This is a genomic window from Herbihabitans rhizosphaerae, from assembly GCF_004216555.1.
In the GTDB taxonomy this organism is placed as follows: domain Bacteria; phylum Actinomycetota; class Actinomycetes; order Mycobacteriales; family Pseudonocardiaceae; genus Herbihabitans; species Herbihabitans rhizosphaerae.
In genome coordinates this window covers 162456-277798 of the sequence record NZ_SGWQ01000003.1, presented here as the reverse complement: position 1 = coordinate 277798, position 115343 = coordinate 162456, and the positions used below count along the sequence as shown (strand labels likewise).

103 protein-coding genes, 4 tRNA genes and 1 pseudogene (1 of these 108 only partly in view) are annotated in these 115343 nt (G+C 69.8%); 63 read left to right on the top strand and 45 right to left on the bottom strand.

Annotated elements, in window-relative coordinates:
* Window positions 1-140: 140 nt before the first annotated feature.
* The 5 genes from EV193_RS10915 to EV193_RS10895 are packed head-to-tail and all read left to right on the top strand — an operon-like array spanning window position 141 to window position 3373.
* Entirely contained in the window at window positions 141-611 is a 471-nt protein-coding gene (locus EV193_RS10915; RefSeq protein ID WP_130343928.1) for a hypothetical protein, read from the top strand.
* Window positions 608-1762, top strand: coding sequence for a PPE domain-containing protein (locus tag EV193_RS10910; protein WP_130343927.1), 1155 nt, complete (start codon window positions 608-610; stop codon window positions 1760-1762). Before EV193_RS10915 ends, EV193_RS10910 begins: the two co-directional genes overlap by 4 nt.
* Complete coding sequence (locus EV193_RS10905) at window positions 1762-2061, top strand: hypothetical protein (protein ID WP_130343926.1); 300 nt, start codon at window positions 1762-1764, stop codon at window positions 2059-2061. The genes EV193_RS10910 and EV193_RS10905 overlap by 1 nt, the downstream gene beginning before the upstream one ends.
* 2 nt (window positions 2062-2063) lie before the next feature.
* The gene (locus EV193_RS10900; RefSeq protein ID WP_130343925.1) at window positions 2064-2825 is read left to right on the top strand and encodes a hypothetical protein; all 762 of its coding nucleotides are present in this window, start codon (window positions 2064-2066) and stop codon (window positions 2823-2825) included.
* Window positions 2822-3373 carry a hypothetical protein gene (locus tag EV193_RS10895; RefSeq protein WP_130343924.1) on the top strand — a complete coding sequence of 184 codons (552 nt, stop codon included), beginning with the start codon at window positions 2822-2824 and terminating at the stop codon, window positions 3371-3373. The genes EV193_RS10900 and EV193_RS10895 overlap by 4 nt, the downstream gene beginning before the upstream one ends.
* Before the next feature lie 177 nt (window positions 3374-3550).
* On the opposite strand, the gene EV193_RS10890 is transcribed toward EV193_RS10895, so the two are convergent.
* Both EV193_RS10890 and EV193_RS10885 read right to left on the bottom strand, forming a co-directional pair.
* Complete coding sequence (locus EV193_RS10890) at window positions 3551-4486, bottom strand: helix-turn-helix transcriptional regulator (RefSeq protein ID WP_130343923.1); 936 nt, start codon at window positions 4484-4486, stop codon at window positions 3551-3553.
* 36 nt (window positions 4487-4522) lie between these two features.
* A complete protein-coding gene (locus EV193_RS10885; RefSeq protein ID WP_130343922.1) occupies window positions 4523-5692 on the bottom strand; it encodes a L,D-transpeptidase in 1170 nt (389 codons plus the stop codon).
* A gap of 329 nt (window positions 5693-6021) precedes the next feature.
* Between EV193_RS10885 and EV193_RS10880 the strand changes: the two genes are divergently transcribed.
* Window positions 6022-6225 (top strand): cold-shock protein, encoded by a 204-nt coding sequence (locus EV193_RS10880; protein WP_130343921.1) that lies wholly within the window; start codon window positions 6022-6024, stop codon window positions 6223-6225.
* 60 nt (window positions 6226-6285) lie between these two features.
* On the opposite strand, the gene EV193_RS10875 is transcribed toward EV193_RS10880, so the two are convergent.
* The gene (locus EV193_RS10875) at window positions 6286-6672 is read right to left on the bottom strand and encodes a hypothetical protein (protein WP_341273154.1); all 387 of its coding nucleotides are present in this window, start codon (window positions 6670-6672) and stop codon (window positions 6286-6288) included.
* Between the two features lie 914 nt (window positions 6673-7586).
* Here EV193_RS10875 and EV193_RS10870 point away from each other — a divergent pair.
* From EV193_RS10870 to EV193_RS10790, 17 genes are all read left to right on the top strand, one after another.
* Window positions 7587-7829 carry a hypothetical protein gene (locus EV193_RS10870; RefSeq protein ID WP_130343919.1) on the top strand — a complete coding sequence of 81 codons (243 nt, stop codon included), beginning with the start codon at window positions 7587-7589 and terminating at the stop codon, window positions 7827-7829.
* A 65-nt stretch (window positions 7830-7894) separates the two neighbouring features.
* Entirely contained in the window at window positions 7895-8656 is a 762-nt protein-coding gene (locus tag EV193_RS10865; protein WP_130343918.1) for an SCO6745 family protein, read from the top strand.
* 117 nt (window positions 8657-8773) lie between these two features.
* Window positions 8774-8846: transfer RNA gene (locus EV193_RS10860), tRNA-Glu, on the top strand.
* Window positions 8847-8864: 18 nt separating this feature from the next.
* Window positions 8865-8938 (top strand) — tRNA-Asp (locus EV193_RS10855).
* Between the two features lie 247 nt (window positions 8939-9185).
* Complete coding sequence (gene pabB / locus EV193_RS10850; RefSeq protein WP_130343917.1) at window positions 9186-11207, top strand: aminodeoxychorismate synthase component I; 2022 nt, start codon at window positions 9186-9188, stop codon at window positions 11205-11207.
* A 70-nt stretch (window positions 11208-11277) separates the two neighbouring features.
* Window positions 11278-11351, top strand: a tRNA-Phe gene (locus tag EV193_RS10845).
* A 295-nt stretch (window positions 11352-11646) separates the two neighbouring features.
* The gene (locus EV193_RS10840) at window positions 11647-12300 is read left to right on the top strand and encodes a PIG-L family deacetylase (protein WP_130344358.1); all 654 of its coding nucleotides are present in this window, start codon (window positions 11647-11649) and stop codon (window positions 12298-12300) included.
* A 472-nt stretch (window positions 12301-12772) separates the two neighbouring features.
* Window positions 12773-14125: a sugar transferase gene (locus EV193_RS10835; protein ID WP_242613285.1), complete on the top strand. Its 1353-nt coding sequence runs from the start codon at window positions 12773-12775 to the stop codon at window positions 14123-14125.
* Between the two features lie 64 nt (window positions 14126-14189).
* Window positions 14190-15263, top strand: a complete 1074-nt coding sequence (locus tag EV193_RS10830; RefSeq protein ID WP_130343915.1) for a Gfo/Idh/MocA family protein — start codon at window positions 14190-14192, stop codon at window positions 15261-15263.
* Window positions 15260-15892 carry a dTDP-4-dehydrorhamnose 3,5-epimerase gene (gene rfbC, locus EV193_RS10825; RefSeq protein WP_242613284.1) on the top strand — a complete coding sequence of 211 codons (633 nt, stop codon included), beginning with the start codon at window positions 15260-15262 and terminating at the stop codon, window positions 15890-15892. Before EV193_RS10830 ends, rfbC begins: the two co-directional genes overlap by 4 nt.
* Window positions 15889-16857, top strand: a complete 969-nt coding sequence (locus EV193_RS10820; RefSeq protein WP_207222588.1) for an NAD-dependent epimerase/dehydratase family protein — start codon at window positions 15889-15891, stop codon at window positions 16855-16857. Before rfbC ends, EV193_RS10820 begins: the two co-directional genes overlap by 4 nt.
* Window positions 16854-17987, top strand: a complete 1134-nt coding sequence (locus EV193_RS10815) for a DegT/DnrJ/EryC1/StrS family aminotransferase (RefSeq protein ID WP_130343914.1) — start codon at window positions 16854-16856, stop codon at window positions 17985-17987. The genes EV193_RS10820 and EV193_RS10815 overlap by 4 nt, the downstream gene beginning before the upstream one ends.
* Window positions 17984-18643 carry an acetyltransferase gene (locus EV193_RS10810; protein ID WP_130343913.1) on the top strand — a complete coding sequence of 220 codons (660 nt, stop codon included), beginning with the start codon at window positions 17984-17986 and terminating at the stop codon, window positions 18641-18643. The genes EV193_RS10815 and EV193_RS10810 overlap by 4 nt, the downstream gene beginning before the upstream one ends.
* Window positions 18640-19758: a DegT/DnrJ/EryC1/StrS family aminotransferase gene (locus tag EV193_RS10805; RefSeq protein WP_341273153.1), complete on the top strand. Its 1119-nt coding sequence runs from the start codon at window positions 18640-18642 to the stop codon at window positions 19756-19758. The genes EV193_RS10810 and EV193_RS10805 overlap by 4 nt, the downstream gene beginning before the upstream one ends.
* A complete protein-coding gene (locus EV193_RS10800) occupies window positions 19758-20357 on the top strand; it encodes an acyltransferase (protein ID WP_130343912.1) in 600 nt (199 codons plus the stop codon). The genes EV193_RS10805 and EV193_RS10800 overlap by 1 nt, the downstream gene beginning before the upstream one ends.
* Before the next feature lie 64 nt (window positions 20358-20421).
* Window positions 20422-24438, top strand: a complete 4017-nt coding sequence (locus EV193_RS10795; protein ID WP_130343911.1) for a DUF4082 domain-containing protein — start codon at window positions 20422-20424, stop codon at window positions 24436-24438.
* A gap of 14 nt (window positions 24439-24452) precedes the next feature.
* A complete protein-coding gene (locus tag EV193_RS10790) occupies window positions 24453-25499 on the top strand; it encodes a glycosyltransferase family 2 protein (RefSeq protein WP_130343910.1) in 1047 nt (348 codons plus the stop codon).
* On the opposite strand, the gene EV193_RS10785 is transcribed toward EV193_RS10790, so the two are convergent.
* On the bottom strand, window positions 25401-26945 hold the full coding sequence (locus EV193_RS10785) for an MFS transporter (protein ID WP_130343909.1): 1545 nt from the start codon (window positions 26943-26945) through the stop codon (window positions 25401-25403). The two genes, EV193_RS10790 and EV193_RS10785, sit on opposite strands and share 99 nt — an antisense overlap.
* A gap of 72 nt (window positions 26946-27017) precedes the next feature.
* Here EV193_RS10785 and EV193_RS10780 point away from each other — a divergent pair, with 72 nt between their 5' ends.
* Entirely contained in the window at window positions 27018-27986 is a 969-nt protein-coding gene (locus tag EV193_RS10780; RefSeq protein WP_130343908.1) for an RNA polymerase subunit sigma-70, read from the top strand.
* A gap of 122 nt (window positions 27987-28108) precedes the next feature.
* Here EV193_RS10780 and EV193_RS34030 read toward each other — a convergent pair whose 3' ends face one another.
* Window positions 28109-30148, bottom strand: coding sequence for an oxygenase MpaB family protein (locus EV193_RS34030; RefSeq protein WP_242613283.1), 2040 nt, complete (start codon window positions 30146-30148; stop codon window positions 28109-28111).
* A gap of 144 nt (window positions 30149-30292) precedes the next feature.
* Here EV193_RS34030 and EV193_RS10770 point away from each other — a divergent pair, with 144 nt between their 5' ends.
* Window positions 30293-30700 (top strand): RidA family protein, encoded by a 408-nt coding sequence (locus EV193_RS10770; protein WP_130343907.1) that lies wholly within the window; start codon window positions 30293-30295, stop codon window positions 30698-30700.
* A 129-nt stretch (window positions 30701-30829) separates the two neighbouring features.
* Window positions 30830-32023 (top strand): MFS transporter, encoded by a 1194-nt coding sequence (locus EV193_RS10765; RefSeq protein ID WP_130343906.1) that lies wholly within the window; start codon window positions 30830-30832, stop codon window positions 32021-32023.
* Here EV193_RS10765 and EV193_RS10760 read toward each other — a convergent pair.
* From EV193_RS10760 to EV193_RS10745, 4 genes are all read right to left on the bottom strand, one after another.
* Window positions 31929-33266 (bottom strand): lipase family protein, encoded by a 1338-nt coding sequence (locus EV193_RS10760; RefSeq protein ID WP_130343905.1) that lies wholly within the window; start codon window positions 33264-33266, stop codon window positions 31929-31931. The genes EV193_RS10765 and EV193_RS10760 overlap by 95 nt on opposite strands.
* 134 nt (window positions 33267-33400) lie before the next feature.
* Window positions 33401-34426: an isoaspartyl peptidase/L-asparaginase family protein gene (locus EV193_RS10755; protein WP_130343904.1), complete on the bottom strand. Its 1026-nt coding sequence runs from the start codon at window positions 34424-34426 to the stop codon at window positions 33401-33403.
* Between the two features lie 81 nt (window positions 34427-34507).
* Entirely contained in the window at window positions 34508-35818 is a 1311-nt protein-coding gene (locus EV193_RS10750; RefSeq protein WP_130343903.1) for a sensor histidine kinase, read from the bottom strand.
* A complete protein-coding gene (locus tag EV193_RS10745) occupies window positions 35815-36489 on the bottom strand; it encodes a response regulator transcription factor (protein WP_130343902.1) in 675 nt (224 codons plus the stop codon). The genes EV193_RS10750 and EV193_RS10745 overlap by 4 nt, the downstream gene beginning before the upstream one ends.
* A gap of 149 nt (window positions 36490-36638) precedes the next feature.
* Here EV193_RS10745 and EV193_RS10740 point away from each other — a divergent pair, with 149 nt between their 5' ends.
* The 3 genes from EV193_RS10740 (at window position 36639) to EV193_RS10730 (ending at window position 39638) form a co-directional block, all read left to right on the top strand.
* Window positions 36639-38228 carry a sulfatase family protein gene (locus EV193_RS10740; RefSeq protein ID WP_130343901.1) on the top strand — a complete coding sequence of 530 codons (1590 nt, stop codon included), beginning with the start codon at window positions 36639-36641 and terminating at the stop codon, window positions 38226-38228.
* Between the two features lie 152 nt (window positions 38229-38380).
* Entirely contained in the window at window positions 38381-39229 is an 849-nt protein-coding gene (locus tag EV193_RS10735; protein ID WP_130343900.1) for an AraC family transcriptional regulator, read from the top strand.
* Window positions 39230-39299: 70 nt separating this feature from the next.
* Window positions 39300-39638 carry a VOC family protein gene (locus tag EV193_RS10730; RefSeq protein ID WP_130343899.1) on the top strand — a complete coding sequence of 113 codons (339 nt, stop codon included), beginning with the start codon at window positions 39300-39302 and terminating at the stop codon, window positions 39636-39638.
* 4 nt (window positions 39639-39642) lie between these two features.
* Here the strand turns inward: EV193_RS10730 and EV193_RS10725 are convergent, their stop codons facing one another.
* The 7 genes from EV193_RS10725 to EV193_RS10695 form a co-directional block, all read right to left on the bottom strand.
* The gene (locus tag EV193_RS10725; RefSeq protein ID WP_130343898.1) at window positions 39643-40137 is read right to left on the bottom strand and encodes a hypothetical protein; all 495 of its coding nucleotides are present in this window, start codon (window positions 40135-40137) and stop codon (window positions 39643-39645) included.
* Window positions 40138-40139: 2 nt separating this feature from the next.
* Window positions 40140-41210, bottom strand: coding sequence for a WD40/YVTN/BNR-like repeat-containing protein (locus EV193_RS10720; protein ID WP_130343897.1), 1071 nt, complete (start codon window positions 41208-41210; stop codon window positions 40140-40142).
* Complete coding sequence (locus EV193_RS10715; RefSeq protein WP_242613282.1) at window positions 41207-42022, bottom strand: glycosyltransferase family 2 protein; 816 nt, start codon at window positions 42020-42022, stop codon at window positions 41207-41209. Before EV193_RS10715 ends, EV193_RS10720 begins: the two co-directional genes overlap by 4 nt.
* Window positions 42019-43455, bottom strand: coding sequence for a lipopolysaccharide biosynthesis protein (locus EV193_RS10710; RefSeq protein ID WP_130343896.1), 1437 nt, complete (start codon window positions 43453-43455; stop codon window positions 42019-42021). Before EV193_RS10710 ends, EV193_RS10715 begins: the two co-directional genes overlap by 4 nt.
* Window positions 43452-44786 carry an O-antigen ligase family protein gene (locus EV193_RS10705; RefSeq protein WP_130343895.1) on the bottom strand — a complete coding sequence of 445 codons (1335 nt, stop codon included), beginning with the start codon at window positions 44784-44786 and terminating at the stop codon, window positions 43452-43454. The genes EV193_RS10710 and EV193_RS10705 overlap by 4 nt, the downstream gene beginning before the upstream one ends.
* A gap of 5 nt (window positions 44787-44791) precedes the next feature.
* A complete protein-coding gene (locus EV193_RS10700) occupies window positions 44792-45565 on the bottom strand; it encodes a YveK family protein (protein ID WP_130343894.1) in 774 nt (257 codons plus the stop codon).
* A gap of 99 nt (window positions 45566-45664) precedes the next feature.
* Window positions 45665-47284: a hypothetical protein gene (locus EV193_RS10695; RefSeq protein ID WP_130343893.1), complete on the bottom strand. Its 1620-nt coding sequence runs from the start codon at window positions 47282-47284 to the stop codon at window positions 45665-45667.
* A gap of 358 nt (window positions 47285-47642) precedes the next feature.
* Here EV193_RS10695 and EV193_RS10690 point away from each other — a divergent pair, with 358 nt between their 5' ends.
* The 4 genes from EV193_RS10690 to EV193_RS10675 all read left to right on the top strand — a co-directional run bounded on the left by EV193_RS10690 (window position 47643) and on the right by EV193_RS10675 (window position 51351).
* Entirely contained in the window at window positions 47643-48707 is a 1065-nt protein-coding gene (locus EV193_RS10690; protein WP_130343892.1) for a right-handed parallel beta-helix repeat-containing protein, read from the top strand.
* Window positions 48708-48932: 225 nt separating this feature from the next.
* Window positions 48933-49655, top strand: coding sequence for a response regulator transcription factor (locus EV193_RS10685; protein WP_130344352.1), 723 nt, complete (start codon window positions 48933-48935; stop codon window positions 49653-49655).
* Window positions 49652-50701: a sensor histidine kinase gene (locus EV193_RS10680; RefSeq protein WP_130343891.1), complete on the top strand. Its 1050-nt coding sequence runs from the start codon at window positions 49652-49654 to the stop codon at window positions 50699-50701. The genes EV193_RS10685 and EV193_RS10680 overlap by 4 nt, the downstream gene beginning before the upstream one ends.
* Before the next feature lie 149 nt (window positions 50702-50850).
* A complete protein-coding gene (locus EV193_RS10675; RefSeq protein ID WP_130343890.1) occupies window positions 50851-51351 on the top strand; it encodes a MogA/MoaB family molybdenum cofactor biosynthesis protein in 501 nt (166 codons plus the stop codon).
* Window positions 51352-51414: 63 nt separating this feature from the next.
* On the opposite strand, the gene EV193_RS10670 is transcribed toward EV193_RS10675, so the two are convergent.
* Complete coding sequence (locus tag EV193_RS10670; protein ID WP_242613281.1) at window positions 51415-51741, bottom strand: hypothetical protein; 327 nt, start codon at window positions 51739-51741, stop codon at window positions 51415-51417.
* Window positions 51742-51885: 144 nt separating this feature from the next.
* On the opposite strand from EV193_RS10670, the gene EV193_RS10665 reads away from it, so the two are divergent.
* Window positions 51886-52080: a hypothetical protein gene (locus EV193_RS10665; protein ID WP_130343889.1), complete on the top strand. Its 195-nt coding sequence runs from the start codon at window positions 51886-51888 to the stop codon at window positions 52078-52080.
* 6 nt (window positions 52081-52086) lie between these two features.
* Here EV193_RS10665 and mscL read toward each other — a convergent pair whose 3' ends face one another.
* From mscL to EV193_RS10645, 4 genes are all read right to left on the bottom strand, one after another.
* Window positions 52087-52476, bottom strand: a complete 390-nt coding sequence (mscL, locus tag EV193_RS10660; protein ID WP_130343888.1) for a large conductance mechanosensitive channel protein MscL — start codon at window positions 52474-52476, stop codon at window positions 52087-52089.
* 54 nt (window positions 52477-52530) lie between these two features.
* On the bottom strand, window positions 52531-53196 hold the full coding sequence (locus EV193_RS10655; RefSeq protein ID WP_130343887.1) for an SAF domain-containing protein: 666 nt from the start codon (window positions 53194-53196) through the stop codon (window positions 52531-52533).
* A gap of 86 nt (window positions 53197-53282) precedes the next feature.
* Window positions 53283-53624, bottom strand: coding sequence for an FmdB family zinc ribbon protein (locus EV193_RS10650; protein ID WP_130343886.1), 342 nt, complete (start codon window positions 53622-53624; stop codon window positions 53283-53285).
* An 84-nt stretch (window positions 53625-53708) separates the two neighbouring features.
* Window positions 53709-54323 (bottom strand): 5-formyltetrahydrofolate cyclo-ligase, encoded by a 615-nt coding sequence (locus EV193_RS10645; protein ID WP_130343885.1) that lies wholly within the window; start codon window positions 54321-54323, stop codon window positions 53709-53711.
* Between the two features lie 24 nt (window positions 54324-54347).
* Here EV193_RS10645 and EV193_RS10640 point away from each other — a divergent pair, with 24 nt between their 5' ends.
* The 5 genes from EV193_RS10640 to EV193_RS10620 all read left to right on the top strand — a co-directional run bounded on the left by EV193_RS10640 (window position 54348) and on the right by EV193_RS10620 (window position 58199).
* Window positions 54348-55238, top strand: coding sequence for a UTP--glucose-1-phosphate uridylyltransferase (locus EV193_RS10640; RefSeq protein WP_130343884.1), 891 nt, complete (start codon window positions 54348-54350; stop codon window positions 55236-55238).
* Between the two features lie 22 nt (window positions 55239-55260).
* A complete protein-coding gene (gene glp, locus EV193_RS10635) occupies window positions 55261-56484 on the top strand; it encodes a molybdotransferase-like divisome protein Glp (RefSeq protein WP_165401317.1) in 1224 nt (407 codons plus the stop codon).
* A gap of 3 nt (window positions 56485-56487) precedes the next feature.
* Entirely contained in the window at window positions 56488-57165 is a 678-nt protein-coding gene (locus tag EV193_RS10630; protein ID WP_130343882.1) for a GNAT family N-acetyltransferase, read from the top strand.
* A 115-nt stretch (window positions 57166-57280) separates the two neighbouring features.
* Window positions 57281-58072, top strand: a complete 792-nt coding sequence (gene sepX / locus EV193_RS10625; protein ID WP_130343881.1) for a divisome protein SepX/GlpR — start codon at window positions 57281-57283, stop codon at window positions 58070-58072.
* A gap of 51 nt (window positions 58073-58123) precedes the next feature.
* Window positions 58124-58199 (top strand) — tRNA-Ala (locus EV193_RS10620).
* A 130-nt stretch (window positions 58200-58329) separates the two neighbouring features.
* On the opposite strand, the gene EV193_RS10615 is transcribed toward EV193_RS10620, so the two are convergent.
* Window positions 58330-59532: a helix-turn-helix domain-containing protein gene (locus tag EV193_RS10615; protein ID WP_130343880.1), complete on the bottom strand. Its 1203-nt coding sequence runs from the start codon at window positions 59530-59532 to the stop codon at window positions 58330-58332.
* Window positions 59533-60249: 717 nt separating this feature from the next.
* Between EV193_RS10615 and EV193_RS10610 the strand changes: the two genes are divergently transcribed.
* From EV193_RS10610 to EV193_RS10575, 8 genes are all read left to right on the top strand, one after another.
* Window positions 60250-60933 carry a hypothetical protein gene (locus EV193_RS10610; protein ID WP_207222587.1) on the top strand — a complete coding sequence of 228 codons (684 nt, stop codon included), beginning with the start codon at window positions 60250-60252 and terminating at the stop codon, window positions 60931-60933.
* Between the two features lie 724 nt (window positions 60934-61657).
* Complete coding sequence (gene tgmA / locus EV193_RS10605) at window positions 61658-61972, top strand: putative ATP-grasp-modified RiPP (RefSeq protein ID WP_130343878.1); 315 nt, start codon at window positions 61658-61660, stop codon at window positions 61970-61972.
* A 4-nt stretch (window positions 61973-61976) separates the two neighbouring features.
* Window positions 61977-62939, top strand: a complete 963-nt coding sequence (tgmB, locus tag EV193_RS10600) for an ATP-grasp ribosomal peptide maturase (protein ID WP_130343877.1) — start codon at window positions 61977-61979, stop codon at window positions 62937-62939.
* The gene (gene tgmC / locus EV193_RS10595) at window positions 62936-64123 is read left to right on the top strand and encodes an ATP-grasp peptide maturase system methyltransferase (protein ID WP_130343876.1); all 1188 of its coding nucleotides are present in this window, start codon (window positions 62936-62938) and stop codon (window positions 64121-64123) included. The genes tgmB and tgmC overlap by 4 nt, the downstream gene beginning before the upstream one ends.
* A 415-nt stretch (window positions 64124-64538) precedes the next feature.
* A complete protein-coding gene (vanH, locus tag EV193_RS10590) occupies window positions 64539-65498 on the top strand; it encodes a D-lactate dehydrogenase VanH (RefSeq protein WP_341273160.1) in 960 nt (319 codons plus the stop codon).
* Complete coding sequence (gene vanA / locus EV193_RS10585) at window positions 65495-66526, top strand: D-alanine--(R)-lactate ligase (protein WP_130343874.1); 1032 nt, start codon at window positions 65495-65497, stop codon at window positions 66524-66526. Before vanH ends, vanA begins: the two co-directional genes overlap by 4 nt.
* Complete coding sequence (gene vanX / locus EV193_RS10580; protein ID WP_130343873.1) at window positions 66523-67131, top strand: D-Ala-D-Ala dipeptidase VanX; 609 nt, start codon at window positions 66523-66525, stop codon at window positions 67129-67131. Before vanA ends, vanX begins: the two co-directional genes overlap by 4 nt.
* A 41-nt stretch (window positions 67132-67172) precedes the next feature.
* Complete coding sequence (locus EV193_RS10575; RefSeq protein WP_242613279.1) at window positions 67173-67580, top strand: GNAT family N-acetyltransferase; 408 nt, start codon at window positions 67173-67175, stop codon at window positions 67578-67580.
* 3 nt (window positions 67581-67583) lie between these two features.
* On the opposite strand, the gene EV193_RS10570 is transcribed toward EV193_RS10575, so the two are convergent.
* Together EV193_RS10570 and EV193_RS10565 are read right to left on the bottom strand one after the other, a co-directional pair.
* Window positions 67584-68675 carry a sensor histidine kinase gene (locus EV193_RS10570; RefSeq protein ID WP_207222612.1) on the bottom strand — a complete coding sequence of 364 codons (1092 nt, stop codon included), beginning with the start codon at window positions 68673-68675 and terminating at the stop codon, window positions 67584-67586.
* Complete coding sequence (locus EV193_RS10565; RefSeq protein WP_130343871.1) at window positions 68668-69363, bottom strand: response regulator transcription factor; 696 nt, start codon at window positions 69361-69363, stop codon at window positions 68668-68670. The genes EV193_RS10570 and EV193_RS10565 overlap by 8 nt, the downstream gene beginning before the upstream one ends.
* A gap of 86 nt (window positions 69364-69449) precedes the next feature.
* Between EV193_RS10565 and EV193_RS10560 the strand changes: the two genes are divergently transcribed.
* From EV193_RS10560 to EV193_RS10550, 3 genes are all read left to right on the top strand, one after another.
* Window positions 69450-69989: a M15 family metallopeptidase gene (locus EV193_RS10560; RefSeq protein WP_130343870.1), complete on the top strand. Its 540-nt coding sequence runs from the start codon at window positions 69450-69452 to the stop codon at window positions 69987-69989.
* Window positions 69990-70268: 279 nt separating this feature from the next.
* The gene (locus EV193_RS10555; protein ID WP_130343869.1) at window positions 70269-71231 is read left to right on the top strand and encodes an ATP-binding cassette domain-containing protein; all 963 of its coding nucleotides are present in this window, start codon (window positions 70269-70271) and stop codon (window positions 71229-71231) included.
* On the top strand, window positions 71228-71974 hold the full coding sequence (locus EV193_RS10550; RefSeq protein WP_130343868.1) for an ABC transporter permease: 747 nt from the start codon (window positions 71228-71230) through the stop codon (window positions 71972-71974). The genes EV193_RS10555 and EV193_RS10550 overlap by 4 nt, the downstream gene beginning before the upstream one ends.
* Here EV193_RS10550 and EV193_RS10545 read toward each other — a convergent pair.
* Entirely contained in the window at window positions 71958-75080 is a 3123-nt protein-coding gene (locus EV193_RS10545) for an ATP-binding protein (RefSeq protein WP_130343867.1), read from the bottom strand. The genes EV193_RS10550 and EV193_RS10545 overlap by 17 nt on opposite strands.
* A gap of 39 nt (window positions 75081-75119) precedes the next feature.
* Between EV193_RS10545 and EV193_RS10540 the strand changes: the two genes are divergently transcribed.
* Complete coding sequence (locus EV193_RS10540; protein ID WP_130343866.1) at window positions 75120-75464, top strand: hypothetical protein; 345 nt, start codon at window positions 75120-75122, stop codon at window positions 75462-75464.
* On the opposite strand, the gene EV193_RS10535 is transcribed toward EV193_RS10540, so the two are convergent.
* The 4 genes from EV193_RS10535 to EV193_RS10520 are packed head-to-tail and all read right to left on the bottom strand — an operon-like array spanning window position 75452 to window position 80360.
* A complete protein-coding gene (locus EV193_RS10535; protein WP_130343865.1) occupies window positions 75452-76663 on the bottom strand; it encodes a kynureninase in 1212 nt (403 codons plus the stop codon). The genes EV193_RS10540 and EV193_RS10535 overlap by 13 nt on opposite strands.
* Window positions 76664-76702: 39 nt before the next feature.
* Window positions 76703-77869 carry a lipase family protein gene (locus EV193_RS10530; RefSeq protein ID WP_130343864.1) on the bottom strand — a complete coding sequence of 389 codons (1167 nt, stop codon included), beginning with the start codon at window positions 77867-77869 and terminating at the stop codon, window positions 76703-76705.
* Window positions 77866-79464 carry an AMP-binding protein gene (locus EV193_RS10525; RefSeq protein WP_130343863.1) on the bottom strand — a complete coding sequence of 533 codons (1599 nt, stop codon included), beginning with the start codon at window positions 79462-79464 and terminating at the stop codon, window positions 77866-77868. Before EV193_RS10525 ends, EV193_RS10530 begins: the two co-directional genes overlap by 4 nt.
* On the bottom strand, window positions 79461-80360 hold the full coding sequence (locus EV193_RS10520) for an SDR family NAD(P)-dependent oxidoreductase (RefSeq protein ID WP_242613278.1): 900 nt from the start codon (window positions 80358-80360) through the stop codon (window positions 79461-79463). Before EV193_RS10520 ends, EV193_RS10525 begins: the two co-directional genes overlap by 4 nt.
* A gap of 81 nt (window positions 80361-80441) precedes the next feature.
* On the opposite strand from EV193_RS10520, the gene EV193_RS10515 reads away from it, so the two are divergent.
* Window positions 80442-81035: a TetR/AcrR family transcriptional regulator gene (locus EV193_RS10515; protein WP_207222586.1), complete on the top strand. Its 594-nt coding sequence runs from the start codon at window positions 80442-80444 to the stop codon at window positions 81033-81035.
* A gap of 4 nt (window positions 81036-81039) precedes the next feature.
* Here the strand turns inward: EV193_RS10515 and EV193_RS10510 are convergent, their stop codons facing one another.
* Window positions 81040-81993, bottom strand: coding sequence for a hypothetical protein (locus EV193_RS10510; RefSeq protein WP_130343862.1), 954 nt, complete (start codon window positions 81991-81993; stop codon window positions 81040-81042).
* A gap of 272 nt (window positions 81994-82265) precedes the next feature.
* Between EV193_RS10510 and EV193_RS10505 the strand changes: the two genes are divergently transcribed.
* Together EV193_RS10505 and EV193_RS10500 are read left to right on the top strand one after the other, a co-directional pair.
* Entirely contained in the window at window positions 82266-82853 is a 588-nt protein-coding gene (locus EV193_RS10505) for a papain-like cysteine protease family protein (RefSeq protein WP_242613277.1), read from the top strand.
* A gap of 8 nt (window positions 82854-82861) precedes the next feature.
* Window positions 82862-83614, top strand: a complete 753-nt coding sequence (locus EV193_RS10500; RefSeq protein ID WP_130343861.1) for a hypothetical protein — start codon at window positions 82862-82864, stop codon at window positions 83612-83614.
* A 54-nt stretch (window positions 83615-83668) separates the two neighbouring features.
* Here EV193_RS10500 and EV193_RS10495 read toward each other — a convergent pair whose 3' ends face one another.
* Window positions 83669-87310 carry an nSTAND1 domain-containing NTPase gene (locus tag EV193_RS10495; protein ID WP_130343860.1) on the bottom strand — a complete coding sequence of 1214 codons (3642 nt, stop codon included), beginning with the start codon at window positions 87308-87310 and terminating at the stop codon, window positions 83669-83671.
* A 248-nt stretch (window positions 87311-87558) separates the two neighbouring features.
* Here EV193_RS10495 and EV193_RS10490 point away from each other — a divergent pair, with 248 nt between their 5' ends.
* The 3 genes from EV193_RS10490 to EV193_RS10480 all read left to right on the top strand — a co-directional run bounded on the left by EV193_RS10490 (window position 87559) and on the right by EV193_RS10480 (window position 92691).
* Window positions 87559-91278 (top strand): Ig-like domain-containing protein, encoded by a 3720-nt coding sequence (locus tag EV193_RS10490; RefSeq protein ID WP_165401316.1) that lies wholly within the window; start codon window positions 87559-87561, stop codon window positions 91276-91278.
* 154 nt (window positions 91279-91432) lie between these two features.
* Window positions 91433-92044 carry an NAD(P)H:quinone oxidoreductase gene (wrbA, locus tag EV193_RS10485; RefSeq protein WP_130343858.1) on the top strand — a complete coding sequence of 204 codons (612 nt, stop codon included), beginning with the start codon at window positions 91433-91435 and terminating at the stop codon, window positions 92042-92044.
* Between the two features lie 29 nt (window positions 92045-92073).
* A complete protein-coding gene (locus EV193_RS10480; protein ID WP_207222585.1) occupies window positions 92074-92691 on the top strand; it encodes a TetR/AcrR family transcriptional regulator in 618 nt (205 codons plus the stop codon).
* 121 nt (window positions 92692-92812) lie between these two features.
* Here EV193_RS10480 and EV193_RS10475 read toward each other — a convergent pair whose 3' ends face one another.
* The 10 genes from EV193_RS10475 to EV193_RS10430 all read right to left on the bottom strand — a co-directional run bounded on the left by EV193_RS10475 (window position 92813) and on the right by EV193_RS10430 (window position 104786).
* Window positions 92813-93460, bottom strand: a complete 648-nt coding sequence (locus EV193_RS10475; RefSeq protein ID WP_130343856.1) for a GNAT family N-acetyltransferase — start codon at window positions 93458-93460, stop codon at window positions 92813-92815.
* Entirely contained in the window at window positions 93454-94503 is a 1050-nt protein-coding gene (gene add / locus EV193_RS10470; protein ID WP_130343855.1) for an adenosine deaminase, read from the bottom strand. The genes EV193_RS10475 and add overlap by 7 nt, the downstream gene beginning before the upstream one ends.
* Before the next feature lie 212 nt (window positions 94504-94715).
* The gene (locus EV193_RS10465) at window positions 94716-96101 is read right to left on the bottom strand and encodes an aminotransferase-like domain-containing protein (RefSeq protein WP_130343854.1); all 1386 of its coding nucleotides are present in this window, start codon (window positions 96099-96101) and stop codon (window positions 94716-94718) included.
* Window positions 96088-96720: an FMN-binding negative transcriptional regulator gene (locus tag EV193_RS10460; protein ID WP_130343853.1), complete on the bottom strand. Its 633-nt coding sequence runs from the start codon at window positions 96718-96720 to the stop codon at window positions 96088-96090. The genes EV193_RS10465 and EV193_RS10460 overlap by 14 nt, the downstream gene beginning before the upstream one ends.
* Window positions 96721-96764: 44 nt before the next feature.
* Window positions 96765-97976, bottom strand: coding sequence for an HNH endonuclease signature motif containing protein (locus EV193_RS10455; RefSeq protein WP_165401315.1), 1212 nt, complete (start codon window positions 97974-97976; stop codon window positions 96765-96767).
* A 157-nt stretch (window positions 97977-98133) separates the two neighbouring features.
* Window positions 98134-99279, bottom strand: coding sequence for a type III PLP-dependent enzyme (locus EV193_RS10450; RefSeq protein WP_130343851.1), 1146 nt, complete (start codon window positions 99277-99279; stop codon window positions 98134-98136).
* Window positions 99276-101027 carry an IucA/IucC family protein gene (locus EV193_RS10445; protein ID WP_207222584.1) on the bottom strand — a complete coding sequence of 584 codons (1752 nt, stop codon included), beginning with the start codon at window positions 101025-101027 and terminating at the stop codon, window positions 99276-99278. Before EV193_RS10445 ends, EV193_RS10450 begins: the two co-directional genes overlap by 4 nt.
* Window positions 101024-102628, bottom strand: a complete 1605-nt coding sequence (locus EV193_RS10440) for an IucA/IucC family protein (RefSeq protein ID WP_130343850.1) — start codon at window positions 102626-102628, stop codon at window positions 101024-101026. The genes EV193_RS10445 and EV193_RS10440 overlap by 4 nt, the downstream gene beginning before the upstream one ends.
* Window positions 102625-103824 carry an ATP-grasp domain-containing protein gene (locus EV193_RS10435; protein ID WP_130343849.1) on the bottom strand — a complete coding sequence of 400 codons (1200 nt, stop codon included), beginning with the start codon at window positions 103822-103824 and terminating at the stop codon, window positions 102625-102627. Before EV193_RS10435 ends, EV193_RS10440 begins: the two co-directional genes overlap by 4 nt.
* A gap of 41 nt (window positions 103825-103865) precedes the next feature.
* Complete coding sequence (locus EV193_RS10430) at window positions 103866-104786, bottom strand: alpha/beta fold hydrolase (protein ID WP_130343848.1); 921 nt, start codon at window positions 104784-104786, stop codon at window positions 103866-103868.
* 222 nt (window positions 104787-105008) lie between these two features.
* On the opposite strand from EV193_RS10430, the gene EV193_RS10425 reads away from it, so the two are divergent.
* The 4 genes and pseudogenes from EV193_RS10425 (at window position 105009) to EV193_RS10410 (ending at window position 110607) form a co-directional block, all read left to right on the top strand.
* Window positions 105009-107150, top strand: coding sequence for a fibronectin type III domain-containing protein (locus EV193_RS10425; protein ID WP_130343847.1), 2142 nt, complete (start codon window positions 105009-105011; stop codon window positions 107148-107150).
* A gap of 20 nt (window positions 107151-107170) precedes the next feature.
* The gene (gene fes / locus EV193_RS10420; protein ID WP_130343846.1) at window positions 107171-108475 is read left to right on the top strand and encodes an enterochelin esterase; all 1305 of its coding nucleotides are present in this window, start codon (window positions 107171-107173) and stop codon (window positions 108473-108475) included.
* Window positions 108468-109220 (top strand): annotated as a pseudogene (locus tag EV193_RS34725) (condensation domain-containing protein); the annotation flags it as partial. The gene fes and the pseudogene EV193_RS34725, both read left to right, overlap by 8 nt.
* Before the next feature lie 91 nt (window positions 109221-109311).
* Window positions 109312-110607: an AMP-binding protein gene (locus tag EV193_RS10410; protein WP_130343845.1), complete on the top strand. Its 1296-nt coding sequence runs from the start codon at window positions 109312-109314 to the stop codon at window positions 110605-110607.
* On the opposite strand, the gene EV193_RS10405 is transcribed toward EV193_RS10410, so the two are convergent.
* On the bottom strand, window positions 110591-112027 hold the full coding sequence (locus EV193_RS10405) for an MFS transporter (RefSeq protein WP_165401314.1): 1437 nt from the start codon (window positions 112025-112027) through the stop codon (window positions 110591-110593). The two genes, EV193_RS10410 and EV193_RS10405, sit on opposite strands and share 17 nt — an antisense overlap.
* A 127-nt stretch (window positions 112028-112154) precedes the next feature.
* Here EV193_RS10405 and EV193_RS10400 point away from each other — a divergent pair, with 127 nt between their 5' ends.
* Window positions 112155-112694, top strand: a complete 540-nt coding sequence (locus EV193_RS10400; RefSeq protein WP_130343844.1) for a TetR/AcrR family transcriptional regulator — start codon at window positions 112155-112157, stop codon at window positions 112692-112694.
* Here the strand turns inward: EV193_RS10400 and EV193_RS10395 are convergent.
* Complete coding sequence (locus tag EV193_RS10395; RefSeq protein WP_130343843.1) at window positions 112660-112932, bottom strand: hypothetical protein; 273 nt, start codon at window positions 112930-112932, stop codon at window positions 112660-112662. The two genes, EV193_RS10400 and EV193_RS10395, sit on opposite strands and share 35 nt — an antisense overlap.
* A complete protein-coding gene (locus EV193_RS33730) occupies window positions 112890-113189 on the bottom strand; it encodes a hypothetical protein (RefSeq protein WP_207222583.1) in 300 nt (99 codons plus the stop codon). Before EV193_RS33730 ends, EV193_RS10395 begins: the two co-directional genes overlap by 43 nt.
* A gap of 138 nt (window positions 113190-113327) precedes the next feature.
* Between EV193_RS33730 and EV193_RS10385 the strand changes: the two genes are divergently transcribed.
* A complete protein-coding gene (locus EV193_RS10385) occupies window positions 113328-114353 on the top strand; it encodes a methyltransferase (RefSeq protein ID WP_130343842.1) in 1026 nt (341 codons plus the stop codon).
* Window positions 114354-114551: 198 nt separating this feature from the next.
* Here the strand turns inward: EV193_RS10385 and EV193_RS10380 are convergent, their stop codons facing one another.
* Window positions 114552-115343, bottom strand: the 3' portion of a protein-coding gene (locus EV193_RS10380) for a phosphocholine-specific phospholipase C (RefSeq protein ID WP_130343841.1). 1305 nt of this gene lie beyond the right edge of the window; the window shows 792 of its 2097 coding nt (coding positions 1306-2097); the start codon falls outside the window, past its right edge; it ends in the stop codon at window positions 114552-114554.

Sequence of the window (115343 nt, the reverse complement as noted above, 5' to 3'; positions counted from 1 at the left end):
ACGCGCGATCCTTTGACTGGTTGTGCGCGGCATGTGCCTGCCTGTGCACCAACCACCGGAAGCCGTGGTGGCGCGACGGCGATCTGGTCAGACTGTGACCCGGACGGCATGATGCGTAGTCGAGGGGTGCGGAGGTGGCCGTGGAGCGGATCAGCAACAAGGCTGACGCCAGGCATGAGCTGGCCAAATACGACGACGCGAAGGTGCGCGACGGCGTGCGCACACCCAAGAGGCTCCGGCCGGCCAAGGACGACCCCCGCCTGCAGGGCCAGGGCATGGACGGCTTCGAGGCCGACTACGACCAGCTCGTCCGTACCGACGCCCACCTCGCCTCGCTCGAACGCGAGCTGCTGGAGCAGCTGGCCGCCGCACAACGCCTGGACGGCCCCCTCGGCGACGGCAAGGGCCCGGTCGCCGCGCACATGCGCCGCTCGTTCCTCAAGCGCACCGACGACGCCGCCGGCGTGCGGGCAGCGCTGAAGTCCTACCTCGGCGAGCTCGAGGAGGTGCGAGCCGCGATCAGGAGCACCCTGGCCGGCTACCGCACCGTGGACGAGTCGATCGCGACCAACCTCGGTCACATGGGCAGGAGCAAGGGAGAGCAGGCGTGAGCCGCGGATACCACTCCGACTCGCACAAGCCGACGCGCGAGCAGGAGCGCAGGCGGGACAAAGTGCTCGACCAGCGCCGGCACAACCGCGAGGTCGATCTCGGCAAGGTCAACTGGGAGGCCTACGAGCACCGGCAGATGTGGGACATGGTCATGTCCGCCAAGCCGGAGCTGATGGCCGAGAAGGTGGACGGGTGGCACGAGCTGTCCAAGGGCATCAAGCAGACCACCCGTGACGTGCACAAGGCGCTCGGCGAGCTGCTCGGCACCTGGCGCGGCTCGGCGGCGGTCAAGGCGGCGCAGTCGAATACGAAGCTGACCACCTGGGGCGGCGACGCCACCACCACGGCCGCGCGGATCGGCAACGGCCTCGGCCGGTACACCGACGCGGTGTGCGAGGCGCGCAAGCAGATGCCCACGCCGGTGCACCCGCAGGCCGAGTCCTGGTTCCGCGCCGGGCACGACGTGACCACACTGAACGGCCCCAACGGCGCGTACATGCTCGAGCAGTTGCTCGACGACCAGATGCCCACACAAGAGCAGAAGGTGCAGCGCAAGGCCGAGGCCGTGGCGGTCATGGAGGCCTACGAGAGCGACAGCCGCAACGTGCGCCACGAGCTGCCGCGCTTCGAGGCGGCGCCGCGGACCACGCAGCAGGTGTCCGGCTCGTCCCGCCCGTCATGGCCGGCGCAGCCGGACGACGACGGTGACGGTCCGGTGGACGAGGGTGCCGGCGGCGTCGGAGTCGGCACCGGTCCCGCCGTCGGGGTGGGCTCCGGCGACGAGCACTACGGCGGCACGTCGGCCGCCGGCTACGTGTCCACCTCCGGTGGCGGACCCGGCGGCTCGCCGAGCGGCTCGGGTTATGGCGGGCTCGGCGGGGTCGGTGGTGTGCCCGGCGGTGGTGACGCGGCTCGCGGTGGCGCGGCCTTCGGGGTCGCCGCTCGGGGTGCGGCCGCCGCCCAGGCCGCCGAGACCGCCGCCGCGCAGGCGGCGGCGCGCGCCGCCGGAATGGGCGGCATGGGCATGTACCCGCCGATGGGCCACGGTGCCAACGGCGAGGACGAGAAGGAGCACCGCAACCGGTTCGACGAGGGCATCGACCTGTTCGACGACCTGCCGCCGGCCTTCCCGCCGGTGTTCGGTGCCTGATGAGCGGTTTCGAGGCCGACCCGCCGAGCATGCGGACGGTGACCGCCGCGCTCGACGCGGCCGGTGACGCGCTGCGCGCCGCGGTCGAGACGGTCGACGTCCGGGTGTGCTCGCGCCTGGGCCCCGAGCGGCTGAACCGAGCAGCCGCCGCGGTGACCGAGCAGTGCCTTGCCGGACTCGGCCGGGCCGGCGAGGGCGTCGAGGACAGCCGGGAGCGCCTGGACGGCGCGCTCGCGTCCTATGTGGACATCGACGACGCCGCGCGAGAATCCTTGCTGCGCAAGGCACGGTGGACCTGATCATGGATCCCAGGTACCGAGGGCTCGGCTTCGATCCGACACCGGGTGACGTGGACGCCGCCGCCGCGGCCAGCGCGCAGCTCGGCGAGGCGGCGAGGTCGGCGGCGGCCGCTCTGCCCGAGTTGCGCCGTGCCGCCGAGGAGACCGAGCACTGGCGCGGCGACGCCAGCGCCGGGTTCCGCAAGCGGGTCGGCGCTCATCCGTCCACAGTGGACTCGAGTACGGACACACTGCTGCGCGCCGCCAGGGTGCTCGGCGACTGGGTGGCCGCGCTGACCGCGAACAAGCGGCGCGCCGACGAGCTCGACACCAAGGCCGTCGCGCTGCGCCGCGAGCTGGACATCGCGCGGGATACCTTGCAGGACAAGCAGAACGCGCTCGACCTCGCCGCCACGCCGGCCACCGTGGCCAGTGCCAGCGCGGAGAAGACCGTCGCCGAGCGGCGAGTGTCCGAAGTGGACTCGAAGCTGGCCGAGGTGATCCGGGCGGCGCACCGGCTGGAGTCGGATCACCGGCGGGCAGCCGATCGGGTGGCGGCGGAGCTGGAGGCGATCACGTCCGGCCGCGCACCCGAACCGGCGCCCGACGACACTCGGGTGCGCGCGCTGGTCGGGGTGCTCGGCCGCGCGTCGGCGACCTGCTCGTCGTTGGCCACGATGCTGGCCTCGCCCGACCGGCCCGCCGCGTTCACCGACGACGCGAACGCGCCGACCGGGGCGGCCGGGGCGCTGGCCGCGGCCGTGTCGGGGAATCGCCGGTCGTGAAGCTCGCGACGGTCTCCGGGATCACTCCCGTGTCGATGCGCACCGTTGACGAGACCGAGCGCGAACTGGTGGAGCTGATCGTCAAGCTGCGCGGGCCGGAGTCGGCGCACGACCCCGGGGTGGGCGTGGCCGCGCGCGAGGCGGCGGAGCTGGCGCACGACAACGACGCCGGGCTCGTCGCGGTGGTGGACCATCCCAGCTCCGATCCGGCGATCCTGATCGGCACGGTGGTGCCGTCGGAGGCGCCGCGCGGTACGGACATCGCGGCCGACCTGCGCTACCACCTCGAGGACGCCGGCGGGCCGGACATCCGTGAGGTCACCGAATCGGTGACGGACAAGGGTTATCCGGTGGTGATCGCCGAGCGGATCATGGTCGACGGGCCGCTGCGCTCCTCGCCGCCGTCCGGCTGCCAGCTGCAGGTCGTGGTGATCGACTCGGACGGTGCGCGGCTCGCCGTGTTCACCATGCACTCCACGACCGGTCGCGGCTGGCTCGATCTCGCGTCCGTACTCGGCGAACTCGTGTCCACAGTGGACTTCAGCTGACCCGCGACGGCCCCGGCCCCGCGACGCACTTATCCACAGGCACCGTTTCATCCACAAGTGGATCTTGAACGCCCCACCGACAACCCATCGCCGATACCATGGTCTGGTGGGGTGCCCCGGTGCGGGTGGGGGCTGCGTCCAGTACGTGGGCAAGATCAAGTCGTGGGTGTTCGTTCGTCAGGGTGAGGTGAGCATGCGGTCGCGGTAGCCGCGCGGCGTCTCGCCGACCACTTTGCGGAACGTGCGCGAGAAGTGTGCCGCGTTGGCGAACCCGCACTGCCGGGAGATCTCGCCGACCCCGCGCCGCGCGTGCGCCGGGTCGCCGAGCAGCTCGCGCGCCCGCTCGATGCGCAGCGTCCTGATCCGCCCGGACACGCCGTCGCCGTCGTCGAACAACTGGTACAGCCGCCGCCGCGAGATGAACAGCGCGTCGGCGATCCGTTCAGCGGTCAGCGACGGATCGGCCAGGTTCTCCTTGATGTAGTCGACCGCCGCGCGCCTGCGGGTGGCGATCGCGTCCGCGCGATCCAGCTCGGTCCGCAGCGCGCTGCGCAACACCAGCTCGGCGAGCCCGGTCAGATACGGCTTGATCCCGTGCGGGTCCAGCGAACTCGCCACGACCAGCAGGTGCGCCACCGAGGAGGCGAACAGCGCCTGCAGCGGCCGGTCCACCGGCACTGGCTGGAACAGCAGCGGCCGCAGCTCGGCGAAGCTGATCGACAGCTTGTGCGTGGCCACCGTCAACAGCACCACGCCCTGCGCCTTCGCGCCGTCCGCGCCCGCAGGGGGATGGGCCCGCAGCGCGCACTCGCCGAAGGACATGCTGACACCCTTCGGCGGCAGGTACCTCGGCAGCAGCGCGCGCATCAGGATCTGCAGCTTCTCCGGTTCGGAACGGCCGCCGCCGGTGATCGCCTGCCGGGTGGCGCTCGCACCGGACGCGCGCACCACCAGGTAGCCGGTCGCGACCTCCTCGGGGGTGGCCTCGGCGGGAGTCGGCCGCTCGGCCGGCCCTCCGATCACCCGCGACAGGGACGCGAACCGCTTCTCCAGCGCGGGCGGTACCCGATGAGCGGGGGCCGCGGTGCCGCGTGGTGGTGTCTCACGCCGCATCGCGCCCCCCTCTCCAGTGCCGGACAGCTTAGGGCTTTACGGCCCCTCGGCGCGCAGTGCGGACTTCGCCCGCCACTGCTCCCAGGACAGCGTCCAGTCGTAGAAGTCGCCGTCCTTGGCCGACAGGCGCACCGTGCTGCCCTCGATCTCGACCGGGTCGCCGACGAGCGCGGTCTCGAAGTACGCCTTCGCGTTGACCGGCGACAGGTTCACGCAGCCGTGTGACACATTGCGATTCCCCTGTGCCGCAATGGATTCCGGGTTTCCGTGGATGTAGACGCCGTTGTTGGACACGCGCATCGCCCACGGCATCGACACGTTGTAGTAGCCGTACTTGGGGTTGGTCATCGAGACGACCTTCTCCTTGGACATCACCACGTGCGTGCCGCTCGGCGTCACCCGTCCGGGATCGGACTCCAGACCGTAGCTGGCCGGGTAGTCGGCGATCTGCACCCCATCGCGCACCACCTTCATGCGATGGGTGCGAGTGTCCGCCTTCACGACCTGCGATCGCCCGATCGTGAACTTCGACGACACGTCCGCCAGCCCGTAGGAGCCGCCGCCGAACGCGACGCCGTACAGCTTCGCGTCCACCGCCACCTCGGTCCCCGGTGTCCAGTACTGCCTCGGCCGCCAGTGCGCGGTCCGGTCGTCCAACCACGCCCACGACCCCTCGGTGGGCACCGACGTGCGCACCGGCATCGCGCGCTCGACGGCGGTCTTGTCCTTGACCGGCGCGTCGAACGTGACCGAGATCGGCATGGCCACGCCGTAGGTCTGCCCGTCGCCGGTGTTGACCTTCGCGCGCACCTGCCGGGCCGGCCGGACGGTGCTGAACTCGCCGCCGATCGGCAGCGTGTCGCCCGTGCGGGTGACGGCGCGACCGAACCAGGTGTACCGCTTGCCGTAGCCGAGCGGCTCGCCCGCGGTCCATACCCGGCGGTCGGCCGACAGCGTGCCCGCCACCGTGCGCCCCTCGGCGTTGGTCAGCGCGACCTCGGCTAACTCGGCGCCGGCGGCGGTGACGCGCACCGGCTGTGCCGGGCTGGTGTCCTGCGCGCCGGCGGCCGGCTCGGCGGTGACCGCCGGCGTGCTCGTCTCGGCTTCGGTGTGCGCGCCGCCCGTGACGCTGGTGGTGCAGCCGGTGAGCCCGGCCAGCACGGCCGCGCCGACGGCCGCGGCGGTGATGGTGAACTTGCGCCCCATTGGTGATCCCCTTCCCTTCCGACACCTGTTGTGATGCCGGTGTGGGCGGGAAAGTTCGGAGGCCGGTGAGGGCGCACGCGAGGCACCCTCACGTGCGCGTGTGGATCACCCGTTTGGCCTAGCGAAGAACGCTTTGACCAGTAGTGCGGTGTCCGAGTTGGCGATACGATTTGCCGCGCAGGCCGTAGTTTCTGTGTTCGTGTTTCCACGCTCGCGGAACAACAACGCGGGCGTGCTGCTTCTCGCTGAAGTGGGCGAAGGCACCGCCCGGGGACGGCCCGGGGTTGCACGGTGTAACCCCACGCTGATCCTGCGATGGAGGCAGGTACATGGCACAGGGCACTGTCAAGTGGTTCAACTCCGAGAAGGGCTTCGGCTTCATCGCCGTCGACAACGGCGGGGCTGACGTCTTCGTGCACTACTCGGAAATTCAGGGCAAGGGTTTCCGCACCCTGGAGGAGAACCAGCGCGTCGAGTTCGAGGTCGGCCAGGGCACCAAGGGCCCGCAGGCGACGAACGTGCATCCGCTGTAAATACCCAGTGCGAACAGTGGCCCCCGACCGGTTGGTCGGGGGCCACTCTCGTGTCAGTGGTCAGCCGGTGACGCGCGGGATCCTGTTGGTCTCGTCGAGGCCGCGCGGGGCTGCGGGGACGCGCTGCTGGTCGAGCTGGCGGGCCTCCCACTCGAGGCGCTGCGTGACCCACTCCTGGGCGAGCGCCTGCGGTGAGGTCTGCTGCCGGGCGGCGATCTCCCGGAGCTGTTCGTTGGCCATCAGGGCGAGGCGGAGCTGGTACACCTCGGAGCCGCCGAAGCGCCGGCCGGCGCCGGTGCTCTCCGGATCGCCCTCGGGGGCGAGTGCGGCGAGGTAGGACTCGAGCTCCGTGTCGGGCAGCACCTCGTTGTGCTCACGGTCGACGGTGCGGTGGCGGCCGGTCGAGCCGGCACGACTGACCGGCTTCATGTTGGTGCGGCTGCTCAAGCGTCCAAGACTGGGAAGAGGCACGGCGAACACCATAACGGTTCGGTGACGACGACATAGCGACTGTGACACGCGACACACCGATTTGGCCCAACCTTCGCAACCCTGTGCCACCCCACACGTCCAAACCCAACTGAGCCGAACTCGAAGGGTTCATCTAGTGCGTTAGTCCAAACGCAACGCACCGACGTTGGAAGACGAGGAACTCGCACCGTGGGGGGTCCGGGGGGTCGACCCCCCGGGTAGACACAAAGACCCTGCGAAGGCGCGAAAAGCGACGAGCAGGCATGGAGAGGCCCCCGCGCCAGGGGGAGGAACGCGGGGGCCGGAGGGGATCTCCACAGGCGCTGACCGGGGGTGTGTCAGCACCACGATTGTTGCACGGGAAACGTCTCTGTGCGAGTGCTGGCGAGGAAAAAATACGGGTGAGTTGTTCACTGGATGTCGGCGGGACTTCGCATACCCGTGACCGAAGCGTGTCTTGACCCGCCGTTCCCGCCCGGCAGCGGTGTGGTCCGGCGGTCGCCGTTGATCACGGCGCTGATCAGGGATGACGGCGATCGGGTCAACGCGCGTGCCGGCGTCGCGAGGAGCGGATCACGTCGGCCCGGCCGGCCGAGGAAAGACGTTCGGCTGCTGACCAGGAGAGGTCGATCATCGGTCTGGTCGGCCCCTCCGTGAGGGTGATGCGGGCGTGTCGTGACACCCGATAGTGCGATGCGTAGCCCTTGCGGACAGTGAATGACCCGAATGGCCGCGTAAAGGTTTCGTGCGGGGCCGAAATGCCGGGTATTGGGAAGCTCAACGCCGTCGGTCAACTACCCTCGGTTGCCCCTCTTTCACTCGCCGGGGGGCTGTGGCGCGCGCCTTCTCTCTCATAGCCTCACGGCCAAACCGAAGCCGGGGAGGGCGTTATGAGCGGGTCCCTTGAAGTTCGGCAGTTTCTGATCAGGCACGAGACCCTCGACCAGTCGAGTCCGACGTTCGGCGTGCCGACTCAGCGCAACGCTGATGGCGCTCGGGTGTCCGACGATCAGGTAAGGCGGGCTCGCCTCGCGGTGGCGCGCGGCGCGGAGGGTGTCGAGGACTGTCGCCAGTTGCTCGACATGCTCGGTCTCGCGCCGGGCGAGGACGGTGTGCCGCCGGTCTGCCGTTGAAAGCTCCTTGCGGGCGAGGAGAGTCTTCCGTAACACTGTTATGTGACAACGTTGCGGAGGACTGGATGAACGCTGACCACGTCAAGGTCGCCGAGGAGATCAGGCCGGTCGTCCAACGTGCCGGCGGCCGGGCCATGACCGGTCCGGAGATGGCCAAGCAGGAGGCGCGGCTCGGCTTACCCGACAAGGCGCTGTACTTCCGGGGACGCTCGGCCGTGCTCGGCGATCCGCCACCCGCGATCGTCGTCGAGGTCTTCGGCCTGTTCCCCGCGTGGGTCGTCGAGGCGCTGCTGCCCGTGGCGACCCGGAAGGTGAACGCGACCGAGGCGGTGCACGCCTACTCGGCGGCACTCTGGGCCTGGTCGCGCACCAACCTGTCCACCGTCGACGAACCGGCCCGGCTCGCCGAGCTGATGCTGCGCGTGGTCGACGCCGCCGACGCGAGCGCACTGCCCCTGTTCGCCGGCTGGCGGGTCGCGCCCCGACCGGACGACCCGGTCGAACTCCTCGGTCACGCCATCAACGTGCTGCGCGAACTCCGCGGCGGGCTGCACTTCGCCGCGCTGCGAGCCAACGGGCTCGGCGTCCGCGACGCCGTCGTGGCCGACCCGGACGGCGGACGCGGCCGGCTGCGGCGCACCGGATGGCGCGACGCCGACGCCGACGAGTTGATCGCCAACGCCGAGCGGATCCCCGACCTGGCCGACCGGTGGGCGGCCGCGCAACGGCTCACCGACGAGCTCACCGGCCAGGCGCTCGCCGTCGCGCTCGACTCCACCGAGCTGGCTGAACTGCGAGATCGTGTGATCTCCGTCGGCGACAGGTAACCCGCTTTGGAGGACAGCGGGTGCGTGTCCTATGCTCTACCTGCTCCCAGCGGAGGATCGCGCAAGCGAACCGATAGCCTCTGAGGGCGCGGCCGGGCGGTTCACCGGATCGGCCGGGCTCCCATCGTCTAGCGGCCTAGGACTCCGCCCTTTCAAGGCGGCAGCGCGGGTTCGAATCCCGTTGGGAGCACGCACGCGAATTACATATGGCCCTGTGGCGCAGTTGGTTAGCGCGTCGCCCTGTCACGGCGAAGGTCGCGGGTTCGAGTCCCGTCAGGGTCGCGGGCGATGGGCGACGTGTGTCTGCGGAAAGCGCAGACCGCGTCGCCCTTCATCATTCCCGGGGGGCCGAGCCCCCCGGACCCCCACGTTCCTACCGGGTCACCAACCAGCGTGATTGCGCCCTACTCGGGCGCGGGGCGCCCTCGTGGGTGCGTTGGTCTTGGACTAACACATGGGTGACACATATCGCGGGATCCGTTTGGGGTTTGGCGGGTTACGGTTGGGCCATTCGTGATGCGAGGTGGCCGTGCGGACGTTGTTGGTGGACAACTACGACTCGTTCACGTTCAACCTGTTTCACGCGTTGGCGGAGGTTACTGGGGACGAGCCGACGGTGATCGCGAACGATGAGGCTGGCTGGGATGTGGGGCGGCTCGCTGATTTTGACTGTGTGGTGGTGTCGCCGGGGCCGGGGACTCCGCACCATGATGGTGATCTTGGGGTGACGCGGGAGATCGTGCGGGCCGGGGGGCTGCCGATCTTGGGGGTGTGTTTGGGGCATCAGGCGTTGGCGTTGGAGTTCGGGGCAACTGTGGAGCGGGCGCCGGAGCCGTGGCATGGGCGGGTGTCGCGGATCGTGCACGACGGGGTGGATCTGTTTGAGGGGTTGCCTTCGCCGTTCGAGGCGGTGCGGTATCACTCGTTGGCGGTGACCGATCTGCCTGACGAGTTGGAGGCGATCGCGTGGACGGCGGACGGGATGGTCATGGGGGTCCGGCATCGCACGAAACCCTTGTGGGGCGTGCAGTTTCACCCCGAATCGGTGCGCACCGAACACGGGCACGCGCTGCTCGCCAACTTCACCCGGCTGGCCGTCCACAATGGACAGAAGACCGCGCCGACGCCACCCGTCAGTCCGAAATGGACGGTGAAGCGGCGGCTGCGAGTGCTCGCCGAGACCGTGCCGACCCGGGTGCCCGACGATATCGTGTTCGACCACCTGTTCCGCAACGGCCGTTACGCGTTCTGGTTGGACGGCAACGAAAGCGGGCGTTCGGTCATGGGGGACGCGAGTGGGCCGCTGGCGCGTGTGGTTACCGCTGACGCGTGGGACGACACCGTCACGATCACCGAGCAGGACTCGACCATCACCGTCCACAGTGGACTGTTCGACTGGCTCGACGCCGACATTCGTGGCATTGACACGCACGTCCCAGATCTGCCCGGTGGGTTCGCGCTCGGGTGGGTGGGGTACCTCGGCTACGAGTTGAAGTCGCAGTGTGGTGCGCGCCGCGCCCACCGGTCCGAGCTGCCCGATGCCACGCTCGTGTTCGCCGATCGTGCTGTCGTGATCGACCATCACACCGGTCTGACTCACCTGCTGGCGCTCGCCGAAGGCGATGACGCCGACGCCGGGGCGTGGCTCGCGAGTACCGCGGAAGTGTTGCGGCGCTTACGAAACGAGCTGCCAGCGGTCCCGGAGGTGGCGAGCCGTCCGGTGCGGACGCGGCACGATCGCGGGCGCTATCTGGAGTTGATCAAGTCCTGCCTCGGCGAGATCGTGGACGGCGAGACCTACGAGGTGTGCCTCACCAACATGATCACCGCCGACGGCCCGGTCGACCCGTGGGCGTGCTACCAGCGGCTGCGGCGCGCACACCCCGCGCCGTTCGGCGCCTACCTCTCCTTCGGCGACACGGCCGTGCTGAGCACCTCGCCCGAACGGTTCATCAAGGTCACCGAGGACGGGCAGCTCGAGTCGAAGCCGATCAAGGGCACCCGGCCGCGCGGCGCCACACCCGAGGAAGATGCCCGGATCCGCCACCAGCTCGCGCACGACGAGAAGGACCAGGCCGAGAACCTCATGATCGTCGACCTCGTCCGGCACGACCTCGGACGAGTCGCCCGCGTCGGATCCGTGCGCGTGGACAAGCTCTTCGACGTCGAGACCTACCCGAGCGTGCACCAGATGGTCAGCACCGTCCGTGCCACCCTGCGGCCCGAGGCGTCCGCGGTGGACTGCGTGCGCGCCGCGTTCCCGCCCGGATCGATGACCGGCGCGCCGAAACTGCGCACCATGAAGATCATCGACGAACTGGAGGCCGGTCCGCGCGGCGTCTACTCCGGCGCGATCGGCTACTTCTCGCTCACCGGCGCGGCCGACCTCAGCGTCGTGATCCGCACCCTGGTCACCGACGGCCGGCGAGCCGGCTACGGCGTCGGCGGCGCCATCGTCGCGCTGTCCGATCCGGCCGCCGAGTACGAGGAGACCGCGGTCAAGGCGGCACCGCTGCTCGAACTCTTCGACACCCCGTTCCCGGGCCGCTGACCTGCGGAGACGTGCTTCCCTGGAACTCTCGTGAAGTCACGGGCACCCGTACGTTAGGCTTTCCGAGTACGGCCAGGTAGCTCAGTTGGTACGAGCGACCGCCTGAAAAGCGGTAGGTCGGCGGTTCGATCCCGCCCCTGGCCACGGGCTCGGGCGACATGTGTCCGCGGAAAGCGCGGACCGTGTCGCCCGTCATCATTCCCGGGGGGCCGAGCCCCCCGGACCCCCACGTTCCTACCGGGTCATCTTCCAGCGGGTGTGCGCCTATTCGGGCGCGGGGCGCCCTCATGGCGCGATTTCGGGACGGCTGCCTTAGTCACATGGTGCGTGTGTTCGTGGGTGTTTTTTGTGGTGGGTGGGTTGTGGTTGGGGGCTGTTGGGTGGTTTCGGACTTTTGGGGGGTGGAGGGGGCTGGGGGCGGGGTTGGACGATGGGGCGTGTGTTGTCGCTGATTCCCGGGCCGGTGCGGCGGTTGGCGGTGCTCGGGGCGCACTGTGATGACGTGGCGATCGGGGCCGGGGGGACGCTGCTCGACTTGTGCCGGCGGATGCCTGGGGTGCGGGTCGAGGCGCTGGTGCTGACGGGTGGGGGCACTGGGCGGGAGGCCGAGGAGCGGGCGGCGCTGGGGAAGTTCTGTCCGGGGGCCGAGCTGAACGTGCGGGTGCTCGAATTGCCGGACGGGTGGGTGACGGGGCACTGGGCGGCGGCCAAGGAAGCTGTCGAGGATCTGCGTGCCGTTATCGATCCTGACCTGGTGATCGGGCCGGCGAAGTGTGACGCGCACGCCGACCATCGCACTCTGGCGGGCATCGTGCCGTCGGCGTTTCGCGATCATCTGACGCTCGGGTACGAGATCGTGAAGTGGGAGGGCGACCTCGGGCAACCCTCGGCGTACTACCCGCTGACGGGGGATCTGGTCCGGGAGAAGAGCGACCTGCTGCACGAGCACTACCCGTCCCAGGCGGCCAAGCCGTGGTTTGACGGGGAGACCTTCTTGGGGCTGGCCCGCGTCCGCGGGGTCCAGTGCCGCGCCCGCTACGCCGAGGCCTTCTACGTGGACAAAGTCGTGATCGGCGCGCCTCCGCGCGACTGAGTGGCACGTGGTTCGTTATTTTTGTTCGGCCCGCCAATTCTGCGGGTTTCGATTCTTCTCCTATTTCGGGTAAATGGCCCACCGGGTGACGCCGTCGAGTTGAGGACCACAGTCCTCACTCGTGGGGGTGAGCCTTTGGTTCACCGTCCGTGTAACAGGCTCGATAGGGCGAACGAATCATGAAGCACAGCGACGGAGTGGCGGGGCGTCTTCGCCAATCCGTTGTGTGCCAAGGATTCCCGTTACGTTAGGACGCACGGGGGCGTCCAGCGGCCGCATACACCCGAACCGGGTCACCGGGGGGAAGGTCACCATGAGTGAGCAGGTGAGGTCGTCGCGCCGAAAAGTCGGCGGCAAAAGGCCGGAAAACGATTCCCGTGCTGGACGTCCATTACCATCCGGAGAACCGTCACAGCCGCCCATTGCGGCATGGGAACCGCGTTACCGCCGATCCGTCGTCTCCAGTGACGCCATGGCCACCGCATTCGCGGTGTTCGTCGGAGGCGGCGTCATCTCCGCCAATGTCGGCCTGACCGCCTGGTCGACGATCGGGTACGCCAGCACCACCGTCCTGGTCGTCCTCGCCTCGATGCTGATGTGCCGCGTCTGGTGGGTCGAGGTGCTCGGCCAGGGTGCCGAGGAGTTCCGCAGGCTGGGCCGGGGGCTGTTCGCCGCCGCCGTGGTGCTCGCGCTCGGCGGGCTCGCGGTCGGCGCCTCGTCGGTGCGGCTGTGGGTGTTCCTCGTGGTGCCGGCGATCGCGGTGCTCGCCTTTCCCGCCCGGTACGTGCTGCGCAGGTGGCTGCACCACGAACGCCGATCGGGCCTGTGCCTGCTGCCGGTGATGGCGGCCGGCAGCCCGGAAACCCTTCGTGACTTGATCAAACGCACCCGGAGCGCGCCGCACCTCGGCTGGCGGGTGGACGCGGTGTGCACTGTGGACGGTCGCGGCAGTGACGTCGACGGGGACTTCGACGGCGTGCCGGTGGTCGGCCGGCTGGAGGACCTGTCCGAGCGCGCGCGCCGCGGCGGGTATCGCATCGTCGCGGTCACCGCCGACTCGTACTGGACACCGAACCGCCTGCAGCGCCTGGCCTGGGACCTCGAGGGCAGTGGCGCGGAGATGGTCGTCGCGCCGGTGCTGATGGAGGTGGCCGGACCGCGACTGCACGTCACCGGCGTACTCGGGATGCCGCTGCTGCGGGTCAGCGAACCGACGTTCACCGGCGCGCGGCGCGTGGTCAAGGGCGTGGTCGACCGGATCGGCGCGGCCCTGCTGATCACGCTGCTCACCCCGCTGATGCTGATCGTGTCGATGCTGATCGCGGTGGACAGCCGCGGGCCGGTGTTCTACAAGCAGCGCAGGGTCGGCAAGGACGGCGACGAGTTCACCATCGTCAAGTTCCGCACGATGGTCACCGACGCGCACGCCAAGCGCGCCGAACTGGTCCACCACGACGAGGGCGCCGGGCTGCTGTTCAAGATCCGCCGCGACCCGCGCATCACCAGGGTCGGCTCGGTGCTGCGGCGCTACTCGATCGACGAGCTGCCGCAGCTGTTCAACGTGGTGACCGGCTCGATGTCGCTGGTCGGACCGCGTCCGCCGCTGCCGGAGGAGTCCGCGCGCTACGCCGACCATGTGCGCAGGCGGCTGCTGGTCAAGCCGGGTCTGACCGGCCTGTGGCAGGTCAGTGGGCGCAGTGACCTGCCGTGGGAGGAGGCCGTGCGGCTGGACCTTCGCTACGTCGAGGACTGGTCGCTTGCCCTGGACGCGGTGATCTTGTGGAAGACGTTCCGAGCAGTGTTCTCGGGCCAGGGAGCTTATTGATGCGGGTAACGAGCAGCGCGCGGCCGTCGATCTGGCGGCAGTGCGGGTGGAGAGGGATGGCGGGATGACCGAGCAGAAGTCCATCGGGATCGCGGTGGTCGGCGCCGGCTACTGGGGACCGAACCTGGTGCGCAACGCCGCCGCCACGCCGGCGCTCCGGCTGGAGTACCTGTGCGATCTGGACACCGAGCGAGCCCGCACGGTGCTCGGCGCGTACTCCACGGTGCGGGTGTCCGGCTCGCTGGACGAGGTGCTCGCCGACCCGGCCGTGGACGCCGTCGCGGTGGCCACCCCGGCGGCAACACACCTGCCGGTGGCCATGGCCGCACTGCGCGCAGGCAAGCACGTGCTGGTCGAAAAGCCTTTGGCCGCAACGGTTTCCGACGGGCGCGCACTCGTGGACGAAGCGCAGGCGCGCGGGTTGGTGCTGATGCTGGACCACACCTACTGCTACACGCCGGCCGTGCAACGGCTGCGCGAGCTGGTGCGCGGCGGGGAGATCGGCTCGGTGCAGTACCTCGACTCGGTGCGGATCAACCTCGGGCTGGTGCAGCCGGACGTGGACGTGCTGTGGGACCTCGCGCCGCACGACCTGTCGATCTTCCTGTCGATCCTGCCGGACGACATCGTCCCGGTGTCGGTGGCCGCGCACGGATCGGACCCGATCGGCGCCGGCCGCGCCTGCGTCGGGCACCTCACCCTGGAGCTGAGCAACGGCGCGATGGCGCACGTGCACGTGAACTGGCTGTCGCCGACCAAGATCCGCACGATGGTGATCGGCGGGTCGGAGCGCACCGTGGTGTGGGACGACCTGAACCTGCTGCAGCGCCTCGCGGTGCACGACCGGGGTGTGGAGCGCAAGGGCGCGATCGACCTCGGGCCCGAGGAGCGCACCAGGGCGATCATCTCGTATCGCACCGGCGACATGGTCGCGCCCGCGCTGCCCGAGCGGGAGGCGTTGCGGGCCGTGATGGCGGAGTTCGCCGCGTCGATCGGGGAACGCCGCGCGCCGCTGACCGACGGCTGGGCCGGGCTGCGGGTGCTCACGATTCTCGAAGCGGCGTCCAAGAGCCTCGCCAGCGGAGGCGTGTTCGTGGACGTCGAGCAGGAACACATGGTGGGAGGGGCGGTCGCGTGACCGAACGACTGGCGACCGTGCGCGGTGTGGCCCAAGAACCGGCCCGGAGATCGCCGATGGACATGACAGTGACGGCCACGCCGCTGGACGGTGTGCTGGTCATCGAGCCGGACGCGTTCGTCGACGAGCGCGGGTTCTTCTTCGAGAGCTACAGCGCGCGGCGGTGGCGCACACACGGCCTGTCGCTGGATTTCGTGCAGGACAACCATTCCCGGTCGCGCGCGGACGTGATCCGCGGGTTCCACTTCCAGGACGAGACCGCGCCGCAGTACCGGCTCGTGCGGTGCACGGTCGGCGCGGTGTGGGACGTCGTGGTGGATCTCCGGGTCGGCTCGGAGACCTTCGGCCTGTGGTACGCGGAGGAGCTGACCGCGGACAACCGCAAGCAGTTGCTGATGGGGCCGGAGTTCGCGCACGGGTTCGCGGTGCTGTCCGACTGGGCCGAAGTCCAGTACAAGTGCACGAACTTCCACCAGTCCTCCGCCGAGCGGGCGCTGGCCTGGGACGACCCGGACATCGCGGTTCCGTGGCCGATCAGTGACCCCGTTCTGTCCGAAAAGGACAGTCACAACCCGTCGCTCGCCGAGTACCTGAACGACCCGGCGTTCAGCAGAGGAGGGCTCGCGTGAACCTGTCCGACGCGCGTGTGTTGATCACCGGCGGCGCCGGCCTGGTCGGCTCGACGATCGCCGACCAGCTGCTGGCCGAGGACGTCGGCGAGATCGTCGTGCTGGACAACCTGGTGCGCGGCCGGGTGGACAACCTCGCCGCGGTGCGCGCGTCCGGCAAGCTCCGGCTGATCGAGGGCGACATCCGGGACACCGCGACGGTGGCCGCCGCGATGGACGGCATCGACGTGCTGTTCCACCAGGCCGCGATCCGGATAACACAGTGCGCCGAGGAGCCCCGGCTGGCGCTGGACGTGCTGGCCACCGGGACGTTCAACGTGCTGGAGGCGGCCGTCGCGGCGCGGGTGCGCAAGGTGGTGGCGGCGTCCTCCGCGTCGGTGTACGGGCTCGCGGAATCCTTCCCCACCACCGAGAAGCACCACCCGTACGGCAACCGCACGATCTACGGCGCGGCCAAGGTGTTCAACGAGGGGCTGCTGCGCAGCTTCCACGAGATGCACGGGCTGGACTATGTCGCGCTGCGGTACTTCAACGTGTACGGCCCGAGGATGGACGTGCACGGCGTCTACACCGAGGTGCTGGTGCGCTGGATGGAGCGGATCGCCGCCGGCCAGCCGCCGCTGATCCTCGGCGACGGAACGTCCACAATGGACTTCGTCTACATCGAGGACATCGCGCGCGCCAACCTGCTCGCGGCGATCGGTGACGTGACCGGCGAGGTGTTCAACGTCGCGTCCGGCACCGAGACCAGCCTCGCCCAACTCGCCGGCGCGCTGCTCGACGTGATGGGCTCGGACCTGCGGCCGGAGCACGGCCCGGAGCGCAAGGTCAACGCCGTGCCGCGCCGGCTCTCCGATACCAGCAAGGCGCGCGACGTGCTCGGCTTCGAGGCGAAGGTTTCCTTGCACGAAGGGCTTTCCCGGCTCGTCGACTGGTGGCGCGCCGAGTTGAAGGAGACGGCATGATCCCGATCACCAGGCTCTTCGTCGGGGAAGAGGAGGCCGACGCCGCCGCCGAGGCGGTCCGGTCCGGGTGGCTGTCGGTCGGCCCGCGCGCCGCCGAGTTCGAGAAGCTGGTCGCCGAGCGGGTGGGTGCCGCGCACGGCGTGAGTGTGAACAGCTGCACCACCGCGTTGCACCTCTCCCTGCTCGCGGTGGGCATCGGGCCCGGCGACGAGGTGATCTGCCCGTCGTTCACCTTCATCGCGACCCCGAACGCGATCAGGTACACCGGTGCGGCGCCGGTGTTCGCCGACATCGATCCGCTGACCTACAACGTGGACCCGGTGCACGTCGAGCAGCTGATCACCGAGCGGACGAAGGCGATCATGCCGGCCAGCCAGATCGGCCTGGCCGCCGATCTGCCGGCGTTGCGCAAGATCGCCGATCGGCACGGGCTTCACCTGATCGAGGACGCGGCACCGTCGCTCGGCGCCACGATCGACGGCGTGCTGCTGGGCGCGATCAGCGACGTGACGTGTTTCAGCTTCGACGCGCGCAAGATCCTCACCACCGGTGAGGGCGGCGTGATCACCACCGATGACGCCGAGGTCGCCGAGAAGCTGCGCGCGCTGCGGGCGCACGCCGCGTCGGTGTCCACCCTGGCGCGACACACCTCCACGGCGGTGATCGCCGAGCGGTACGCCGAGGTCGGGTTCAACTACAAGCTGACCGACATCCAGGCGGCGGTCGGCGTCGTGCAGATGGGCAAGCTGGACCATGTCGTGGCGCGTCGCCGTGCGCTGGCCGCGCGGTACGACGAGCTGCTCTCCGGCCTGGAAACCGTTGGCACGCCGTACGAACCGGCCGGCTACCGGCACGTTTACCAGTCCTACGCCGTGCGGCTGCGCGGAGTATCCCAAATGGAGGTGATGAACGCGATGGCCGCACGCGGAGTGGCGACGAGGCGGATCATCGCGTGCCACCTCGAACCGGCGTACGCCGATCTGTCCACTCCGGACCTGCCCCCGGATCTGCCCCAGTCGGCGCGGGCCGCGGCGGAGCATGTGCTGCTGCCGATGTTCGTCGGGCTGACCGAGGCCGAGCAGGACGAGGTGGTCGCCGCGCTCACCGCGGCCGTGAGCGGTTCGCCATGAGAGACCTGCTGCTCGTCGGCGCGGGTGGCCTGGCGCGCGAGGTGCTCGCCGCGGTCCGGGCGCTCGGCGACGTGTGGCGGCCGATCGGCTGTCTCGACGACGATCCGGCGCGACACGGGTCCACAGTGGACGGTGTGCCGGTGCTCGGGGCGAGCGAGCTGGCGCACGAGCACGACGGTGCCGCCGTCGTGGTGTGCGTGGCCAGTCCGGTCCGTCCGGACGGCCGGCTGCGCGTGGTGCGGCGGCTCGGTCTGCCGCCGAGCCGGTACGCCACGATCGTGCATCCGGCGGCGTCGGTGGCCGACGGCGTGCGACTCGGCGAGGGCACGGTGCTGCTGGCCGGCGCGGTGATCACCGCACGGCAGACCCTCGGTGCGCACGTGCTGGCCATGCCGCACGTGCTGATCACGCACGACGACCAGGTCGGCGACTTCGTCACGCTGGCCGGACGGGCGGCGCTGGCCAGCGGCGTGCGGCTCGGCACGGCGGCCTACGTGGGCGCGGGCGCGCTGATCCGCGAAGGGCTCTCGGTCGGACCGGGCGCGGTGATCGGCATGGGCGCGGTCGTGCTCCAGGACGTTCCCGCCGGCCAGATCTGGGCCGGCGTTCCGGCCCGCCGGCTGGCCGGTCGTCAGGTCAGACAGGAGGCGTCGTGACCGAGATCGTGAGTACGCCGGTGCCGCTGGTGGATCTCGCCGCGCAGCACGTGCGGATCGCCGACGAGGTGGCGGCCGGGTGGGCCGAGGTACTGGAGCGCACCGCGTTCATCTCCGGTCCGCAGGTGGCCGAGTTCGAGGAGGCCTACGCCGCGTTCAGTGGGGTGCGGCACTGCGTCGGGGTGGCCAACGGCACCGACGCGGTCGAGCTTTCCCTTCGCGCGCTTGACATCCGGCCCGGCGACGAGTGCGTGCTGCCGGCCAACACGTTCATCGCCACGGCGGAGGCGGTCGCCCGGACCGGTGCGGTCCCGGTGCTCGTGGACTGCGATCCGGACACCGCGCTGATCGACGTGGACGCCACCGCCGCGGCGATCACTCCGCGAACCCGGGCCGTGCTGCCCGTGCACCTGTACGGGCAGACCGTGCCGATCGAGCAGTTGTACGCGGTGCTGCCGGCCGGGGTCTCGATCGTGGAGGACGCGGCACAGGCGCAGGGCGCGCGCCGGTACGGCCTGCCGGCCGGAGCACTCGGCGACATCGCCGCGACCAGCTTCTACCCCGGCAAGAACCTCGGCGCGTACGGGGACGCCGGCGCGGTGACGACGTCCTCGACGCGCCTGGCCGACGCGGTGCGGCTGCTGCGCGAGCACGGTTCGCCGCGCAAGTACGAGCACGCCGTCGCCGGTATGAACTCGCGGCTGGACACCCTGCAGGCCGTGGTGCTGTCGGCGAAGCTGCGCCTGCTGGAGGAGTGGAACGACGCGCGCCGGCTGGCCGCCAAGCGGTACGACGCGCTGCTCGCGTCGTACGACGAGGTGATCACGCCGGTGGTGCTGCCGGGCAACGAGCCGGTGTGGCACCTGTACGTGGTGCGGGTCGCCGAGCGGGACCGGGTGCTGGAGTCGTTGCACGCCAAGGGAATCGGTGCCGGCATCCACTATCCGACGCCGGTGCACCTGACCGGGGCTTTCGCACATCTCGAGCACCGGGACGGTGATTTCCCGATAGCCGAACGACTGGCCGGCGAGATCCTGTCGCTGCCGCTGTTCCCGGAGATCACCGTGTCGCAACAGGAGCGGGTGGTCGACGCGGTGGCGGAGGCGATTCGGTGATGACCGTGAGTACTGGGGTTTTCGTGCACCCCAAGGGTTTGTGCGAGAGCGACATGGTCGGCTCGGGTACCCGGGTGTGGGCGTTCGCGCACGTGCTGCCCGGTGCGCGGGTCGGTCGTGACTGCAACATCTGCGACGGCGCGTTCGTCGAGGGCGGTGCGGTGCTCGGCGATCGGGTGACGGTGAAGAACGGCACGCTGGTGTTCGCCGGCGTGCACTGCGGCGACGAGGTGTTCCTCGGGCCGAACGTGTTGTTCACCAACGACTTGCGGCCGCGGGCGGCGATTCGCAAGAGTGCCGCGGAGTTGGTGTCCACCACGGTGGACCGGGGCGCCTCGCTCGGCGCCGGTGTGGTCGTGGTGTGCGGTGTCCACATCGGACGGTACGCGTTCGCGGCGGCCGGCTCGGTGATCACCGCCGACGTGCCGCCGCACGCGTTCGTGGCGGGCAATCCGGCGCGTCCGAAGGGCTGGGTGTGCGAGTGCGGGGAGCGGCTGGACGGCGATCTGCGCTGTCCGGCGTGCCTGCTGCGTTACGTGGAGTCACCGTTGGAACGTGGCCTGCGCAAGCGCGAATCCGTTGTCACTCAACAAAAGTAACGGCGGGTCCACATCGGACGATCGGGCAGACAACCTGGTTCGTGTACGTAGCGTGGAGGCGAAAATGAAGCTCCCAGGACGAAGCCTGGGCGTCGCGGCCGCGGTGCTGTGTGCGTTGTCGCTGTGTCTGATCCCCTCCGCAAGCACCGGCGCGCGGCTGATGCTCGCCGCGGCCGGCCCGTGTGACGCGCCGACCAACCCGATCGTCTGCGAGAACTCGAAACCCGGCACGCCGCGGGACAGCTGGTTCGTGGAGAGCTACTACGGCGACATCGAGGGATTCGCGACACAGGCCAGCGTGCAACCCGGCGAGCGGCTCGACTTCAAGATCAAGACGCCGAGTACCGACTACGAGGTCGACATCCTGCGGATCGGCTACTACGGCGGCGCCGGCGCGCGCCAGATCACCACGCTGCTGCCAAGCGTGAACCTGCCGCAGAACCAGCCACAGTGCGCCTACCAGTCCAACGTCGGACTCGTGGACTGCGGAAACTGGGCCGTGTCAACGAGTTGGCAGCTTCCGACCACGGCGGTGCCCGGCTTCTACGTGGCCAACTTCATCCGCAACGACGGCGCGGGCGCGAGCCAGTATCCGTTCGTGGTGCGCTCGGACGCCTCGCACTCCGAGATCGTCATCCAGACCTCCGACCAGACCTGGCAGGCGTACAACATGTACGGCGACCGCCCGGGGATCAACGAGTACTCGCTGTACGGCGGCGGCTGGCCGGGTTCCTCGGACGGGCGCGCGTACAAGGTCAGCTACAACCGCCCGCACCGGCAGAGCGGCACCGCGAGCTACCTCAACGCCGAGTACCCGCTGATCAGGTTCATGGAGCGCAACGGGTACGACGTCAGCTATCTGACCAGTGTGGACATCAACCGCAATCCCGGATTGTTGTTGAACCACAAGGTGTACATCTCCTCCGGGCACGACGAGTACGTGACCGGCACGCAGCGCACCGCGATCGAGCAGGCCCGCGCGGCCGGCGTGCACCTGATGTTCCTGTCCGGCAACGAGATGTTCTGGAAGACCCGGTTCGAGAACGCGATCACCGCCGGCAACGCGGCGCACCGCACCCTGGTCAGCTACAAGGAGACCAAGGTCAACGCGAAGATCGACCCGCATCCGGAGTGGACCGGCACCTGGCGCGACCCGACGGCCTCGCCGCCGTCGGACGGCGGACGCCCGGAGAACGCGCTCACCGGGCAACTGTTCATGATCAACGGCTATCGGGCGGACGCCATCCAGGTGCCGGCCCAGTACGGCCGCAATCGCTTCTGGCGCAACACATCCATCGCCACCGCGACCACCACGACCACGCTGCCGGTCGGCACGCTGGGCTACGAGTGGGACGTCGATCCGGACAACGGCCACCGGCCGGCGGGCGCCGTCCCGCTGTCGGAGACGACCGTGACCGTCGGGCCGGAGCAACTGCTGCGGGACCACGGCAACGTGTACGGCTCCGGGCCGGCCACGCACAAGATGACGCTGTACCGCGATCAGCAGAGCCGTTCGCTGGTGTTCGGCTCCGGCACCGTGCAGTGGGCGTGGGGCCTGGACGGCGACCACATCTACCCGTACGGCGCACCGCCCAACGCGCCGACCAGTTCGATCATGCAGCAGGCGACCGTGAACCTGTTGGCGGACATGGGATCCCAGCCGCGCACGCTGATGCCCGGCATCCAGCCGGCGACCGGGGCCACCGACACCACCGGCCCGACCGTGAACGTCGGCTCCCCGGCGGCCGGGTCGACCGTGCCGGCCGGGACGCCGCGCACGATCACCGGCACCGCGACCGACGCCGGCGGCGGGCGGATCGGCGCCGTCGAGGTGTCCGTGGACAACGGCGCTACCTGGCGGCGGGCCACCGGCACCGACACCTGGACCTACCCGTGGACGCCCAGCGTGCTCGGGCCGACCACGATCCGGGTGCGCGCGTCCGACGACAGCGCGAACCTGGGCGCGGTGCGCACGGTGAACCTCACCGTCGGCGCGCAGCAGTGCCCGTGCACCCTGTTCGGCAACGCCACACCGTCCATTGTGGACGCACTGGACACCTCGGCGGTGGAGTTGGGCACCAAGTTCTCCACCTCGGTGAACGCCACCGTGACCGGCGTGCGGTTCTACAAGTCCTCGGCGAACACCGGCACGCACACCGGATCGCTGTGGACGACCAGCGGGCAGCGGCTGGCCACCGGCACGTTCAGCGGCGAGTCGGCAAGCGGTTGGCAAACGCTGAATCTCGCCACACCGATCCAGATTCGTGCTGGTCAGACCTACATCGTGTCCTACACGACGACAAGCGGTCACTACTCGGTGGATCCTGGCTATTTTAATAGCAAGGGTGCGGGAATTGTGCCACTCACCGCGCCGGCCACGGGCGCTGTCACCGGTGGCAACGGTGTTTTCCGTTACGGGCTTGGCTTCCCGGACAGCTCGCACAACGGCGGCAACTACTGGGTCGACGTGGTGATCACGACCGACACGGCGGACAACACGCCGCCGACGATCAGCTCGGTCTCACCCGCGTCCGGCGCGACCGGTGCCTATCTGGACGGCAACGTCACCACCACGTTCAACGAGGGTGTCGACCCAGCGAGCGTGCAGTTCGCGCTGCGGCAGGGGAGCACGACCGTGCCCGGAGTGGTGCGCACCGACGACAACGTGGCGACCTTCGCGCCGACGAACCTGTTGGCGCCCAACACGTCCTACACCGCGACGGTGCACGCCACCGACGGGTTCGGCAACCCGCTGGCCGCGCCGCTGACCTGGAGCTTCACCACCGGAACCGCGATGACACCGTGCCCGTGCACGATCTTCCGCGGCGCGAATCCTCTGGTAGAAGACGTTCCCGATCCGAACGACGTGGAACTCGGCGTGAAGTTCTCCGCGTCGGTCAACGCGACGGTCACCGGGGTGCGGTTCTACAAGTCCTCGGCGAACACCGGCACGCACACCGGCTCGCTGTGGACGGCGACCGGCCAGCGGCTGGCCACCGGCACGTTCACCGGCGAGACGGCGAGCGGCTGGCAGACGCTGACCTTCGCCACGCCGGTACAGATCCAGGGCGGGCGCACCTACCTGGTGTCCTACCGTGCGCCGAACGGGCACTACTCCGTCGACGCCGCGTACTTCGCCACCACGGGCGCCGGCCGAGGCGTGGTCACCGCGCCGAGTTCGCCGGCCGCCGGTGGTCAGGGCGTGTACGTGTACGGCGGCGGCTTCCCGTCCAGCACGCACAACTCGAACAACTACTGGGTCGACGTCGTGGTGAACACGGCCGGCGCGGACAACACGCCGCCGACGGTCACCTCGACCGAGCCGCCGGCCGGCGCCAACAACGTGTCCGTCGGCACCGGTGTCACCGCGTACTTCTCCGAGCCGGTCGATCCGGGCACCGTGCAGTTCTCGTTGAGCGGCAACGGATCCGGCATCGCGGGCAGCACGCAGGTGGCGCCGGACGGGCGGAGCGCGATCTTCGTGTCGAACTCGTCGCTGCCGGCGTCCACGCAGATCACCGCGTCCGTGCGGGGCAACGACCTGCAGGGCAACGTGATGGCAGCAGCACACGTGTGGACGTTCACCACCGGTGCGCTCGGCGCGTGTCCGTGCTCGCTGTTCCGGCCGACCGACGTGCCGGCCGCGTCCGCCGTCGACTCGCCGGTGGAGCTGGGCATGCGGGTGCGCCCGTCGCGGGACGGCACGGTGTCCGGGGTGCGGTTCTACCAGACCGAGGGTGACACCGGGACGCACACCGGCTCGCTGTGGTCGCCGGCCGGGCAGTTGCTGGCCACCGGCACGTTCACCGGCGAGTCGGCCAGCGGCTGGCAGACCCTGACGTTCGCATCACCCGTGGCGGTGACATCCGGTACGACGTATGTGGTCTCGTATCACACTGGCGCCGGGCGATACGGCCATACGGGTGGCTACTTCACCGCCGATCGGACGAATGGGCCGCTGACCGCGCCCGCGAGCACCGAAATCGCCGGAAACGGCGTGTACCGCTACGGAAACGGCGGCGCATTCCCGACCGACACCTACAACGCGGCCAACTACTGGGTCGACATCGTGTTCAACTGACCCGAGGGGGATCAGTGTCCACTGTGGACGTGGTGATTCCGTGCTACCGCTACGGTTCCGTGCTTCCGACCGCGGTGCGCAGCGTGCTGGACCAGCCGGGCGTGGACGTGCGGGTGCTGGTGATCGACGACGCGTCCGGCGACGGGAGCGCGGACGTGGCCCGGTCCCTGGCCTCGGCGGACAGCCGGGTGTCGGTGATCGAGCACCGGGTGAACAAGGGCCACATCGCCACCTACAACGAGGGCCTGCTCGACTGGGCCGGCGGCGACTACTGCGTGCTGCTGTCCGCGGACGACGCGCTGACCCCCGGCGCCCTCGGCCGGGCGGTCGCGCTGCTGGACGCGCACCCGGAGGTCGGGTTCGTCTACGGCCGGCCGGTGCACTGGGACGGCTCGGAGCCGCTGCCCACCGCGCGCACCATGGTCACCGGGACGACTGTCTACAAAGGACACTCGTGGCTGCGGCGGCGGTTCATGATGGGCGACGGCTGCATCACCTCACCCGAGGTCGTGGTGCGCACGTCGCTGCACCATCAGGTCGGCGGCTACGACCCGGAGTTGCCCTACACCGGTGACATCGAACTGTGGATGCGGATGGCGCTGCACGCCGACGTCGGCTACCTGCGCGGGGTGGACCAGGCGTACTACCGGGTGCACGGATCGAGCATGACCGACAAGGACTTCCCGGCCGCCGGAGTGCGCTCGCTGCGCCAGCGCCTGGCCGCCTACGAGGCGCTGCTGGCGCGGGCCGACGGCATGCTGCCGGACGCGCCGATGCTGGACCTGCGGGTGCGGCGAGTGCTCGCCAAGGACGCGCTCCGGCGGGCCGGGCGGGCCTACGACAAGGGACGTGCGGACGTCGATCCGGTGGACGAGCTGGTGGACTTCGCGTTCGGCTCGTATCCGGACGCGGCTCGGCTGCCGGAATGGCGCACGCTGCGGCTGCGCCAGCGGCTGGGCGCGTCACGCACGAAAGCGTTGCGCCCCTTGGTTTTCACCGCGGCCGCTCGCCGGGCCAGGGAGATCTACCGGGTCAACCGCTGGCAGCGCACCGGCGTCTGAAGCCTTCGTGCCCGCGCGCACTCTCGCCTGTCGCACCGTGAGGGCGATGGCCACCACGAGGCAGCCGGCCGCGAGGACGGCGGCGGCGCCGAACGCGGCCTGCACGCCCTCGTTCAGGCCGGCTCGCCGGTCAGGAGCGCCGGTGTCGGTGGCAGCGATCGAAACCGTGGTGCACAGGGCGATGCCCAGTGCCGCGCCGATCTGGAACACGGAGTTGTTTATCCCGGAGGCCAGGCCGGACTCGTCGGGCTTGGCGTTGGACAGCGCGGCGATCGCACTCGCCACAACGGTCGTGCCGATCCCGAACCCGAACACGATCATGCCGGGCAGCAGGTCGGTCCAGTAGTCGCCGCCGACCGGTACTCGGGACAGGAGGAACAGGCCGACGGTGAGCGGCACCGCGCCGCCGACGGCCACCTTCTGATAGCCGAATCGGGTGGTCAGGGCACCCGCCAGGTTGGACCCGGCGATGGACATCACGGCGTACACCGCGGTGCTGAGACCGAAGAGAGTCGGGGAGAACCCAAGCACCTCCTGGGCATAGACCGACATGAAATAGGCGCCGCCGTACAGCGACATGCAGACGAACAGCGTCATCAGGTTGCCGCCGATCAACTGGCCGTTGCGCAAGGTCGACAGCGGCACGAGTGGTGCCTTCGCTCGGCGCTCGGCCACCACGAACAGCGCCAGCAGGACGATCGCCGCCGCGAGCAGGCCCAGCGTCCGCGCCGAGCCCCAGCCGGCGGACGGCGCGCTCACCACAGCCAACACGAGCAGCACGAGAAAGCCGGTGACCGTTATCGCGCCGGGCAGGTCGAGCGACCTCGGTCCGGCTCCGACAGCGGTCTCGGGCAACAGTCGAGGGCCGGCCACCAAGACGAGGCCGGCGAGTGGAGCGTTGATGAAGAAGATCCACTCCCAGCCGAGGCCCTCGGTGATCGTTCCGCCGACCAGCAGCGCCGCGGTGGCGCCGAACGCGCCCATGCCGGTCCAGATCCCGATCGCGCGGTTGCGTTCCGGCCCTTCGGCGAACGTCGCCATCAGAACCGCCATCGCGGTCGGTGCCATGATCGCCGCCGCCGCGCCCTGGATCACCCGCGCGGCGATGAGGATCGGTCCGGTCCAGGCGATTCCGCAGGCGATCGAGGCCAACAGGAACAGGCCGGTGCCGACAAGGAACATGCGACGGCCACCCAGTAGGTCCGCGGTGCGGCCACCGAGAAGCAGTAGCCCGCCGAAGGCGAGCAGGTATGCGCTCATCACCCAGGAGGATCCGCCGCTGCCGAGGTGGAACTCGGCGCCGATGGTCGGGAGCGCGAGCACGACGATCTGCGAGTCAATGATGATCATGAAGTAGGCGATGCAGAGCAGGGCGAGCGCGCGCCAACGACGGGGCGAGGGCGTGGCGGCATCGGCCGCCTCGGAGTGGTTCGTTGTGTGTGACATGGGAATGCAGACCAGATCGGCGTCGTTGATTCGTCGCGAGTGACCGACAGCACAGTCGATCGAGGGAGTGACATGGAGTCCCAGGCGGACCGCATGCGGATCGATCATCACGAATTCGCGCGGATGGTCCAACCATTCCACCGCGAGCTTCTCGCGCACTGCCGCCGCATGCTCGGATCCCTCGACGACGCGGAGGACCAGTTGCAGGAGACGTACTTGCGTGCGTGGCAGTCCTACGCGGGCTTCGAGGGCAAGTCGTCGTTGCGCACCTGGCTGTACCGGATCGCCACCAACGTGTGCCGCACCGCGTTGGAGCGCGGGCGGCGGTTGCCTGTGCCGTCCGGGTTCGCGGACAGCAGGCCTGACGAGGGTGACGGCCCCAACGCGTGGCCGTCACCGTTCGAGGCCGGTCGGCTCGCCCCCGATGAGGTCACCGACCCGGCCGAGATCATCAGCTCGCGCGAGCACAGCCGTGACGCCCTCGCGCACGCCTGGCGGCGCCTCACCCCGCGGCAGCGGTCTGTGTTGATCTTGCGGGACGTCCTCGGCATGCCGGCCATCGAGGTCGCGGATCTGTTGGGCACCACGGACGCCGCGGTGCACAGCACGGTGCGGCGCGGCAGGACATTGCTGACGCGGGAGCGGCCTGCGCCTGCGGGCAAGGGCGGCGGCGACGCGCCGCACAGCGCGTTGCTGGACGAGTACGCCTCGGCGTTCGAGACCGGAGACATCGCCGCGCTGAAGCGCCTGCTGACCAAGGACGCGGCGGCCCGGCTGCCCGCCGGTATTGTCAGCGGGCGTGATGCGCTGCTGGACCTCCTGGTCCACTGTCCAGGATTCGGGGACAGTCGCAAGCTGCCGATCACCGTGAACGGCCACCGCGGATTTGGCGTGTACCGCGCGAACGGTGACGACGTGTACCGGGCCTACGCCATAGACTTCCTCACCGTCGCACGGACCGGCATTCACCGCATGGAGATGGTGGAGGACCGCGCCTTCTTCCCCGCCTTCGGCCTGCCCCTGGTCCTCCCGCCCGCGTGACGGCGCTGAGTGGACCGTCTACAAGGGACACTTGTGGCCGCGGCACCGCGCCGGCGTCTAGGTCGTGTCTGATGAACCTCGGCGCGAAGACCGCGACCATGGGTTTGTCAGACGCGGCCTGGTCACTGGGTGCGAGTACCCAGGATGTCCTCGGACTCGACCAGGCCGACCTCGCTGGGCTGCTGGCGGTCGGTGAACACGCGCTGGTGTTGCCGGGCCCGCAGTTCCAGGTGCGCCTCCGCCGGTTTGGGGTAGCCGTAGCGCTCGCGGGCCTGCGCGGGGGTCAGCGTCTCGGACGTGGTGGGCGGAACGCGGAACAGGATCGGCGCGACGACCGACGTGGTCGTGGGCGACAGCAGGTGCAGCGCGCCCAGTTGGAACCAGCGGCTGATCCGGGCCAGCCGGAACGACACGCGCATCACCGGCACGATCAGCACGTCCAGCAGGCGGCTCTGCCGGATGCCCGACATCTCGCGCATCCAGTGCGGCATGGACGCGACGGTGGCGATGCGCTGGGCGGTGGTGGCGATCAGCGTCCCCAGCCAGTACACCGGCGGCATCGGCGGCAGCATCACCTCGGCGTGCAGCAGGTGGTTCATGGTGGACCGGGCGACCGGCGAGCCGACCAACTCGGGGCGCATCCGCTCGAAGTACGCGCGGACGCCGTCGCGGTCGCGGGGAACGTCGGCGGGATCGCAGGTCTGGAGTTCGGCCGCGGCGGCGCAGTCGGCCCAGTAGCGCGCCTCCTCCTCCGGGCTGAGCCTGCCCGGGCCGTACTTCTCGTAGGCGTACAGGATCGAGTGCCAGGCGGTCAGGTGGATCCAGAGCTGTGACTGGGGATCGTTGGCGTCGTAGGGCTTTCCGCTGCCCGGCTCGATGCCGATGCCCACGGAGTGGACCTTCACCAGCACGTCGGCGGCCTTCATCGTGTCGCGGGTGCCGGCGAAGGCCACCATCGCGAAGTACCGCAGCGTCCGGTCGTAGCGGGCGCGCGGGCGGTTGCGGATCGCCCCAGTCGCGTCGACGGAGGCCACCAGCGCCGGATCGAGTTCCTCCACGACGACCGCGCGCTGGAACCCCACGGTGAGCGAGGACGGGTAGGTCCACACCTTCCAGGTCACCGAGTCCGGGCCGAAGAAGCCGTCGTCGGCGTGCGGTGTGATCTTCGAGCGGGCGCCGAGACCGAGCTCCCGCAGGCGCTTGGTCGACGGCGGGACCTTGGGATCGGCACCGGTCACCGTGGTCAGTACCGGCAGCACCACCCGCAGCAGGCCGAGTAGCAGCAGACCGATCGCGCCGGTGCCGAGCAGCACCCCCACGGCCGCGACGAAGATCCACGCCGACGGCGATTCCCAGCGCAGTTCGTCGGAGTAGCGCAGTACGCCGATCAGCGCGAGCACCCCGAACGAGACCAGCGCGGCCATGCCGATCGCCGCGCGCCGCAGGTCACCGCCGACCGTGGCGTGCAGGAGCAGCAGGCCCACGGTGATCATCAGCACGCACAGCTCGCGCAGGTCGAGCACGCTCACCCGCCACGGCCACCAGGACACCTCGGGGCGGGCGAAGAGCACCGCCCCGAGCCCGACCAGCCCGAGCCCCTCAAGGCCGGCGATCACCCGTGCCCAGGCCGGCATCGGCGCGGTGCGCACGCGGCTGTCACCGTCGTTGTCGGGCCGGCGGTTGAGCTGGGCGGGCACCGTCAGCACGGTGAGCAGCAGCGGCGCCCAGCCGAGACCGATCAGCCACAGGTCCGCGACCGGCACGCTGAACGAGGTCCCGAAGATGTCCACGTCGCCGGACGGGTTCAGCTCCGCGTCGGTCAGGTTGACGGTGAGCAGGGTGCCGGCGGCCAGTACGAGTGGGACGCCGGCGGCGAGCCTGGCGTTGGCCCAGCCGGGCTCCAGCATGGCCAGCACGAACAACACCCAGGCGGCGCCGAAACCGGCTCCCACCGTGGCGGCCGTCAGCGGGCTCGTCACCGTCCACGCGAACCAGACGTCCGTGGCGGTGCTGAGGATGTACAGCGCGAGGAACCCGGCCCCGCACACCAGCACGAGTGGCGCGAACAGGCCGTCGCGCACGGCCTGATGCAGTGCCTTGCCCGGCGGCTCGGGCACCCGCAGACGACTGTCGAAGTGCTCCACCGTCGATCCCACGTTCATGGCAGCTCCTCCCGCGGCCGAGCATGGCAGCCGGTCGCACCCGCGGGAACGCCTCGATCACTGAGTGGCGCGAAACGTGTCACCGCGGTGACAAATGGTCCGCGGCTAGCGTGGTGGTGAATCCCGAACCCGAAAGGAACTTCGATGGCGAAGAACGTCACCCTGATCCGGTCGGCCACCCTGTCCGACGTCGCCGAGTACGCCTACGCGGCCACCGCACCCGCCGAGGCGCGGCTGATCTTCCTGGCCGGCTCCTGCCCGCTGGACGAGAACGGCGCCACCGTCGGGGTCGGCGACCACGCCGAGCAGGCCGCTCGGTGCGTGGCGAACCTGCGTACCGCGCTCGCCGACGCGGGCGCGCGGATCGAGGACGTGATCAGCACGCGCGTGCTGGTGGCCTCGACGTCGCAGCGCGACCTCGTGGCGGCGTGGGAGGTCGTTCGCGACGCGTTCGGCGAGCACGACGTGCCGAGCACGCTGATCGGCGTGACCGTGCTGGGTTACGCCGACCAGCTCGTGGAGATCGAGGCGGTCGCCGCCGTCGTGGACTGACGGAGCGCGACATTAATGGCGGTATTTCGCCAGCGCGGCGGCCTGTCCGCTTTCTAGGGTTGGCGTGTGCGGAATGAACTTGTCCCGGTTAGCGAAACCGGTCAATTGGAGAATCGTGTCGTCTGGTTCATGTCGCTTTCCGCGGCGCTCGGGACGGCGACGGTTTATCCACTCCAGCCGGCGACCGCTGCTGTGGCCGGTTCGCTCACCTCGTCCTATGCCGCGGTCGGGGTGGCGCTCGCGTGTGGTCCGGTCGGATACATGTTCGGGCTCGTTCTCCTCGTTCCTCTGGTCGACCGCTTTTCGCCGAGACGCGTGTTGTCCGCCCAGTTCGGCGTTCTGGCGGCCGCTCTGGCCCTCAGTGCCGCTGTCGGCAGCGTGTGGGCGCTGGCTCCGATGACCGGTGTGATCGGCGCCTGTTCGTCGGTCGGCGCCGGTCTGAGCTCGGTGGCCGGCCGGCTCGCGCGTCCGCACCGGCGGGCGACGACGCTGGGGATCGTGACCGCCGGGATCTCGGCGGGGATCCTGGCCGGCCGGATCGCCGGCGGCTGGCTCACCGACGCGATCGGCTGGCGCGGCATGCTCCTGGTGTTCGCGGCGGCGTGTGTCAGCCTCGGGGTGAGTTCGCTGCGTGTGCTTCCGAATACGCACGGCGGGGCGGATCGAGGCTATCTCGCCACCGTGCGGTCGATTCCTGGTCTGGTTACCGAATACGCGGCTTTGCGTTGGGCGGCGATTCGTGGCGCGACGTGGTTCTTCGCGTTCTGCGTCGTGTGGGCCGGCCTGGCGGTCGCGCTCGCGCAACCTCCCTATTCGTATTCAGCGGAACGCATCGGTCTGTACGCGTTCGCCGGACTCCTCGGCATTCTCGCGACGCGAATCTCCGGCACGTGGACCGATCGCGTCGGCGCCCGAAAGGTGATCCTCGCGGGTCTGGCGCTCGCCGCCGCGGCCACGGCGGTGCTCGCGTTCGCCCTGCCGAACACCGCCGTGACGCTCGCCTGTCTCGCACTGTTCGACGCGGGGCTGTTCGCCGCCCAGGTCGCGAATCAGAGCACCGTGCTGGCGATCGACCCTTCTGCTCCCGCACGGTTCAACAGCGCCTACATGATCGTCTACTTCGTGGGCGGGAGCATCGGGACGGCGTTCGGCGCGGCGGCCGTCGACTGGGTGGGCTGGCCCGCGACAGCGGGGATCACCGTCACCGCCATCGCGGCCGCCGCGTTGATCACCGTGCGGGTGGCTGCTCCGGGGCCAGCGAGTTGCCGGGCGGGATCCGCCCACAGTCCGACGGTGCCGGCTTGCCCGCGAAGCGGTCGTTGAGCCACGCGATCGCCAGCGGCGCCCACGCCACGGGCGCACCGACGTGGCTGAGCAGGTCGTACTGGTCGTACTTGATCGACTTGTTGCCGGTGGCGCAGTACTGCCGGGCGAGTGTGCGCACGTCGCCGGCCACCATGACGCCGTCACCGGTACCCAGCTTCGCGAACGTGCCCTCCAGTGCGCCGTTGCCGCCCTGGGCGATGAAGCCGGGGATCGTCGGAGTGGGCGCCGAACCGATGTTGAGCTTGTTCACCGCTGCCAGGAACGGCGGCACCGAATTGGGGTCGGCGAACTCCGGCTTCACCAGTTTCTGCCAGGTCAGGCCCGGGTAGCGGCCCAGTGCGTCGGCGATCGAGGCGTTGCGCAGCTTGTCCAGGACCTCGAGGCCGTAGCTGTTCGCGTACGGCCTCAGGTCGATGTCGTAGGCCCGCGCGGCACCGATGAGCGCCATCGGGATGACGCCGGTCCACGCGACGCTGCCGCCGACGTACTTGAGGTTGTGCGCGGGCGCGACGAGCATTCCGCCCTCGGTGAAGCCCACCAGGTTCTTGTTGACGTCGGGTGCGTAGCTCGGTGCGAGTGCCGCCGCCCAGCCGGTGGCGATCGCGCCACCGGAGTAGCCGATCAGGCCGAACTTGGTGTCGGCGTTCATGCCGGTCTCCGGCGCCCTGGTGGCCGCGCGGATCGAGTCCAGGGTGTTGGTGCCGTACTCCGGTCCGGCCGCGAAGTTCGCGGTCTGGCCCTCGGTGTCGGAGATGACCACGTTGTACCCGAGCAGCAGGGCCGGCACGAGGACGAGCGACTCCGCGTTGGCGATCAGGCCGCCGAGGCTGACGTCGCCGGCGATGGCCCGGGACGGACCGTGCTCGGGATTCAGCGAGTCGTAGAACGACTGGTACGACAGGGCTTTGCTGCCGTCGCCGTTGAGGCTGCGCACGATCGAGGTGACGTTGGCAGACGGCCGGCCCTGGGCGTCGGTCGTGCGATACAGCAGCTGGATCGCGCGTACCGGGGTGGGCAGGCCGAGCACGTGATACTGGAGTGTCCGGGTCTTCAGCACCGTGCCGGGCGCGAACGACGACAGCGGCTCGTCGCCGTCGTAGCGGTAGAACGGATCGCCGGCGGCGGCGGTCGGGACCGCAGCCGGGGACGCGCTCGGGCTGGCGGTCGCGATCGACGCGGTGACGAGGGCCAGCGTGGCGACGAGTGCCGCGGCCAGCAGGCGGAGGGCGTTTCGGTACATGGCGTCCTCGGGTCGTGAGGCGGATCACTGCGGAATGCCGCCAAGTTACCCATCGGTAACCGAGATGTACAGTGCTGTACACGGTTCTGGACACGCTCACAACCGTGCGCGTGTCAGTTGGGACGCGGTCCAGATCAGCCGTTGGGACGGATGACGAACCGGCCGTCCTCGGTCACGTAGGCGAAGATCATCGAGTCGGTCGAGTAGGGCGCCGCGAGTGTGCCGTCCGGCGCGAGCGCGATCACGCCGCCGGTCCCGCCGGTCGCCGGCACCTCCTCGTGCACCACCGTCTCCGCGGCCTTCCGCACCGACATCCGCGCGTGCTCGATCAACACCGAGATCTCGTGCGCGGCGGCGGTGCGGATGTAGCTCTCGCCCTTGCCCGTCCCGGAGACCGCCACCGTCCGGTTCTTCGCGTAGGTGCCGGCGCCGAGGATGGGCGAGTCACCCACCCGGCCGACCAGCTTGTTGGTCAGCCCACCGGTCGAGGTGGCCGCCGCCAGGTCGCCGGCCCGGTCCCGCGCGACGGCGCCCACCGTGCCCATCGGGCCGAACTGCAGCTTCTGCCGGTCCGGGTCCTTTTCCTTGGCCAGCAACAGGTTCCGGAACGCGCGCTCGGTGAAGAAGTAGTCCTGCGGCACGGTCGTGACACCCTGCTGCCGGGCGAACATCTCCGCGCCGTCGCCGGCCATCAGCACGTGCGGGGTCCTGTCCATCACCAGCCGGGCCAGGTCGATCGGGTTCCTGATGTGCTTGAGCCCGGTCACGCCGGCGCCGCGCAGGTCACGCCCGCTCATGATCGACGCGTCCAGCTCGTGCTCCGTGTCGGTGTTCATCACCGCGCCCTTGCCCGCGTTGAACAGGTCGCTGTCCTCCATGACGCGCACCGCGGCGGCGGTCGCGTCCAGCCCACTGCCGCCGGACTTGATCACGCGGTAGCCGGCCTCCAGCGAGGCGCGCAACGCCTGCCGGTAGGCCTGCTCCAACTCGGGCGGCACCGCCGTCCCGGCGCCGCCGTGGATCGCCAGGACGACCCGATCTCCTTGTGGCACAGGGGATCGCGGCTGCGTGCGCTCCGCAGTCGCCCAGTTCGATGCCGAGACCAGCAGTGCCAGCGCGACGACCAGCGCCGCCGCGAGCCAGGGATGACGTCCACGCATGCGATCCACCTCCGAGGATGGGTGACTCACCGCCGGCAATCGTGTCCCCGCCGCGCGTGGCGCACAACCTCCGAACGGTCCTCAGCGTGCGGGCAGCACCAGCCGGAACACCGCGCCGTGCGCGCCGGGCGGCGGCTCGACGCACACCAGGTCGCCGCCGTGCGCCCGGGCGATCCCGCGCGCGATGGCCAGGCCCAGTCCCGAGCCGCCAGACTTCCGGTCCCGCCCGGTGTCGTGCCGCACGAGCCGGCCGAAGATCGCCTCGCGGGCCGACGGCGGCACACCCGGGCCGGTGTCGGCGACCTCCACGAACGCCTGTCCAGGTGCTCGGCGGACGGTGATCGAGACGCGCCCGCCGTCCGGTGTGTGCCGGCGCGCGTTGTCCAGCACGTTCGCCACCACCTGGGTCAGCCGTTCGGCGTCGGCCACCGCGTGAAGGTGCTCTCCGGTCACCTCGATCACCAGGTCCGGGGACAGCAGGCGCGCGCGATCGGCCTCGGCGTCGGCCAGCGCCAGCAGGTCGACCGGCTCGCGGTGCAGGTCCAGTCCGGCGTCGATCTTGGCCAGCGCGAGCAGGTCCTCGACCAGCCGGCCGGCCCGCTTCGCCTCCCGCACCAGCAGCAGGTGCATCCGGTCCTGCTCCTGCCGCGAGGCCGGCGCCTGGATCGCGGCCTGTGCGGCGGCCTGCACCCCGGCGATCGGCGTGCGCAGCTCGTGCGCGATGTCGGCGAGGAACTGCCGCGACCGCTGCTCGGAGTCGCGCGCCTGCCGCTCCGCGCCCTCCAGCGAGTCGATCATCGTGTCCAGCGCGGACGCGGTCCGGCCCAGCTCGGTGTCCGTGCGCTCCGGCCGCAGCCGCTGCCCGCGCCGGCCGTGCGCGATCGAGTACGCCAGGTTCGTCATGGCGTCCAGTGGTCGCAGCGACCGGCGCACGGTCAGCAGCAGCCCGCCGGCGGTCAGGGCCAGCGCGCCGCCACCGACCAGCCCGAGCACCTGCCGCAGCAGCGTGCGCGACTCGTCGATGGTCGTGGTGTCGGCGTACAGCGAGATCGTCGCGCCGCTCTTGGGCAGCCGCCGGTCGGTGGTCATCACCTCGCCGGTCTCGATCGGGTCGTCGACGCCGAACCTGCGACCGTCCGCGGTCACCACCTTCACCTGAATGCCGGTGCCGCTGGTCCGGCGCACGATCTGCGCCGCCGCCTGGTTGCGGCCGTCCAGCTGCACGGCGAAGTTCGCCCGGTCGGTCAGCCGCTCGGACAGCTGTTTGCGCGCCTGCAGGCCGTACACCGCGTCGACCACCACCACGACGCCGAGCAGGGCCAGACCGGCTACCACGATCGTGGCGAGGGTGAGCCGCGTGCGCAGCGAATGGGTGCGAAGGGGCGTGGTCACCGCGTGTTCTCCCGGAGCACGTACCCGATGCCGCGGACGGTGTGCAGCAGGCGCGGGCCGTGCGCCTCGAGCTTGCGGCGCAGCGCGCTGACGTGCACCTCCACCAGGTTCGTGTCGTAATCCTCGTAGCCCCACACGCTGGTGAGGATCTGCGTCTTGGACAGCGCGCGGCCGCGGTGTGTGGCCAGGTGTGACAGCAGCCGCAGCTCGGTCGCGGTCAGGTCCAGCTCGACCTCGCCCCGGCGCACCGAGCCGGCGTCGCAGTCGATCACGAGATCGGCGACCTGGATCGTGTGCGGTGTTCGGTGCATCCGCCGCAGCACCGCGCCCACCCTGGCGACCAGCTCGGCCAGGTCGAACGGCTTGATCACGTAGTCGTCCGCGCCGCCGCGCAGGCCGCGCAGCCGGTCCCGCACACCGTCCCGCGCGGTCAGCATCACCACACCGGCGTCCGAGTGTGCGCGGATCACCTCGAGCAGGTCGAACCCGTTCCGGCCGGGCAGCATCACGTCCAGCACCACCGCGTGCGGGCCGAACTCGGCCAGCCGCTGCTCCAGCCGCTCGCCGTCCGGCTCGTGCGCGACCTCGTAGCCCTCCTGGCGCAGCGCGGACGACACGGCCAGCCGGATCGCCTCCGCGTCCTCAACGACCAGTACCCGCGCCTCGGTCATCGGGCCATTATCTGGCACACACCCGGATAGCGGCGCGATTCGGTCCCACCATGTGATTCTTCAGCGGTTCTTCAGGGCGGCCGGCGGCACGGATCACTACCGTCGGAAGTCGAATTCACGACAGGCGAACGTCGTACAGGGGTGTGGAAATGCGAAATAGGATCCGAATGCTTGCCGGCGTGCTGGTGGCCGTGGCCACGCTGAGCGCGTGCACCGCGGCGTCCGCGGCACAACAGCCGGCGCCGGCGGAGAAGAAACCGAACATCGTGTACTTCCTGGTCGACGACATGTCGGCCGATCTGCTCCAGTACATGGACACCGTGAAAAGCCTCGCGGACGGCGGCGCGCGGTTCGACAACTACTTCGTGTCGAATTCCCTGTGCTGCCCGTCCCGCGCCTCGATGTTCACCGGCGAGCACCCGCACAACACCGGCGTGCTCACCAACAAGGGCACCGACAACGGCGGCTACGAAGCGTTCAAGAAGCACGAGGGACGCACCTACGCGGCCGCGCTGCACGACGCCCGGTACCGCACCGGGTACCTGGGCAAATACATCAACGAGTACACACTGCCGGCCGATTATCACGTGCCCCAGGGTTGGGACGAATGGCACGCCGGAAGCGGCGGCGCGTACAACGAGTTCCAATACCAGGTGTCCCAGTACATTCGCGAGGAGAACAAGAGGGAGATCGGCGACGGTGGCGGGAAGTACTTCACCGATCTGCTCGGTGACCGCGCGGTGAACTTCATCGAGCGTTCCCGTCAGCACGCGCCGGACCGGCCGTTCTTCCTCCAGGTCGCCGCGTTCTCGCCGCATTCCGGCGTGAAGAACCCGGACGACAAGGAGCCGTTGTTCCCGCCGGCGATTCGCGACCGGCCCAAGGATCGCTGGCCCGGCGGCGAGTTTCCGCACGGCGACTGCGGCGGGCCGGACTGCCGTGCTCAGGATTTGACGAAGCTGCCCGCGTTCGACGAGGACACCAGCGACAAGCCGAGCTGGGTGCGCAGGGAGCCGCTGGCCGGCGACGAGAAGCTGATACAGGCGCTGCGCAACGATTTCCGGAACCGGATTCGCATGGTCCAGTCGATCGACGACGCGGTGGCCAGGGTGCTGTCCTCGCTGAACGAGGCGGAGAAGAACAACACCTACTTCGTGTTCACCTCGGACAACGGGTTCCACCTCGGCCAGCACCGGTTGATGCGCGGCAAGACCACCGCCTACGACCACGACGTGCGGGTGCCGATGCTGGTCAAGCGACCGCAGTCGGCGCAGGGCGGCACGAGCGTGCGCGGCGAGATCGTGCAGAACGTGGACCTGTTCGCCACGTTCCTGGACATCGCCGGCGTGCGGCCGGAGCTGCGCGACTCGCGGGACGGGCGCAGCCTGCTCCCCATGATCAACGGGCAGACGCCGCCGAACTGGCGCAACGCCGCGCTGATCGAGCACGTCACGCCGAATCCGAACGCGCCGGGTGAGGTCGATCCGGACGCCCAGCGTGCCGGCGGCAACTCCAACCCGCCGACCTACCAGGCCGTTCGACTGCCGCACGAGCTGTACGTCGAGTACGCGAACGCGCAGAAGGAGCGGGAGTACTACGACATGTCGACCGACCCGAACCAGGAGACCAACAAGCCGAACGACCCGCGCGCGGGCCAACTCGCCGGACCACTGCGCACGCTGGCCAACTGTGGCCAGCCCGACGCGCCCGACTGCTGGACCGCCTCCCATATCGGCTGAACCCCAGCCGGTTAACCACCACGCTGCGTGACACACCCTGGCGTACTTTCGCGGGCTTAAGTACGCCAGGGTGAGCGTGGAGCCGGGGCGGGACAACCTCGATCAAGGCGCTTCGCCGAACGAGTGACACCCGGGCGGCGCACAATGGGTGCATGACCAGGCTCGTCGATCTGCGGCGCGGCGGCTCGCCCACGTCGCGGTGGTCGGCCGCGATGGGTGAGCCGCGCGCCGATCTTCGACACGTCGTGCGCAGCTACGGCGAGTACGACGAGTTCTCCACCGGGGCGGTCGCCCGGCGCGAGATCCCGGCGCCGGACGCCGTGCTGGTGATCGAGTTCGCCGGCCCGCTGATCGCCACCGGAGCGGTGGACGAGGGCACGTCGCGGGTCGCCGCGTTTCTCGGCAGCCCGGCCCGCGGTCCGGCGCTGACCTGGCACGACGGCTGGCAGCACTGTGTGGAGATCCGGCTCTCGCTGCTCGGCGTGTACCGGCTGTTCGGCCCGGTTCGCGAGTTGGCCGGGCGGATCGCGCCGCTGGACGCGCTGTGGGGCCGCGCCGGCGACGAGCTGACCGAACGCCTCGCCGACGCCGACGGCTGGACACGACGGTTCGACATCCTGGACGACGTGTTCGCCGCCGCGGTGGCCGGCGGGCCGGAGCCCGACGCGGAGGTGGCCCACGCGCTGGCCCGGATCGACGGCACCGCGGGCGCCGTGCCGATCGGCGAACTGGTCACCGAGACCGGGTGGAGTCGCGGCCGGCTCGCCGAACGGTTTCGCGCCCAGACCGGCCTGACCCCGAAGGGTGCTGCCGGGCTCGTGCGTTTCCACCACGCCGTGACCGCCATGAGCACCGGCCGGCCGCTCGCGGACACCGCGCTGGCCTCCGGCTACTACGACCAGGCGCACTTCACCCGCGAGTTCCGCGCCTTCGCCGGGTGCGCCCCCGGCGCCTGGCTGCGCTCGCGGCTGGACGGTCTGGTCGGCGCCGGCATCGGCTGACATTCGTACAAGACGGCTCGCCCCGCGTGCTCGTACCGTCCGGCATGAGATCACCTGAAAGGAGATCGACATGCCAGGACAGCCGAGCCACTTCGAGATCGGCGTCGCCGACGCCGGACGCGCGAAAGCCTTCTACGGCAAGCTTTTCGGCTGGACGCACCATCCGATGGGCGAGGGCGACGCGGGCTGGATCGAGACCGGCGGCGTGCGCGGGGGGTTGCACGGCGACGACCCGAACCCCGGCGTGATGCTCTACTTCACCGTCGAGGACATCGAAGCCGCCGCGCGCACGGTCGCTGAACTCGGCGGAACGGTCGGCCGGATCAGCCCCGAGGAGCCGGACTTCGGCAGGTTCGCCGAGTGCGCCGACGACCAGGGTGCTCGGTTCGGCCTGCGTCAGCCGGTCTAACCGGTCACGCGGAACCGTTGGGGCGCGACGGTTCCGCGTGTTCCAACCAGCGCTCGGTGCGGCGCCGGCCGCCGAGCCGGACGGTGTCGAACGCGTCCAACCCGCCGGCCACCACGCCCAGCTCGGCCAGCGCGGCGTTGATCGGCCAGGCCGACGCCGGCGGGTTGTCGCCGTCGCCGAGGAACGTGTGCACCGGGCCGAGCACCACGGCACCGTCCCGCCAGACGATCGAGGACTGTCCGCCGGTCCCGCCGAAGAAGTCCGCCTGGCAGAACGCGATCGCGCCGGCCGCCGACGCCCGCTCGGCGAGCGCCGCCCACCCGGCGGTCAGATCGTCGAGGTCGGGGTGCGCCTCCGCGCGATCCTGGACGAGGTCGCGGACGGCGCGTACGAACGGCACCATCAGGCACTCCTGCGGCAGCCGCACGACGGGCAGCTCGCCGCCGAGCTGTCGCAGCGTCTCCGGTGTGCGGGTGAGGAAGGCGGCTAGGGTGTACACCGTCAGCCGCCGAGCCGCAGCCGCGCCACGCGCCCCTTCTCGCCCGCCGCCCAACAGGATCCGTCGCGCGTGCAGTCCACGGTGTCGAAGCTGCCCTGGTCGAACGCGTGCCAGGTGCGCCCGCCGCTGATGCTCACCTCGCTGCCGGTCGGACCGACCGCGATCACCACGTTCGGCAAGAACGGGTGATACGTAACGCCGGACCGGTAGCCGGCCGGCGTCTGCGGCGGGACCTTCCACGTGCGGCCACCGGTACCGGTCAGCGCGAGCGCGTCGCCGCCGGTGGGGGCCTCGAAGTCGCCGCCGATCGCGATGCCGTGCCGGGAGTCCCGGAACGCGAGGGCGAACACACCGGCACTCGCTTTGCTGCGCAGCGGCGTGTCGGTCACCGTCCAGGTGAGACCACGGTCGCCGGAGTGGAACACGCGCGCCGCAGCGCCGCCGCCGGTGGCGAACCAGGCGTCCGAGCGCCCGTGTGTGGTGACGCACTGGCCGCTCGCCGCGAACCCGGCCTCGGCGGGCAGTGCTGGCGGCATTCCGTTGTCGGGCAACACCTTCCAGCTCGCCCCACCGTCCGAAGTGGACAGAATGCGGAACTTGCCGCCGACCGGGTCGCTCATCGCGATGCCGTTGCGGCGGTCGAAGAACGACATGCAGTCGTAGAACGCGTTCGGGTCGTCGTTGACGAAGCCCGGCGACCAGGTCGCGCCGCCGTCGGTGGTCCGGTAGACGCGGGACTCCGCGCCGGGGCCGATGCTGAGGATCACCGCGGTGTTCTCGTCGAACGCCTCAATGTCGCGGAACTGCAGTGTCGCGGTGTCCGGCGGGCCGACCGAGTTCCAGGTGGCGCCGCCGTCGGTGGTGCGCAGCACCGTGCCGAGGCTGCCGCTGGCCCAGGCGACCTTTCGGCTGACCGCCGAGAGGCCGCGGAACCGCGCCTCGCTTCCGGTGGGTTTCAGCTCCCAGGTCAGGGGGACGGCTCCCGCGGCGGCGGGCGGGTTCTCCGCCGCGGCCGGGACGGCGAGCAGTCCGGTGGCCAGTACGGCCAGCGCTAACGCGCGAACGATCCTCATGAGTCGGTGACGCTAGCGGAATCCGTCCACGCGGTGTAGTAGCTGTCGGAGTTGACCAGGTACTCGACGGTCGGTTCGGGCACGTGCCGCACCAGGTGGCGCCGCGACATCCGGTGCACGAACTCCCAGTCCTCCTTGGGCAGGGTGCTCTTGATTCTCGGGATCCGGCTGAACAGCACGTGCGGCCCGCGGCGCAGCACGATCGAGTTCGCGTCCACATAAGTGTTCCCGTCGCGGAACGTCTTGGAGTGGAAGTTCTCGGACAGGACGTCCAGCACGCGGCCGTCGGCGTGCCGGCGCCGCACGGCGGTGTAGACCAGGCTCGGCCCCGCCGCCATGCCGGCCAGCGCGTGCTCCAGATGATCGGGCCGCCAGGTGTTGTCGTCGTCGAGGAAGGCGAGGTACCGCGAGCGGGTCAGCCGGATGCCGACATTGCGCACCAGCCCGAGCACCGCGGAGTTGCGGGACAGGCTCACGCCGAGCAGCCGCGGATCCTCGGGCAGCGTGGGCAGCCCGCCGCCGTCGTCCACCACGATCACCACCTGGTCGGTCACCGTCTGGGCGAGCGCGGACTCCACCGCGCGAACCAGTGACTCCGGCCGGCGGTAGGTCGGCATCACGGTGGCCACCAGCGCGTCGCCCAGTCGGGCGGCGGCCGGCGTGTGAGTGTGCACCTCGGCGTCCTCGAACCGCCGCAAGGCCGGCACCCGGTGCCCCAGCCGCGCCTTGGTCGCCGCCTCGTGCATCGGCCACAGCCCGAACGTGTCGCGCAGCCGCTGGCGCACCGCGGCGGACAGGGCTGTGCGGCTCACGGTGTCACCTCCGCCTGGGACCGGCCGGGGAGCAGGGCGCGCATGGGCAGCACCACCGGGGCGTAGACGGCGAGCGCGACCAGTCCGCCGATCGCGAGTTGGGCGAACGAGCCGTCCACGAATTCCCGCACTCCGATCGCGGACGCGATGATCAACAGGCCGCCCACCGCCGGGCGGACGCACGCGCGGACGGTCGCGCCGAGCCGCACGCCGCGGCGGCGCAGCACAATCGCGAACGCGGGCAGCACGATGCAGCCGGAAATCGCAAGCTGTCCAATAGATGCGCCACGTATGCCGTCAAGAAGGGTGCCCGCGATCAATGCCGGCACCGTGCAGACCAGCCACAACGCTTGCAGGGCAAGGAGAATCCGGTTGCCGTCCAGTGCCACGAGCAGGTCGTAGCCGACGAACAGGATCACCCGCAGCAACCCGAGCGCGGCGAGTACTTGCAACGCCACCGCGGCCGGCGTCCACTTCTCGCCGTAGACCACCGCGAGCATCGGCTCGGCGTAGCAGGCGAGCAGCACGCACACCGGCACGGTCGCCGCCATCAGCAGCGCCACCCCGCGCGCCAGCGAGTTCTCCAACCGCTCACGGTCGTCGAGCAGCCGGGAGAACCCGGCCAGCGACACCCGCCGCGCCGCCTCGGAGAACACCATCAGCGGCAGGCTGGACTGGTTGAACGCCATCAGATACAGCCCCAGCGTGACCTCGTCGGTCAGCGCCCCGATCCCCAGTTTGTCCACATTGGACACCGAGAGGGTGAGCAGGCTGGCGCCGGCCAGTGGGAGTCCGAAGTGGATCAACTCGCGGGCGATGTCGCGATTCCACGCGGGGCGCACCTTGACCGGACACAGCAGCAGGTAGCAGGTGACCGACGCGATGTTGCCGCAAATCGTCCCGATCGCGAAGCTCATCGGGCCGGAGCCGGTCGCGGCCAGCGTGATCGTCACGCTGGTGCTGGTCGCGAACGACAGGACGTCGGCCAGGAAACGCCTGCCCTGCAAGAACTCCCGGTTCAGGATCGCGGCCGGGACCACCGCGATGCCGTCGAAGAGCACAGCGAGGCAGAGCACCCGCATGACCTCGACCGCGGCCGGGCTGCCCATCGCCTCGCAGAACGCCGGCGCGCCGAACCATACGGCAGCGTACAGTACCGTGCTGGTGGCGATCGCGATCGTCATCGCCGTGCCCGCGAACGTGCGCACGTCGCGCTCCCAGCGCACCAGCGCGAGGCTCACGCCGAGTTCGTTGAACGCCTGCAGCAGCGTCATCGCGACCAGCGCGACGGCGAACACGCCGTAGTCGGCCGGGGAGAGCAGCCGGGCCAGCACGATTCCGGACACCAGCACGCCGAGCCGCAGCACCACGTTGTTCAGCAGGCTCCACAGCGCGCCGCGGCCGACCTTGCGCCCGATCGCGGGGGCGCTCACGGTGGCACCCCCTGATCCTCACGCTGATCTTCTCGCGCTGCCCGCAACAGCGCGCCGGCACAGCCGATCAGCAGGAACATGTAGCCGGTGGCGACGGAGAACGCCAGCAGGTCGAACGTCGCCGCGCTGACCGCCGGGACGCAGACGCACGCGGTGAGGGTGATTCCCAGGTCCCGCACGACCGGGTCGCGGCTGAGCAAGCGCGCCCGCACGGCGGCGTACAGCCCGGCGAGCAGCACCAGCAGCAGCGCGGCCAGCCCCACGATTCCGTTCTGTACCAACGTTCCCAGGTACTGGTTGTCGACGTAGCCGTACTTCTCCGGGACGTAGGTGCCGAAGCCCCGGCCGAGTACGAAGTGTTCGGCGATCTCGGCCCCGGCCCGCTCGATCGCCCGCGTCCGGCTCTCCGTGCTGGTGTCCACGCTGATGTTGGTGAACAGGCTGTACAGCGTGCCGACCAGGCCCGGCACCATGATCCGCATCGCCAGCACGAACAACCCGGCCAGCACGACCGCGCGCCACCGCCGGCCGCGCGGCATGAACGGGATCAGCACCAGACCGGCCACGGCCAGTCCGAGCACGGCCGATCGGGACAGCGACTGCATCGCCGCGACCGCGAGAATGGCGAGACAGAACCACCATCGCAGCTGCGGTGCCCCGATCGAGCGCGCCCGGAAGAGGTAGTGCAGCGCCAAGGGTGCCGCCATCGCGCACACCACGCCGAACTCGATCGGATGCTCTGCGGTGCCGGCCGGGCGGCGGAAGCTGGACCGCTCCAGCACGAACGAGATCTCGCCGGCCGTGCGCAGCCCCGGCGGCATCAGGTACTGGGTCAGGTCGATGGCCGCGGCGAACTGGAGGACTCCGACGGCGGCCATGAACGTCGCGCCGACCACCATGATCTTCAGCAGCCGGTCGATCCTGGCCAGGCCGCGCACGCCGTCGCACACCGCGATCCCGACCAGGACGAACGCGGCCAGCGTGATCAGCGTGCGGTCGGCCGCGGCCAACTCGTCCGGCGGAAGATAGGTGAACGTGGCGTACCCATATGTCGCGAGTTGCGAGGCGGCGAACAGGAACAGCGCCGTGCGCACGGCGTTTCGGCCCTTGGCCACCCCGAGCGTGGTGACCAGTTGGGCGCAGAACCAGAGCAGGCCCATCGCGAGGCCGATCGCCATCGCGGGGGACATCGCCAGCGGCAGGCCCTTGAAGATCAGCCGCGCCGGGATGATCGTCAGCGCGAGCACGAACAGGCAGGCGATGGTGGCGCCGTCGGCCCGCACCTTGGTCCGGCGAGTGCCCGGGGTCGCTCTCGCCGTTGCCGTGTTCATGGCCGTCAGCCCGGTCTGCCGGTCTTGCCGGTGACCGCGGGGTGCGCCTCGCCGTTGCGCGACTCGAGGTACGCGACGTCGTCCTCCACCGGCCACTCGGGTTCGCCGGTGGGCTCGTTCTCCTTGCGCCGCTTGGATTTCCGGTCCCCGGTCGTCCGGCGGGCGCGCGCCTGCTGGATGCTCTCCAACGCGAACGCGGCACCGAGCGTGGCGATCAGGCCGAGCGCCAGCGCCACGCCGCCGGCGCGGAGTTTCCCGCCGCGCTGCGCCTCCGGCAAGGTCGGCATGACGACCTGCTCGACGCCGATGAAGGTGCCCCTCGGCGCCTGCAGCGCGGTCTGCCGGTCGGACAGCTCCTTGTTGACGCGCGCGAGAACCCGTTCCACCAGAGCTTTCGATCCGGGCTCCGAGGTGCTCTCCGCGGTGACGATGATGAACGGCCCGCCGATCTCGCCGCCGGTGATCTCGTAGGCGGTGTCCGAGCCGCCCGCGCCGAGCTGCTTGCGGACCTCCGGGGTACTCAGGCTCTGAATCACGATCGACGCGGACACGCCGAGGCTCACGTCGAACGACAACAGCGGGTTGGTCACTCCACGTAGTCGCACTGCCTCGCTGTTCGCGCCGTTGGCCGGTGAGGTCAGCACCACCGTTCCGGTCGACTCGTAGCGCATCGGCACGGCCGCGTACACGCCGACGGCGACACCGATCGTCACCAGGAACACCGGAACCGCGATGTACCACCGGCGAAGCAGAACCAGAACCGTCTTCCAGAAGTCCATCGGCGCCCCTCGCACGCGGTCGACGGCTGAGCCGGCAGGCTCGCGCACTACACGATTGCCAATCGCCTGTATTCCCGATCCTGTTACTCCCCGTGAAACTCACCGGTTGAGCTCCACGCGGTATCGCCACGCGCGGTATTCGGTGCCGTCGAGCAGCGGGTGTCGCAGCACCAGGTCCGGGTCGCAGACCACGATCGGCACCTTGGGACCGGTGCCGTGCGCGGGTTCGAAGAACCGGCGGCACTCCGGTCCGAAATCGGGCGCGGCCCGCCCCGGTTCGGTGTCGCCGCGCACGTACAACCCGACCCGGCGTTCGGCGAGGAACGCGGGGACCGTGCCGGCCAGCAGCGCGTCCAGGTACTCCCGCGAATTGACCAGCCCCTCGAGTTGGACCAGCGGCCGGTGAAGGTGATAGCCGACGCTGCCGGCGCGATCGCCCATCGCGACCGCGACGTCCGCGGACTCACCGCGCGCGACGGTTTCCAGTTCGGCGGCGACCGCTGGCCCGTCGGCCACGAAGGCCGACCGGGCGATCGGGCCCGACGCGGTGCGCACCGCGGTGACCGCCACGACCGCCAGCGCGGCGACGCACGCCACCGCGGCGAGCACCCGGTCCCGGCCGACACTCTCTGGCAGCCGGTGCAGCGCCGCCGGCCCGGACAGCGCGATCGCCAGTGGAGCCGCCGAGAAGTACCACGGCCACAACTGCCAGCTCGAGGTCAACGCGTAGTAGCCGACGGTCAGCGCACCGCCGGCGAGCACCACCGCGCCGAAGGTGGCCGCCGGGTCCGGCCGCCCCTGTGCGCCGAGCCGGGCCGCCAGCATCACGGCGATCGCGATCAGGCCGGCGAGCGTCGGCACGCCGAACACGACGGGGTCGGTGGCGAACTGGCCCAGCACCTCCACGTTCACACCGCTGGCGCCGAGCGCCTTGGCCTGCCCGGACACCGGGAACGCCGTGCCGAACACGCTGGTCTCGACGGCGAGGTAGGTGCCGATCACGACGGCCGGGACGGCCGCCGCCCACGCGATCAGCCGCCGGCACCGCTGCCGCATCCAGGTCACCGTGGCCAGCACGCCGAGTACGGCCATCGGGAACACCGCGTCCAGCCGGGCCAGCACCGTCAGTGTCACCAGCACGCCGAGCAGCACCGCCTGCCGCGGGCCGGTGTCGCGCAACCCGTCCGTGCGCGCGAACAGCCAGGCCACTGCCAGTGTCGCGGTCAGCAGCAGGCCGGTCTCCATGCCGGAGAACCAGAACGTGGGGCCGGCCGCGCCGAGCAACAACAGCGGCGCGGCGCACGCGGTGGCCAGTACCGGCCTGCCGGTCAGCCGGCCGATCCGGTCCAGCAGCCGCGCCGAGGCCAGGAACAGCACGGCGGACACCACGGTCACGCACACCAGCGCGGCCCGTCCGTCGGCCACCGCGAACACCGGCGTGAGTACGGCCAGCCAGAGCGGGTGATAGCCGTTGGTCGGGTCCAGCCCGTTGAACGTCGACCCGTCCCCGTCCGCGATGTGCCGCGCGATGCCGAAGTAGTAGAACGCGTCGTCGTCGAACAGCCCCACGGCCCGGTCGTAGGGCAGTACGGCGACCATGGCCACGCGGACGGCCGCGAGCACCACGGCGAGAAATGTCGCGGAGAGCCACCACGGCGGTCCGGTCGGACCGTCCGTGGCCGTCTTTCCCCGGTGCGCCGGGTGGGCCGTGGTGGGCATTTCCGCCTCCCGAACCCCGAGGTGGATGGCATGTTGTTCGGGCTGTGGATCGGGATTCGGACGAGATCGTTACGCTGGGTTGCTGTATTCGGTGTCACAGAAGCGACACACTCTTTGTAATCGAAGAAGAGCACTCCTTGTGACCGTATTGTGATCTAGAAATTTTTGTGCTTGGGTCTCTCGTCGGTGGGTGGTTGACGTGCCGCTCGCCGGTCGTGTGGGTGTAGATGCCCGCACGGGGGGCGATCTTTATCGCCGATGTGGGAAGGGATTCATGTCCGCTCGACCAGAAATGTCCGCGGAATTATGTTCGCGCTCCATCGCGCGGAATGAGAGAAAGCCGGCTAAAAGGTTCGCCGTGATGGTGGTGGCCGGCACGGCGGCGGTACTCGCGGCGGCCTGCCAACCGGCCGTGGGCGCACCATCGCCGGAGCCGACCCGAACGATCGCGCCGACCACCACGGTCGCCCCGACGACCGTGTCGACCGGCAAGCCGCCGGTCACCACGACCAAGCCGAGTTCCACCTCGTCGAGCAAGCCGTCGACGACCAGGCCGACCTCCGCCCCCGCCCCCGGCGCGCTGCCCTCGGGTGTCGTGCCCGCTCCTGGTCAGGTCGGCTTCCGAGGCGATCCGGCCACACTCAAGGTGGTCGACGGGCCGGGCAACGCGCCGGCCGGCACCACCTGGAGCGCCGGCGTCCTGCGCGTCTCCGGCAAGGACGTGGTGCTGGACAAGGTGTTCGTCAAGGGCGGGGTCGAGTACAACGGCACCGGCACGCTGGCCATCCGTGGCTCGATCGTCGAGGGGAACCGCAACAGTTGGGCCGCCGTGCTCGGCAACAGCGGGCACCTGGACATCCGGGACACGACCGTTCGGTGGAAGGCCGGTGACGGCGGCCCGAACAACAAGTGGGGCAACGGCGCCATTCACGGCGACTCCACGATGACCGTGATTCGCTGTGACATTTCCGGTACTCCGGATGGAGTACAGAACGGACGCGGAAACAGCACGTTCGAGCAGAACCACATTCACGACCTCGCCCGGTTCGGCAGCTACCCGAACAACACGCACAATGACGGGATCCAGAACTACGGTGGCGCGAATCTGGTGATCAAATACAACCGGATCGACATCGAGGGTCCGGACGGCGTCGCCTACGACGGCACGCACCAGAATGCCGCGTTGTTCTTCATGCCGAGTGGCGGAAATCCGTCGGCGAACCTGCAGGTTGTCGGAAACTTTCTCGCCGGAGGCGGTTATATCCTGCGACTCGGCGCTCCGATGAGCGGTGCGGTCGTGGCCGACAACCGCTTCGGGCCGACCACCGGCGGATGGGGTGAGGTCACCAAGGACGGCGGTGCCTCGCTCAAGCAGTGGGCCAACAACCTGGACAACGAGGGCCAGCCGGTCCGGCAGCCTTGATATCTCGGGCAAGGCCGCCGCTGGTTCGGCTTCGCCGAAAGGCCTGTGGTGACGTTGCGTGGGTGGTCACCTGCCGGGGTTGGTGGGCTGCGTGCGGCTGGGTGAGGCGCGTGAGACCACCGTCAAATATGGCGGTGGTCTTACGTCTGCCGCCTGTCCGTGCCGAGGTGCGTCCGCTTGGCTACCGTCGCGCTGTACGAGTGTGTCGACGGACTGGTGGGCGACATGGCCGAAGGTGTCCCGGAAGGTGTCTCGGCGGGCAGGGTGCTGGTCGTCGACGACGACCTGACCGTGCGCGACGTGGTCCGGCGCTATCTCGAGGCGGCCGGATACTCGGTCGAGCTGGCCAGCGACGGCGAGCAGGCGCTCGCCTCGTTCGCCGAGCACGAGCCGGAGCTGGTGGTGCTGGACCTGATGCTGCCCGGCATCGACGGCCTCGAGGTGTGCCGCAGGCTGCGCCGGCGAAGCGCTGTGCCGGTGGTGATGCTGACCGCGCTCGGCGAGGAGGAGAACCGCATCGCCGGCCTGCAACTCGGCGCCGACGACTACGTGACCAAGCCGTTCTCTCCCAAGGAGTTGGCGCTGCGGGTCAGCTCGGTGCTGCGCCGCGCGCGGGCCACGCCGCCGCCGCCGGTCACCCCGAAGCTGACCGACGGCGACCTCACGCTGGACACCGCGGCGCGGCGGGCCGAGCTTGCCGGCGCCGAGCTGTCGCTGACCACGCGCGAGTTCGACCTGTTGCACTTCCTGCTCATCCACCCCGGCGAGGCGTTCACCCGTGAGCAACTGCTCGAGCGGGTCTGGGGTTGGGACTTCGGCGACCAGTCCACCGTCACCGTCCACGTGCGACGGCTGCGGGAGAAGATCGAGAAGATGCCGGCCAAGCCGACCAGGATCGCAACCGTGTGGGGCGTCGGATACCGGTACGACCCGATGGCGCGATCATGATTCCCCCGACCGAGCCGTTCGACAAGATGCTGGAGCACCTGCTCCACATCCTGCCGGTGGCGCTGGGCATCGCGATCCCGATCGCGTTGCTCGGCGCGCTGGTGCTCTACGTGCTGCGCAAGGGATCGCTGGCCACGACGCTCACCGTGCTGGTGCTCATCCCGGTGGTCACGGTCGTGATCGTGATGCTCGGCGTCTTCCAGTTCATGTTCAGCTCGGCGCTCACCACGATGCTCGCCGTGTGCCTGATCGTGGTGTTGATCACCGTGCCGATGGCCGTCCTGTTCGGACGGTTGATCGCCCGGCGCAGTGTCTGGGAGCGGGAGGCACGCGAGCGGGAGCGCGCGGCCGAGGCGTCCCGGCGCGAGCTGGTCGCCTGGATCAGCCACGACCTGCGCACTCCGCTGGCCGGCATTCGCGCGATGGCCGAGGCACTGGCGGACGGGGTGGTGTCCCAGCCGCGCGAGGTGGCCTCCTACGCGCACCAGATCGGCGGCCAGACGCGCCGGCTGTCCGGCATGGTGGACGACCTGTTCGAGCTGTCCCGGATCACCGCCGGCGCGCTGCGGCTGACCATGTCCGCGGTGCCGCTGCAGGACGTGGTGAGCGACGCGCTCGCCTCGCAAACGCCTGTGGCACAACGGAAGCGGGTGCACCTGACGGCTCAGGCGCAGGCGTGGCCGGTGGTGCTGGGCAGTGATCCGGAGCTGGCGCGGGTGGTGCGCAACCTGGTGTCCAACGCGATCAGGCACACCCCGCCGGACGGCACGGTCGCGGTGGCCGTCGGCGTGGACGGCGCCGACGCGGTGATCGCCGTGGACGACGCCTGCGGCGGGATCCCGCCCGGCGAGATCGACCGCGTCTTCGACGTCGCCTACCGGGGCAGCGCCGCGCGCTCGCCGAACCAGGGTGATCAGCCGGCGGGCGGCGGGCTGGGGTTGGCGATCGCCAAGGGCTTGGTGGAGGCGCACCGCGGCAAGATCGCGGCGGCGAACCACGGGCCGGGGTGCCGGTTCGAGGTACGGCTGCCGCTGGCGGCGGTCTGAGTGAGCGTCTGAGAACCGCGCTGAGGTCGGTCACAAAGCGAGGGCGACCGCCCAAACAAACCGACCAGAGGCCTTTCGGCGAAGCCGAACCAGCGGCGGCCTTGCCCTCGTTGTCAGACACCGTCTGAGTCCCGACTACGGTTGCGGGTATGGAACGCAGTGCGCAGCGGCTCGGACGGGCCCTCGTGGTGATCGTGGACGATCGGGTCGCCCATCGGGAGCGGGATGACAGCGCGGGTCCGCTGGTCACCGAGCTTCTCGAAGAGGCGGGGTTCATCGTGGACGGCACGGTGGCCGTCGCGGGAGAGACTGTCGACATCCGCAACGCGTTGAACACCGCGGTGATCGGCGGCGTCGACCTCGTGGTGACCGTCGGCGGCACCGGTGTGTCGCCGCGGGACGTGACGCCCGACGCCACGTCCGGTGTGCTCGACATGCCGATTCCGGGCATCGCGGAGGCGCTGCGGTCCTCCGGGCTCGCGGCCGGTGCGATGGACGCGGGGATCTCGCGCGGCCTGGTCGGGGTGTCCGGCAGCACGCTGGTGGTCAACCTCGCCGGATCGCGGTCGGCCGTGCGGGACGGGATGGCCACCCTGTCGGCCCTGGTGCCGCACGTCATCGACGAGCTGTCCGGCCTGGACGGCGCCTGACCCTGGACATGTGAGAGCCCGCGGTCGGGTACCGCGGGCTCTTCGTCTGCCGGGTCGTCCGCCTTACCGCGTCGGCTCGTCCCCGCCCTTGTCGTCGGTCTTCTTGTCGTCGCTCGGGTCCTGGTCCTTCGGCTTGGTGTCCTTCTCCAGTGCGCCTTCGACCTTGTGGCTCACGTTCTCGATCTTGTCCTGGAACCGCCCGCCGGTGACCTTGTTCAGTCCGGAGGCCGTCGCGTCGACTCCCTTCGCGGCGAGGTGCTTGCCCTTCTCCGCGTACGGTGCTGCCTTCTCGGCCAGTGGCCCGGCCTTCTCAGCGAGGTTGCCGGCAACCTCGCTGGCTTTGTCCTTGGCCTGGGACGCAGCGTCCTTGGCCTTGTCAACGAAGCTCATTCGTACTCCGCCTCCTCCTCGTCGGGGCCTTCGCGGCTCGACGATGTCGCGCCCACTCAAGCCCCACGATCCCATGGTCCCACTGCCCGCGCTTGCTATGCGGTCACGCTGCGTGATCGTCGCTGGGTGCGTCACACTGGACCCGTGACCGACGATTCAGAGCGAGCCGACGCTGGCCGTGTGGAGCCGGTGGCCGAGGCACGCCGACGCCGCCGGCTCGACGAGGTGTTCGGCGACGTGCTGCCGGACACGACCGCCGACGAGCGCGGGGCCGACGGGCCGAACCAGGACACCGAAGCCTGGTACCGCCACAACCGGCCGCCGCACCACGGCGGGTAGTTCGGCTCAGCGCGCGCCCTGGCGGAGCAGGTCGCGGATCTCGGTCAGCAACTCCTCCGAGGTCGGCTCGGGCTGGTCCTCGTCTCCGCGCTTGCGGCGATTCTGGAAGTGCTCGTAGGGCAGGACGATTAGGAAGTACACGACTGCCGCGATGATGACGAAGTTGATCGCCGCGGTCAGGATGGCGCCGAAGTCGAGGACGGATTTGTCGTTGTCCCGCACCAGCTTCACGGCGAGGCCGTTCACGTTCGCGCCACCGATCGCGGCGATCAGGGGGTTGATGAGGTAGGTGCCGATCGCCTTCACGATGTCGGTGAAGGCGGTCGCGATGATCACGGCGACGGCCAGCTTGACCACGTCGCCCTTCATGATGAAGTCCTTGAAGCCCTTGAGCACTGCAACTCTTCTCGTCGAGTGAGGCGGCCGCGCACCGCCTCGACCGGTCGATGGCTACCGGAGCGTAACGGTCACCGAGCGTCCCAAGGAGACCGAGGCGACCTGCGTCGCGGTGTCCCGAGGCAGCGCCAGAAGGACGAGACGACCCTTCTCACCTGGTGAAACGCGATCTGGTCCACTGTGGACGGTCACGACCACCGCCTCGCGGGCGAGCACCGTGCCCGGCTTGTCCGCGCGGTCGCCGGCCACCACGTCGACCCGTGAGCCGGGGCGGAGCAGGTCGGCCACCGCCGGATCGGCGAGCCGGACCGGCACGGCGGCGGTGTCCGCACCCGCGCCGTGCAGCCGGGTGCTCTCCTGCCCGACGAGCCGCGCCGAGGTGATCGGCTCACCGGCACCGGCGGCACCCGCGAGCACCCTGCCCACCGCTGAGTCCACTGTGGACAGTGCGGCGGCCGGTCGCAGGCCGGTGGGCGCGTCGACCGTGCGCAGGTGACCGGCGGTGAGCGTGGTGCCGGCACGGAGATCGCCGGCCGCGACCAGCATCGGCTGGCCGGACTCACCACGCGCGGTGCCGGGGAGCAGCGCGAGGATCACGGCCAGCAGGGCGAGTGCGGCGGCCACCGCGCGGCGGATCGCCAGCGAGCGTGGCCAACCTCGGGCGGCCAGCAGACGGCGGAGTCGGTCCAGCGGGTACGGCGCGAGCGAACGGTTCGGCATGGAATCGACGCTAGGCGCGCTGCGAGGTCACCGACCGCGGTCGTTCGCGATCTGTGGATAACTCGAGCCTGTGGATAACCAGTTTGTCAGGAAGCGGCCGCGGCCGTATTTGTTGACGTCGAGGAGGTGGACGACGATGACGACCCGCTCGACTCGGACTTCGACTCGGACTTCTTCGTGGAGCCGGAGTCCGCCTTCGGCGTACCCGAGCTGCTCGAGGAGTCGGAGGCGGAGGCCGAGTCGCTGCTGCCGGACCGGGAGTCCGTGCGGTAGAACCCGCTGCCCTTGAACACGACACCCACCGAGCCGTACAGCTTGCGCAGCCGCCCGGCGCACTCCGGGCAGTCGGTCAACGCTGAGTCGGTGAACTTCTGCACCGCCTCGAACCGGTGATCGCACACGGTGCAGGCGTACTGGTAGGTAGGCACGGTCGCTCCCTTGCTGGCACTCTTTCGATACGAGTGCCAACCAAATAATGCGGCAGAATCGTCCCCGCGCGCAAACCTCGCAGGTCAGCGAGGCCGCGTCGCGGGTGGTCCTACCTGGACGATCGCCGGTTTCGTGGTGACCACCACAGTGACCGGCACGTCGTGCCGCTCGGCCGGGAGCGCCTCGACGAACTCGCTGTCCCGCAACAGTGCCGCCAGCGGCACGCCGGGGCGCACCTTGGGCAGCGTCTGGTCGTAGTGGCCGGCGCCGCGCCCGAGCCGCACGCCCGAGGAGTCCACGGCGAGCGCGGGCACCAGCACCAGATCGGCGGTCGCGACGGCATCCGGGCCGAGGCGGGCCGTCGTCGGTTCGCGCATGCCCGCCGCGCCGACCTGGAGCGCGTCCGAGCCGGCGAACGGCGCCCAGTCCAACGGGCCGGCGCCGACGACGACCGGCAACAGCACTCGGATGCCCTGTGCCGCAAGGGTTTCCAGTAGGCGCGGGCTGCCGGGCTCGGTGCGCGTCGGGACGTAGGCGCACACCGTCCGCGCCGTGCGCACGAGGTTCGACTCGAGCAGCGCCCGCTCCACGGCGTCCGCCTCGCGCGCGCGATCCTCATCGGACAGCGCGCGCCGGGCGGTCAGGATCCGCATCCGCCACCATTCTTTAGTAGCGCGATCACTCCCAGGGTCCGGCATGGCATGAGGTTAGGCTTCGAGGCCATGAGCCCGACCTCCGCCTTCCGCACCGCGATCGTGCCAGCAGCGGGTCTTGGCACCCGATTCCTGCCGACCACCAAAGCGGTACCGAAGGAACTGCTACCGGTCGTGGACACGCCGGGGATCGAGATGGTCGCGGCCGAGGCGGCGGACGCCGGAGCGTCGCGGCTGGTGATCGTGACCTCGCCGGGCAAGGAGTCGGTCGCCGAGTACTTCCAGCCGCGCCCGGAACTGGAGGCCACGCTCGAACAGCGCGGCAAGACCGAGTTGCTGGCCAAGGTGCGGCGGGCCACCGGCCTGATCGAGGTGGAGACCGCGCTGCAGGAGCAGGCACTCGGTCTCGGCCACGCGGTCGGGTGCGCGGAGCCGAACCTGAACGGCTCGGACGACGCGGTCGCCGTGCTGCTGCCCGACGACCTGGTGCTGCCGGCCGGCGTGCTGATCAAGATGTCCGAGGTGCGGGCCCAGCGCGGCGGCAGCGTGCTGTGCGCGTTCGACATCCCGAAGGAGCAGATCTCCGCGTACGGCGTGTTCGACGTGGCCGACACCGAGGATCCCGACGTCAAGCGGGTCAACGGCATGGTGGAGAAGCCGCCGGCCGATCAGGCGCCGTCCACCTTCGCGGCGGCCGGCCGGTACCTGCTCGACCGCGCGGTGTTCGACGCGTTGAAGCGCATCGAGCCGGGTGCCGGCGGCGAGCTGCAGCTGACCGACGCGATCGCCCTGCTGATCGCCGAGGGACACCCCGTCCACGTCGTCGTGCACCGCGGCGGACGTCACGACCTCGGTAATCCTGGCGGTTTCCTGCGTGCCGCCGTGGACTTCGCGCTCGACCACCCGGAGTATGGGCCCGATCTGCGTAGTTGGCTGCGCAATCGGGTCGGTGGTGAGTAAGGGCGTGAACGAGGTCAGCCGCATGAGGTCAGTCGACGAGCAGCTCGCGCGAGCCCTCGCGGCCGCGGTGCGCCCCGCGCCGGTGCGCGTGGCCATCTCGGAGGCGCAGGGGCTGCTGTGCGCCGAGGAGGTCGTCGCCGAGCGCGCGCTCCCCGGCTTCGACCAGGCGGCGGTGGACGGCTACGCGGTGCGCAGCGTCGACGTGCGCACGGCCGGCGAGGAGCCGGTGATCATGCCGGTGGTCGGGGAGATCGCGGCCGGGTCGCGCCAGCCGCGCCGGCTCCAGCCCGGCCAGGCCGTGCGGGTGGTGACCGGCGCGCCACTGCCGACGCTGGCCGACGCGGTCGTGCCGCTCGGGTTCACCGACGGGCACCACGCCAGGGTCACCGTCGTGCAGTCCGTGCCGTCCGCGTCCTACGTGCGGCGCACCGGCGAGGACGTGCAGACCGGTGACGTCGCGGTCCGCCGGGGCTCGGCGATCGGATCCGCGCAGGTCGGCCTGCTCGCCGCGGTCGGGCGCGCGAAGGTGCTGGTGTATCCGCGCCCCCGGGTGTCGATCATCTCGGTCGGCGACGAGCTGGTGGACATCGACCGCACGCCCGGCCAGGGCGAGGTGTACGACGTCAACTCCTACGCGTTGTCCGCCGCTGCGCGCGACGCCGGCGCCGAGGTCAACCGGGTCGGCGTGGTGCCGGGCAACACGCGCCGGCTGCGCGAGGTCGTCGAGGGACGCCTGCTGCTGTCCGAGATCGTGGTGATCGCCGGCGGCGCGGCGGGCGCGATGGGCGAGGAGGTGCGCTCCGCGCTGTCCGACCTCGGCGACATCGACACCAGCAGGGTCGCCATGCACCCGGGGTCGGTGCAGGGATTCGGGCGGCTCGGCCCGGACGCGGTGCCGACGTTCCTGCTGCCGAGCAACCCGATGAGCGCGCTCGTGGTGTTCGAGGTGCTCGTCCGGCCACTGATCAGATCCGCCCAGGGCAAGCGCAACCCGCACCGGCGCCTGGTGTCCGCGAAGTTGCTCTCGCCGATCACGTCCACCAAGGGGCGTAAGGGTTTCCTGCGCGGTCAACTGCTGCGTGACGAGTCCAACGGCGAGTACCTGGTGCAGCCGCGCGGACTGTCCGGATCGCACCTGCTCGCCTCGCTGGCCGAGGCGAACTGCCTGATCCTGGTGGACGAGGACACCGTCGAGGTGCTGGTCGGCGATCAGGTGCAGGTCAGCTTTCTCGCGCAGCGCGGGTGAGTGGTGCGCGAACCCGCATACACGGCCGGCTGGGCACAGCGTCCGGCTGGGCGTCACCCCGGTTGGCCGGCCCGTCTCGGCCCCGTCTGCGTGTCCGCCGGAACGATCGAGCTGCGCAAGGCGAAGCTGTCCGATGCCAAGACGTGGAGCCGAATCCGCCTTCGTGACCGCCGCTACCTGGAGGAATGGGAGCCGACGGTCGGCGGCGCGTGGGGTGACCGGAACAGCACGTTCGCCTGGCCGCCGCAGTGGTCGGCGTTGCGCGCGCTGGCCCGGCGCGGACAGTCGCTGCCGTTCGTGATCACGTTGAACGGCGGCCTCGTCGGCCAGGTCACCGTCGGCAACGTGGTGCGCGGCGCGCTCTGCTCGGCGTGGATCGGGTACTGGGTGGGGCGGCACGTGACCTCGGGCGGCGTGGCCACGGCGGCCGCCGCGCTCGTGGTCGACCACTGCTTCGCCTCGGCCGGGCTGCACCGTCTGGAGGCGACCGTGCGCCCGGAGAACAGCGCGAGCATCAGGGTGCTCGACAAGCTCGGGTTCCGCGAGGAGGGAAAGTTCCTGCGCTACCTGGACGTCGCGGGCGATTGGCGAGATCATCTCTGCTACGCGTTGACCGTCGAGGACGTGCCGGAGGGGCTCGTATCGCGGCTGCGGCACGAGGGCCGGCTGAGCCTCCCCTAGTCGATCACTCCAAAGTGGAGGAACATCGGCGCGCCTCCGCCGAGGCTGTGACTGTTGTGACTAGCGTGGCGAACGTTAGCGCTGGTCGACGTGTGTTCGGGGGAGGTGACGAGGCATGCCGAGCTCACTCATCGTGGTCGGGTTGGTGGTCGCGTGGCTCGTCGTCCTGGTCCCGATGATCGTGCGGAAGCGGCAGGAGGTCGCCAGGACCGCGGACTCGACGTTGGCTGCCAGGGTCGTGCGCAGTGGAAGCAGTGCGAGCACGGCCGAGGAGGACGACGACGAGGGGCGGGAGGAGCAGCTCGACATGCGTGACACCGACGACATCGACGTCGACGCCACCGCCGAGGAGATCGAGGCCGAGGACGTCGACGAACCGCACGCCGAGGAGCCCCAGCCCCGGCGGTACCGCCCCGGCCGGGGCGGATTCGACCCGGAGGCGGCCGCGGTCGCCGCGCGGGCGAAGTACGCCTACCGCCAGCGGGTCGTGCTGCTGCTGTTGATCATCGCAGTGGTGACCGCCGTGGTCGCCGCGGTGGCCGTGCCGCTCGTCTGGTGGTTGCACGGCGCGGTCGACCTCGTGCTCGCCGGATACCTGTCCTACCTGCGGCGACAGGTGCGCATCGAGCAGGAGGTGCGCGAGCGCAGGCTGGCCAGAATGGCCGCGTCGCGCCGCATTCGAGAGCACGCGCGTCCCGCCGAGTCGCGGCCGGAGCACGTCGAGGACGTCTACGAGTACGAGGAGCCCCAGCCGGCCCGCCGCGAGCGGGTCGCACTCGAACAGCCGCCCCAGCCGCGGGTCACCCGGCCGGGCACCGTCGTGGTGGACGTGGACGACGAGGACCCGGCGTTCGACGAGCTGGACGACCCGGATTCACTGCCGTACCGGCGGGCCGTCGGGGAGTAACCCCGGCGCTGCCCGTCACCACGGGCTGTTATGCTCTCCGGGCACCAGTCAGGGGCTGTAGCGCAGTTGGTAGCGCGTCTCGTTCGCATCGAGAAGGTCAGGGGTTCGATTCCCCTCAGCTCCACCAAACGTGTCGCTGCGCGAACACCGACGCCGCCAAACCCGTCATCCCCGACCAGCCCCATTCAGGGGCTGAACAACGGCCGCCGCCTCCAACCCACTGACAAGCCGGTCCAGTGTTCGCCAACGTGAGATGTTCACACGCCGATCCACGTTGCATACGCCGACAGCTCAGATGAAGGTCGGCGCTGCGCTTGCAACAACGCGGTGACTGTGTCCCTGGCAAGTGGATGACGACGCGCCTGCCCGGGTGCCACTTTTCGAGCTTCCCGTAGCGCGTCCAGTGCTTCGTCGGGGCGGTTGAGCCAGCGCCAAGCACGGGCTACGTCCAGGTAGTGGTGCCCGACTCGGGTCGGCAACCAATCAGCGGGGAAATGTAGACCGCCATCGGCCAGGGCGACAGCTTCGGCGTGTTCGCCGAGGTGTACGAGTGTCATCACTCGATGTACGCGGATATTGGTCGGGCCGAAGCCGAACCAGAAGCGTTCGGTCTGCTCGCCGGTGCGTTGGGCGATTCGCTCGGCTTCGGACAGGTGTCCGTCAACGGTGTCTCGGTCACCGCTCTTCGCGGCAATCACCGATGCGCCCAAATGCAACTGCCCGCGAGCGATCAGCGTCCCGGGAGCGTCGTCGGCTCCGTCGAGATGAGCGAGGCCTGATGCGTTGAGGCGCCAGCAGGCCGCGTAGTCCTGAGCACGGAGGTACGCGGTGACTCGCAGGTACTCACGTGCCGCGCGGAGACCCGGCGCGAGATCTCCTGCTCTCGACGCCGCCCAGTCCATGCGGGCGAGTGCGTGGACGGAAAGATCGTTTGCGCCCAGTGCGATTCCGACAGAGTGGCCGCATCGACTGGCTTCGGCCAGCAGACCCCATGCGATGGCTTGCTCGGTCCCAGCCGCGGTTAGCGCCGCGGCATGCAGCTCGCCGAGAAGACCAGGCAGCTCCCGCACCATCGGCTCGTAGTCGGCTGCTTGAGCCTTGCGGTTGATCCTCCTGACTGCTTCGGCCAGTTCATGAGTTGGCCGCGGACGGATCGACTCATCGGGGGGCAAGTCGAACAGATCGAGTGCCGCGCGAATGGGCGGCAACATCTCGGGAACCTGGTCGCCCTCGGTACCGCCTCCGGTCAAAACCTCCACGTCAACGTTCAGCGCCCGCGCGACAGCGGCCAGAAAGGCCGGCGTGCCGCGCCGTTCCTCGCGTTCAACCTTGCGTAGCAGTGAGTAGGACACATGAGCGCGCTCGGCTAAGCCGTGCTGAGTGAGTCCGCGCTGTTCGCGCCAAGCCGCAACTCGTCGGCCGGTACCGACTCCAGAGTCTTCACCGTCGTGCTGGGACACGCGTCAGTCCTCTCAACCCGCGGCGCCTTGGCGCACACGTCCGGAGACACACCGTCACGGTACCCAGTGTCCGGCCAACGCGGGACGTATCAAGCCCCGGCTTCCGGATTCGAATCCATGTGGCAGTTCTGTGGCAGTGCTCGGCCCCCCAAAGCGACAGAGTTGACGGTGCGTAGTTGAACGGGAACGGCTAGAGATTGTCAGGAGTGAGTCGTGAGCGTCACCGAGTTCGGGTTGTTCGCGTTGGCACTGGTCGGAGGCGGGCCGCTGACTCTGTTGCTGGTGCTGGTTGTGGCAGCGCGACTTGCCGAACGGCGACGGGTTCGCCGATGCCGTGACGCCGACGCTGCGGCCAAAGAAGCGGCGCTATGCGGGGTTCGTACCCCACTACGACAGCCCGGTGGGCAGGGTCGGACCCCGACACGGTCCTGCCTTCCGGGTGTTCACCCGGCTGGCCAGAACGTACAACGGTGTGCGTTGGAGTGCGGCCAGCACCACGCGGCGCACGGTTTGATCAGCCTTGGTCGGATGCGCTCCTGACAGCCGTGTGATCCGTGAGCGGACGCGCGAGCGTGCGCGGCGACTTCCTCCTTTGTCAGCCGTGTTCCGTGTCCGCGACGGGAGCCGCACGGTCGCAACCCGCTGGCCCCTTGGCCGTGCGGCTCCCCAACCTCAACGAGGAAGTTGATCAGCGTGGGCGTTCTTACGCCGCCGAGCGTGTGGGTCGTCGACCGGCACGACCCGAATTTGGAGCACCGCCGCGAGACCGAGGACGGGGTGCCTCGCGTCATCGAAACTCACGCTGGCCCGATCCCTGTGGGCTCCTGCGGTGGGTGGTTGGCCGACAAAGTGCAAGCCAGCGCGGGAAAGCCGGCGCAGGTGCTCGCGATGCCTGGACATCGACGCTCGTGTCGGGGGGATTGTCTGATGAACAGTCCCGAAAGCTGGATCCGCGAGTACAGCAACGCGCCGAACGTCGACTTGAGCGACATCGCCGAGCTGGACAGTTGCCGACTCGCGGCGCTGTACAGGGCCGAGCAAGGACGTCTCCGGCTACACGGCGACCTCATTTTCTGCGCGGGGCGCGCCTGCCCCGATCAGGTTGTGCTCGCCGCACACAACCTGATCCGCGAGGGCCTCCTGTGCTATGCGCCTCACCCAGAAGACACGGCCGTTCGAATCGAACCGACCGAAGCCGGCCGAGCCGAGTTGAAACGACTTAGGCAGGAGGCGCGCGAACGGATGTGCCGCGCAGTAGAGAAGGAGCGATCACTGTGGATGCAGTGGAGCGTCGTCGCGATCGTCGCGGTCTTTTTCGTCACCAAGCTGGTCTGCCACGTGCGCGACCGGCCGAGCCCGCACGGAACCGACGCTGAACAGCGCACCCGGTCGAAGCAATGATCATCGCGCTGGAACACCGCGATCCCCGGTCGCGACCGTGGTCCGCAGCGGCCGCCATGCCCGCCGCGAATGCCGCGACGCTACGCCGCGTCCTTGGAGGGGCTGCGGGCACTTCCACCCGATTCATCGGATACGGCGTCACCGCAGCGGCTCGCCTGGTTTCCGGGCTATTTCACGTCCGCCGTTCTGCACGTGTCCAGCGACAACGCGTCGGTACGGGTGTTCCTCGGTGTGCGGATCAGTTGGGCTCGGTGCGGTGCGCCGATCGCATTGGTCAGCCCGTGCCCAAGACGCGCCCCTTGCCAGAAGTGCGCGGCCCTGCTCGACGGCGCGCGCCACGTTCCGTGGCGCGCCATGCCCTCGGAGAACGCCATCGCACTACCGAAGCGGCCAATGCGTAGAGCGCGCGGGCAAACCGAAGAAGAGAACTGAAGGGAACCGGAATCCAGTGCAATGTAGAAAACAGCGGGCGATCCTGTTCGCGAGCGCCCTCGCGGGGGCGCTGATCGGAACCGGGGCGTGGCTGCATTTCGACGCTGATGTCCAGCCTCCCGAGCCCAAGGTGGTTGAGCACACGACACCAGGGCGAGCGCCCCTGACACCCGACGCGATGCCCTGACTTTCGCGTTGGCCGGGATCGACCGACCGACAGAGGGGAGGTGATTACCAGTCCGATTGATCGGTCCGAACGTCGTACAACCTCAGCTAGGAAGGGATTCGAACGATGGCTACAGCCGGTCTTCTCACACCGGAGGACAGCCCGTTGTCCTCGGCGGCCCTGCGCTATCTGGTGCGGGAGCCTGTCGTTTCCGACGCACCTGGAGCCAGCGCGACACGCCCGTTTGGGCTGCGCGGCGCTGTCACGGTGCCGACGCCCGTGCTGGGCGACTATGTCTACAGCGACGAACTCCAGGTCGCCGTCAACGCGCACGGGCGCCCGTTGATCGAGATGGGCAACAAGGGCAAGGATTGGGCGACAAAGGGCAGCACGGACGGCGACGAGGGGCCCGAAGAAGACTGGGGCTGGGAAGAGAAGTAGACGAATGACCGTAGTCATTTTCGCCCAGGAGGCCGATGCGCCGGTCGATGCTGTGGTGCGGGAGCTGACCAGGCGGGATGCCCCGGTGTTCCGCGCCGACACGAGCTGGTTTCCCAACCGGCTCGTGTTGGACGCGGAGCTGATCGGTGGGACATGGTCCGGCTGGCTTCGCACATCGCATCGATCCGTTGCGCTGCAAGAAATTCGCTCGATCTGGTATCGCGATCCGTCCGCATTCCAGTTCCCGAATGAGCTGACCGACGTTGAGCGCGCCTACGCGCATCGCGAGGCGCGGCTCGGGTTCGGCGGCGTTCTGGCCGCGTTGGACGGAGTCCGATGGGTCAACCACCCCAACCGTGCGGCTGACGCCGTCTACAAGCCGCTGCAACTGGCGATCGCCGCGGCCTCCGGGCTCAGCGTCCTGCCGACCCTGGTCACGAACTCACCCGAGGCCGTCCACCGGTTTGCCGGCGGGCGACCCGAGCAGGTGAGCTGCAAGAGCTTTGGCCCCAACACGATCACCGAAGGAGGCGACCTCAAAGTCGCGTTCAATCGGCCGCTCACCGATGGTGACCTGGCCGACCTGTCCGGCGTCGCCTCCACAGCCACCCAGCTCCAGGACTACGTCTGCGACAAGGTCTACGAGGCACGCGTGGTCGTCATCGGCTGGGAAATGTTCGCGATCACGATGCACACCGATGCGCCGCGGGCCGACATCCGGCAGGACTTCTCCACGTGCCGGTACCAGTGGATACCAACGCCACCACACGTGGCGCGAGGGCTACACCGGTACATGGACCGCCTCGGGCTGGCCTACGCCGCGTTCGACTTCGTCATCGACACCAGCCACCACTGGTGGTTCCTTGAATCCAACAGCGCCGGCCAGTACCGCTGGCTCGAAGTCCCGACGGAAGCACCCATGACCGCTACCTTCGCCGACCTACTCGCCACCGGGAGAAATCGATGACCACCGACTGGCGGCCCCGCGCGGCAGCACTGGCAGACAAGCTCCGAGCGAGCGGCAAACTAACCACGCCCGAGTGGCACAGTGCCCTTTCCCAGACGCCTCGCCACGTGTTCGTGCCGGAGTACTACCGGCAGGACCGCGGCGCTGAGTGGATCGCCGTGCGCGGGGACAACCCGGCGCAGCGCGAGAAGTGGCTGGACGCGATGTACGACAACACTGTGCTCGTGACCGCGCTCGCTGACAACGACAACGGCGGACAACTCGTCCGCTCATCGTCCACCCAGCCAGGGCTGATGGTGCGGATGCTGGAAGCACTCGAGGTGCGCGACGGCAACACCGTGCTGGAGATCGGCGCCGGCACCGGATATAACGCTGCGCTGCTCTCGCAGCGGCTCGGCGACGGCTGCGTGTACTCCGTGGACATCGAACCCGACCTCGTCGACCTCGCCCGCGAACGGCTCGCCGAGGCCGGCCACCACCCGACTGTGGTTGCTCGCGACGGTGCGGACGGCTTCCCCGAACACGCACCGTTCGATCGACTCATCGCAACCTGCTCCGTTCCCGCGATCCCTGCGGCCTGGGTGCGTCAGGTCCGACCTGGAGGCAAGATCCTCGCCGACATCAAAACCGGCGTCAGCGCAGGCTCACTCGTGCTGCTCACTCGATACGACGACGACGCCGCGGTCGGCCGATTCGACCCGGTCTACGCCGCATTCATGGCGCTACGCCCCAGCGCCGGGGTTCCCGCAGTGCCGACGCGGGTGGACCGCAACCGCGATGCGGCACGCCAACGCACCAGCCAACTCAATCCCACAACCCCCTGGGACAACCTGCTCACTTGGTTCCTCGCCTCATTCACACTCGGCCCAGACGTCGCCGCGGCCGGCTACACCGGTCCAGACGACAACGACACCAACGAGCAGCCCGCACCGGCCGCCGTCTGGATCACCACACCGGACGGTTCATGGACCGAGATCAGCCTCCGCGACCACGACGGCGAACACCGCGTCCACGAAGGCGGGCCCCGCAACCTCTGGACACTCATCGAACAAGCACATCGCGACTGGACCGACCACGGCCAACCCGACTGGGACCGCCTCGGCCTCACCGTCACCCGAGACGAACAACGCGTCTGGCTCGACGAACCAAGCGGCCCAACTCTCGGCACCCTTCCAACAGGGTGACTGGTGGTTGCCCGAACGGCCAGGCGAGCAAGCGCCTGGCCGTTCGGCGTTCTTTACCTGCATGAACACCGTTATAAGCGGCGCGTGCCCGTTGGCTTGATCGCTGTTGGCTTTAGCTCCACGCCTAGGCGCCTCGTGTCCGCGGAAAGCGCGGACCGGGGCGTTCCGCGTATTTTCTGGGGCTCCTGCCCCAGGCCCCCAGGTTCCTTGACGTTGCGTTCCAGCGTGGGTGCGTGCGCTGTCGCGCGGGTTACTCGCGGGTAACATATCGTGGGTGTATTGAAAATCGCATACGTGCTGGCAACACGATGTTGCCTTGACTGGGGGCATGACCGACAGCGAATCGGCGCGGACAGCGGCTCGCCCTGCGCGATCGCTGGTGTCTTGGTCCTCCTCGGCTGTCCCGACAACGGGAATTACGGTGTACGGGTGCGGGCGGGACGAGGCTGTCTTGTTTCGGGAGATGGCGCCTCTCTTCGATGTGATGCCGACCATCACGGAGGCGGCGGTATCCGAAGGCAATGTTGGGCTGGCATCGGGGAACCGGTGTATCAGTGTTGGGCATAAGGCGCAGATTGCGAATTCCGCTCTTCTTGCGCTGAGTCGGGTTGGCGTGGCGTATATCTCCACGAGGAGTATTGGGTACAACCATATCGATGTTGAGTACGCCGAGAGTGTCGGTATTTCTGTCGAGAATGTGGCCTATTCGCCGGACAGTGTGGCTGACTACACGTTGATGCTCATGCTGATGGTGGTGCGGAACGCGAAGTCCATGATCAGGCGCGCGGATGTTCATGACTACAGGTTGAATGAGGTGCGTGGGAAGGAACTGCGTGATCTGACTGTCGGGGTGGTTGGAGCGGGGCGCATTGGGGCGGCGGTCATCGACAGGCTTCGAGGGTTTGGCTGCCGCGTATTGGCCCATGACAAGCGCCGTCTCAGGGCCTCAGTCGATTACGTTCCGCTTGATGAGTTGCTGCGGCGGAGCGATATTGTGACGCTGCATACACCGCTTGACGCGGGTACGCACCATCTTCTGAATCGGCGGCGTATTGAGGAGATGAAGCGCGGCGCGTTCATTATCAATACAGGCCGCGGTGCGCTTGTTGATACTGGGGCCCTTATTTCGGCGCTGGAGAGCGGAGGTTTGGGCGGTGCGGCGTTGGATGTCCTCGAAGGAGAGGAAGGGATATTTTACGCCGACTGCAGGGACAAGACCATTGAAAGCAAGCAGTTGGTGCGGCTGCAGGAGCTACCGAATGTGATTGTCAGTCCGCACACCGCTTATTACACGGACCACGCGCTGAGCGACACTGTTGAAAACAGTATTGCCAACTGTCGGAAATTTGAGAGCAGAAAGCAGCATTGGATATGAAGATCGGAATTGTGTTCGGGGGCTGTTCCGAAGAGCATCCCGTCTCCGTCAAGTCGGCGCAGGAGGTCGCGAAGCACCTCGATGCCGAGAAGTACGAGCCGTACTGGATCGGGATCACGGAGAGCGGTGCCTGGAAGCTTTGTGATGGCCCCGGCGCGGACTGGGAAAACGGCGATTGTCGTTCGGTCGTGCTGTCGCCGGATCGGAGCGTCCATGGATTGCTCGTACTGGGGGCGGGGCAGCACGAAACGATCAGTCTGGACGTCGTGTTGCCCGTGCTGCATGGCAAGCTCGGCGAAGATGGTGCTATTCAGGGGTTGTTGGAGCTTGCCGGCATCCCGTACGTAGGCTGCGACATTCAAAGTTCTGCTCTGTGTATGGACAAATCTCTGGCGTATCTCGTCGTGAGCAGCGCGGGAATCGCTACGCCGAACTTCTGGACCGTCACGGCGAACGAGAATATCGATCCTGACCGGCTTACCTATCCCGTTTTTGTGAAGCCGGCCCGTTCGGGGTCGTCTTTCGGCGTCAGCAAGGTGTCTCGGAAAGAGGAACTGCTGAGTGCGGTGGAGACCGCGAGGCAGTACGACTCGAAGGTGTTGATCGAAGAGGCTGTCGTCGGCAGCGAGGTCGGGTGCGCGATCTTGGGGAACGATCTGGATCTGGTCGCAGGCGAGGTGGACCAGATTTCACTGTCTCATGGTTTTTTCAAGATCCACCAGGAGAGTAATCCTGAAAGCGGTTCCGAGAACTCGACGATAACCGTTCCCGCTGATATTTCGGCGGAGACGCGCTCGCTCGTCCAGGAGACGGCGAAGGCGATATACAGCGCTTTGGGATGCGGGGGGCTGGCGCGGGTGGACATGTTCCTGCTGGAAGACGGAACAGTGATGCTCAACGAGGTCAATACCTTCCCTGGCCTGACCTCCTACAGCCGTTATCCGCGAATGATGGCGGCCGCGGGGCTGCCGCTTGCCGAGGTGATCGACCAGGCCGTCTCGCTCGCGCTGACAGGAAAAGTCCGGTGAACGACGATTTCGTTTTCTTGGACGAGTTCGCACCCGGGATACGTTGGGACGCCAAGTATGCCACCTGGGACAACTTCACCGGGAAACCTGTGGACGGGTACCTGGCAAATCGAATCGTCGGCACGAAGGTCCTGTGTGCGACGTTGGAGAGTGCGCAAGAAAAGGCGGCTACCCTTGGCTTCGGTCTGCTGATTTGGGATGGGTATCGCCCGCAACGCGCCGTGGATTGCTTCCTGCGGTGGTCAAAACAGCCGGAGGATGGGCGTACGAAGCTGCGGCACTATCCGAATATCGACAGAGCCGAGATGTTCGAACAGGGATACGTGGCCGCCAGGTCGGGCCACAGTCGGGGCAGTTCGGTCGACTTGACTCTTTACCGCCTGGCTACCGGTGAACTCGCGCCAATGGGCGGTGGGCATGACTTGATGGATTCGATCTCACATCATGGCGCACGGGGAATCACGCAAGTCGAAGCGGAAAACCGCCGATACCTTTGTTCGATCATGGAGGATTGCGGTTTTAGGTCATACGATCGCGAGTGGTGGCACTACACGTTGAAAGGCGAGCCATACCCAGCCACCTATTTCGATTTTCCCATCACCTAGTTGAGCCGATGCGGATACGACTGGCACATATTACCGACGCTGTGGCCGTCAACGAGCTGCTTCACCAGCTTGGCTATCCCCAAGATGATGCCGCTGCGACAGCAACCCGAATCCGGACCTGGGGTGACGGTCCCTCCAGTGCGGCCTATGTGGCCGATGCCGGCGGCGACCTTCTCGGCCTTGTCGCGGTCCACGTCTGCCCGTTCTTCGAACGCGCCGGCTCCTGGGCTCGGGTCGTGGCTCTGGTCGTCTCCGATCAAGCACGCGGCCAGGGCATCGGCGGTCAGCTCATGGCGGTGGCGGAATCGTTCGCGGCACGTCGTGGATGCGTGCGCATGGAGGTCACCAGCAGCGACCGCCGCCACGACGCACACGAGTTCTACCGACGCCGTGGCTACATCGACCAGACGGGAACGTCGTCCCGATTCCTGCACGATCTCGATCGCTGATCGTCATGTGCCGGTGCGCGATGGCGCGACGGGGAGTTGCACCGTGACGCGGAGCCCGCCGGCGGCCCGGGGGGCGAGGGTGAGTGTTCCGTCGTGTGCCTGGGTGATGCTCTTGACGATCGCCAGGCCGAGGCCGACACCTCTGTGGTCGGTGCGAATGCGCCCGGTGCCGCGCCGAAACGGCTCGACGAGCGTGGAAATCAATTGCGGGGGGAGTTCCTCGCCGGTGTTCTCGACAATGAGCAACACGGTTTTGGGGTGAACGCTGGTCGTGACCCACACGGTGCCCTGTTCGGGCAGGTTGTGGACGATCGCGTTGTGCACGAGGTTCGTGGTCACCTGCAGCAGGAGCGCGTGTGAGCCGTTGGTGGGGGTCAGGTAGCCGGAGGTCTCGATGGTGATGCCGCGTTTTTCCGCGAGGGGGAGAAGCGTTTCGGTGGCTTCTTCCGCGATGAGGGACAGGTCGACGTGTTCTCGGGTGAATGACCGTTGGTCGGCGCGGCTGAGCACGAGCAATGCCTCGGTGAGGTCGATCGCTCGGGTGTTGACGGCGCGGAGGCGTTCGACGAGTTCGCCGGTGTCGCGATTCGGATCGTTGTGCGCCACGTCGAGAAGTGTCTGCGTGACGGCCAGTGGGGTGCGCAGTTCATGGGAGGTGTTGGCCGCGAATCTCTGCTGTTCGGCGACGTGTGTTTCGAGCCGTGCGAGCATCGCGTCGAACGCATCGGCGAGTTCGCGGAATTCGTCTCCGCGGCCGGACAGCCGGATTCGGTGGGAGAACGACCCGTTCGCGACCATGCGGGTGCCGTCCGTGATTCTGGCCAGGGGGGCGAGCATTCGGCCGGCGAGAATCCACCCTCCCAGGAGACCGAACACCAGCAGGCACGCCAGCACGATGGCCATGAACGGAGCGAAGGCGCGCACGAGGACGGAACGGTTGATCATGAAGTTGCCGGTCGTGTAGATCGCGTTGTCGGGCAGGTTCAGGTAGAAGAATCCGACGGCGGCGAGCAGCACGACCCCCGCGAGCATGACGAAGCCGGCGTAGCTCAGGGTGAGCTTGAGGCGAACGCTCAACCCGGGCTGCCTATCCACTTTCTCCTCCGTCACGTTCGGTCCCGGGTTCCGTGTCGATGCGGTAGCCGACACCGGCCACGGTGGCGATGATCCAGGGTTCGCCGAGGCGTTTGCGCAGCGCCGAGACGGTGATGCGCACGGCGTTGGTGAACGGGTCGGCGTTCTCGTCCCACGCTCGCTCCAGGAGCTCTTCGGCGCTGATGACACCGCCTTCGGCGGCGACGAGGACTTCGAGCACGGCGAACTGTTTCCGGGTGAGCGCGACATAGCGGCCGTCGCGGTAGACCTCGCGGCGGAACGGATCCAGGCGCAGACCCGCGATCTCGCGCACGGGTGGTCGGTTGTGGGCGCGTCTGCGGTCGAGTGCTCTGAGACGGAGCACGAGTTCCTGGAGTGCGAAGGGCTTGGTGAGGTAGTCGTCGGCGCCGAGTTCGAATCCGGAGGCCTTGTCGTCGAGACGGTCGGCGGCGGTGAGCATGAGAATCGGCATGCCGCTGCCGGAGGCGACGATTCGGCGGGCGATCTCGTCGCCGGAGGGGCCGGGAATGTCGCGGTCGAGGACGGCGATGTCGTATGTGTTGACGCTCAGCAGTTCCAGAGCGGTGTCACCGTCACCGGCGATGTCAGCGGCGATCGCTTCCAGGCGCAGCCCATCGCGAATCGCCTCTGCCATGTAGGGCTCGTCCTCGACGACCAGCACGCGCATGCTCCGACGCTACGAGCCGGCGCATATCGCCGCCATATCGAAAACCGGATACGTGCTGGCAACACCACGCTGCCTTGACTGGCGGCATGGCCTACAGCGAACCAGCACGAACAGTGGCTCGCCGCACCCCATTGCTGGCGTCCTCGTCCTCCTCGGCGATCCGGCGCACCCTCGGCGAGGCACATGGCGCCGTCCCCGACCCCGTGCCGGTCTTCGACGACGAGACTCCGGCCGTGGCCAACCTCGACCCCGATCTGCTCGGTGCCCTGCGCCGAGCCGCGACCGCTGCCGCCGACGACGGGGTCGAGTTCGTCGTCAACGGTGGCTGGCGTTCCCCGGAGTACCAGGAACAACTGCTTCGCGAGGCGGTCTCGAAGTACGGCTCGGAGGAGAACGCCGCCCGCTGGGTGGCCACTCCCGACACGTCGGCTCACGTGTCGGGGGACGCGGTCGACATCGGGCCCTCCGCCGCCAGGGCGTGGCTGTCCGAGCACGGCGCCGGGTACGGGCTGTGCCAGATCTACCGCAACGAACCGTGGCACTACGAACTGCGCCCGGAAGCCATCAATCACGGCTGCCCGCCCATGTACGCCGACCCCTCGCACGATCCACGGATGCGGCGGTGACCAGTGGGGACTTTAGCGGGCTAAAGTACGCGCTCACCGCCATTCGAGCGGGAGGAACCAGGCAAACCGGGCACTTGGAGCGTAATAACCCAGCAGAACGTGCGTACCGTTGCGAGTGACGAGGACATCATGGGGTTCTACCCGGGTGTGCTCATCGCGGCGGACGCCCAGGCCCGGCTCGACCGCATGGTCGCCGTAGGCCCGGTCGGGTGGGCCGTGTCAGGGGGCGTGTCAGGGCGAGGTCAGGTCGGTGTCAGGCCGGCGGATGACAGTGGTCGCATGACGAATTCAGCGATCACGGCTTCCGGGCTACGGAAGGCCTACCACGACAAAGTCGTGCTCGACGGCATCGACGTGAATGTCCGCACGGGTACGGTTTTCGCGCTGCTCGGCCCGAATGGGGCCGGCAAGACCACGATGGTGAACGTCCTGACCACCTTGTTGAAGGCCGATGGTGGGACGGCGCGCGTCGCCGGACACGACATCGTGACCGAGACCAAGAAGGTGCGCGCGTCGATCGGGGTCACCGGACAGTTCGCGTCGGTCGACGAACTGCTGTCCGGGCGGGAGAACCTGCAATTGATGGTGGATCTGCACCATTTTAAGGGCGGCGAGGGCAAGGGTGTCGTCGAGAATTTGCTGCGGCGGTTCGATCTGGTGGAATCGGCGGACAAGCTGGCGTCGACCTACTCCGGTGGTATGCGCCGGAAGCTGGATCTGGCGATGACGCTGGTCGGCCGGCCGCGGATCATTTTCCTGGACGAGCCGACGACCGGACTTGACCCGCGCAGCCGCCGGACGATGTGGAATATCGTCCGTGAATTGGTGGCCGACGGTATGACCATCTTCCTCACCACCCAGTATCTCGAGGAAGCCGATCAGCTCGCCGACCAGATCGCGGTGCTGGACCAGGGCAAGATCGTCGCCCAGGGCACCTCCGAGCAGCTCAAGCGCCAGATTCCCGGCGGCCACGTGCAGCTCCGGTTCGCCGAGGCAGCACAGCTCGACGCGGCCGCGCGCGTCCTCACCGGCTCCACCGCCGACGCGGAGAGCCTGATCCTGCGGGTGCCGAGCGACGGCGGGGCGAAATCGTTGCGGGCCGTGCTGGATCGACTCGACGAGTACGCGATCGATGTCGAGGAATTCACCGTGCACATGCCGGACCTCGACGACGTTTTTCTTGCCCTTACCGGTCACTCGAGCACGGAAGCCGAGTCGAAGACGGAGGTTGTCACCAAATGAGCATGTCAGATTCGGCGATCATGTTGCGCCGCAACTTCAAGCACACCGTCCGGAATCCGGTCACGCTGTTCAACGCGCTTCTCATGCCGATAGTCATGATGCTGATGTTCGTGTACGTGTTCGGTGACGCATTCAGCGTCGGCGGCACCTACGTCGACTACGCGACACCGGGCATGATCATGATGGCCATCAGTTACGGCCTCTCGGCCACCGCGACCGCGGTGAACTCGGACATGACGAAGGGAATCATCAACCGGTTCAAGGTCATGGACGTCTCCCGCGGTGCGGTGCTGACCGGCCACGTCGTGTCGACCGTGGTGCGCACGGTGGTCGTGCTGGCGGCCGTCATCGGGGTGGCCTTCCTGATGGGATTCAGCCCGAACGCGACCTTCCCGCAGTGGCTCGCCGTGATCGGTGTCCTCCTGCTGACGGTTTTCGCGGTCAGCTGGCTCACCATCGCACTGGGACTGGCCGCGAAAACCGCCGAATCCGCGGGGTTCGCCACCGTACCGCTGATCATGCTGCCGTTCTTCAGCAGCGCGATCGTGCCGGCCGAGAAGATGGGCCCCGGAATCCGGGAATTCGCGGAGTATCAGCCCTTCACGCCGATCATCGAAAGCGTGCGCGGATTCCTCAACGGCACACCGTCGAACGGCCACACGATCGCCGCGATCGCCTGGTCCGTGGGGATCGCCGCGGTCGGTTACCTGTGGGCCCGGGCGAAGTTCAGCAAGCGAGCGTGACCGCGACCAACTCGCGCCAGCTCGCCCGCGTCCCCTCCAGCGTCGCCTCGGTGAACCTCGTGTCACCGAGGCGACGCCGCGCGTCCTGCTCGATCCGGGTCACGTCCGGGAGCGAACGATCCGGCAGTCCGCGCAGGCCGGTGCTCGCCGCGAGCAGCCGGGCGGCCTGCTCGTCCTGTTCGTCGCGCAGCGCCAGGTCCGCGATCCCGACGAGTACCTGCGCGAGCTGAGCCGGGTTGCCCGCCTCGGACGCCGCCTCGAAGGCGGCGGCGCGGTGTTCCCGGACCTTGTCCAGATCCTCGGCGAGATAGCCGAGCAGGTCCTGGGTCAGCGCGCGGACGTTGGGCCGCTGGGTGTCCAGCATGCTCGTCGCGACATCGAGTTGCCGGTACGCCTGTTCGGCGTCGCCGCTCCAGCGCGCCAGCTCCGCCTTCGACAGCGCCAGCTCGGCCAGCGCCTCCGGCCAGGCGACCCGTTCCGCGGACCGCTGCGCCTGCGCCATGGCGGCCGCGCTCGACTCCTCGTCGCCCGACAGCCAGTACAACTGGGCCTGGCGCGACCGCATCGGCACGACGTCCTCCATGGCACCGACCTCGGTGACGACCACGATCGCCTGTTCGAAGTACTCGCACGCCCTGGCGAACTCGCCGCGCACGGCGATTCGATTCGCCAACTCGGTCAGGGCGAACGAGATCCCCCACCGGTCGCCGAGCGCGCGAAACTCGGCGAGCGCCGTCTCGAGTTCGGCGTCCACGTCCCGCCCGCCGTGGCCGAGCAGGGTCCGCATCTTGCCGAGCTGCAGCCGGGCCAGGGCGCGTACCCAGGGGTCCTCGTCGGTGAGCAGCGGTTCGTAGGCGGACAGGAACGCGTCCGGTCCTTGCAACAGGCGCTCCAGCGGGGCGGCGAACCTCAGCGCCGGGTGCCGGCCTGCGAAACCCTGGCTGACCTCGTAGGCCTTGTGGATCCAGTCCTCCGCGTCGGACGGATCACTGCGCCCGGAGACCAGGAACCCCGCGACGAAGCCGTAGACGATCGCCCGGATCTCGCCGGACACCTCGCCCGGCAGGGCGACGGCCGCCATGATCAGCTCTTTACCCTCGGTCTTGTGCCCGCCGAGCCACCAGTACCAGCCGACGGCGGCGGCGAGCCGCATCGCCCCGTGCGCCTCGCCGGCCGCGAGCGCGCCGCGCATCGCGGCGGCGATGTTGTCGTGCTCGGCGTCGAGCGTGGCAAGCCATTCCAATTGCTCGGCGAGGCGAAGATGCGGATCCGCGATCTCGGCGAGCTCGGTGAAGTACGCGAGATGCGCGTGGCGCGTCAGCTCCGATTCCCCCGCCTCCGCGAGACGCTGCTCGGCGTATTCCTTGATCGTGCCGAGCATCCGGTAGCGCGGCGCCGCCTCGCCCTCGGCGACCATCAGCGACTTCTCGGTCAGCGCGGTCAGCAGTTCGAGGACCTGATCCGCCTCGACAGCATCGCCCGCGCAGACCCGCTCGGCCGCTTCCAGGCTCGCGCCACCGGCGAACACCGAGAGCCTGCGCAGCACCATCCGTTCGGCGTCGGTCAGCGGTTCCCAGCTCCAGTCGATCACCGCGCGCAGCGTCCGGTGCCGCGGCAGCGCGGTGCGGCTGCCGCCGGTGAGCAGGCGGAACCGGTCGTCGAGCCGGTTGGCGAGCTGATCGAGGGACATGGTGCGCAACCGGGCCGCGGCGAGTTCGATCGCCAGTGGCATCCCGTCCAGCGCGCGGCAGACCTGTGCCAGCGTCGACGATGTGGCGGCGTCGGTCGCGATGTCCTTGCGCACCGCACCAGCACGGTCGCGCAGCAGCCGGACGGCCGGCGAGGACTCGATCTGGCCGGGGTCGGCGTCCCGCGCGGGGAGCACCAGCGGCGCGACCGGCCACAGCGCCTCACCGGTGATGCCGAGGGGTTCCCTGCTCGTCGCGAGGATCCGCAGCCGCCGACACTCCCCGAGCACTCGATGGGCGAACGTCGCCGCGGACTCGATCACGTGCTCGCAGTTGTCCAGAATCAGCAACATCGCCCGCTCGCGAACCGCGGCGATGACCCGGTCCGTCGGATCCGCGTCGGGGGCGTCGCCGATCAGCGGATCCCGCAGCCGGAGCGCGGCGAGCGTCGCCTGTGCCACGTCACCGTCGGCGCCGATGGCGGCGAGCTCGACCAGCCAGGCCTCGTCCGGCAGGTCGCCGAGCAGCGTGTGCGCGGTTTCCGTGGCCAGCCTGGTCTTTCCCGAGCCGCCCGGCCCGATCAGGGTGGTGAGCCGATGTTCGGCGATGAGTTCGCGGACGGCGGTGACGTCGGTGTCCTTGCCGACGAAGGTGGTCAGCTCGGCACGCAGGTTGGTCCTGCGGTTCTCCTCGCGCCCGCCCAACTCGCCCCGCAGCAGCGCGAGGTGCAGCGCGGACAGCTCCGGCGAGGGGTCCACGCCCAGCTCGTCGGCCAGGGTTTCCCTGGTGCGTTCGTACACGAGCAGCGCCTCGGTGTCGCGACCGGACGCGACGAGGGAGCGCATCAACGCGGCGACAAGCCGTTCTCGCACCGGATGCGCCGCCACCAGGTCGGTCAGCTCCGTGACCAGCTTCGCGCCGCGGCCGAGGCTGATCTCGGCGTCGAACCGGTCCTCCGTGGCGGTCAGGCGCAGCGCCTCGAGCCGGGTGACCGCCGCGTCGAACGCCGCGCTCTCCGGTAGACCGACGTCCTGCATGGCCGCGCCGCGCCACAACGCGAGGGCCTCGCGCAGTCGCCGTGGATCGTCGTCGTCGCGGGCCTTCACGACGAGGCGTTCGAACCGCACGGCGTCGACGGCGTCGGGTGCCACCGTCAGCCGGTAGCCGTTGGTCTGCCCGTCGACCGACCCTTCCGGCAGGGCCTTGCGCAGCCGGGAAACCAAGCGCTGCAAGGCATTCGCCGCGTCGGCGGGCGGGTGCTCACCCCAGATCCAGTCGACGAGCGTCGCCTTCGGGACCACGTGACCCGGTTCGAGCGCGAGGGCGATCAGCAGTCCGCGCAACCGGGCGCCCGGCACGTCGGCGAGGACGCCGTCATCCGTGTGAACCTCGAATGACCCCAGCATCCTGATCTGCACCCGGCCGATTTTGTCATGGGCTGTGCGACGATCACCGCCGTGGAGGCACGGCCGCTGACCCAGCGAGAGCGCGCGGTACTCGAAGCGCTGCTGGCCGTCGATTTCCCGGGTGTCGAAGAACTGCGGCGCCAGGTGGCGGACGTGGTCGTCGTGGACATGTGCGGTTGCGGGTGCCCGTCCATCGATTTCCAGCGTGATCATGGCCTTGGCATGGAGGTTCGCGTCAACGCGAGTATTCCGGGCTCCCATAACGGCTTGTTCCTCTACACGATCGAAGATCCACGGCGCGGGAAGCTGCTCGGCGGCATCGAATGGGTGGCCGGCGAGGACACGAATCCGGACGAGCTTCCGGCACCTGATCGGCTCGACATTCAGCCCGCGTGACTCAGCACGGTCGCGAGGGCGGAGAGGCCATCGGCGACCTCGGCGAAGCTGGTGCTCAACGGGGACAGCCCGATCCGCACGCCGTCCGGTGGACGGAAGTCCGGGATGACGCCGATCTCCCAGAGTCGCGCGGTCGCCTCCCGCGCGGCCGGGTGGGCCAGCGTGATGTGCCCGCCGCGCCTGGCGCCGTCCCTCGGGCTGGCCACCGTGACGCCGAACTGGTCGGCGAGGGCCATCGCGTACTCGGTGAGCGTGACGGACTTCTCCCGGATCGCCGGTAGCCCCGCCTCCGTCACCAGGTCGATCATGTCGAGCAACGGCTGCATGCCGAGGATCGGTGGTGTGCCGCTGAGGAAACGGCGGATTCCGGACGCCGGCTGGTAGGTCTCGCCCATCGCGAAGGGTGCGCCGGCGCCCATCCAGCCCCAGATCGGCTGCTGGAGCCGCTCGTGCAGGTCGGCCCGCACGTAGGCGAACGCGGGGGCGCCCGGCCCGCCGTTGAGGTACTTGTAGGTGCACCCGACGGCCAGGTCGACGCCCCAGTCGTCCAGCTCGAGCGGGACGACGCCGACCGAGTGGCACAGATCCCACAACACGAGCGCGCCGTGCTGATGCGCGAGCGCGGTGATCTCCGGCAGCTCGGCCAGCCAGGCTGATCGATACGCGACATGGCTGAGCAGCACCAACGCGGTGTTCTCGCCGAGCACGTGAGCAACCTGATCAGGAGTGACACCGCCGTCGGGCGCGCAGTCGATCCACCGCACCCGGAGACCGAGTTCGGCGGCGATGCCCTGCAGGACGAAGCGGTCGGTCGGGAAGTTGTCCCGATCGCACACCAGCTCCGTGCGCCCCGGCCGCGCGTCGACGGCGGCCCGGATCAGCTTGTAGAGCAGCACCGACGTGGAGTCGCCGATGACGGTCTGGCCGTTCGCCGCGCCGAGGGCCACCCGGCCCAGCGCGTCACCGGCGCGCAGCGGCTCGTCCATCCACTGCTCGTCCCAGCCGCGGATGAGGCGCTCACCCCAGGCCTGGTCCACGAATCGGAGCAGCCGCTCCCGGCTGGCGCGCAGCGGCCGGCCCAGCGAGTTCCCGTCGAGGTAGGCCCGCACGTCACCACACGGTACGAACCGCTCTCGGAAACCGGCGAGCGGATCCGCCGCGTCCAACTCGGCCGCCCGCGACACCACAGCACCGGTCAAGGTCAGCCTCTCCACGGCTCGACGAACTGGGTTCGGCGGTCATGGTCGCACGCAGTCGGTTCTCCGAGGCAGCGGTCGGTCGGCGAACCGGTCGGCGAGGAAGGTCAGCGCGGGCCCGGCGAAGGACAGGTACCCGGTGATGTGCTCGCCGAACGGGATGTCCGCGACGTGCGCGTTCACGCCGAGCCGGCACCACCGCCGGTACAGGTCCCGCCCTTGTTGCGCGGGGATGACCTCGTCCTGGCCGGCGTTACCGAGCAGCACGGGCGTGGCCGGGGCGAGCGTGCCGAGGTCGTTCGCGGTGAGCCGGGCCAGCCAGTCGGGTTGGTGCAGCGGGTTGGTGGTGGTGATCTGGTCGATCCGGTGCGGCAGCACCAGCGAGCGGACGGTGGCGTCGCCGATGCAGGTGTCGCGCAGGGCGGCCACGGTGAACCTGCCGGCGTCGGTGAGGTACCGGTCGAGCCGGAGCTCCGGGTAGGCGGCGTCGAACCCGATCGCCGCGTAGAACAGCAGGAACGCCAGCAGGCTGCCGTCGTGGGTGGCGGCGAGTCCCCGCAGGTCGGCGGGGGCCGCGCCGACCGTGGCGCCGGCCAGCGGCAGATCGGGAGCGTAGGACGGTTGCAGCTGGGCTGCCCAGCCGGAGGCGTTGCCGCCCTCGGAGTAGCCGTGGATCGCCAGTGGGCCGGCCGGGTCGAGCCCGGCGGATGGGAGCCGCCGGGCGGCGCGCATCGAGTCGAGCACGGCCGGGCCCAGGGCGCGCCCGACCACGTACGGGTGCACGCCGGGGGTGCCGAGGCCCGGATAGTCGGTCAGCGCGATCGCCCAGCCGCGGCTCAACATCTCGCCGATCAGGAGGCCTTCGTACTGCAGTCCGTGCGTCAACGTCCGGGACGGCGCGCAGCGGTCGGCCAGACCCTGCGTACCCACGGCGAATCCGACCAGCGGTCGCGGCCCCGGATGAGGCCGGTTCGGCACCAGGATCGTGCCGGTCACCACGGTCGGCGCGCCGGTCGCCGTGGTGGAGCGGTAGCTGATCTTCCAGGCCCTGGTGTCCAGCGGGATGCCGACGAACAGGTACGCGGGCGTCTCGATCGCGGACAGGACGTCCCCGGGGCGGCCCGCGTCGGCGGCGGTCGTCGCGGCCGACGGTGTGGCGACGACGGCGGTCAGCACCGCGGTCAGGGCGGCGAGCAGCCAGCGCTTCATGGTCGTTCTCCGGTGCCGAGGTGGCGGCGGAGCAGCTTTCCGCTGGCGTTGCGGGGCAGCTGGTCCAGGAACACGAACTCGCGCGGCACCTTGTATCTGGCCAGGTTCCGCTTGACGTGGCCGGCGAGCTCGTCGGGGTCGGGCCGATCGGCGGCCGGCACGACGTAGGCGACCAGCCGCTGGCCGAACTCCGCGTCCTCGGCGCCGATCACGGCGACGTCGGCCACGGCCGGGTGGCTGGCCAGCACGTCCTCGACCTCGCCCGGATAGACGTTCTCGCCGCCGGAGACGATCATGTCGTCGGCGCGGCCGTCGATGAACAGCCGGCCGGCGGTGTCGAGGTGGCCGACATCGCCGGTGTTCATCAGCCCGTCGACGGTGTTCTTGGTGCCGCCTCCGGTGTAGCCGTCGAACACCGACGGGCCGCCGACATGGATGGTGCCCTGCTGACCGACCGGCACCGGGCGGTCGTGTTGGTCGAGGACGCGGATCGGGATGGCCTCGCAGCCGCGGCCGACGGTGCCGGGCGCGGCGCGGAGGTCGGCGGGGGTGGCCACCGCGACGATGCCGACCTCGCTGGCGCCGTAGCCGTTGAACAGCACGTCGCCGAAGGTGTCGGCGAACCGGGTGGCCAGCTCCGGGCGCAGTGGCGCGCCGCCGGACAGGACCATGTGCAGCCGGCGCAGATCGTGGCCGCGGCGAACGGTGTCGGGAACGGCGAGCAGCCGCTGCAGCATCACCGGGACCACGGCCATGGCGGCGACGTGGTGCGTCACGGCGTCGGCCAGCGCGGTCTCCGGGGTGAACCGGCGGCGCAGCACGACCGGCGAGCGCAGCAGCGCGGCCAGCCCCCACATCGCCAGCCCGAAGCCGTGGAACAGCGGGATGCCGATCTGAAGGGGGTCGCCGGCACGGAGCTTGCTGCGCCGCAGCAGGGTCACCACCGGCGGCAGCACCGCCATCGCGCCCGGTGTTCTCGGCACGCCCTTGGGTTTCCCGGTGGTGCCCGAGGTGAGGATCGTGATCTTGCCGGGCTCGGGTCGCCGCGTCGGCACGTGCGGACGGTGGTCGGCGATCAGGTCGTCCAGCGTGGGCCGGTCGGTGTCGGAGTCGTGCCAGGCGACGATCACCGGTGCGCCCGATTCGTCGAGGTGCGGCAGGAACTCCTCGTCGGCCACGATCACGTCCGGCCGGACGCGGTCGAGCACGTCGGCCAGTTGTGGGGCGGCGAACTCCGTGTTGAGCAACGCCACGTCCGCGCCGAGCCGTCCGGCGGCCGCCGTCGTGATCACGAACCCGCGGTGGTTGCGGCAGAGCACCGCGATGCTGGGCACCGTGCCGGTTCGGGCGAGCAATCCGGCGGCGATCCTGGCGGCGGCCTCGTCGAGTTCGCGGTAGGTGAGCGTGCCGCGCTCGTCGATCACCGCCGGGTCGTTCGGGCGGTGCACCGCGGCCGTCGCCACCAGGGCGGCCAGCGACGGACCGGTTTGCCGCAGCGCGCGCACCAGTGGAACCAGGTGGCGCGGCCGGGTCTGACCGGCCAGCCCCGACGTGATCAGGACCCGCCCGGTCTGGCCGAGCAGCCGGGCGCTCACCGCGTTCCCCGTTGCCCGCGGCGGTACAGCAGCGCCGAGGTGCGCTCCCACGCTCGCTCGCCGGGGCCGAACACGGTGTGCGCCACCTCGGCCCACCACGGGCTCATCTTGCGCGGCCGGTGCGCGATCGCCGCGCAGACCAGCTCGGCGGCCTGGTCCGGGGTCTTGCCGGGCACGTTGTCGAAGATCCCGGTCGGGGCGCTCATCCGCGAGTGCACCAGTGCCATGTAGATGGTCGACGTGGTGATTCCGTCCGCCACGGCCTCGACGGCCATGCTCCGGAAGAAGATGTCGAACGCCGCCTTCGACGCCTGGTAGGCGGACCAGCGCGGACCGGGTGGGATGCGCACCCCGATGGTCGAGACGTTCACGAAATGCCCCCGGCCGCGGGCGCGCATCGACGGCAGCAGCGCGAGGGTCAGCTTCACCGGCCCGAGGTAGTTGACGTTGGTGGTGCGGGTGAAGTCGTGCAACCGGTCGGTGGAGTCCTCGATCGAGCGGCGGATCGACTTGCCCGCGTTGTGCACGACCACGTCCGGCGGTCCGTGTTCGGCCAGGATCCGGTTCGCCACGACGTCCACCTGCTCGGGATCGGACAGGTCCGCCGGGTACACCTGCGCGGCGCCGCCCGCCTCGGCGATCTCGGCGGCGGTCTTCTCCAGCGCCTCCCGCGTCCTGGCGATCATCAGCACCGTCGCGCCCGCTGCGGCCAGCCGCCGCGCGGTGGCCTCGCCCAGCCCGTACGACGCGCCGGTCACCAGCACCACCTTGCCGTCGACCGCCGCGCGCAACTCGCCGTCGGTGACGGAACCGTGCAGGTTGACCAGCCAGCTCATCAGGCGAGTGCGTGCCGCCCTGGACACCACCGGATTCGCCAGCACGTCCTTGACCGTCATGGCTGACACCTTCCACCGAGATAATGCCGAAATCTAAATTTGCATGCTATCCGGATAGTGTCAACAGCTAGGATCGCCGGCGTGCCACGCCTCAGCCGAGCCGAGAGCCAGGCCCGCAACCGCGAACGGGTCCTGGAGGCCGCGCGCGAGCTGTTCCTCCGTGACGGCTACCAGGCCACGTCATTGGCCGCGGTCGCCGACGCGGCCGGGTTCTCCACCGGCGTCGTCTACTCCAACTTCGCGTCCAAGGCCGAACTCGCGCTGCCCGTCCTGCGCGAGATCCAGACCGACCAGTTCGCCGCCCTGCTCACCGCCATCGGACCGGACAAGGCGCCGGAGAGCAGGCTCGACGGGCTGCGCCGGTGGACCGAGGACACGATGAACTCGGGCTGGCCGCGCCTGGAGTTGGAGTTCGCCCTCGACGCCCGCACCGACACGACACTCGTCGCGGCCGAATCCGATCGCCAGCGGGTCGCCGTCGACGCGGTCGCCGAAGCCATCCGGGTCCAGCTTCCCGGCCGGCTCGCCGAGAGCCTTCCCGTGCACGCGCTCGCCGACGCCGTCCTCAACCTCGCCTACGGCATCGCCGTGCGCCGGCTCATCGACCCGAACGTCAACGCCAACAGCGCGATCGACCTGCTCCGCCCGCTGCTCGCGTTTCTGGAACCGAGTTGATCGCTCAGTTCCATTCCAGGGCGATTCCGGCGATTCCCGGACCCGCCGCCTGGAAATAGGCGCTGGCGACCGATCCGAGGCCGCAGACGAGGTGTTCGCGATCGGTGGGGGTGCTGTTCTCGTGCGCGCGGAATTCGCGGACGCATCGTGCGGGCAGGTGTGTCGGAGAAAATCTGATCTGCAGCAGATAGCTGGAAACGGGGTCGCGCAGCATGCGGAAATAGCCGGGGGACGGCGTTTCGCTGGTGTCGCGCACGGTGTAGCTGAAGACGTGGACCTCGTCGTCGGCCAGCCGGCGGTCGAAGAACAGTTCGGCGGCGAGCGTGTCCTCGCCGTGCCGGCGAATTCGGCCGACCCGGCAGCCGTCGCCGGCGTGGAGTTGGGCCGGGCTGGTGCGTTGGCCGGGATCACCGGTGTAGACGATCGTGTAGCGGTCCGGTCGGTCGGCGCGGCTGCGCACCACCGTGCGGGACGCCACCGTGGTCATCGCGCCGCGGTCGTCGAGCGTGATCTCGGTGTGCACGGCGAGCAGGGTGACGTCGGCGTTGTAGCGGGTGGACGCGGTGTGGGTGCCGAGCTCGGCGAGCAGGTCGTCCACGACCGGGCCGGTGGTGTCGGGGCGCAGCTCCGAGTACGACGCCTTCATGGCCAGGTGGCCGTTCCTCGGCTGTCGCGGGCCCAGCAGGGTGACCAGCGAGTCGGCGGGGAGCAGCAGCACGCTCTCCAACGCGCGGACGGTCGGCAGTGCCTGGGGGATCTCGGGCCGGCGGTGGCCGCGCTGCCAGTAGCTCAGCGTCGACTGACCGACCTCGACGTTGCGCTGCACCAGGTGGGCGCGCAGCCGGGACAGTGACAGGCCGCGGTGCGCGATCGCCAGCCGCAGCGCGTCGTGGAACGCGCCGTAGCGCAGGGCGCTGGCCAGGCTGGGCGGCAGGTCCTCGGTGGTGTGATCGGGCATCGCACCCTCCGACCGGATCGGTATCTCTCCGTGTCATCACCCAGAGATGTGAACCTACCGGAACGTTCACAGTGAGTGGCTCGCGAGGGCGTGGAGATCGCCGCGCTCGCACCCGATGACCTGCTGATCGGCCGCCGATCCGGTGGTGCGTGAACAAGGAACGGTCCCGGCGTGAACCGGGGCTCTTGCGGCGGTCGGTGACGGTCGCCACATTTGCGCTCGACCCGGTGTCACCGGGTCAACCCGTCGAGTAACGATGGAAAGGAGGGCCTGTGAACACCCTGCGTTCACGCGCTCTGCTCGCCAGCGCGGCCGCCCTGTCCGGCTTGCTGCTGTCCCAAGTGCCCGCCGCCGCGGAACCGGCGGCATCTCCCGCCGGCAGCCTGGACTTCGACATGCAGGTCCAGCAGAAGAGCAACTGGTGCTGGGCCGCCGCCGGCACCAGCATCGCCGTGTACCACGGCACCTCGGTCAGCCAGACGCGCTTCTGTCAGCTCGCGCACGACGAGTCCGGCAGTGGTTGCTACAACGACCAGGGCAACCTGGGCGAGGTCCGGTGGGCCTTCGATCAGCTCGGGTACAGCGCCCCCGGCAACTACCTGTCGAACTACCTGAACTTCGGCTCAATCCAGGGTCAGATCGACCGCGATCAGCCGATCGAGACCCGCATTCTGTGGTCCTCCGGCGGTGGCCACATGCACGCGATCTACGGCTACAACCTGGACAGCGGCGGCCGCCAGTGGGTCGACTGGGCGGACCCGTGGGGCAGCAATCCCCGGTACAACCGCTCTACCTATCGCAACTACGTGGACAACTCCGAATTCTCCTGGACGCACACGCTGACCGGGATCGCAAGGTGAGGGCGGCCATGATCACTCGTGTTCTCGCGGTCGGCGCGCTGCTGACCGCCGGCATGTTCACCGCGATGGGCTCGGCCGCCGCGGCGCCGCCGCCCGCCGACGTCCACGCTGCTCGCGCGGCCGCGGCCGCACCCGCGACGGTCGAGGCACTGACCGACTTCTTCGGCGACCTGCGTGCCCGCGACGGCGCGCCGGCCGCGCGGGCGACCGCCGTCACCGTGGGCCACACCGTGCTGCCGGTGTACACGCTGTCGCCGGAGTTCGTGTCGGGCGCTGCCGGAGCGGACCCCGGCAAGCTCGCCTACCTGGCGGTGCCGGCCGCGGCCAATGACGGCCGGACCGCGACCCTCCAGGTGACGCGGGAGGGCGACGGCGCGTGGACCGTCGGCAACATGGCCTCCGGCGATCTCGAGTTCCAGCTCGCCGGGAAGCTGCCCGCCGGTGCGGTTCTGCTGCGTGAGCCGCAGGTCAACGCCTGGTACGCCAGGCAGGGCGATCGCCTGACCGTCATCGACCCTGGCGGCACCGACCGGACCGCGGGCGAGGTCCTGACGGTCGCCGACTACCAGAAGGCGGTCGGCCAGCGCTATGCCGACAAGCAGGCCGGCTCCGGGTACGCGGCCCGGGGGCAGGCGGGCGGTTACGGCTTGGGCCAGCGGCCAATCGGCGACGACAACGGCGTCGTCCCGCTGCTGTGCCTCGGCGGCCTCGGCCTCATCGGGGTGGCCGCCTTCGGAATCCGTCGCAGCCGTCGCGGCTGAGCACGGTTGTCGGTGCACGGCGGGATTCCTGCGATCCCGCCGTGCACCGACAGATCACTTTTCGCACGGCGGGGAGTAGTCGCGCTCTGGCAGGTGGCGGGACCACTCGTCGCGGCTGATCGGGCGCACTCCCGCGCACGTGGCGGCGGCCGCGCGTTCCACGTCGGTCTCCCAGAGTCGCGCCGACCGGTCCGTGCTCGTGCTCGCCAGCAATCGCCCGTCCGGGCTGAACACCACGGCACCCACGTCGTCGGTGTGGCCGGTCAGGGTTCCGACGTGCGACGGCCGGTTCGGGCGCGTCACGTCCCACAGCCGGATCGTGCGGTCCGCCCCCGCGGTCGCCAGCAGCCGCCCGTCCGGGGAGAACGCCGACATCCACACCAGGCCGGTGTGACCGGGCAGTCTCGACAGCTCGCGCGGCCTGGCCGGGTCGGACACGTCGAGCAGCCGCACCATTTTCGCCGACTCGTTCCAGATCGCCAGCATCCGACCGTCCGGGCTGAACGACCGCGCGGTGATCACGTCGTCCCGCCCGGACGGGAATTCGATGGCCCGGGGTGCCGCGGGATCGCTCACGTCCCACAGCCGGGTTCGCCACTCGCCGTCGCCGCCGGTGGCGAGTGTTCGGCCGTCGGGGCTGAACAGCACCGTCCACACCACGCCCGGATAGTCCGACCGGCGCGCGATCAGCCGCGGCCGTTCACCCAGCGTCCACAGGCTCACCGCGCCCGGCCCGGCGATCGCGAGCAGTGTCCCGTCCGGACTGAACGCCACCGCCGTGCTCGGCTGCTCGACGACGGCCAGCCGCCGCGGCGCACGCGGATCGCCGATGTGCCACAGCCGCACGGCGTCGTCCTGCCCTACGGCGAGCACGCGCCCGTCCGGGCTGAACATCACCGACCGGATCGGCCCGGTGCCACCGGTGATCCTCGCCAGCTCCCGCCGCTCGCGGGGGACGCCGATGTCCCACAGGCGGGCCGTGCCGTCCCAGCTTCCGGTGGCCAGTACCCGACCGTCCGGAGCGAACGCCGTGGCGGCGACCACATCGCGGTGGCCGACCAGCGGCAGCGCGCGCAGTTCCTGCAACCGCACGCCCTCGTCCTCGTCGGTCGCCGCGATCACCGACCCGTCCGGGCTGAACACCACCGACGCCCGCCCGCCCGGGATCGTCGTGATCGTTCTCGGCTGCCGTCGATCGCTGACGTCCCACAGGATCGTGCCGCCGCCGGTCGACGCGACAGTGGAGCCGTCCGGGCTGAACGCCACCGACGACACCGCGGTCGAGTGCCCGGTGAGCACGGCACCGCGGACCGGCGCGACCGGGTCGGCGACATCCCACAGCCGGACCTCGTGGTCCCAGCTCGACGTGGCCACCCACCGGCCGTCCCGGTCGAACGCCACGCCCGTGACCAGGCTGGTGTGCCCGGACAGGACGCCGGCGGGACGAGGTGCGGTCGGGTCGGCCAGGTCCCACAGCCGCACCGTGTCGCCGAGCCCGACGGCCAGCATCCGCCCGTCCGGCCGGAACGCGACGGCGACCGACCGAACCGCGTCCGGCACCGATCCCGGGGACGGCGACGGCAGTTCACGCGGGTGCCGCGGATCGCGAACATCCAGTAGCCGCACGGAATTCTGGTTGGTCGCGACGGCGAGCAGGCCGCCGTCGGAGCTGAACGCCGCCGACGCGTACCCCGCCGCGCCGCTCGGTGCCGTCCACACCGGCGTCGGTCGCCGCGGATCGCGCGCGTCCCACAGCCGGATGCTCGACTCGCCGACGGTGACCAGCGTCGTGCCGGTACGCGCGTGGGCCACCGCCATGAGCTGCTCGGGCAGCCTGGTCAGGCTGATCTCCGTCGGATACCCGGACACGTCCCACATGCGCAGGGTTCTGTCCCAGCCGACCGTGGCCATCCGCCCGCCGTCCGGCGCGTACGCGGCGAACACGTCGGTGCTGGTGTGCCCGGTGAGCCGGGTCGACCGAGGCGCGGCGTAGGCGCTGAGCAGGTTGTCGCGAGTACCGTCCAGCGCGGCCACCCGGTGCGCGGCGAGCACCAGTTGCATGGCCAGCGCCGGGTCGACGGCCTGGACCGCGGCCGCGTCGGTGAGCACTCGGCGGGCGATGGCGACGTTGCGCTGATCGGTGGCCTCCTGCTCGGCGCGCAACGCGTACACACCCGCGGCGGTCGCCGCGATCAGCAGCACGGACAACAGCGCGACCAGCTGGCGCAGCCGGGTGGCCTGCCGCCGGGCGGACACCGCCGCCGCGTCCTGCGCGGCCACGCTCGCGTCGAGGAACCGCCGTTCCCGCGCGGTGAGCACCGCCGCCGTCGACCACTCGCGGGCCACGGCGAGGCGAACGCCGCGGTAGAGCGTGCCGGGGTCGTGCTGGTGCGCCTCCCACTGGTCGGCGGCGTCGGTCAGCATCCGGTGGACGCGCAGGCCCTCGCGATCGTCGGCGATCCAGTCGCGCAGCCGCGGCCAGCAGCGGATCAACGCCTCGTGGGTGAACTCCACGGTGTCCGCGTCGACGGTCAGCAACCGGGCCTCGGTGAGCCGGTCCAGCACGGTGCCGGTCTCCAGTTCGTCCCGGTGGACCCGCCGCTTGGCGGGCTCGGCGCCGTCCGGGAACGCGATCAGCCGCAGGAACACCCGGCGCGCGATCTCCCGCTCGCCGTCGGTGAACCCGGTGTAGACCTGCTCGGCGGTGCGGGCGATCGCGTGCTCGATCCCGCCGACCGCCTCGTATCCGGCCAGGGTGAGCTTCGCGCCGCTGCGCCTGCGCCACGTCTCCAGCAACGCGTGCGACACCAGCGGCAGCACCATCGCCTGCCCGGCCGCGTCCGCGATCAGCCGCGACACCAGCGCCGCCTCGACCATGCACTCCGCGTCGGCCGCCGGCCGGGTGATCACCTGCCGCAGTTCCTCGGCGCCCATCGCGCCGACCATCAGTTGACCGCCGCGCAACGCGGACACCAGCGCCGGGTACTGCCCGCAGCGGCCGTAGAAGTCGGCCCGCACGCCGATCACGACCCTGGCTCGTCCCTCGGTCGCGAGGCCCACGAGAGTGTCGACGAATCGGGCCCGCTCGTCCTCGTCGTCGCAGAGGGTGAACAGTTCCTCGAACTGGTCCACGACCACGAGCGGATCGTCGCCGGCGACGCGGGCGGCGAAGTCGTCCATGGGTCGTTGGCCGGGTGTGAACAACGTCGACGGACCGGGCGCGCGGGCCAGCAGACCGGCGCGCAGCACCGATGACTTGCCCGCGCCGGACGCGCCGAACACGGCCGTGAACCGTCGCTCGCGCACCAGGTCCAGCAGTTCGTCGACCACCGTGTCGCGTCCGAAGAACCGGTCGGCGTCCTCCGCCTCGAACGGCGCGAGGCCCACGTACGGCGCGTCGGATCGGGCGGGCTCGATCGCGTCGGTGTTCGCGAGTTCGGCGGACACCGCGCGCCACCGCTCCCGCCAGCCCTCGACGTCCCCGCCACAGGCGCGCACGTAGGCGAGCGTCACCGTGAGGCTCGGCAGCTTGCGTCCGCCGGCCGCCTTGGACAGCGCGGCGACCGAGTAGTCGACCCGCGTGGCGAGTTCCCGGTACGGCGGCGACCCCGCCCGTTCGCGGAGTTCCCGGAGGTCGGCGGCGAACCGGCCGAGCACGCTGTCCGCCGCGTCGAGTGGCCGCTCCGCACGTGGCACGACAGCTCCCTGAACGGTCTTTTGTTGACAGTCCGGTTTTTTCCGGGCGCCGGCCCGGCGGGAAACAACGGCGCGATGTTAGACCCGCACCGCAAAGCCCGTACAGCCGGAAGGGGGTGCCCGATGCGCATGCGTACCGGGTCCATGACCGAGGCGGTGGCCACCGTGGCCACCTGGCCGTGACGACCGATCAGCGAGAGATCTCGCGAAAGGGGGAAATGATGAAGGCATCGAATCGTCGTGGCCGCGTGCGGAGCATCGGCGCGGCGCTGGCGTGCGTTTTTCTGGTCGGCCTGCTCGAACCGTCGGCCACCGCGGAACAACCGTCGGCGGAACCGATACTGCAACGCATCGACGTGTTCTTCCATACGAACGACAACGACAAGGACCACGACACCCGGCTCAAGGTGGTCATCACCGATCGCAACGGCGGAGAGGTCGCCGACGTCGAGGGTGAATTCGGGCAGTTCAAGGACAACACCGACCACGGCCCGTTCCCGATGAGGGTCAAGGTTCCCGCTCCGGTGAGCCTCATCAACGGCGGTCTCACCACGATGACGATCGACCCGAACGGCGACGACACCTGGAAGTTCAACCTGCGGCTGGTGATGCACTTCTCCAACAGCGAGCCCAAGCATTTCGACTTCGGCGGCACGGAGATGAGCGAAGAGGCGACGGTGAAGGTGTGGCGCACCGTCGTGTACGCGGGCGAATACGGCCGGATGAATTTCGAATGGATACCGCAGCCGACCGACGTGCTCGGTTCGACGCGCGGCGACTACGCCAGGCGCATTCCGCCGCTGCTGTGGGAAACCTGCGTCCAGGGTGAGAACACCGGCCGGGGCGAGGGGTCACTGACCCATGTCATGGCCACCGCGTCGCTGTTGCGGCTGATCGAGGATCCGACCGGGCGAGCCGAACTGGGCGCGGCCTTGGGCGGGAATTCGCCGCTGATACCCGACGAACCCCTTCTCTACCGGGACTGCCTCGACCGGCACGCCCCCGGCTGGCGGCCGCCGGCACTCGGCCATCGCGACCACCTGAACACCACACCCGGCTGGCAGATCGTCATCGCCGACCTCATGCGGGTGCCCGCGTTCACCGGCAAGCCCGGCACCGACGCGATGCCGGGCTGTCGCGTCGGCGGCGGCGACACCGATGACTGGGACGTCACGATGGCGCTGGTCATGCGGGTGTGGGGAATGATGCGCACAGAGTCGCCGGCGGTGTTGTTCGGACCGGAGGACCCGGGATCACACGCTGCGAAGTTCGACACGTTGAAAAAGGAGATCGCTTCGCGGGCGTGGCTGCAGGGCGGCACATCGAAGTACGACGTCGGGATCTGCACCGTGCTCGGCGCGCGTGTCCCGGAAACCGAGAACCACACGTTGCTGATCCGCTCGACCCGGTTTCTGCACAACGAGTCACTGCCACTGCTTCCGACGCCGTCGCACAAGCCCGAGTACGTGGAGATGTACAACACCGACCCCAATCCGGACAACCGGACGAACGGGGTACTGGGGTACATCGAGGACTTCACCAATGGCGTCATGAAGGACGATTTCCTGGAATACAACGCGCGGCCCTACGGCCGGTTCCAGATGTACGGCCTGCTGAACCTGTACGAATTCGCGGAGAACCCCGCGGTGCGTACGGCGGCCAAGCGGGTCCTGGACTTCCTGGCACTCAAACATGCCGCGGAGTCGCGTGACAACCGGCGAATCACCCCGTACCGGCGTATCCAGGACACACAGTCCCCGGTGATGATCAAGGGCGGCACGCCGGACTCGATGTTCGAGGTATGGGTCGGCGGCCTGGCTCAACCGGTGAACCCGCAGGCCGGCCCGACTACCCCGTCCGGCGAGATGGCCTTGGCGGCGAGCGCGAGCTACCGTCCGCCGACCTGGATGCCGGACCTCATGTTCGACCGGCGGCACCGCGATTACCTGCAGTTCTTCAACGGTCGTAACCACCAGGAGGTGGCCTACGGCGGGCCGGACTTCACGCTGACCGGTGGCGGGCGGATAACCCCGTGCCCCTACCCGGGCACGGTCATCGATCTGTGCGCGGGTTCGGGCAACGACAAGGGCACCACCGAGCCCATCGTGCTGATTCCGCACCAGCGGCGTGCGGACGGGCAGGACGTTCACAACCAGCCGAGCTACCGCAACGAGGTGCGGCTCGAGTCACGCTGGGGCGAGCACAAGTCCTGCCTGGAACGCAACGTCGCGTGCGGCGAGTACCTCATGGTCGGCGACAACGTGGTCCGCGACCACCCGGACTGCAAGCAGACGTTCGTCCAGCAGGGGCAGCAGAACAGCTACGGCCTGCGCTTCGACGGGTCGTGCTCGCCGCCAGGCGGGCCGAGCTACGAGGCCAACTGTTTCTTCGCCTACGGCGGCGGGACGAAGAACCTCACCGAGGAGGTGCCCCAACTGGCCTACCTGGTCACACACTCGTGCGATCCGGCCATGGACGAACCCGCGCGGAAGAAGGCGTTCACGTCTTTCGTCGAGTACATGCGGACCGTGGGCGCGCCTGCCTACGCGGGCGAGGCATGCCCGCGGTGGCCGGGTCTGCGCGCGACCGTCAAACAGCCGCCCGCCGACAAGATCGACCTGACCGGCGAGACCGGCGGCCGGACCGTGACGATGGTCGGCAACGACTGCGACGACCTTCCCGGGTACTCGATGAAGATCGACGGGCGCCCGTCCTACCAGGGCGCGGGGTTGATCACCGGTGACCTCAGCCTGACCGGCGGCCGGGTGCCGGCGACCATCATGTCGCTGAGGTCCACGCCCGAGCACGTGTCGGTGTTCGGCGAGCCCGTCAGGTTCATCGCCACGGCCCGCGATCCCGGTGGTCGGGCGGGTCTGTCCGGCACGATGACCTTCCTCGACGGTGCCACCGTGCTCGCCACCATCCCGGTGACACCCGGCCCGGACGGCGCGGTTTTCGCCAGGTACGAGACCGGCGCTCTGCCGCTGGGCTCACGCCGGATCACCGCCGTGTACTCGGGCGACGCGCGATTCAGCGCGGCGACGGCCACCGAGCCTCATCACGTCGGCGCCACGCTGGATCGGGCCAAGGCACTGAACCTGGAGGGCCGGAACCTGTGGACGCAAGGTGTGCGTGACCAGGCGATCACCAAGGTCATGGAGGCGATGGCGCTGATCCGCGAGCTCGCGGCGGCCGACCCGGCACATCGCCGCCTGATGGCCGAGTGGCTGGCCTTCCCGGTCAGCACCTTCCACGCCGCGGCCGGCCGCTACGACGAGGCGGTGGCGCTCGGCAACGAGGGGATCGAGATGTTCACCCAGCTCATCAGGGAGAACCCCGGTGACGACGCGCTGGTGCACGGGCTGGCGACCTCGCAGCGGGTGGTGGCCGGGAGCCTGTGGGACAAGCCGGAGTTGCGGGAGCAGGCGGTGCGCCTCGCGTTGGACGCCGTCGCGACGATTCGTCCGCTGGCCGACCGGAACCCGTTCTACCGCCGCCAGCTCGCCGAATGGCTGTCGTCTCCGGCCAGCGTGTTCCTCGCGGGGACCGGTCGGTTCGCCGAGGCCGCGACCGCCGGCGACGAGTCGATCGCGATGTTCACCCAACTCGTGAAGGAGGACCCGGTGCGGGACGACTACGTCTCCGGGCTCGCCATCGCGCAGGTGAACCTGGCGACCGGTTTGTGGCCTTCACCGGAGCATCGGGCGAGGTCGGCCGGGCTGGCCCTGGACGGCGTCACCACCCTGCGGCCGCTGGCCGCGCGGAACGCCGGATACCGGCCGCGGCTGGGTGACTGGATCCTGTGGCCGACGATTCCGTATCTGGTCGAGGCCGGCCGGAAACCGGAGGCGATCACTCTGGCCAGAGAGGCGGTCGGGATCTTCACCGAGCTGGAGAAGATCGATCCGGTCACCTACGGCCCGAAGCTGGCCCAGGCTCGGCAGACGCTGGCCGACCTGGAACGCTGACCGGCCGAAACCGGGGTCCATCCACTGTGGACGGACCCCGGTTTCATGGCACCGGTCGGGCCGACAACTGGAGAGTTCTCCACTTGTTGCTTGAAAACGGAGAACACTCCGGTTAGTCTCGACATCGCAACCGAGGCCGAACCGAGGAGTCCCCGTGTCCGTGAAGATCGCCGTCGTCTACTACTCGTCGACCGGCAGCGTCCACGCCCTGGCCGAAGCGGTGCGTGAGGGCGCGGAGAAGTACGGCGCCGAGGTGCGCCTGCGTCGCGTGCCCGAACTCGCCCCGGATTCGGCGATCGACGCGAACCCGCGCTGGCGCGCCCACGCGGACGCCACGGCCGGCGTCGACATCGCCGCGCACGACGACCTCCGCTGGGCCGACGCCTACGCGTTCGGCACGCCGACGCGATTCGGAAACGTCGCGTCGCAACTCAAACAGTTCATCGATTCCACGAGTGGACTGTGGTTGCGGCGCACGTTCGCCGGCAAACCGTTCACCGGATTCACCAGCGCGAACACCGTGAATGGCGGAAACGAGTCCACACTTCTCGCGCTGTACCACACCGCCATTCACTGGGGAACGGTGATCGTGCCGCCGGGATACAACGACCAGAGTGTTCTCGACGCGTACGGGAATCCCTATGGCACAGCTCATCCGGCGGTGGACGAATCCGGCCCGAACGAGCGGGTGCTCGCCGCGGCGCGATTCCAGGGCTACAACCTGGCCGAGGTCACCGCACGGCTGGCGACGGGAGTCGCCGCCTAGCCCTATCCTCGGCCGGTGAGGTGGAGGACGTGACGCGATCGCAGGCCGGTGAGCTGCCGGTCGTCGGGCAGCGGCCGGCCGAACGGGCCGACGCCGTGCGCAACCGGCGCAAGATCCTGCGCGCGGCGGCCCGGCTGCTCGCCGACGGTGGCGTGGAACGGCTGTCGCTGGACGACGTCGCTGCGGCCGCCGAGGTCGGCGTCGGCACGGTCTACCGACGATTTCGTGATCGAACCGGATTGGCGATCGCTCTGCTCGACGAGCGCGAAAAGGAATTCCAGCAAGCGTTCATGTCCGGGCCGCCCCCACTCGGGCCGGGCGCTCCGCCGGCCGACCGTGTTCGCGCATTCCTGCACGCGCTCGTTGATCGGGTCCGGGACCAGTTCGAACTCGTTCTGGTGGCCGAATCAGCGGAACCCGCCATTCGATACGGCGAAGGCGCCTACCCTTTCCGGCATTTTCATCTGGTCACGCTGCTCCGGGAAACGGTGCCCGATCGCGACGTCGACTATCTCGCCGCCGCGTTGCTCGCGCCACTGTCCGCGAGCCTGCTCGCGCACCAGATCCGCGACCAGGGCCGCGACGTCGAGTCGATCAGGTCCGGGATCGACGACCTGGTCGAACTCACGCTCGGTGGCGGCAGCTGACGCGGGTCTGGTGCACCGCGTCGGCGCACCACGGCGAGCGGCCGGGCGACCGCATGCGGGCCGAACTGCGGCAGGTGGACACCCGTGCGGCGCCCGCCCCGACCGAGCGCCGCACGGGCCCTCAAGTACTCAGCACGGCGGGGGTGACGTGCGAACGCGTGGACCAGCCGAGCGCCTCGTACAGCGCATGGCCGTCCGACGTCGCGACGAGCACGCCGTCCACCGCGCCGATGCGCGCCGCCTGATCGGCGAGTGCGGCCATCACCACGCGGCCGAGCCCGCGCCGCCGGTGCTCCGGCGCGGTCTCCACCTGGTCGATCACCGCCGTCGGGCCGTCGCAGCCGGCCCTGCCGCTCGCGGCGAGTACACCGGCCGGGTCGCGCACGACCACGTCGATCGCACCGCCGGTGACCGTGGTCGCCAGGGTGTACCCGTCGGGCGCGCTCACCGCCGGGGAGCGCAGGGTCGCCGTCATCAAGTACTCCGGCGCGTGCACCGTCCAGCCGGCCGGCAGCAGCGGCCGGACGACGGGTTCCGGCGCGCACACCTTCAGCCACGTGCCGGGCTCGGTGATCGCCGCGATCAGCGGCAGCAGTGTGTCCACGTCAACGGTCGGCAACAGGTAGCGCGCCACGTGACCGGGCAGGCCCACGTCGATCCGGAACCCGCCGGGCACGGCGACCGGCGGCGGTGTCGCACGGGACACCGCCCAGCCCCGGCCCCACGCGTGCAGCACGCCCGGGTCCGCGGCTCTGGTCAGCCTCACCATCCGGCCTGCCACCGGGGATCGGCGACGACCGCGTCGATCTCGGCGATCAGCGCGCGTTTGGCCGGGTCGTCGAGGAACGACGCGGACACGGCGTTCGTCGCCAGCCGCGCGATCTCCGCCGCGTTGAGCCCGAGTGTGCCGGCGACCGCGGTGTACTCGCCGTTCAGCGTCGCGCCGAACATCGGCGGGTCGTCGGTGTTCAGCGTGACCAGCACGCCGTGGTCCAGCATCCGCCGGACCGGGTGCGCCTCGATCGAGTCGACCTGCCGCGTGCGCACGTTGGACGTGGGGCACACCTCGAGCGGAATCCGGTGCCGGGCAAGGTAGTCCAGCAGCCGGGGGTCGGCGGCCGAGCTGGTGCCGTGGCCGATGCGCTCGGCGCCGAGGTCGTGGATCGCCGACCACACGGTGGCCGGGCCGCTGGTCTCGCCGGCGTGCGGCACGCTGTGCAGACCGGCCTCGCGCGCCATGGTGAACGCGGGTGCGAACTGGGCCCGGCCGATACCCACCTCCGGGCCGCCGAGGCCGAAGCTGACCAGGCCGTCCGGCCGGTCGCGCACGGCGAGTACCGCCGTCTCGCTCGCCGCCTCGAGCCCCTTCTCGCCGGGAATGTCGAAGCACCAGACGAGTTTCACGCCGTGCTCGGCCTCGGCCAGCCGCCTGCCCTCGACGAGCCCGGTGAACACGTCGTCGTAGGACATCCCGTCGAGCTTGTGGTTGTACGGCGTCACGGTCACCTCGGCGTAGCGCACGTTCTGCGCGGCGAGGTCGGCGGCCAGTCCGGTGACCAGGGTGGTGATGTCGGCGGCGTCCTTGATCATCGACTGCACGGCCCAGAACACGCGCACGAAGTGGTCGAAGTCGCGGAACTCGTAGAACCGGCGCAGCTCGTCGAGATCGGTGGGGACGCCGGATTCGGGGTGTCGCTCGGCGAGCGCGACCACGGAGTGCGGGCTGGCCGAACCGACCAGGTGGACGTGCAGCTCGACCTTGGGCAACGCGGCGACGAACTCGTCCAGCGACGTGGACACGGTGGTGGACATGGTGAACTCCTCGGACGGGAAACGGTACGGGCGGGGTGGATCGACTCGGTCAGGGAGCCGCGTCACCGCGCTCGTGGTCGTCGCCGTAGAGGGGGAGTGCGGGAAAGACCCACCCGTGCGCCTCCAGCGTGCGGCACAGAGCGGTCATGTTCGGCACCGTATCCCGGTCGTCCGTACCGTGCAAACGAAACCCTTGCGGCACAAGGAAAGCGCTATCGGAGCGCCGCGGCCAGTACTCGTACGCCCGCCGTCATCGCCTCGACGGGCGCGCCGCCGAAGCTGATCCGCAGGTGTTCACCGGTCGGCTCGGACGGGAACCACGGGCGCCCCGGGTTCACCATCACGCCCTGGCGCGCGGCCGCCTCGGCGACCTCGGTGGCGTCGGCACCGTCGGGCAGGCGCAGCCACAGGTGCATCCCGCCGGTCGGCTCGTACGGCAGCACGTCCGGCCCGAGCAGGTCGCGCACCAGCGCCACGAGGTGATCGCGCCGCCGGTGCAGCTCGGCGTGCAGCCTGCGCAGGTGGCGCGGCCAGCTCGGGCTGGTGACCAGCTGCAGCGCGGTTTCCTGCAGCAGCGGTGTCACGAAGAAGTCGTCGACCACGCGTGCCCGGCGCAGGCGTCGCGCCACCGGCCCGCGCGCCACGATCGCGCCGACCCGCAGGCCGGGTGCGGCCGGCTTGCTCAGCGAGCTCAGGTGCAGCACGTGGCCGTCCTCGTCGTCGGTGATCAGCGGGGGTGACGGGGTGGCGGCGAAGGAGAGGTACCGGGCCCAGTCGTCCTCGATCACGAACGCGCCGTGTCGCCGGGCCAGCGCGAGCAACTCGGCGCGTCGTTCGTCGGACAGCGTGGCGCCGTGCGGGTTGGCGTGAGCCGGCTGGACGTAGATCACCCGCGCGCCGGTGCTGGCCAGGGGCGCGGCGAGCAGGTCGGTGCGGATGCCGTGCCGGTCGGTGGGGATCGCGATGACCGGCAGCCGTGCCGCGCGGGCGGCGGCGGTCGCCCCGATGTAGGCGGGCGACTCGATCAGGACGGGTGCGCCGTCCGGGCAGATGGAGCGGAACACGGTGGACAGCGCGGTCTGCGTGCCGGAGCTGATCAGCACGTCGCCGGCGGTGAGGCGGGGGTCGATCTCGGCGGCGAACCAGTCGCGCAGCGGCGCCAGCCCCTCCGGCACCCACGACCACGCCTCGGGCCGTGCCATCGCCCGACGCAGTGCCGCGCCGATCTCGGCGGTGGCCTGCAGGTCCTCGGCGAGGAAGCCGCTGGCGAGCGGGATGGTGCCGGGCGGCGGGCCGGCGACGACCTGGTCGAAGCCGGTCAGGTGGGACGGTTCGTCGCCCATGGCCACGAGCTGCCAGTCGGTGTCGACAGGGTGGCGCGGTCGGGGCGGTGGTGCGACGAACGTGCCGGCGCCGGACTTCACCACGACCAGGCCTTCGCGCTCCAGCTGGGCGATCGCCGAGCGCACGGTGACCGGGCTGACGCGGTACTCGGCGACCAGCTCGCGCGAGGACGGCAGCCGGTCGCCCGTTCGTCCGGCGGCGACCGTCGTGCGCAGCAGAGCCGCCAACCGCTGCCCGCTGCTATCGCTCGCCATTGGACGTAACGGTAGCGCTATCGCGTCCGTTCGGCATGGCCAACCCGTGCTCCTCGGCCATTTCCTGGGCGAGACCAGGGTTGACGTCGGCAAGTACGGCGATGGCCGCGGCGGTATCGGTCGGCCGCTCGTGGTCGCTCATCATCCGGCGGGTCTCGGTCCGGTGCACCGGCATCTCGAAGCCGATGATCTTCGGTGTGCGGCGGCGGATGCCGTCCACGCCGAGTTCGCGCATCCGCCACCGGTTCGGCCGGCCGCCTTCGAGATGTTCGACCAGCGCGGCGACACAGCGGACTGTGTGCGCGTCGTCGCTGGCCAGAACCGGGATGCCGTGACAGTGCACGGCGGTGTAGTTCCAGGTCGGCGCGGCGTCCCGGCCGATGGCGGGGTACCAGGACGAGGAGACGTACCCGTGGTGGCCGGTGAAGATCGCCACCGTCGGCGCGCCCGCGGCGAGCACCTCGACGTACGGGTTGTTGCCGCGCAGGTGCCCGATCAGCACGCCGTCGTCGCCCAACACCAGCGGCAGGTGCACGACGTGCGGCTGACCGTCGTGGGAGCTGACCATGGTCGCCATCGGGTGCGCCGCGATCAGTGCGGTGCTACTCGCTTCACTCACACGTCACGGTAGCTCTGGATGCGCGGTACAAGACAACGGTTACATCAGTAGGGCGGTGGGTCTGGGTCGGCGATGGGTTGGGCGCGCACGGTGGTTTTGTGTCCGAGTGGGCTGCGGGTGATCACCACATCGGGTTCGGGTTGTTCGACCTGCCAGCCCGGTTGTTCCTTGCACAGGTTGTGTCGTTCGCAGCGCGGGTTGAGGTTGCACAGGCAGGTGCGGCCGTGGTCGGCGTGGCGGAGGGTGTGATCGATGTGGCACCGGGTGGCTGGCCTGTCGCATCCGGGGTGGGTGCATCGGCGGAATCGCAGTCGCACGTTTTCGGCCATCGCGGCCGGTGGATAGCGTTTCCTGCCGACGTCGGTGATCATCCCGCTCGGTGGGTCGTAGAGTATTCGTCGCCAGGTGGATTTCTGGTCGGCCGCGAGTTCCCGCACGACTTGCGCGGGGAGTGTGTCGACGCCGAAGAGTTCACCGGGTTTGTCGTCCACACCCATCAGCGTGGTGTGTGGCACGGTGACCCACACAATCGTTTTGATGTGGGACGGGTTCTCCCCGCAGAAGTGCTCGACGGCGACATCGAACCGCAAATTGTCCAGGCTGCGCGTGTCACCTTGTTGCTTCAACCGGCGGGCGTGTTGGTCGATCCGCACATACGCGGGATACAACTGCTCGACCGGCCCTCGTATACCGAGGAAGGCTTCGCCGTCCTCGTCCTGCTTGAAGGTGACACACCGGTCCTTGCGGCGCACCAGGCGGCGTTGTTCGGCGCCGTCGGGGTCGACCTTGTTCACCCAGTAGCGCACCTTGCGCTGAAACGGTGTGTAGTAGTCCGGCGGATCCGCCAACACCGCCGCTTCCACCCGGGCGGCGTGCTCGTCCGACAACGGGCGGGTGACCTCATACATCGCACGGGCCTTCGCCCAATCGATCTCACCCCGGGCGAGCGCGGCCAGGGTCTGCGGGAGCCGGGTCACCAACGCCTCAGCCATCACCATCTGGTGCGAGGCGTGCCCGGGTGACCACTTCAACGCCTGTCCGATCTCCTCGGACACATTCTCCGCTCCAGCGCGCAGCTGGTTGTATTGCGCGAGCAGCCGAACCTCATCAGCACACAACGCAGCCTTATCCCGCTCAACAATCTCCAACTCCGCAACCGTGCTCGCTTCATCCGACGTAAACGGCCCATCCGAGAAATCGAACTCAGGCTCACCAAACACCCGAGGCGCGGCCTCCAAAACCGCGTCCCAAGACACTTCCTCACCTATTACCAACACGCCACAATTCTACCGGACTATCCACGAAAATGGCGTCCCCCATTCCGGTGGCAAGCTGGTCGCCGGAACGCCCGCGCAATGTGTCACCCGCATCCGGCGACCAGCGCGGCAGCCAAAAACGAACAAAGCGCACTCCTCAAACATGAACAACCCCAGGACACGGATGCATCAAGAAGTCCCGATGACTGATGTTGTACGCATAAGCCCCCGCCATCGCGAAAACCACCAGATCGCCCACCGAAACCCGCTCCACCCAAACCCCCCGAGCGAACACATCCTTAGGCGTACACAACTGCCCGACAAACGTCACCGGAGCCCCCACCACCGACGGCCCGCCGCAGGAAGCGTCGAACGGCAACACCACCAGAGGCTGATCATGCCCCTTCGTCACCGGCGTCCGAAGATGATGCGTCCCACCCGCACACACCGCGAACACCCCACCGTGACTGTGCTTCACGTCCAGCACCCGCGTCGCGTACCACCCCGAATAGACGCTCACCGCCCGCCCCGGCTCGACCCGAACGGTGACACCCGAGGGCACCAGCGCGGAGAGCCGACGCGCATAGGAACCCCAGTCGAAGAGCCGAGAGGGATCGCCATAGTCCACCCCCATCCCGCCGCCCACGTTCACCTCACGCAGCCGAATCCCTTGTGCCGCACCGAAATCGACCGCCCAGCGCAACACCGACGAAGCCAGCGCGGCACACGCGGGCGCGTCCAACCCGCTGGCCAGATGCGCGTGCACCCCGACGATCTCCACCCCGGGCAGGTCGTCCGAAGCCGCCCGCGCCGCCTCAGCGGGATCCATACCGAACGGGCTCGGCACCCCGCCCATCGTGAGCGCCGCGCCACCCGTCCCCGGCACCGGCAGATTCACCCGCAACAGCACCCGCGCCACAACGCCGGCCGAAACCGCGAACGCGGACAGCCGGCGCAACTCGTAGTGACTCTCCACATGGAATCGATCCACAGTGGACAGAGCGGCGCGCAGCTCGTCGTCGGTCTTGCCCGGCCCGCCGAATGCCAGCGGCACGTGCGGCAGCAGCGACCGGACGTGCGCCAGCTCGCCCCCACTCGCCACCTCCAGCCCGTCGACGTGCCGCGCGATCACCCGCAGCAACTCCGCGTCCGGATTGGCCTTCACCGCGTGCAGCACCTCGATCCGGGGATCGTCGAACGCCGAGGTGAGAGCCCGCACGTGCGCGTCAAGGTGACCGAGGTCGTACACGTACGCGGGCAGCGGAGCGGTCCGCACGGCGTCGAGCACAGCGGGAGTGATCACCGGCCACGCCCGCGCATCGGATTGGGCAGCGGCACGTACCCGGCGTGCAGGTCGGCCCGGCGCGACCAGCGCAGCAGCAGATTCGCCTTGGCTGGCAACGGTTCCCCGTCGATCAGCGCACCCAGTCGCGGAGGCCGCCCGAGATCCCCGGCGACCGATTCCAGCAAGGCGGCCAGCGCGTCCCACAGCTCGTCCTCGAACCGGCACATGCCCGGCGCGGACACCAGCGCGAGATCGGCCAGCGCGCCGGCCACCTCGGCCAGATTGTTCACGAACAGGCAGTACGCCACCCGGTTCCAGCCGCGTTCGTCGTCGTAGGCCACGGCCCGCGCGACGTCCGATGGCAGCGTGGCGAGCGTGTCCGCGTGCCGGCCGGCCAGCAGCTTGGTGCCCTCAAGATCGCGCGCCAGCACCCGCACCGGCATGCCCGCCGGGTCGAGCACGACCAGCACGTTCTGTGGGTGCGGCTCCAGCACCACGCCGTGCTCGGCCCACATTCGCAGCACCGGCGGCACCAGCAGGCCGATGTAGCGCCGCCACCACTCGCGCGCCCAGGTCACCCCGTCGGGACCGGCGAAATCCGCCAGCCGGGTGCGGGTGCCGGCCGGATCGCGTTCGGCGGCGGCCAGCGTGGCCACCAGATGCACCGTCTCGTGTGGACGGACGTGCTCGCGCAGACCGGTGCGCGCGATCACCCCGAGACCCTCGGCCACGGCGTGCCGGCGCAGCGGTGTGCCGTACCGCTCCGGCAGCGCGACGGTCCGCGACGCCGGCTCGGCCAGCACGTGGAAACCCTTGTCCGGCAACGAGATCCGCGACATCAGCCGGGTCAGGTGCACCGCGCCGGCCAGCTCGTACGCCGCGTTCTTGCGCAGGCAGTTGGTGATCCGCACGTTCAGGCTGGCCTTGAGGAACACGTCCGCGTCGATTTGGTAGAGCGTGCGCACGCTGGCCGTCGGGTGGAACGGCAGGCCGGTCTCGCCGAGGTCGCGCAGGACCCCGTCGGCGAGCGCGGCGCACAGCGCGGGCGCGGTGCGCGGGTCCGTGGTGAGCAGGTGGAACTGCCACGGGTGCACGGGCAGCGCGCGGCCGGACGGCGTGCCGCCGAGCAGCCGCTCGGTCGCCGTGTGCCCGTCGAACCCGCGATCGTCCACAGTGGACTCGGCGATCAGCTCGGGCGGGACGTCGAGCCAGCGCATCCGAAACGCGGTGCGCGCCTCCGGGGCGTAGCGCCGCCAGGTGGTCAACTGGCCGGAGCGCCACTTCGGCGCCGGGTGCCTCGGATGGCCGGCCACCAGCGCCTGCTCCGAGTCGACATACGTGCGCGCGACCGGCCCGAGGTGGTGCGCCGTAGCGGGACGAGTGCGCAGGATGTCGGCGATCGTGTCCCGGCTGGCGGTGACCTGGCCGGCGAACTCGTCGTTGCGGGTGCCGGTCGCGAGGGTCAGCTCGCTCGCCACGGCGGCGGTCAGCTCGTCGAGGCCGGCCGGCCGCCACGCGCCGGACTCGTCGGACTCGGGTGGGCCGGCGAACCGGTGCCCGCCGGCGGTGGACGTCCTGCGCAGCCGGGCGCGCAGCCGAAACCCGTTGTGCGGCAAGCGAAGGACGAGGTGACCGTGTTCGGTCGTGGTGTGGCCCGCCGGCCCGGAGACCTCGCGGTGCAGGCAGCCGAGCAACGTGTGCGCGGACATCTCGTCGGCGCGTGCCTCGGCCTCGCCGCGTGTGGTGGTGTCGGACGGGACGGTCACTGTGCTCCCGTTCTCAGGTAGTTCGGTCCGGTGCGGAGGTAGTACTTGTTGACGTCGGCGATGCCGAGCCGGTGCTTGGGCAGCAGCGTCCCGGCGGTCAGCATTCCCTTGACCGGTAAGCGATCCGCGTCCAGCACGTGCTCACGCAACGCCTTCTCGGCGGCCCGGCTGGCCCGGTCGGTCGGGTCGTGCCAGCGGTCCACCGCCTCTCGCAGCCGGGTGCGCGCGAGGCCGAAAAGCTCGGCGCGCAGCCGCCGGTCGGCGCCGGCGAGTTCGATGATCGGCGCGGCCACGCACAGGTGCAGCGTGATCGTGGTGAACAGGTCGGCGATCTCGCGCGGATCGCCGGCGAGGATGCGCCGATCGTGGAAGTGCGGCACCGCGCCCAGCGCGCCGGTCGCGTGCGCAAGATCCACCTTCGCGCCGTCGTTGTCCTTGTACACCAAGCGAATCCGGCCCGACGGCGATACCGCGATCGTGATGTTCTGCTGGTGCGACTCCAGCGCGATCCCGTACCGCAGCCAGAGCGCGACGTGCCAGTCGAACAGCGCGCACAGATATTCGTCGACGAAGCCGCGCACGTCGGTGGCGAGCCGGTCGATCACGCGCGCGTCGCGGTACGGGTCGGGGGCGGGCAGCGCGGCGGCCGGGGTGAGCGCGTCGGCGGCCAGGCCGGCGGGGTAGACCCGCACGAGCGCGGCACGCATATCGTCGTCGGACTCCACCCAGCGGGACTCGTCGGCCAGCAGTACGCGCGCGGCCAGCTCCGGCTCCTCGGCCCGCACCGCGTCCAGCAGCCGGTGCACGGCCTCGCCGTCGGGCAGCACACCCGGCTTGATCGACCGGCGGTTGCGCGCGCCCAGCGTTGCGGTCGGCATCGGCACCTTCACGTGCGTCGACGGATCGCCGGCCAGCGCGAGCGTGCGCATCGACAAGGTCGGGTACGCCTCCGGTCCGTCCACGGTGGACCAGCCGGCGCGCGCGGCGGTAAGCGGGTGCACGGGCAGCGCGAACGTGTCACCGGACGGGCGGGGCCACCAGGGCGGTAGCTCATCGGCCAGCGCGGCGGACAGCCGGACCTCGTCGCGCCGCACGGTGATCCATTTCAGGCGGACCGACGGCAGATGCTCCGGCGCGTACCGGCGCAGTTCGTCGAGGCTCATCCCGTGCCGCACCCGTCCGGTCGGGTGCACCGGGTGCTCGCGCAGCGCGGCGACCGCCTCGTGGTGCACGAGCCCGGTGTACCCGGCCGCGGCCGGCAGCCGGGGTGAGGGCGGCGTGGCCAGAGTGTCCCACTCGGCGTGCGCGCACTCCGCGGTGAACTCCGCCCAGCCGCGCTCGGCCTCCGGATCGGCGTGTGGCGCGAACGCGGCCAGTACACCGTCCACAGTGGACACAGGAATGCCGTCGGCGAGCAGCAGCGGCTCAGCCACCGCCCAGTCGGACAGGAACCCGTCCGGCCGCACCGGCAGTCGCACGACCACCCCGGTGGTCAGCCGCGCCGACCACCACGTGCCGTGCAACCGGCCCTGCGAGCACAGCCCGAGGTGGTCCTCGCGCAGCAGCGCGTCCAGGATCCGGCGGAGCAGATCGGCACTCATTCGCTGATCCGCCAGATGTTCCTCGCGATAAAGTTTTCTACCAAACCGTCTACTACGGGACGATCTGGCCCGATCGCGTACACCGCGGACAGGTAGTCGCGGTTGGTGCCGTGCACCGGCGCGGTCACCCCCACCTCACGCAGCCGGCGGTGCCCGATCCGCGCCCCGCCGTCGGTTTCGCGAACCCCGGCCGGCGGCGACTCGGTCAGCGTGCCCGCCGTCGTGGCCAGCACGTTGTCCATCCGCGCGTGCCGGCCGACGGCCACCGGGTCGGGCAGCTTCACCGACAGCGGCTTGCCCAGGTACACGTCGATCAACTCGGCGAACAGGTCGACACCGAGCAGTTCGCAGCAGATCAGGTCCATGGTGTCGCCGATCAGCCGGTAGTTGACCTCGATGATTCGCGCGCGGTCGCCGTCGATCACGAACTCCGTGTGGCACGCGCCGAACCCGACGCCCAGCGCGGTGAGCTGCGCGTCCAGGTGCGCGCGCACGGGTACGGGAATCTCCGGCGCCCAGTCCAGCCGGATCTCGGTGAACGCGGGCGGATCGCCGACCGTGGTGCGCCAGGAGCCGAACACGTGCCGCCGCACGCCGTCCCCGATCGTGTCGTAGGTGCGCAGTTCGCCGGCCAGGTACTCCTCGGCGACCAGCGGGTCGGACCGCCGGGTGCGGATGTCGTCCACAGTGGACACCAGCTCGTCGAGATCGCCGACCAGCCGGGCGTCCTCGCTGGCCACGCCCTCGCGCGGCTTCACCACGGCGGGGAACGGCAGTGCCTCGGCCGCCGCGCGCGGATCGTCGCGCGGCCCGATGGTCACGCTGGTGACCGTGTCCAGCCCCGCCTCGGCCAGCCGCGCACGGGTGAGGAACTTGTTCTTCGTGCGCAGGGTCGCCCGGAAGTCCTTGCCGGGCAACGAAAGCAGCTCGGCGGCCAGCGAGGTCGCGGTCTGCAGGTGATCGCTGTTGGACAGCAGCGCGGCCGGCGCGCCGTGCCGCCCGGACAGCTCCAGCACTCGTGCGACCACCGCACCCGCGTCCCGCACCTCGGCGTGCTCCACCATCACGCCCGGATACGCGTGCGCCTCCGGCTGGTCGGTGAGCAGCACGACCGGCAACCCGAGCCGGGCGGCGGCCGGCAGCAGGCCGTGTGTCACCGCGTCGGTCGGGTTGAGCGCGGTCACGTACAGGCACACCGGGCGGCTCCGTCGGGGATCGTCGCGAGAAGGGTGAACTACTACTCAAATCGAGGTGAGTCGCCGTGGTCAAGACGCCCATTCGGGGTGCTGAGCCGCTTGCCGATCTCGGCGAGCGGGCCAGGCATGGTCAACTCGTGGTGCCCGCAGTCGAGGTCGTGGTTGTCGATCACCCCGGACACGTGCACGCCGAAGCTCGCCGTCGCGGTGATCCGCTCGACCGCCTCGACGTTGGCCCGCACCAGCGCCGGGTCCACCCCGACGGCGGTCGCCTCGGCCAGATGGTGGGTCAGCCGCTCGGCCCGGTCGGCCTCGCTCGGCGCGCGCCGCCATCGGGTGCGCGGATAGCCGTCCAGGATGCCGAGGAACGCGACCCGCTCGCCGTCGGCCGCGAGCGCGGTGGCCAGACCGTGCGCCACCAACCCGCCGAACGACCAGCCGAGCAGGTGGTACGGGCCATGTGGGCGCACCGCGCGGATCCGTGTCAGGTACTCGGCGACCAACTCGTCCAGCGTCTGGGCCGGAGCCCGATCACCGTCGAGATTGCGAGCCTGCGGCGCGTACAGGTCGCGCTCGGTGTGCGCGGCCAGCCCGGCGTAGCACCAGCCCAGCCCGCTCGCCGGGTGCACGCAGAACAGCGGCTCGCCGGCACCGGTGCGCAGCGGTAGGAGTGTCCTCAGTGGACTGTCGCGGTCGGACAGCAGCCCGGCCACCGTGATCGTCCGGCCCAGCGCCTCCGACGTGCGGGCGGCGTACCGCGCGGCGAGCAGCGAGCGCCCGCCGAGGTCGAAGAAGTTGTCGTCCACGCCCACGGGCTGGCCGAGGTAGCCGCGGCCGAGGGTGGCGCCGGTGAGGTTCAGCTCGCCGGGCACGCCGTCGGGCACCGGTCGCAGCGCCGCGTCGAGCACGTAGGCGTCCACACCGGCCAGGGGTACGCCGATCGGCACCGCCGTGTCGCCCATGTCGCACCTCGCACCCGTTCCGCCAGTCAGTGATTAACTTAGGCTAACCTAAATCACCGGATCGTGGCGGTCCGGCCGACTGTCCGTTCCAGCGCATCGCGTGTGGGCCGCCCGCTCACCAAATGACAATTGCCGGGCGGGAAATGGTGCGACCGTTGACCGCGATCCGGCTCGGGTTTACTGTCGAGAAACATTTCGCCACGTTCCCCGAAGGGATTCCCCGTGCGTGGTTTCAGAATTGTCGAACTGTTGACGGCGACGGCGATTGCCGCGACCGGAATGCTCGTGCTCCCCACATCTTCGGTCGCCTCTGTCGGCCCTGTCACCGCCGCCGATCCGGTGCGGCACACGGTGAACTACCGGTGCGTGTTCCCGCTCATCGGCGAGCACGTCGTGCCGGTCGAGTTCGAGGCCGATCCGCCGGACATGGTCGAGGTCGGCGCGCCGAGCCCGCAGTTCGACGTGAAGCTGACCGCCACCGCCTCGCAGACCGTCGCGGAGGGGCTCCGGGTGATCGGCGCGAAAGCGATCAAGGGCGGTGGAACGGTCGCCACGACGCTCGCGACCAATCCCGGCACACCGCTGCCGATCACGGTTCCGGTGACGATTCCGCAGACCGATATCCCCAATTCGGCGCCATTCGACATCGTGATGACTGGAAAATACCCGTCGTTCACGCTTTCCGCGTGGCAGCCGCACGAACTCGCCGTCGGCGACATCGGGCTCAGCCTTTTCGTGTTGACGGACTCGGGGTGGACGTTCGATCCGGTCGGCGTGCCATGCCGGCTGGAGCCGGGGCAGAACGCCGTTCTCGCCGTCATCAACGGAGTTCTGGTGGAACGGCCGACGCAGCCGGGTGAGCTCCGGGCCACCGCGACGACGCCGACCAGCGTCTCGCTCGCCTGGCGCCCCTCGGGCTGGATGTTTCCGATCGTCGCCTACGACGTCTTCCGGGGAAATGAGAAAGTCGCTTCCGTACCGGGCACACAGGCGACCGTGAACGGCCTCGCGCCGGGCACTGAATACACGTTCACCGTTCAGGCGCGCGACGAGTACGGCTACACGTCGCGAATGAGCGAACCCGTCACGGTTCACACGAAATCGGGCATCGCGCTGACCTATCGGTGCGCGTTTCCGCTGATCGGCGAGCAGGTCGTGCCGGTCGTCTACGACGCGGATCCGCCGCGCTGGGTCGAGCCGGACGAACCGGACACGCCGGCCTTCCCGATCGCCGCCGGAATGGCGTTGCCGCAGCGAGTGGTGGATGCCTTCGTTCTCGCCGGTACCGTTTCCGTCAGCTCGAAAGTCTCCATCGGCAGCCTCGTCAAAGACGTGGACGGCGTCCGGCAAACCGCCGCGCCGGCGACAATTCCGGACACGCCGGTCGCGCCGGGAATGGTGTTGACCGCGTCCGGTACCTATCCGGCGCAGCACATTCGGACGACACCGACCACCTTCACGCTGGAGAACATTCAGCTCGAGACGTATTTGCGGAAGGCCGGCGGATGGGTCGACGTGCTCACCCATCAGTGCACTCTCGAGCCCGGCCAGGACAACGTGCTCACCACGATCGGCACGATCATCGTCGAGCGGCCGACCACGCCGGGCAACCCGCACGCCACCGCCACCTCGCACGACAGTGTCTCGCTGGCCTGGTCGCCGTCCGGCTGGTGGTATCCGATCGTCGCCTATGACGTGTTCCGCGGCGCCGAGAAGGTGGCGTCGGTTCCGGGTACCGAGGCCACGATCGCGGGGCTGGCACCGGACACCGAGTACACCTTCACCGTGCAGGCCCGCGACGGCAACGGCTACAAATCCAAACTGAGTGCTCCGGTCACCGTGCGCACCCGGCCCGCCGTGGCACAGCACGCCTATACGCTCGCCGGCACGTCCACGCTCGCGGCGGCACGCACCACGGTGTCGCTGACCGGAAATGCGGCGGCCACCCTGGATCTGGCCGCCGGCACGCACACCGCCGAGCTGACACTCCGGCCGACCAAGGTGACGTTGCTGCTCGCCGGGGTGCTCCCGGCCGAGGCGGACGTCCAGTTCGCGACCGGCCCGGCCACCGGCACGCTCGCCGGCGGCGTGCTCAGCACGGCGTCCACCGTGACGATCACGCTGACCAGGGTGACGGTCCTCGGCCTCCCGATCGCCGGCGGACCGACCTGCCGGACCGCGGCCAATGTCGTACTTCGCTCGGGCGCAGGGTTCGACCCGGCCGCGGGCGGCGCGCTGACCGGGACGTACGCGATCCCGCCGTTCACCGGGTGCGGGGCGGCCACGAACATGATCAACGGGACGGTGGCCGGGCCGGGCAACACCGTGGCGATCACTCTCACACCTGCGGCGGCATCGCGGTAAACTTAGGCTAACCTAATGGTGTGACAGGCGGACCGAACGAGGAACGGCGACCGGCGTTGCCGCCGCACACCCGGCGCCCGACCCCGCTGCCCGTGGTCGACAGTCCGCGGATCGCCGCGCTGAAGCCCGGTGGCACCGCCCAGTTCTGGCGCACCGTGGAAGCCGAGGGCACCCCGCTCATCGAACCCGATGACGATCCCGCGTACCGGATCGTCACGTTCCTCTGGCGCGACACCGGCCAGCGCGCGGTTCTGTTGCACGCCAACAAGTTGACCGACTACAACGACCTCGCGCCGAGCCTGCTTCGGCGGCTCGACGGCACCGACGTGTGGCACCTCAGCTACCGGTTGCGGGCCGACTGGCGCGGCACCTACGCGCTGTCGCCGCTGACCGAGGCGCCCGTCGAGCCGGCGGTGTGGCGCGGGCCGGACCGGGCGGCCTGGCAGCGGCTGCGCGCCGGCGCGGTCACCGATCCGTTGAACCCGCGAACGTTCCCGAACAAGTTCGGCGGACCCGACCTGTCGCTGGCCGAACTGCCCGACGCACCGTCGCAGCCGTGGTGGCCCGCCGTCCCCGGCACCCGCGCCGGCATGGTCGCCGTCGCGCGGCTGAACTCGGAGATCCTGGGCAACGCGCGCACGATCTGGACCTACACGCCGCCGGGTTACCGCGACCGCGGCGAGCCGTACCCGCTGCTCGTGCTGTTCGACGGCGATGTGTGGGGCCGCTCGCTGGCGATCCGGCACACGCTGGACAACCTGATCGCCGCCGGCCAGATCCCGCCCATGATCGCGCTGCTGGTGGACTCGATCGACGTGCGCACCAGGTCGGTCGAACTGGCCTGCGACCACGAGTTCACCCGCTTCCTCACCGACGAGTTGCTGCCGTGGGCCACCGGCCGGTGGCGGCTGACGGCCGATCCGGCCCGCACGATCGTCGCCGGCCAGAGCCTCGGCGGGCTGACCGCCGTGTTCGCCGCGACCAGGGTGCCCGAGCGCTTCGGCAACGTACTGAGTCAGGCCGGCTCGTTCTGGTGGCCGGGCGGCGGCGAGTTCGGCGCCGAGCCGTGCTGGCTGACCCGGCACCTGGCCGCCGCGCCCCGGCTGCCGATCGCGTTCGACCTGGAGGTCGGCCTGCTGGAGTGGGAGCTGCTCGAACCGACCCGGCGACTGCGGGATGTGTTGACAGCCAAGGGATATCCGCTGACCTACCGCGAGTACCACGGCGGGCACGACTCCGCGTGCTGGCGTGGTGGGATCGCCGACGGCCTGCGCGCGCTGACCGCGCGTTGGAGCACCGTGTCGAGCGAGGTGGCGTGTGTCTGACCGGTTGCCGCTCACCGCGGCGCAGCGCGGCATCTGGTTCGCCCAGCAACTCGAACCGGACAACCCGGCCTACAACACCGCCGACGTCGTGGAGATCCGCGGCGAGCTGGACGTCGACGCGTTCACCGAAGCGGTGACCAGGTGTGTCGCCGAATCGGACTCGCTGCGTGCCCGATTCGGTCTCGCCGAACAACCGTGGCAGACGATCGACGCCTTACCGTTCGCGCCGCGAATGATCGATCTGTCCGACGAGTTCGATCCACGCGCGGCCGCCGAGCACTGGATGGCCGGCGATCTGGCCACCCCGGTCGATCTGGCCGGCGAGCCGCTGTACGCCGAGGCGCTGATCGTCATCGGCCCGCGCGAACACTGGTGGTACCAGCGAGTGCACCACGTCGCGGTGGACGGGTTCGCCCGCGGAATGCTGCTGCGCCGGGTCGCCGCGCACTACGCCGAGCTGACCGGAGGCAAACCGGTGCGCCGGCCGTTCGCGCCGCTGGCCCCACTGATCGAGGCGGACGAGGAGTACCAGACTTCGGCCGAGCACGACGCCGACCGCCGCTTCTGGCTCGACTACCTGGACGGTGCGCCCCGGCCGGACGGCGAGGTCGCGCGCACCCCGAGCGTGCCGCGCCGGGTGCGGGTGCCGGTGTCCGCCACGGCGGCGGCCACCCTGCGCGCCGACGCTGAGCGCCTCGGCCGGGCCTGGCCCGAGTTGATCATCGCGGCGACGGCGATGTTCGCCGCACGCAGGACTTCGGCCCGCGAGGTGGTGCTCGGCCTGCCCGTGCTCTGCCGGCTGGGCACCGCCGCCGCGCGGGTGCCCGCGACGGGTGATGAACATCGTGCCGCTGCGGGTGCCGGTGCCTCCGGAGGCGACGCTCGCCTCCGTGATCGAGGCGGTCGCCGGCGAACTGGACGCGACCCGTGCGCACCAGCGGTACCGGCACGAGGATCTCCGCCGCGACCTGCGCGGCGCCCGGCTGTTCTGGCCGGTGGTGAACGTGCTGCCGTTCGGCGGCGCGCTGGCGTTTGGCGACGCGACCGCGACCGTGCGGAACCTGTCCGCCGGCCCGGTCGACGGGCTCTTGATCGCCGTCCGCGAGCAGGGTGCCGACCTGTTCGTCGAGGTGGACGGCGATCCGTCGGTCCACGCCGACGCCGATCTGCTGGCGCTGGCCTGCGAACTGCTGCACCTGATCGCGGCCGACCCGCACGCGCGGCCGGCCGTGGCGGCGCGTGCGCTCAGCGGTGGCCCCGAGGTACCGGCGGCGCTCGTGCCGGACCTGATCGCCGCCCGCGTACTGGAGAACCCGGACGCGGTGGCGATTCGCGACGGCGACACCGTGCTCAGCTACGGCGAGCTGTGGGCGCGGGCCGGCGCGGTGGTCGCCGATCTCGCCGACCGGGGCGTGACGCCCGACCAGGTGGTCGCCGTGTGCCTGGCCAGAGGCGTCGACGTGGTGACCGCGATCCTCGGCGTGCTGCTCGCCGGTGCCGCGTACCTGCCGCTCGATCCGGACACGCCACTCGCCCGGCTGGACGCCGTGCTGACCGACGCCAAGCCCGCCGCCGTGATCACCGCGGTGCCGGCCGGTGACGCACCGGTCGCGCTGAAACCGTTGGGGCGCAAGGATTTGGCATACGTGATCTACACGTCCGGGTCGACCGGTGCGCCCAAGGGCGTGATGGTCGAGCACGGCGCGCTGGCCGCGTTCACCGCCGCCGCGACCGCCCGCTACGAGATCACCGCGGACGATCGGGTGCTGCAGTTCGCGCCGCCGCACTTCGACGCCAGCGTGGAGGAGATCTTCGTGGCGCTCACCGCCGGGGCGACGCTGGTGACCCGGCCGGCCGAGGTGGAGTCGGTGGCCGTGTTCCTCGAACACTGCGCGCGCCACCAGGTCACCGTGCTCGATCTGCCCACCGCGTACTGGCACGAGCTGGCCTACGCGGTCTGCACGGCCGGCGTCGCGCTGCCGCCGGCCGTGCGGCTGGTGATCATCGGCGGGGAGGCGGCCAGCCCGGAGTGGGTGCGCCGCTGGCACGAGCACGTCGGCGCCGATGTCACGTTGATCAACAGCTACCGCCCCACCGAGACCACCGTCGTCGCCACTACCGCCGTGATCTAGCGCGGAACGTGAGCGCCACCAGGAAGGACAGCGCCGCGATCACCACCGAGACCTGGAACGCGTCGGTGGCGCCGGTGGTGAGCACCTGATCCGGCGACTGGCCGGCCGCGGTCGCCGCCCTCGACGACGAGCCGAACACCGTGACCAGGATGGCCAGGCCCAGGGTGCCGCCGAGCTGCTGCATGGTCTGCAGCGCGCCACCGGCGGCTCCCGCGTCGGCCGGCGGGACGGTGGACATGATGATCACGTTCAGCGGTGAGAAGGCGAGCCCCATACCGCCGCCCATCAGGATCATCGGCGCCAGCAACCCGGCCGGGTAGGTCGAGTCGACGGTCAACTGGGTGAGCATGAGCATGCCGGCCACCATCAGCGCGGACCCGAACATGGACAGCGGCTTCGGGCCGAACCGGGGCAGCAGCCTCGGGATCAGCCGGCTGGTGGCGAACAGCGTGCCGGCCATCGGCAGGAAGGCGAACCCGGTGGTCAGCGCGCCGAAGTCGCGCACGTCCTGCAGGTACTGGGTGAGGAAGAAGAACATCGACATGCCGGCCATCGGGCCGAGGAAGAAGTTGACGTAGGCGGCGGCCCGGTCGCGGTCGGCGAGCAGGCGCAGCGGCAGGATCGGCGCCTCGGCCCGCAGTTCGATCAGCACGAACGCGGCGATCAAGGCCGCGCCGGCGGCGAGTGCGGCCAGGGTGACCGTGTCGCCCCAGCCGACCTCGGCCGCCCTGATGAAGCCGTACACCAGCGCGCCGACGCCGAGCGTCGCGGTGATCGCGCCCGGCAGGTCGAGCCGTGCGCGGCGGCGATCGGTCTCCGGCACGAGCCGGACCGCCAGGATCGCGATCGCGATGCCGAACGGCACGTTGATGAACAGCACCGCCCGCCAGGACAGCCACTCGGTCAGCAGGCCACCGACGATCAGCCCGATGGCGAAGCCGCTGCTGGCCATCGCGGAGAACAGGGCCAGCGCGCGCATCCTGGCGTGCTGCTCGGTGAACGTCGTGGTGATCAGGGCGATCGTGCTCGGACCGGCCATCGCGGCGCCGACACCCTGGGCGACCCGGGCGGCCAGCAGCATCTCCGCCGATCCGGCGAGGCCTCCGGCCAGCGAGGCGACGGTGAACAGCGTGATGCCGGCGACGAACATGCGCCGCCGTCCGAACACGTCGCCGGCCCGGCCGCCGAGCAGCAGCAGCCCGCCGAACACCAGCGTGTAGCCGCTCATCACCCAGGACAGGCCGGTCGGGGTGAACCGCAGGTCGTCCTGGATTCGGGGCAGCGCCACGTTCATCACCGTGACGTCGAGGATCAGCATGAGTTGGCAGGTCAGCAGCGTGGCCAGCACCAGACCGCGGTTGCCGACGCGGGCCGGTGGGGGTGCGACCGGGCGGTCGACGGGCAGCGTTGTTTCCGACAAGGGAGTGCTCCAGGGAGATCGAACTAAGCGGAGAATATCTCCGGTTCCGTGGAGCTAGCATATGGAGAGGATCTCCACTTGTGCAACCCTATCCGGAGAATCCGTCCGTTTCTACTCGGGAGAGGTCATGCGGGCCGACGCGCGGCGCAACTACGAGCGGATCGTCTCCACCGCCCGTGAGGTGTTCACCGAGCACGGTCCGGACGCGCCGCTGGACGAGGTCGCCAAGCGTGCCGAGGTCGGGTCCGGCACGCTCTACCGGCACTTTCCCGATCGGCTGGCGCTGATCGAGGCGGTCTACCGGGACGAGGTGGCCCGGCTGTGCGCGCGCGCCGAGGTGATCGCCGAGAAGTCCGAGCCCGAGCAGATGGTGGACGACTGGCTCCGCGACCAGGTCGACTTCATCGTCAACGGGCACGGGCTGGCCGCGTCGCTCAAGGCCGCGCTGGACAAGGAGTCGCCGGTGTTCGAGCACTGCCGCGCGATGCTGAGCGACGCCGCGGCCTCGGTGCTCACCCCCGCGCAGCAGATCGGCGCGATCCGCAAGGACCTGATGCCGCGCGATCTGCTCAAGCTCGGCCACGCCATCGGCACGGCGATCCAGACCGCCCCGCCCGATCAGGCCGACCGGATCATGTCCGTGATGCTGCGCGGGCTGCGGGACTGATCGGGGGCAGGTCGGCGGGCGTGCGCGGGTAGACGAACAGGGCCGCGCGCTTGTGCGGGAGATCGACCTCGCCCAGCTCAGCGCCGCCCGCCTTGGCCGCCACCGCGGCGTCCGGCCTGCGTGCGATCGGGTGATCGGCGGCGGGATCGGTGACCAGCCGGCGGCACTGCGGCTCGACGGCGAACACCGCGTCGGTCAGCAGCAGCCAGAACCGGTAGTCCAGACCCCGGCCGGCCATCTCCGGATCGCCGATCGCGCCGTGCGACAGCGCCGGATGGTGCGCCGCGTGGCCACCGCCGGCGCGTCGAGTGCGAGCAGGTGACCGGTCAGGGTGACGCTCACCGACACGATCCGCTTCGGCTTGGCCGGCACGTTGTCGGTGGTGCCGTGGTCGTGGGTCACCGAGCGCACCTCGCCGCTGGTCTGCGCGTCGGACGTGTCCGATGAGCACGCCGCGCCGGTGGCCGCGACGGCCAGGGCGACGGCGGCGGCCACGCCACCGCGACGGATCTGCCCGCGGTTTCGCTCCTCTGCGACCTGCTCGATCGGGTGATTCGGAGGACCGTACCCGATTAAGTAAGGCTAACCTAAGTACGCTAGAGTGGCCTCGGTCTCGATCAGGGGAGGTAAACGGTGAGCTCAGAGGTGGATGCCCGGGCGAAACTGACCCAGTTGGCGTTCGGTCACCTGGCGACACACGCGGTGGCCGCCGCCACCCGGCTCGGCGTACTGGACGCGTTCGACGGCGGCCAGCTGACCTTCGAGGAGCTGGCGCGCCGGTGCGCGACCGATCCCGAGGCGACCCTGCGGCTGTCCCGCGCGCTCGCCGGGCTCGGGCTGGTGGAGGAAACCGACGCCGGCGTGTTCACGCTGACCGACGTCGGCGCGCTGCTGCGGTCCGACCGGCCCGACTCGGTGCGCGAGCTGGCCCTGATGTTCGCCGACCCGACCATGGTTCGCGCCTGGGAGCGGCTGGACGACAGCGTGCGCACCGGCGATGTCGCGTTCGACGCGGTGTTCGGCACCGACTTCTTCTCCTACCTCGGCACCCAGCCGGAGCTGTCCACCCAGTTCAACAAGGCGATGAGCCAGGGCACCCGCGCGGTGGCCGCCGCCCTGCCCGGCGCGTACGACTTCGCCCGCTTCGAGACCCTCACCGACATCGGCGGCGGAGACGGCACGCTGCTCGCCGCGGTGCTGCGCGAGCACCCGACCGTGCGCGGCGTCCTGTTCGACACGGCCGACGGCCTGGCGGAGTCCGGCCCGGTGCTCGAACCGTTCGGCGAGCGGTGCTCGACCCGCACCGGTGACTTCTTCGCCGCCGTGCCCGAGGGCGCCGACGGCTACCTGATCAAGAGCGTGCTGCACGACTGGGACGACCAGAAGTGCGTCACGATCCTGCGCAACTGCCGCGCGGTTCTGCCCGACGACGGGCGCGTGCTGATCCTCGAGCCGGTGCTCCCGGAGACGGTGACCGGCGAGGCGTCGCCGATCACCTACCTCAGCGACCTCAACATGATGGTCAATGTGGGCGGCAAGGAGCGCACCCGATCGGGCTTCCAGAAGCTGCTCGCCGAGGCCGGCTTCACGCTCGTGGACGCCACCCCGCTGCCGGCGCCCGCCGCGTCGTTCTGGCTCCTCGAAGCCGTTCCCGCTTAGCGCGCCGCACAAGCCGTGAGGGTGACCGCGCCACCCTCCGCGACTGTAGGTGTACCACCCTCACATTTTCGGCCACTTGCTGATCTTGTCTGACCTGCGCTTTCTCCGTGGCCGGGGGACTTTAGCGGGCTAAAGTACGCCGAGGGTGGCTGGAGCAGTTGTCAAGCTCTGGGCCGCGCGGCGAAGCACCTGGCGGTCTCAGGCGGAGACGCCGGGGCGGCCGTCCTCCACCCGGCCGGTCACCCGGCGGCGGAACGAGGCGTCCTCGGCGACCGTCGCCTCCAGGTCGTACCAGCCGTGTTCGGTGGGCCACGGCAGCCGGCGCTCCTGGCCCGGCCACACCTTCGCGGTGTGCCGGGCGTTGCCGTACCGCAGCGCCTTCACCGTGACGGTCACCGGCGCCGTGCCGCGATTCACCACGGTGATCGCGAGCCGGGTGCCGGACGGCTCCAGCCGCACATCGGTGCCGGCCGCGGCGCCGGAGACCGTGCCGGCCAGCTCGCACCAGAACCGGTTCGGCCCTTGCACGGAGAGCCGATACTCGTTGTCGCGCAACGGAATCCGCTCCTCGTGCCGGCGCGAGACGTCGCGGTGCGCGGGTGCCGGCAGCTCGCCGGCGTACGGGTACACCGCGAAGTGCGCCGGCGCGCGGCCCGCGTTGGCCAGCGTGAGGGCCAGCACGGTGTCGCCCGCCTTGCCGTCCACTCGGGCCGACACGCTCGGCTGGTACGGCAGTGCCCGCGCGGGACGGCGGCCGGCTTCCTGCTCGGGCAGCCGCTGGTCGACCGGCGGCGTCGGGTGCCAGCGCTCGATCGCCGGCGGGATCGGGCCGGGCACGTCCACCCTCGGCCGCGCGCCGGGGCGCTCGAAGTCGAACGCCGAGGTCAGATCGCCGCACACCTGCCGCCGCCACGGGCTGATGTTCGGCTCCTCGACACCGGTCCAGCGCTCCAGGAAGCGCACCACCGAGGTGTGGTCGGCCACGGTCGA

Coding starts and splice junctions, on each gene's coding strand:
- EV193_RS10740 (WP_130343901.1), top strand. CDS start 36,639: ATGCGAAATAGGATCCGAATGCTTGCCGGCGTGCTGGTGGCCGTGGCC.
- EV193_RS10465 (WP_130343854.1), bottom strand. CDS start 96,101: ATGGCGAGCGATAGCAGCGGGCAGCGGTTGGCGGCTCTGCTGCGCACG.
- EV193_RS10830 (WP_130343915.1), top strand. CDS start 14,190: ATGACCGAGCAGAAGTCCATCGGGATCGCGGTGGTCGGCGCCGGCTAC.
- EV193_RS10395 (WP_130343843.1), bottom strand. CDS start 112,932: ATGGCCGGCCGGGGTCTGGACTACCGGTTCTGGCTGCTGCTGACCGAC.
- EV193_RS10760 (WP_130343905.1), bottom strand. CDS start 33,266: ATGTACCGAAACGCCCTCCGCCTGCTGGCCGCGGCACTCGTCGCCACG.
- EV193_RS10755 (WP_130343904.1), bottom strand. CDS start 34,426: ATGCGTGGACGTCATCCCTGGCTCGCGGCGGCGCTGGTCGTCGCGCTG.
- EV193_RS10500 (WP_130343861.1), top strand. CDS start 82,862: ATGATCACTCGTGTTCTCGCGGTCGGCGCGCTGCTGACCGCCGGCATG.
- EV193_RS10885 (WP_130343922.1), bottom strand. CDS start 5,692: ATGGGGCGCAAGTTCACCATCACCGCCGCGGCCGTCGGCGCGGCCGTG.
- EV193_RS10900 (WP_130343925.1), top strand. CDS start 2,064: ATGGATCCCAGGTACCGAGGGCTCGGCTTCGATCCGACACCGGGTGAC.
- glp (WP_165401317.1), top strand. CDS start 55,261: ATGAGGTCAGTCGACGAGCAGCTCGCGCGAGCCCTCGCGGCCGCGGTG.
- EV193_RS10835 (WP_242613285.1), top strand. CDS start 12,773: ATGGCCACCGCATTCGCGGTGTTCGTCGGAGGCGGCGTCATCTCCGCC.
- EV193_RS10705 (WP_130343895.1), bottom strand. CDS start 44,786: ATGAACACGGCAACGGCGAGAGCGACCCCGGGCACTCGCCGGACCAAG.
- tgmC (WP_130343876.1), top strand. CDS start 62,936: ATGACCACCGACTGGCGGCCCCGCGCGGCAGCACTGGCAGACAAGCTC.
- EV193_RS10510 (WP_130343862.1), bottom strand. CDS start 81,993: ATGCCCGATCACACCACCGAGGACCTGCCGCCCAGCCTGGCCAGCGCC.
- EV193_RS10800 (WP_130343912.1), top strand. CDS start 19,758: ATGACCGTGAGTACTGGGGTTTTCGTGCACCCCAAGGGTTTGTGCGAG.
- EV193_RS10685 (WP_130344352.1), top strand. CDS start 48,933: ATGGCCGAAGGTGTCCCGGAAGGTGTCTCGGCGGGCAGGGTGCTGGTC.
- EV193_RS10795 (WP_130343911.1), top strand. CDS start 20,422: ATGAAGCTCCCAGGACGAAGCCTGGGCGTCGCGGCCGCGGTGCTGTGT.
- EV193_RS10440 (WP_130343850.1), bottom strand. CDS start 102,628: ATGAGTGCCGATCTGCTCCGCCGGATCCTGGACGCGCTGCTGCGCGAG.
- add (WP_130343855.1), bottom strand. CDS start 94,503: ATGTCCACCACCGTGTCCACGTCGCTGGACGAGTTCGTCGCCGCGTTG.
- EV193_RS10720 (WP_130343897.1), bottom strand. CDS start 41,210: ATGAGGATCGTTCGCGCGTTAGCGCTGGCCGTACTGGCCACCGGACTG.
- EV193_RS10430 (WP_130343848.1), bottom strand. CDS start 104,786: ATGGGCGACACGGCGGTGCCGATCGGCGTACCCCTGGCCGGTGTGGAC.
- EV193_RS10530 (WP_130343864.1), bottom strand. CDS start 77,869: ATGAAGCGCTGGCTGCTCGCCGCCCTGACCGCGGTGCTGACCGCCGTC.
- EV193_RS10700 (WP_130343894.1), bottom strand. CDS start 45,565: ATGGACTTCTGGAAGACGGTTCTGGTTCTGCTTCGCCGGTGGTACATC.
- EV193_RS10655 (WP_130343887.1), bottom strand. CDS start 53,196: ATGCCGAACCGTTCGCTCGCGCCGTACCCGCTGGACCGACTCCGCCGT.
- tgmA (WP_130343878.1), top strand. CDS start 61,658: ATGGCTACAGCCGGTCTTCTCACACCGGAGGACAGCCCGTTGTCCTCG.
- EV193_RS10400 (WP_130343844.1), top strand. CDS start 112,155: ATGCGGGCCGACGCGCGGCGCAACTACGAGCGGATCGTCTCCACCGCC.
- EV193_RS10880 (WP_130343921.1), top strand. CDS start 6,022: ATGGCACAGGGCACTGTCAAGTGGTTCAACTCCGAGAAGGGCTTCGGC.
- EV193_RS10745 (WP_130343902.1), bottom strand. CDS start 36,489: ATGACCGAGGCGCGGGTACTGGTCGTTGAGGACGCGGAGGCGATCCGG.
- EV193_RS10770 (WP_130343907.1), top strand. CDS start 30,293: ATGGCGAAGAACGTCACCCTGATCCGGTCGGCCACCCTGTCCGACGTC.
- EV193_RS10815 (WP_130343914.1), top strand. CDS start 16,854: ATGATCCCGATCACCAGGCTCTTCGTCGGGGAAGAGGAGGCCGACGCC.
- EV193_RS10560 (WP_130343870.1), top strand. CDS start 69,450: ATGGCCTACAGCGAACCAGCACGAACAGTGGCTCGCCGCACCCCATTG.
- EV193_RS10555 (WP_130343869.1), top strand. CDS start 70,269: ATGACGAATTCAGCGATCACGGCTTCCGGGCTACGGAAGGCCTACCAC.
- EV193_RS10645 (WP_130343885.1), bottom strand. CDS start 54,323: ATGCCGGACCCTGGGAGTGATCGCGCTACTAAAGAATGGTGGCGGATG.
- EV193_RS10870 (WP_130343919.1), top strand. CDS start 7,587: ATGAGCGGGTCCCTTGAAGTTCGGCAGTTTCTGATCAGGCACGAGACC.
- EV193_RS34030 (WP_242613283.1), bottom strand. CDS start 30,148: ATGAACGTGGGATCGACGGTGGAGCACTTCGACAGTCGTCTGCGGGTG.
- EV193_RS10670 (WP_242613281.1), bottom strand. CDS start 51,741: ATGAGCTTCGTTGACAAGGCCAAGGACGCTGCGTCCCAGGCCAAGGAC.
- EV193_RS10410 (WP_130343845.1), top strand. CDS start 109,312: ATGAACATCGTGCCGCTGCGGGTGCCGGTGCCTCCGGAGGCGACGCTC.
- EV193_RS10675 (WP_130343890.1), top strand. CDS start 50,851: ATGGAACGCAGTGCGCAGCGGCTCGGACGGGCCCTCGTGGTGATCGTG.
- EV193_RS10565 (WP_130343871.1), bottom strand. CDS start 69,363: ATGCGCGTGCTGGTCGTCGAGGACGAGCCCTACATGGCAGAGGCGATT.
- sepX (WP_130343881.1), top strand. CDS start 57,281: ATGCCGAGCTCACTCATCGTGGTCGGGTTGGTGGTCGCGTGGCTCGTC.
- vanA (WP_130343874.1), top strand. CDS start 65,495: ATGAAGATCGGAATTGTGTTCGGGGGCTGTTCCGAAGAGCATCCCGTC.
- EV193_RS10475 (WP_130343856.1), bottom strand. CDS start 93,460: ATGGTGAGGCTGACCAGAGCCGCGGACCCGGGCGTGCTGCACGCGTGG.
- EV193_RS10735 (WP_130343900.1), top strand. CDS start 38,381: ATGACCAGGCTCGTCGATCTGCGGCGCGGCGGCTCGCCCACGTCGCGG.
- EV193_RS10765 (WP_130343906.1), top strand. CDS start 30,830: ATGTCGCTTTCCGCGGCGCTCGGGACGGCGACGGTTTATCCACTCCAG.
- EV193_RS10550 (WP_130343868.1), top strand. CDS start 71,228: ATGAGCATGTCAGATTCGGCGATCATGTTGCGCCGCAACTTCAAGCAC.
- EV193_RS10780 (WP_130343908.1), top strand. CDS start 27,018: ATGGAGTCCCAGGCGGACCGCATGCGGATCGATCATCACGAATTCGCG.
- EV193_RS10890 (WP_130343923.1), bottom strand. CDS start 4,486: ATGCGGCGTGAGACACCACCACGCGGCACCGCGGCCCCCGCTCATCGG.
- EV193_RS10520 (WP_242613278.1), bottom strand. CDS start 80,360: ATGACGGTCAAGGACGTGCTGGCGAATCCGGTGGTGTCCAGGGCGGCA.
- EV193_RS10865 (WP_130343918.1), top strand. CDS start 7,895: ATGAACGCTGACCACGTCAAGGTCGCCGAGGAGATCAGGCCGGTCGTC.
- tgmB (WP_130343877.1), top strand. CDS start 61,977: ATGACCGTAGTCATTTTCGCCCAGGAGGCCGATGCGCCGGTCGATGCT.
- EV193_RS10785 (WP_130343909.1), bottom strand. CDS start 26,945: ATGTCACACACAACGAACCACTCCGAGGCGGCCGATGCCGCCACGCCC.
- EV193_RS10680 (WP_130343891.1), top strand. CDS start 49,652: ATGATTCCCCCGACCGAGCCGTTCGACAAGATGCTGGAGCACCTGCTC.
- EV193_RS10810 (WP_130343913.1), top strand. CDS start 17,984: ATGAGAGACCTGCTGCTCGTCGGCGCGGGTGGCCTGGCGCGCGAGGTG.
- EV193_RS10640 (WP_130343884.1), top strand. CDS start 54,348: ATGAGCCCGACCTCCGCCTTCCGCACCGCGATCGTGCCAGCAGCGGGT.
- EV193_RS10695 (WP_130343893.1), bottom strand. CDS start 47,284: ATGCCCACCACGGCCCACCCGGCGCACCGGGGAAAGACGGCCACGGAC.
- EV193_RS10730 (WP_130343899.1), top strand. CDS start 39,300: ATGCCAGGACAGCCGAGCCACTTCGAGATCGGCGTCGCCGACGCCGGA.
- EV193_RS10905 (WP_130343926.1), top strand. CDS start 1,762: ATGAGCGGTTTCGAGGCCGACCCGCCGAGCATGCGGACGGTGACCGCC.